The sequence below is a fragment of the Corynebacterium sp. HMSC075F02 genome (assembly GCF_001838335.1).
Lineage (GTDB): Bacteria > Actinomycetota > Actinomycetes > Mycobacteriales > Mycobacteriaceae > Corynebacterium > Corynebacterium jeikeium_D.
On record NZ_KV836307.1, the window covers coordinates 1 to 113,057 of the forward strand.

At 60.0% G+C, this 113,057-nt stretch carries 107 protein-coding genes, 2 tRNA genes, 4 pseudogenes and 1 riboswitch (1 of these 114 running past the window's edge); of the genes and pseudogenes, 53 read left to right on the plus strand and 60 right to left on the minus strand.

Annotated elements, in window-relative coordinates:
- Positions 1–193 precede the first annotated feature (193 nt).
- The 3 genes and pseudogenes from HMPREF2920_RS02430 to HMPREF2920_RS02440 all read right to left on the minus strand — a co-directional run.
- Positions 194–535: pseudogene (locus HMPREF2920_RS02430) on the minus strand (sodium:glutamate symporter); the annotation flags it as partial.
- Between the two features lie 34 nt (positions 536–569).
- Positions 570–1,643, minus strand: a complete 1,074-nt coding sequence (locus tag HMPREF2920_RS02435) for a trypsin-like serine protease (protein ID WP_070595375.1) — start codon at positions 1,641–1,643, stop codon at positions 570–572.
- A 2-nt stretch (positions 1,644–1,645) separates the two neighbouring features.
- Positions 1,646–2,602, minus strand: coding sequence for a DUF418 domain-containing protein (locus tag HMPREF2920_RS02440; protein ID WP_069359292.1), 957 nt, complete (start codon positions 2,600–2,602; stop codon positions 1,646–1,648).
- A 211-nt stretch (positions 2,603–2,813) separates the two neighbouring features.
- Between HMPREF2920_RS02440 and HMPREF2920_RS02445 the strand changes: the two genes are divergently transcribed.
- On the plus strand, positions 2,814–3,320 hold the full coding sequence (locus HMPREF2920_RS02445; protein WP_048733884.1) for a hypothetical protein: 507 nt from the start codon (positions 2,814–2,816) through the stop codon (positions 3,318–3,320).
- Here HMPREF2920_RS02445 and HMPREF2920_RS02450 read toward each other — a convergent pair.
- Together HMPREF2920_RS02450 and arsB are read right to left on the minus strand one after the other, a co-directional pair.
- Positions 3,317–3,745, minus strand: coding sequence for an arsenate-mycothiol transferase ArsC (locus HMPREF2920_RS02450; RefSeq protein ID WP_070600936.1), 429 nt, complete (start codon positions 3,743–3,745; stop codon positions 3,317–3,319). The two genes, HMPREF2920_RS02445 and HMPREF2920_RS02450, sit on opposite strands and share 4 nt — an antisense overlap.
- Positions 3,746–3,760: 15 nt before the next feature.
- Entirely contained in the window at positions 3,761–4,828 is a 1,068-nt protein-coding gene (arsB, locus tag HMPREF2920_RS02455; protein ID WP_070545954.1) for an ACR3 family arsenite efflux transporter, read from the minus strand.
- 72 nt (positions 4,829–4,900) lie between these two features.
- On the opposite strand from arsB, the gene HMPREF2920_RS02460 reads away from it, so the two are divergent.
- Entirely contained in the window at positions 4,901–5,239 is a 339-nt protein-coding gene (locus tag HMPREF2920_RS02460; RefSeq protein WP_016423238.1) for an ArsR/SmtB family transcription factor, read from the plus strand.
- 42 nt (positions 5,240–5,281) lie between these two features.
- Here HMPREF2920_RS02460 and hisN read toward each other — a convergent pair whose 3' ends face one another.
- Both hisN and HMPREF2920_RS02470 read right to left on the minus strand, forming a co-directional pair.
- Positions 5,282–6,082: a histidinol-phosphatase gene (gene hisN / locus HMPREF2920_RS02465; protein WP_049172187.1), complete on the minus strand. Its 801-nt coding sequence runs from the start codon at positions 6,080–6,082 to the stop codon at positions 5,282–5,284.
- 10 nt (positions 6,083–6,092) lie between these two features.
- Positions 6,093–6,977, minus strand: a complete 885-nt coding sequence (locus HMPREF2920_RS02470) for an inositol monophosphatase family protein (protein WP_049192836.1) — start codon at positions 6,975–6,977, stop codon at positions 6,093–6,095.
- Positions 6,978–7,024: 47 nt separating this feature from the next.
- Here HMPREF2920_RS02470 and prfB point away from each other — a divergent pair, with 47 nt between their 5' ends.
- Positions 7,025–8,143: a peptide chain release factor 2 gene (gene prfB / locus HMPREF2920_RS02475; protein WP_049189559.1), complete on the plus strand. Its 1,119-nt coding sequence runs from the start codon at positions 7,025–7,027 to the stop codon at positions 8,141–8,143.
- Here prfB and HMPREF2920_RS02480 read toward each other — a convergent pair.
- Positions 8,140–9,522, minus strand: coding sequence for an HNH endonuclease signature motif containing protein (locus tag HMPREF2920_RS02480; protein ID WP_246816232.1), 1,383 nt, complete (start codon positions 9,520–9,522; stop codon positions 8,140–8,142). The two genes, prfB and HMPREF2920_RS02480, sit on opposite strands and share 4 nt — an antisense overlap.
- Positions 9,523–9,943: 421 nt before the next feature.
- Here HMPREF2920_RS02480 and ftsE point away from each other — a divergent pair, with 421 nt between their 5' ends.
- The 4 genes from ftsE (at position 9,944) to HMPREF2920_RS02500 (ending at position 13,801) form a co-directional block, all read left to right on the plus strand.
- Positions 9,944–10,633, plus strand: a complete 690-nt coding sequence (gene ftsE, locus HMPREF2920_RS02485) for a cell division ATP-binding protein FtsE (RefSeq protein ID WP_016423233.1) — start codon at positions 9,944–9,946, stop codon at positions 10,631–10,633.
- Positions 10,634–10,681: 48 nt separating this feature from the next.
- Entirely contained in the window at positions 10,682–11,584 is a 903-nt protein-coding gene (ftsX, locus tag HMPREF2920_RS02490; RefSeq protein ID WP_016423232.1) for a permease-like cell division protein FtsX, read from the plus strand.
- 83 nt (positions 11,585–11,667) lie between these two features.
- On the plus strand, positions 11,668–12,573 hold the full coding sequence (gene ppk2 / locus HMPREF2920_RS02495) for a polyphosphate kinase 2 (RefSeq protein WP_049172194.1): 906 nt from the start codon (positions 11,668–11,670) through the stop codon (positions 12,571–12,573).
- Positions 12,574–12,673: 100 nt separating this feature from the next.
- Complete coding sequence (locus HMPREF2920_RS02500; RefSeq protein WP_049192840.1) at positions 12,674–13,801, plus strand: 3-hydroxyisobutyryl-CoA hydrolase; 1,128 nt, start codon at positions 12,674–12,676, stop codon at positions 13,799–13,801.
- A gap of 11 nt (positions 13,802–13,812) precedes the next feature.
- On the opposite strand, the gene HMPREF2920_RS02505 is transcribed toward HMPREF2920_RS02500, so the two are convergent.
- Positions 13,813–14,769, minus strand: a complete 957-nt coding sequence (locus HMPREF2920_RS02505; protein WP_224433563.1) for a MinD/ParA family ATP-binding protein — start codon at positions 14,767–14,769, stop codon at positions 13,813–13,815.
- A gap of 51 nt (positions 14,770–14,820) precedes the next feature.
- A complete protein-coding gene (locus HMPREF2920_RS02510) occupies positions 14,821–15,615 on the minus strand; it encodes a YwiC-like family protein (protein ID WP_065421705.1) in 795 nt (264 codons plus the stop codon).
- A gap of 109 nt (positions 15,616–15,724) precedes the next feature.
- Positions 15,725–15,894, plus strand: a riboswitch (FMN riboswitch).
- A 10-nt stretch (positions 15,895–15,904) separates the two neighbouring features.
- On the opposite strand from HMPREF2920_RS02510, the gene pnuC reads away from it, so the two are divergent.
- Positions 15,905–16,624, plus strand: a complete 720-nt coding sequence (gene pnuC / locus HMPREF2920_RS02515) for a nicotinamide riboside transporter PnuC (RefSeq protein ID WP_049192843.1) — start codon at positions 15,905–15,907, stop codon at positions 16,622–16,624.
- 10 nt (positions 16,625–16,634) lie between these two features.
- Entirely contained in the window at positions 16,635–17,294 is a 660-nt protein-coding gene (locus HMPREF2920_RS02520; RefSeq protein WP_016423226.1) for a hypothetical protein, read from the plus strand.
- Here HMPREF2920_RS02520 and HMPREF2920_RS02525 read toward each other — a convergent pair.
- The 3 genes from HMPREF2920_RS02525 to HMPREF2920_RS02535 form a co-directional block, all read right to left on the minus strand.
- Positions 17,291–18,991 carry an FUSC family protein gene (locus tag HMPREF2920_RS02525; RefSeq protein WP_070853986.1) on the minus strand — a complete coding sequence of 567 codons (1,701 nt, stop codon included), beginning with the start codon at positions 18,989–18,991 and terminating at the stop codon, positions 17,291–17,293. The two genes, HMPREF2920_RS02520 and HMPREF2920_RS02525, sit on opposite strands and share 4 nt — an antisense overlap.
- A 24-nt stretch (positions 18,992–19,015) precedes the next feature.
- Positions 19,016–20,662, minus strand: a complete 1,647-nt coding sequence (locus HMPREF2920_RS02530; protein WP_038626248.1) for a peptide chain release factor 3 — start codon at positions 20,660–20,662, stop codon at positions 19,016–19,018.
- A 108-nt stretch (positions 20,663–20,770) separates the two neighbouring features.
- Positions 20,771–21,664, minus strand: coding sequence for a Cof-type HAD-IIB family hydrolase (locus HMPREF2920_RS02535; RefSeq protein ID WP_070600933.1), 894 nt, complete (start codon positions 21,662–21,664; stop codon positions 20,771–20,773).
- Positions 21,665–21,847: 183 nt separating this feature from the next.
- Between HMPREF2920_RS02535 and HMPREF2920_RS02540 the strand changes: the two genes are divergently transcribed.
- Positions 21,848–23,299 (plus strand): glyceraldehyde-3-phosphate dehydrogenase, encoded by a 1,452-nt coding sequence (locus HMPREF2920_RS02540; protein ID WP_049189550.1) that lies wholly within the window; start codon positions 21,848–21,850, stop codon positions 23,297–23,299.
- A 188-nt stretch (positions 23,300–23,487) separates the two neighbouring features.
- Here the strand turns inward: HMPREF2920_RS02540 and HMPREF2920_RS02545 are convergent.
- Positions 23,488–24,645, minus strand: a pseudogene (locus HMPREF2920_RS02545) (IS110 family transposase); the annotation flags it as partial.
- Between the two features lie 399 nt (positions 24,646–25,044).
- Between HMPREF2920_RS02545 and HMPREF2920_RS02550 the strand changes: the two are divergent.
- From HMPREF2920_RS02550 to HMPREF2920_RS02595, 10 genes are all read left to right on the plus strand, one after another.
- Positions 25,045–25,626: an ECF transporter S component gene (locus HMPREF2920_RS02550; RefSeq protein ID WP_224783742.1), complete on the plus strand. Its 582-nt coding sequence runs from the start codon at positions 25,045–25,047 to the stop codon at positions 25,624–25,626.
- A gap of 107 nt (positions 25,627–25,733) precedes the next feature.
- The gene (locus HMPREF2920_RS02555; protein WP_224783743.1) at positions 25,734–27,935 is read left to right on the plus strand and encodes an ATP-binding cassette domain-containing protein; all 2,202 of its coding nucleotides are present in this window, start codon (positions 25,734–25,736) and stop codon (positions 27,933–27,935) included.
- 173 nt (positions 27,936–28,108) lie between these two features.
- Positions 28,109–28,849: an AMP-binding protein gene (locus HMPREF2920_RS02560; RefSeq protein WP_070600932.1), complete on the plus strand. Its 741-nt coding sequence runs from the start codon at positions 28,109–28,111 to the stop codon at positions 28,847–28,849.
- Entirely contained in the window at positions 28,846–29,064 is a 219-nt protein-coding gene (locus HMPREF2920_RS02565) for a hypothetical protein (RefSeq protein WP_224783744.1), read from the plus strand. The genes HMPREF2920_RS02560 and HMPREF2920_RS02565 overlap by 4 nt, the downstream gene beginning before the upstream one ends.
- A complete protein-coding gene (locus HMPREF2920_RS02570; protein WP_070438215.1) occupies positions 29,061–30,104 on the plus strand; it encodes an ABC transporter ATP-binding protein in 1,044 nt (347 codons plus the stop codon). Before HMPREF2920_RS02565 ends, HMPREF2920_RS02570 begins: the two co-directional genes overlap by 4 nt.
- Entirely contained in the window at positions 30,101–30,853 is a 753-nt protein-coding gene (locus tag HMPREF2920_RS02575; RefSeq protein ID WP_070600931.1) for an ABC transporter permease, read from the plus strand. Before HMPREF2920_RS02570 ends, HMPREF2920_RS02575 begins: the two co-directional genes overlap by 4 nt.
- On the plus strand, positions 30,850–31,587 hold the full coding sequence (locus HMPREF2920_RS02580) for an ABC transporter permease (RefSeq protein ID WP_070438221.1): 738 nt from the start codon (positions 30,850–30,852) through the stop codon (positions 31,585–31,587). The genes HMPREF2920_RS02575 and HMPREF2920_RS02580 overlap by 4 nt, the downstream gene beginning before the upstream one ends.
- Positions 31,584–32,195: a class I SAM-dependent methyltransferase gene (locus tag HMPREF2920_RS02585; RefSeq protein WP_246816231.1), complete on the plus strand. Its 612-nt coding sequence runs from the start codon at positions 31,584–31,586 to the stop codon at positions 32,193–32,195. The genes HMPREF2920_RS02580 and HMPREF2920_RS02585 overlap by 4 nt, the downstream gene beginning before the upstream one ends.
- On the plus strand, positions 32,192–33,970 hold the full coding sequence (locus HMPREF2920_RS02590; protein WP_049172230.1) for an ABC transporter ATP-binding protein: 1,779 nt from the start codon (positions 32,192–32,194) through the stop codon (positions 33,968–33,970). The genes HMPREF2920_RS02585 and HMPREF2920_RS02590 overlap by 4 nt, the downstream gene beginning before the upstream one ends.
- Positions 33,967–35,700: an ABC transporter ATP-binding protein gene (locus HMPREF2920_RS02595; protein ID WP_016423209.1), complete on the plus strand. Its 1,734-nt coding sequence runs from the start codon at positions 33,967–33,969 to the stop codon at positions 35,698–35,700. The genes HMPREF2920_RS02590 and HMPREF2920_RS02595 overlap by 4 nt, the downstream gene beginning before the upstream one ends.
- 178 nt (positions 35,701–35,878) lie before the next feature.
- On the opposite strand, the gene pth is transcribed toward HMPREF2920_RS02595, so the two are convergent.
- The 5 genes from pth to HMPREF2920_RS02620 form a co-directional block, all read right to left on the minus strand.
- A complete protein-coding gene (pth, locus tag HMPREF2920_RS02600; RefSeq protein WP_016423208.1) occupies positions 35,879–36,487 on the minus strand; it encodes an aminoacyl-tRNA hydrolase in 609 nt (202 codons plus the stop codon).
- Positions 36,488–36,634: 147 nt separating this feature from the next.
- Positions 36,635–37,276 (minus strand): 50S ribosomal protein L25/general stress protein Ctc, encoded by a 642-nt coding sequence (locus HMPREF2920_RS02605; RefSeq protein WP_016423207.1) that lies wholly within the window; start codon positions 37,274–37,276, stop codon positions 36,635–36,637.
- Between the two features lie 250 nt (positions 37,277–37,526).
- Positions 37,527–38,504, minus strand: coding sequence for a ribose-phosphate diphosphokinase (locus HMPREF2920_RS02610; protein WP_016423206.1), 978 nt, complete (start codon positions 38,502–38,504; stop codon positions 37,527–37,529).
- Between the two features lie 7 nt (positions 38,505–38,511).
- Complete coding sequence (glmU, locus tag HMPREF2920_RS02615) at positions 38,512–40,002, minus strand: bifunctional UDP-N-acetylglucosamine diphosphorylase/glucosamine-1-phosphate N-acetyltransferase GlmU (RefSeq protein ID WP_070600929.1); 1,491 nt, start codon at positions 40,000–40,002, stop codon at positions 38,512–38,514.
- A gap of 87 nt (positions 40,003–40,089) precedes the next feature.
- A tRNA-Gln gene (locus HMPREF2920_RS02620) sits at positions 40,090–40,160 on the minus strand.
- Positions 40,161–40,259: 99 nt separating this feature from the next.
- Here HMPREF2920_RS02620 and HMPREF2920_RS02625 point away from each other — a divergent pair.
- From HMPREF2920_RS02625 to HMPREF2920_RS02665, 9 genes are all read left to right on the plus strand, one after another.
- The gene (locus tag HMPREF2920_RS02625) at positions 40,260–40,952 is read left to right on the plus strand and encodes a TetR/AcrR family transcriptional regulator (protein ID WP_141750501.1); all 693 of its coding nucleotides are present in this window, start codon (positions 40,260–40,262) and stop codon (positions 40,950–40,952) included.
- Positions 40,953–40,996: 44 nt separating this feature from the next.
- Positions 40,997–44,623, plus strand: coding sequence for a transcription-repair coupling factor (gene mfd / locus HMPREF2920_RS02630; protein ID WP_070600927.1), 3,627 nt, complete (start codon positions 40,997–40,999; stop codon positions 44,621–44,623).
- Positions 44,624–44,630: 7 nt separating this feature from the next.
- On the plus strand, positions 44,631–45,671 hold the full coding sequence (locus tag HMPREF2920_RS02635) for a MazG nucleotide pyrophosphohydrolase domain-containing protein (RefSeq protein ID WP_070549398.1): 1,041 nt from the start codon (positions 44,631–44,633) through the stop codon (positions 45,669–45,671).
- 71 nt (positions 45,672–45,742) lie between these two features.
- On the plus strand, positions 45,743–46,603 hold the full coding sequence (locus HMPREF2920_RS02640) for a lytic transglycosylase domain-containing protein (protein WP_049172246.1): 861 nt from the start codon (positions 45,743–45,745) through the stop codon (positions 46,601–46,603).
- 85 nt (positions 46,604–46,688) lie between these two features.
- The gene (gene eno / locus HMPREF2920_RS02645; RefSeq protein ID WP_048733955.1) at positions 46,689–47,963 is read left to right on the plus strand and encodes a phosphopyruvate hydratase; all 1,275 of its coding nucleotides are present in this window, start codon (positions 46,689–46,691) and stop codon (positions 47,961–47,963) included.
- 112 nt (positions 47,964–48,075) lie between these two features.
- Positions 48,076–48,612, plus strand: a complete 537-nt coding sequence (locus HMPREF2920_RS02650; protein ID WP_048733957.1) for an FtsB family cell division protein — start codon at positions 48,076–48,078, stop codon at positions 48,610–48,612.
- Positions 48,613–48,750: 138 nt separating this feature from the next.
- Positions 48,751–49,287, plus strand: a complete 537-nt coding sequence (locus HMPREF2920_RS02655) for a DUF501 domain-containing protein (RefSeq protein WP_069359271.1) — start codon at positions 48,751–48,753, stop codon at positions 49,285–49,287.
- Entirely contained in the window at positions 49,288–50,277 is a 990-nt protein-coding gene (locus tag HMPREF2920_RS02660; RefSeq protein WP_049172251.1) for a Ppx/GppA phosphatase family protein, read from the plus strand.
- Between the two features lie 12 nt (positions 50,278–50,289).
- Positions 50,290–50,366: transfer RNA gene (locus tag HMPREF2920_RS02665), tRNA-Leu, on the plus strand.
- Between the two features lie 62 nt (positions 50,367–50,428).
- Here the strand turns inward: HMPREF2920_RS02665 and HMPREF2920_RS02670 are convergent.
- A complete protein-coding gene (locus tag HMPREF2920_RS02670) occupies positions 50,429–52,012 on the minus strand; it encodes a succinic semialdehyde dehydrogenase (protein ID WP_049190697.1) in 1,584 nt (527 codons plus the stop codon).
- A 71-nt stretch (positions 52,013–52,083) separates the two neighbouring features.
- Positions 52,084–52,416, minus strand: coding sequence for a hypothetical protein (locus HMPREF2920_RS02675; protein WP_070600926.1), 333 nt, complete (start codon positions 52,414–52,416; stop codon positions 52,084–52,086).
- 235 nt (positions 52,417–52,651) lie between these two features.
- Between HMPREF2920_RS02675 and HMPREF2920_RS02680 the strand changes: the two genes are divergently transcribed.
- Entirely contained in the window at positions 52,652–53,479 is an 828-nt protein-coding gene (locus HMPREF2920_RS02680) for a Bax inhibitor-1/YccA family protein (RefSeq protein WP_048733966.1), read from the plus strand.
- Positions 53,480–53,727: 248 nt separating this feature from the next.
- On the opposite strand, the gene greA is transcribed toward HMPREF2920_RS02680, so the two are convergent.
- Together greA and HMPREF2920_RS02695 are read right to left on the minus strand one after the other, a co-directional pair.
- Positions 53,728–54,240, minus strand: coding sequence for a transcription elongation factor GreA (gene greA, locus HMPREF2920_RS02690; protein WP_048733968.1), 513 nt, complete (start codon positions 54,238–54,240; stop codon positions 53,728–53,730).
- Positions 54,241–54,414: 174 nt separating this feature from the next.
- On the minus strand, positions 54,415–54,882 hold the full coding sequence (locus tag HMPREF2920_RS02695; RefSeq protein WP_048733970.1) for a DUF4307 domain-containing protein: 468 nt from the start codon (positions 54,880–54,882) through the stop codon (positions 54,415–54,417).
- 261 nt (positions 54,883–55,143) lie between these two features.
- Here HMPREF2920_RS02695 and mca point away from each other — a divergent pair, with 261 nt between their 5' ends.
- The 4 genes from mca to HMPREF2920_RS02715 all read left to right on the plus strand — a co-directional run bounded on the left by mca (position 55,144) and on the right by HMPREF2920_RS02715 (position 58,539).
- Positions 55,144–55,998 carry a mycothiol conjugate amidase Mca gene (gene mca, locus HMPREF2920_RS02700; protein WP_070600925.1) on the plus strand — a complete coding sequence of 285 codons (855 nt, stop codon included), beginning with the start codon at positions 55,144–55,146 and terminating at the stop codon, positions 55,996–55,998.
- Positions 55,999–56,025: 27 nt separating this feature from the next.
- On the plus strand, positions 56,026–56,310 hold the full coding sequence (locus HMPREF2920_RS02705; protein ID WP_048733974.1) for a hypothetical protein: 285 nt from the start codon (positions 56,026–56,028) through the stop codon (positions 56,308–56,310).
- A 313-nt stretch (positions 56,311–56,623) separates the two neighbouring features.
- Positions 56,624–57,715, plus strand: a complete 1,092-nt coding sequence (locus HMPREF2920_RS02710) for a 3-deoxy-7-phosphoheptulonate synthase (protein ID WP_070600924.1) — start codon at positions 56,624–56,626, stop codon at positions 57,713–57,715.
- A 38-nt stretch (positions 57,716–57,753) separates the two neighbouring features.
- The gene (locus HMPREF2920_RS02715) at positions 57,754–58,539 is read left to right on the plus strand and encodes an isoprenyl transferase (protein WP_016423188.1); all 786 of its coding nucleotides are present in this window, start codon (positions 57,754–57,756) and stop codon (positions 58,537–58,539) included.
- A 30-nt stretch (positions 58,540–58,569) separates the two neighbouring features.
- Here HMPREF2920_RS02715 and coaA read toward each other — a convergent pair whose 3' ends face one another.
- Positions 58,570–59,505 carry a type I pantothenate kinase gene (gene coaA / locus HMPREF2920_RS02720; protein ID WP_038626177.1) on the minus strand — a complete coding sequence of 312 codons (936 nt, stop codon included), beginning with the start codon at positions 59,503–59,505 and terminating at the stop codon, positions 58,570–58,572.
- 150 nt (positions 59,506–59,655) lie between these two features.
- On the opposite strand from coaA, the gene glyA reads away from it, so the two are divergent.
- The gene (glyA, locus tag HMPREF2920_RS02725) at positions 59,656–60,957 is read left to right on the plus strand and encodes a serine hydroxymethyltransferase (RefSeq protein WP_005510713.1); all 1,302 of its coding nucleotides are present in this window, start codon (positions 59,656–59,658) and stop codon (positions 60,955–60,957) included.
- Between the two features lie 41 nt (positions 60,958–60,998).
- Here glyA and HMPREF2920_RS02730 read toward each other — a convergent pair whose 3' ends face one another.
- Positions 60,999–62,246, minus strand: a complete 1,248-nt coding sequence (locus HMPREF2920_RS02730; protein WP_239660041.1) for an HNH endonuclease signature motif containing protein — start codon at positions 62,244–62,246, stop codon at positions 60,999–61,001.
- A gap of 158 nt (positions 62,247–62,404) precedes the next feature.
- Positions 62,405–62,932, minus strand: a complete 528-nt coding sequence (locus tag HMPREF2920_RS02735; RefSeq protein WP_070600923.1) for a GNAT family N-acetyltransferase — start codon at positions 62,930–62,932, stop codon at positions 62,405–62,407.
- Between the two features lie 80 nt (positions 62,933–63,012).
- Between HMPREF2920_RS02735 and HMPREF2920_RS02740 the strand changes: the two genes are divergently transcribed.
- Positions 63,013–63,771 (plus strand): enoyl-CoA hydratase-related protein, encoded by a 759-nt coding sequence (locus HMPREF2920_RS02740; RefSeq protein ID WP_070429185.1) that lies wholly within the window; start codon positions 63,013–63,015, stop codon positions 63,769–63,771.
- A 42-nt stretch (positions 63,772–63,813) separates the two neighbouring features.
- On the opposite strand, the gene metS is transcribed toward HMPREF2920_RS02740, so the two are convergent.
- The 5 genes from metS to HMPREF2920_RS02765 all read right to left on the minus strand — a co-directional run bounded on the left by metS (position 63,814) and on the right by HMPREF2920_RS02765 (position 68,918).
- On the minus strand, positions 63,814–63,981 hold the full coding sequence (gene metS / locus HMPREF2920_RS02745) for a methionine/alanine import NSS transporter subunit MetS (protein ID WP_048733989.1): 168 nt from the start codon (positions 63,979–63,981) through the stop codon (positions 63,814–63,816).
- Positions 63,982–63,986: 5 nt separating this feature from the next.
- Entirely contained in the window at positions 63,987–65,597 is a 1,611-nt protein-coding gene (locus tag HMPREF2920_RS02750; protein ID WP_049172268.1) for a sodium-dependent transporter, read from the minus strand.
- Positions 65,598–65,892: 295 nt separating this feature from the next.
- Positions 65,893–67,065, minus strand: a complete 1,173-nt coding sequence (locus tag HMPREF2920_RS02755) for an acyl-CoA dehydrogenase family protein (protein WP_005510658.1) — start codon at positions 67,063–67,065, stop codon at positions 65,893–65,895.
- A 634-nt stretch (positions 67,066–67,699) separates the two neighbouring features.
- Positions 67,700–68,473 (minus strand): alpha/beta fold hydrolase, encoded by a 774-nt coding sequence (locus HMPREF2920_RS02760; protein WP_070429184.1) that lies wholly within the window; start codon positions 68,471–68,473, stop codon positions 67,700–67,702.
- Positions 68,474–68,525: 52 nt separating this feature from the next.
- Positions 68,526–68,918 carry a DUF5997 family protein gene (locus HMPREF2920_RS02765; protein ID WP_070429193.1) on the minus strand — a complete coding sequence of 131 codons (393 nt, stop codon included), beginning with the start codon at positions 68,916–68,918 and terminating at the stop codon, positions 68,526–68,528.
- A gap of 40 nt (positions 68,919–68,958) precedes the next feature.
- Between HMPREF2920_RS02765 and HMPREF2920_RS02770 the strand changes: the two genes are divergently transcribed.
- Both HMPREF2920_RS02770 and HMPREF2920_RS02775 read left to right on the plus strand, forming a co-directional pair.
- Positions 68,959–69,711, plus strand: coding sequence for a type 2 periplasmic-binding domain-containing protein (locus HMPREF2920_RS02770; RefSeq protein WP_070600922.1), 753 nt, complete (start codon positions 68,959–68,961; stop codon positions 69,709–69,711).
- A gap of 64 nt (positions 69,712–69,775) precedes the next feature.
- Positions 69,776–70,408: a GNAT family N-acetyltransferase gene (locus HMPREF2920_RS02775; RefSeq protein WP_016423177.1), complete on the plus strand. Its 633-nt coding sequence runs from the start codon at positions 69,776–69,778 to the stop codon at positions 70,406–70,408.
- A gap of 31 nt (positions 70,409–70,439) precedes the next feature.
- Here HMPREF2920_RS02775 and HMPREF2920_RS02780 read toward each other — a convergent pair whose 3' ends face one another.
- The 5 genes from HMPREF2920_RS02780 to glpX form a co-directional block, all read right to left on the minus strand.
- A complete protein-coding gene (locus HMPREF2920_RS02780) occupies positions 70,440–72,038 on the minus strand; it encodes an MDR family MFS transporter (RefSeq protein ID WP_049172271.1) in 1,599 nt (532 codons plus the stop codon).
- Positions 72,028–72,627, minus strand: coding sequence for a TetR/AcrR family transcriptional regulator (locus HMPREF2920_RS02785; RefSeq protein WP_246815087.1), 600 nt, complete (start codon positions 72,625–72,627; stop codon positions 72,028–72,030). Before HMPREF2920_RS02785 ends, HMPREF2920_RS02780 begins: the two co-directional genes overlap by 11 nt.
- 288 nt (positions 72,628–72,915) lie before the next feature.
- On the minus strand, positions 72,916–74,211 hold the full coding sequence (locus HMPREF2920_RS02790) for a TIGR01777 family oxidoreductase (protein ID WP_246821096.1): 1,296 nt from the start codon (positions 74,209–74,211) through the stop codon (positions 72,916–72,918).
- A gap of 227 nt (positions 74,212–74,438) precedes the next feature.
- Complete coding sequence (locus HMPREF2920_RS02795) at positions 74,439–75,839, minus strand: class II fumarate hydratase (protein WP_016423173.1); 1,401 nt, start codon at positions 75,837–75,839, stop codon at positions 74,439–74,441.
- 163 nt (positions 75,840–76,002) lie between these two features.
- Positions 76,003–77,028, minus strand: a complete 1,026-nt coding sequence (glpX, locus tag HMPREF2920_RS02800) for a class II fructose-bisphosphatase (RefSeq protein ID WP_005510610.1) — start codon at positions 77,026–77,028, stop codon at positions 76,003–76,005.
- A gap of 370 nt (positions 77,029–77,398) precedes the next feature.
- On the opposite strand from glpX, the gene HMPREF2920_RS02805 reads away from it, so the two are divergent.
- Positions 77,399–78,028, plus strand: coding sequence for a DUF4245 domain-containing protein (locus HMPREF2920_RS02805; RefSeq protein WP_005510716.1), 630 nt, complete (start codon positions 77,399–77,401; stop codon positions 78,026–78,028).
- 118 nt (positions 78,029–78,146) lie between these two features.
- Here HMPREF2920_RS02805 and HMPREF2920_RS02810 read toward each other — a convergent pair whose 3' ends face one another.
- From HMPREF2920_RS02810 to HMPREF2920_RS02825, 4 genes are all read right to left on the minus strand, one after another.
- Positions 78,147–78,437, minus strand: a complete 291-nt coding sequence (locus HMPREF2920_RS02810) for an exodeoxyribonuclease VII small subunit (protein WP_070600920.1) — start codon at positions 78,435–78,437, stop codon at positions 78,147–78,149.
- Positions 78,438–78,498: 61 nt separating this feature from the next.
- Positions 78,499–79,734: an exodeoxyribonuclease VII large subunit gene (gene xseA / locus HMPREF2920_RS02815; RefSeq protein WP_070600919.1), complete on the minus strand. Its 1,236-nt coding sequence runs from the start codon at positions 79,732–79,734 to the stop codon at positions 78,499–78,501.
- 108 nt (positions 79,735–79,842) lie between these two features.
- On the minus strand, positions 79,843–80,997 hold the full coding sequence (locus HMPREF2920_RS02820; protein WP_070600918.1) for a DUF6542 domain-containing protein: 1,155 nt from the start codon (positions 80,995–80,997) through the stop codon (positions 79,843–79,845).
- 80 nt (positions 80,998–81,077) lie between these two features.
- Positions 81,078–82,628: an AI-2E family transporter gene (locus HMPREF2920_RS02825; protein ID WP_070600917.1), complete on the minus strand. Its 1,551-nt coding sequence runs from the start codon at positions 82,626–82,628 to the stop codon at positions 81,078–81,080.
- A gap of 94 nt (positions 82,629–82,722) precedes the next feature.
- Between HMPREF2920_RS02825 and ychF the strand changes: the two genes are divergently transcribed.
- The 3 genes from ychF to erm all read left to right on the plus strand — a co-directional run bounded on the left by ychF (position 82,723) and on the right by erm (position 85,322).
- The gene (gene ychF, locus HMPREF2920_RS02830; protein WP_070600945.1) at positions 82,723–83,805 is read left to right on the plus strand and encodes a redox-regulated ATPase YchF; all 1,083 of its coding nucleotides are present in this window, start codon (positions 82,723–82,725) and stop codon (positions 83,803–83,805) included.
- Positions 83,806–83,825: 20 nt separating this feature from the next.
- Positions 83,826–84,314: a recombinase family protein gene (locus HMPREF2920_RS10875; protein ID WP_070600916.1), complete on the plus strand. Its 489-nt coding sequence runs from the start codon at positions 83,826–83,828 to the stop codon at positions 84,312–84,314.
- Between the two features lie 153 nt (positions 84,315–84,467).
- Complete coding sequence (gene erm, locus HMPREF2920_RS02840) at positions 84,468–85,322, plus strand: 23S ribosomal RNA methyltransferase Erm (protein ID WP_070600915.1); 855 nt, start codon at positions 84,468–84,470, stop codon at positions 85,320–85,322.
- A 70-nt stretch (positions 85,323–85,392) separates the two neighbouring features.
- Here the strand turns inward: erm and HMPREF2920_RS10880 are convergent, their stop codons facing one another.
- Positions 85,393–85,746 (minus strand): type IIL restriction-modification enzyme MmeI, encoded by a 354-nt coding sequence (locus HMPREF2920_RS10880; protein WP_016423158.1) that lies wholly within the window; start codon positions 85,744–85,746, stop codon positions 85,393–85,395.
- Positions 85,747–86,158: 412 nt separating this feature from the next.
- On the opposite strand from HMPREF2920_RS10880, the gene HMPREF2920_RS02850 reads away from it, so the two are divergent.
- Positions 86,159–86,440, plus strand: coding sequence for a type II toxin-antitoxin system RelE/ParE family toxin (locus HMPREF2920_RS02850; RefSeq protein WP_049189367.1), 282 nt, complete (start codon positions 86,159–86,161; stop codon positions 86,438–86,440).
- 34 nt (positions 86,441–86,474) lie between these two features.
- The gene (locus HMPREF2920_RS02855) at positions 86,475–86,735 is read left to right on the plus strand and encodes a HigA family addiction module antitoxin (protein WP_049189394.1); all 261 of its coding nucleotides are present in this window, start codon (positions 86,475–86,477) and stop codon (positions 86,733–86,735) included.
- 54 nt (positions 86,736–86,789) lie between these two features.
- Here the strand turns inward: HMPREF2920_RS02855 and arfB are convergent, their stop codons facing one another.
- From arfB to HMPREF2920_RS02895, 9 genes and pseudogenes are all read right to left on the minus strand, one after another.
- Complete coding sequence (gene arfB / locus HMPREF2920_RS02860; protein ID WP_010187974.1) at positions 86,790–87,233, minus strand: alternative ribosome rescue aminoacyl-tRNA hydrolase ArfB; 444 nt, start codon at positions 87,231–87,233, stop codon at positions 86,790–86,792.
- Between the two features lie 31 nt (positions 87,234–87,264).
- Positions 87,265–87,855 (minus strand): putative glycolipid-binding domain-containing protein, encoded by a 591-nt coding sequence (locus tag HMPREF2920_RS02865; protein WP_180950653.1) that lies wholly within the window; start codon positions 87,853–87,855, stop codon positions 87,265–87,267.
- 157 nt (positions 87,856–88,012) lie between these two features.
- Positions 88,013–88,177: a hypothetical protein gene (locus HMPREF2920_RS10770; RefSeq protein ID WP_160310014.1), complete on the minus strand. Its 165-nt coding sequence runs from the start codon at positions 88,175–88,177 to the stop codon at positions 88,013–88,015.
- A gap of 205 nt (positions 88,178–88,382) precedes the next feature.
- Entirely contained in the window at positions 88,383–90,275 is a 1,893-nt protein-coding gene (locus tag HMPREF2920_RS02870; RefSeq protein WP_049189368.1) for a heavy metal translocating P-type ATPase, read from the minus strand.
- The gene (locus HMPREF2920_RS02875) at positions 90,272–90,631 is read right to left on the minus strand and encodes a Cd(II)/Pb(II)-sensing metalloregulatory transcriptional regulator CmtR (protein WP_012359887.1); all 360 of its coding nucleotides are present in this window, start codon (positions 90,629–90,631) and stop codon (positions 90,272–90,274) included. The genes HMPREF2920_RS02870 and HMPREF2920_RS02875 overlap by 4 nt, the downstream gene beginning before the upstream one ends.
- 82 nt (positions 90,632–90,713) lie before the next feature.
- Positions 90,714–91,780, minus strand: a pseudogene (locus HMPREF2920_RS02880) (LLM class flavin-dependent oxidoreductase).
- 361 nt (positions 91,781–92,141) lie between these two features.
- Positions 92,142–92,684: a DUF488 domain-containing protein gene (locus HMPREF2920_RS02885; protein ID WP_049171224.1), complete on the minus strand. Its 543-nt coding sequence runs from the start codon at positions 92,682–92,684 to the stop codon at positions 92,142–92,144.
- A gap of 189 nt (positions 92,685–92,873) precedes the next feature.
- On the minus strand, positions 92,874–94,586 hold the full coding sequence (locus tag HMPREF2920_RS02890) for a SulP family inorganic anion transporter (RefSeq protein ID WP_070600914.1): 1,713 nt from the start codon (positions 94,584–94,586) through the stop codon (positions 92,874–92,876).
- Positions 94,587–94,873: 287 nt separating this feature from the next.
- Positions 94,874–95,182, minus strand: a complete 309-nt coding sequence (locus HMPREF2920_RS02895) for a hypothetical protein (protein WP_005510705.1) — start codon at positions 95,180–95,182, stop codon at positions 94,874–94,876.
- A 194-nt stretch (positions 95,183–95,376) separates the two neighbouring features.
- Between HMPREF2920_RS02895 and HMPREF2920_RS10885 the strand changes: the two are divergent.
- A pseudogene (locus HMPREF2920_RS10885) lies at positions 95,377–95,475 on the plus strand (YtoQ family protein); the annotation flags it as partial.
- Positions 95,476–95,491: 16 nt separating this feature from the next.
- Here HMPREF2920_RS10885 and HMPREF2920_RS10890 read toward each other — a convergent pair.
- Positions 95,492–95,815, minus strand: coding sequence for an amphi-Trp domain-containing protein (locus tag HMPREF2920_RS10890; RefSeq protein ID WP_049189370.1), 324 nt, complete (start codon positions 95,813–95,815; stop codon positions 95,492–95,494).
- A 322-nt stretch (positions 95,816–96,137) separates the two neighbouring features.
- On the opposite strand from HMPREF2920_RS10890, the gene HMPREF2920_RS02905 reads away from it, so the two are divergent.
- The gene (locus HMPREF2920_RS02905) at positions 96,138–96,632 is read left to right on the plus strand and encodes a 2'-5' RNA ligase family protein (RefSeq protein WP_049189371.1); all 495 of its coding nucleotides are present in this window, start codon (positions 96,138–96,140) and stop codon (positions 96,630–96,632) included.
- A 99-nt stretch (positions 96,633–96,731) separates the two neighbouring features.
- Here HMPREF2920_RS02905 and HMPREF2920_RS02910 read toward each other — a convergent pair whose 3' ends face one another.
- From HMPREF2920_RS02910 to HMPREF2920_RS02930, 5 genes are all read right to left on the minus strand, one after another.
- Positions 96,732–97,616 (minus strand): hypothetical protein, encoded by an 885-nt coding sequence (locus tag HMPREF2920_RS02910; protein ID WP_070549903.1) that lies wholly within the window; start codon positions 97,614–97,616, stop codon positions 96,732–96,734.
- 146 nt (positions 97,617–97,762) lie between these two features.
- Complete coding sequence (locus tag HMPREF2920_RS02915) at positions 97,763–99,004, minus strand: MFS transporter (protein WP_083308206.1); 1,242 nt, start codon at positions 99,002–99,004, stop codon at positions 97,763–97,765.
- A 51-nt stretch (positions 99,005–99,055) separates the two neighbouring features.
- Positions 99,056–99,580, minus strand: a complete 525-nt coding sequence (locus HMPREF2920_RS02920; RefSeq protein ID WP_070600912.1) for a CBS domain-containing protein — start codon at positions 99,578–99,580, stop codon at positions 99,056–99,058.
- Positions 99,581–99,877: 297 nt separating this feature from the next.
- Positions 99,878–100,750 (minus strand): patatin-like phospholipase family protein, encoded by an 873-nt coding sequence (locus tag HMPREF2920_RS02925; protein ID WP_070600911.1) that lies wholly within the window; start codon positions 100,748–100,750, stop codon positions 99,878–99,880.
- A 99-nt stretch (positions 100,751–100,849) separates the two neighbouring features.
- Positions 100,850–102,100 (minus strand): glutaminase, encoded by a 1,251-nt coding sequence (locus tag HMPREF2920_RS02930; protein WP_070600910.1) that lies wholly within the window; start codon positions 102,098–102,100, stop codon positions 100,850–100,852.
- A 152-nt stretch (positions 102,101–102,252) separates the two neighbouring features.
- Between HMPREF2920_RS02930 and HMPREF2920_RS02935 the strand changes: the two genes are divergently transcribed.
- Entirely contained in the window at positions 102,253–103,686 is a 1,434-nt protein-coding gene (locus HMPREF2920_RS02935) for a GuaB1 family IMP dehydrogenase-related protein (RefSeq protein ID WP_070600944.1), read from the plus strand.
- Positions 103,687–103,767: 81 nt separating this feature from the next.
- Entirely contained in the window at positions 103,768–104,286 is a 519-nt protein-coding gene (locus HMPREF2920_RS02940; protein WP_370647681.1) for a YchJ family protein, read from the plus strand.
- A gap of 12 nt (positions 104,287–104,298) precedes the next feature.
- Here HMPREF2920_RS02940 and HMPREF2920_RS02945 read toward each other — a convergent pair whose 3' ends face one another.
- A complete protein-coding gene (locus HMPREF2920_RS02945) occupies positions 104,299–105,276 on the minus strand; it encodes a DUF808 domain-containing protein (RefSeq protein WP_048759656.1) in 978 nt (325 codons plus the stop codon).
- Between the two features lie 171 nt (positions 105,277–105,447).
- Here HMPREF2920_RS02945 and HMPREF2920_RS02950 point away from each other — a divergent pair, with 171 nt between their 5' ends.
- Positions 105,448–106,155, plus strand: a complete 708-nt coding sequence (locus HMPREF2920_RS02950; RefSeq protein WP_083308205.1) for an isochorismatase family protein — start codon at positions 105,448–105,450, stop codon at positions 106,153–106,155.
- On the opposite strand, the gene HMPREF2920_RS02955 is transcribed toward HMPREF2920_RS02950, so the two are convergent.
- Positions 106,152–106,706: a gamma carbonic anhydrase family protein gene (locus HMPREF2920_RS02955; RefSeq protein ID WP_070600909.1), complete on the minus strand. Its 555-nt coding sequence runs from the start codon at positions 106,704–106,706 to the stop codon at positions 106,152–106,154. The genes HMPREF2920_RS02950 and HMPREF2920_RS02955 overlap by 4 nt on opposite strands.
- A gap of 106 nt (positions 106,707–106,812) precedes the next feature.
- Here HMPREF2920_RS02955 and HMPREF2920_RS02960 point away from each other — a divergent pair, with 106 nt between their 5' ends.
- From HMPREF2920_RS02960 to HMPREF2920_RS02975, 4 genes are all read left to right on the plus strand, one after another.
- Positions 106,813–107,136, plus strand: a complete 324-nt coding sequence (locus tag HMPREF2920_RS02960; protein WP_048759955.1) for a putative quinol monooxygenase — start codon at positions 106,813–106,815, stop codon at positions 107,134–107,136.
- The gene (locus tag HMPREF2920_RS02965) at positions 107,136–107,753 is read left to right on the plus strand and encodes a hypothetical protein (RefSeq protein WP_070600908.1); all 618 of its coding nucleotides are present in this window, start codon (positions 107,136–107,138) and stop codon (positions 107,751–107,753) included. The genes HMPREF2920_RS02960 and HMPREF2920_RS02965 overlap by 1 nt, the downstream gene beginning before the upstream one ends.
- A gap of 170 nt (positions 107,754–107,923) precedes the next feature.
- Positions 107,924–108,790, plus strand: a complete 867-nt coding sequence (locus HMPREF2920_RS02970) for a 3-hydroxybutyryl-CoA dehydrogenase (protein WP_048759650.1) — start codon at positions 107,924–107,926, stop codon at positions 108,788–108,790.
- A 278-nt stretch (positions 108,791–109,068) separates the two neighbouring features.
- Positions 109,069–110,427 carry an acid phosphatase gene (locus tag HMPREF2920_RS02975; RefSeq protein ID WP_070600907.1) on the plus strand — a complete coding sequence of 453 codons (1,359 nt, stop codon included), beginning with the start codon at positions 109,069–109,071 and terminating at the stop codon, positions 110,425–110,427.
- Between the two features lie 8 nt (positions 110,428–110,435).
- Here the strand turns inward: HMPREF2920_RS02975 and HMPREF2920_RS02980 are convergent, their stop codons facing one another.
- The gene (locus HMPREF2920_RS02980; RefSeq protein WP_048759644.1) at positions 110,436–111,587 is read right to left on the minus strand and encodes a MalY/PatB family protein; all 1,152 of its coding nucleotides are present in this window, start codon (positions 111,585–111,587) and stop codon (positions 110,436–110,438) included.
- Positions 111,588–111,683: 96 nt separating this feature from the next.
- Positions 111,684–113,057: the 3' portion of a glycerol-3-phosphate dehydrogenase/oxidase gene (locus HMPREF2920_RS02985; protein ID WP_070600906.1), read on the minus strand. 210 nt of this gene lie beyond the right edge of the window; only the last 1,374 of its 1,584 coding nucleotides appear in the window; its start codon lies beyond the right edge, outside the window; it ends in the stop codon at positions 111,684–111,686.

Below are 113,057 nucleotides of genomic sequence, written 5' to 3' on the forward strand. Positions count from 1 at the left end.
GATTGAAACTGTCCAAAAAAACGTCCGCATCCCCGTCCACTGTGGGGTCGCAACAGTAGAGGGCGGGAGAAAACTTTTCCTGTCCCCGCCCTCTATAAAGAACTCTACGAAGCCCTGGCTTTCGATTTCTTCAGCATGATCATCGGCAGAATCAACAGGACTAGCCCACCGATAAGCGCTACTCCACCGAATAGCCACACCAGTCCGGCGTGTTGAACAGTGGGGCAAAAATTATCACGCCGAGTAGCGCGAAGAATCCCCACTGCGCCAGGTACATGCCTACGGAATAGGACCACATCGTTCGCGCGCGCTGGCGCACCTTGGCATCGAAATCCATTGTGAATGGCAGGGCACCGAAGACTGCCGCGATGAGAATGGTCGCGTAGTCGCCGAAATGCTCGCTGAACTGGATTATTCCCAAAGCGTTGGGGCCTAGCAGCAAGCCGAGCAAGCCCGCAGTAATCGGTGCGGGGATGAGAAGCTTTTGGAACCAGGGGATGAACCGTCGCATCAAAAAACCACCTACCCAGTTCATTCTGGGAGGTGGTTTTGGTTGAGGTCAGACGGTTTTACTGTCGGCCATTCTTAATGCGCGACCAAGCCGCTGCGATAACCACGCCAGCGCATGCGATGGCGAGGTAGGCCCACACGTGATCACCGCTGGTCTGAATGGTCTTTGGCGGAGCAGGAGTGTTCTCCGCAGTCAGCACACTTTCTGTGTCACGGCCGGAGGTGATGTCATCGATCCAGTCAGCAGTGCCAGCGAGGGTAGTGATAGCTGCGCTGGGGGAGGGCAGGTCAGGGTCGCCATTGGAGGTTCCGGCGGTAGCGAGACCAGCGAGCTTTCCGTCGACGAAGAATGGGCCACCGGAGTCGCCTCCCTGCATACCCGCGCCGGAAACGGAATGTGCGTCCAGGATGGCGCTTTGAATCATTGGCATCATGGCAGCGTCGGCTGGGATACTTTCTATCCCTGCCGGGATCGACTCGGTTTTGGAGTCATCTGGCATGGCAGCTCCTGGTTGCATCTCCATTGATTCCATAGCGTCACCCGGAACAGCGCCGCCCGGAATAGCCTCACCCGGAACAGCTTCGCCTGGAGTAGCGTCACCCGGAACAGCACCACCAGGCGCAGCCTCACCTGGGGTTCCTTCAGTGGGGCCTCCTCCCAGCAGCTCATTGACGACCATCTTGGTCATCGGAAGCTGCCCGGATCGTGCCATGGACGAGCTGCTGCTCCAGCCGTAGAGAGTTCCCGTCTGTCCAGGTGTGGGGATATCGCGGGAGACCTTCGCCGGGGTTGCGTCGGTGACCTTTTCGGTCAGGTGAAGCAATCCCGCATCAGACATTGGAGAAAGCGCCCAAGAATCGGCATCGTAGACCTTTCCACCGATGCGGGCCTGGGTCCCTTCGTTGTTCACAGACTCCAGGCAGTGGCGTGCGGTGAGCACCCACTGGTCGGCAACCAGCGTGCCGGTGCAGTCACCGAAATTACCGATTTTGCCAATCTTTAGCGCGGCCACAGAACTGCTTTCAGCATTGGCGGGTGCGGGTTCGCCGTTTTCCAATGCAAGAGCTGGAGTCGCAGATAGAAGCAGGGTGCTGCTAACAATTGCTGCGATGGAAAAAGATGTTTTCTTCACGGTTATTTCCCTTTCCCAGAAGGAACAATGCCCTTGATTGCGGTGGCAACGAGTTTTTCGGCAGGGCCCTGTCCGACAAATTTCTTCCAGAGGCTAGCGATGACGAGGAAGAATACGATGAAACCTGCTGCAGACAACGTGGAATGCAATGCAACATTCTGCTGCCAATAAAACGCGGTGAGAACGTGCAGGATGTAGATTGTCAGCGACATTGTTCCCATAGCCGCGAATGGGTAAACCACAGCTGGGAAGCGATCGCCTATGAAAAGGCACAAGTGCAGGACAATGGCGGCAACTGCGACGGAGAGAATGATTTCTCCGAAGACGCCAGTGTGTCCGGTAAAACGGAGCCAGCCAGCAATCTCGGGATCAAATCGGAAGTACATGCCGACGGCCGTGATGACAGCACTGACAGCGGTGACAATCCAGCTCAACCGAGCATTGGCGCTGTTCTCAGAGGTGGAAGTGTCTTGCAGGCGACGGCGTAGGTAGACGTCGTAAAGCAGCATGCCGCCGATGAAATATGCGATCCACGCGAGTAGCGGATAGATCTGCGGCAGCGTCATAGGCGCGTACTTAATTGTGGCGGCGATGGTGGCGGCGATGAAGAAGCCGACTCGCCACCAGGTTCCGAGCGCTGGCATCCAGGAAACCAGCATCATTACCAGGCCCATGATGACGAGGACCACCTGAATTTCTCCACCCACCGGCAATAGTGCCAGGCCGATGAGAATGATTAGGGCGCCGCGAGTGATCAAGCGCAAGAAGGTAGTGCTGCTGTAATTGCGGCCGATGATCATCATTGTGGCGCCGGCGATAATGGCGAACAGTGATGAGGGTAGGCCAGAGAGCACAACCTTTGTGCTCCAAAGTAGTGAGGCCATATGGACAATGATCATGCCGATGATGGCGAGTGAGCGCGCTATATCGAGCCCCACAATTCGGGTAGGTTTATTCACCCCGGATTTCTCCTTTACTACAACTTATAGGGAGGTGCTCTTTGGTAAAAAGCACTCTCTACAAACGGCGTATTGAAAACGACTTTCTAGTTGTAGCAACCGAACCTGACAATACATTAAGTGACTATGTGTAAATCATGGTGTTTCGTCTGTGTTTTTACTGGGAAACTAGCGCGCTCAAAAAGCTAAGAGGCAGGCGTAACCTGGTGGCATGACATCGATGCTGACGAGTTTCACCTGGGCAGAGGTGCCAGGCGTCTTCCTCGCGTACCTATTAATCATTGCCATCCCCACCGCTCTCGCATGGGTGGGTGCCGCATGGTTGGCCAAAAAATACGGCGAGCGTATCGCATTTGGGCACACGATTTTCGTCTTTGTCGCAGCATTCCTAATCTGCTTTTGTACGCTCGCGTGGACGCTCGAGGGCGAATACGACTACTCGCCATGGCAGGTTTTCTGCAGTGGCTTCGCGATGGTCATCCTTACTGCCTCTGCCATGATGCGCGTGCCCGCCCCAACTCTGAACCTTCTGCCCACGTGGTGGGCAGCGGTCGCCGGCTATGCCCTGTGCTGGAGCATCATCGCCGGCACTGACGACACCACCGGGCTCTGGGCAGTCGGCCTGATGTTCCTGCTCCTCGGCCTCATCGCAGGCGTCGGCGCAGTCGTGTGGCTTACGCTGGCGATAAGGAGGCTTTTGTTGGATTCTGCCGCTTAGGGATTCTTAGTGGAACGGAGTTCGACAGCTAACTCGTCGATACGGTGCTCGAGGTCATCGCGAATCAGATCCATGCGTTCTTCTCCGTCGATGCCTCGTTTTGAAGGCTCGTCAGTAAGCCAACGCTCGAGTGAGCCTTGAGCGTCCGAGGGGAGCTCTACATGAGCGGCATCGCCGATGATGACAACACGATCTGCAGTCCGGAGAATCGTGGGGTCAATCGGCTTTGGTGATGCACCGTCCATAGAAGCGCCGATTTCTGCAACTGATTTGGCTGCAAGCGCATTGGTAGTAGTTTTGGGGTTCGTTCCTGCTGAAAGGGCGATGAACTGCGTGGCATATTTTGCACGCGCAATGGCCTCGGCCATCTGGGATTTACCGGCATTTGCCACGCAGATGAAAAGTACCTTCGGGATTTCCTTCATTTCAGAATCCTTTTTCTATAGTTTGTCCGGTACGGAAAGGTCATTGGGAAAAAGGCGTGGCCCGAGCCAGCGGGTGACGTAGACAAGTGCAACGAGTACGGGTACTTCAATAAGTGGTCCAATCGTTCCCGCAAGTGCTTGCTGGGACAATGGGCCGAAGGTGCCAACCGCAACCGCAATTGCCAACTCGAAGTTATTTCCGGCGGCCGTAAAGGCAATCGATGCGGAGGTTGCGTAGTTCATGCCCGCGGCCTTGGCCGAAGTGAGAGCGATCGCGAACATGGCGAGGAAGTAGATCACTAGTGGTAGTGCCACTTTCGCAACGGTCCAGGGATTCTCAAGAATCTGCTGTGACTGAAGCGCAAAGAGCAACACGATTGTGTATAGAAGGCCGGCAAGTGCCAATGGTGAGATTTTGGGCAAGTACTCATTTTCATACCAGTCGCGACCACGGGTGCGTTCACCAATTATGCGTGATGCCGCGCCAGCCAGAAGCGGAATACCGAGGAATACCACTACAGATAGTGCGATTGCCCAAAAAGAAAAGGTGGCGGAAGTGGTTTCCAGTCCCAACCAGGAGGGCAGAATCTGCAGGTAGAACCACCCTAGAGCGCCGAACATGAAAATTTGAAATAGCGAGTTGACGGCCACCAATACGGCAGCGACTTCAGTATCGCCGCAAGATAGGTCGTTCCAGACCAAAACCATTGCAATGCAGCGGGCGAGACCGACGATGATCACGCCAGTGCGCAGTTCTGGACTATCACTGAGGAATATCCAGGCAAGGGTGAACATCAGTGCGGGGCCGAGAATCCAATTGAGGAAGACTGTGATGCCCATCAGCTTCCTTGATGTCAAAATTTTGCCCGTTTTGTCGTATCGAACCTTTGCGAGCGGTGGGTACATCATGACCAGCAATCCGATGGCGATTGGTACGGAAATTGTCGTAATTTTTGCCTCTGCCAGCCAGTTCACAAGTGACGGTGCAATTTTGCCCAGAATGAGGCCAATTGCCATTGCAGCTGCAATCCATAGCGGCAAGAAGCGGTCTAGGAAGCTGAGTGACTTTGTAGTCTGTGTCATAGTTTCCGGTGTAATCAATATATCGATGATTGTCAATATATTTAGAGGGGAGGCCGTGTAGCCTCAACGGGTATGGACGAAATCTCAGAATGCTGTGCACTTGGCGGTCGGCCTCTCGACGCGGCGGAAGCGCAGGCTGCGGCAACGCTCTTCAAAGCGCTGGCGCAACCGGCGCGCCTGCAAATTTTGTCTCAGCTCGCTGCCGCTGGCTGTAGTCCGATGACCGTAGGGGAGCTGGCCGCTGTTTCTGGGCTTAGTCAGCCGACGGTGTCGCATCATTTAAAGACCATGGCGGATGCCGGGCTGCTAACTAGGTCTAAGAGTGGACGGGTGGTAACCCATGAGGTACGCCCTGAGGTATTTGCTGAGCTGCGACGTATCCTGGATATCGGTCACGCGGACGGGAGATAGTGAGCCGCTCGTCGCAAATTGCGATAGGTTGGAAAACCCTGTTTACCCGCCCAGGCGCTTGACGACGGCGTCGTGAAGCACCCCATTCGTCGCAACTGCGTCCCCGCCGTGCGGCCCGTCGACTCCCACTAGGGAAGTGAAGTGGCCGCCAGCTTCCTCCACCAGGATCGCAAGCGCTGCCAGGTCCCACAGGGAAACCTCCGGCTCTGCGGCGACATCGACCGCACCCTCGGCTACCAGGCAGTAGGAGAAGAAGTCGCCATAGCCACGCAGGCGCCAGGCGTCATCGGTGAGACCGATGAAGTTGTCGCGCAGGTCGCGCTCGGCCCAGCCGGTGAGCGAAGAGTTGGAAATTGAGCAGTCCGCGATGTCTGCCACCTTCGAGACCTCAATGCGGCGCTGAGCGGCTTCCCGGCCACCGACGTGGGTGCGCTTGAATGCGCCGTCGCCCTTGGATGCCCACCAGCGACGGCCCAGTGCTGGGGCAGAGACTACGCCGACAACCGGCTTGCCGTCCTCCAGCAGGGCAATCAAGGTGGCCCAGACCGGGACATTGCGCACGAAGTTCTTGGTGCCGTCGATGGGGTCGATGACCCACTGACGGCCCTCAAACACAGCTTCGCCGCCGAATTCTTCGCCGAGAACTTCATCGCTCGGGCGCTTGTCCGACAGAATCTCGCGGAGCAGCTTCTCGCACGCGATATCGGCATCGGAGACCGGAGTCAGGTCGGGCTTGGACTCGACGATTAGATTGGCCGCCTCGAAGCGGGACATCGTGAGGTCGTCGGCTGCGTCGGCAAGCGAGAGTGCGAGGGCGAGATCTTCGGAGTAAGAGGTGGTCATGGCCGAAATTCTAGCGCAGAACCTCACTCAGCTCTGCGACCTGGCCACTCGAGCCCGCAAGCTTCCAGCGCCCCACCGACGTACATTCGCCGCCTGCGCCCGAGATAAGCGCATACCCAGGCAGCCAGTCCCAGGCTGCGACGTCGCGCTGGAACCATACGCCGATGCGGCCGTCGGCAACGCCTGCCATATCCACCGACGCTGAGCCCAGCATGCGCCAGGTAGCGCTGCGGGACACCGCATCCAGCCAGGACTTTGTAGCCGTGGCCTCGGATTCCTCGCTCGAGCTCACCACCGTGGTGTGGAGGTAGGTCGCTGCGCAGACTTCCGAGAGGGGGCGGTCAGTGACCCGGAGGTCATCAACAGTGCCATCGAGGTTGATACGAGTGGTCGGGAGATTGGGGCCACCAATCCAGCTCTCGCCCGTTGCCGGGCGGTGCACCGCGCCGAGGACGACCTCATCCGGATTGTTCGCATCGCCCATAACCAGCGCCAATGCGCTGCACCAGTAGTCCGAACCAGTGGTGAAGTTGTAGGTGCCATCGACAGGATCGATCACCCACGTGCGACCAGACTGGGACTCCTTCGCGGACCCTTCCTCGCCAAGAATGCCGTCCTCCGGGCGGAGCGCGGCCAAAGCCTCGACGACGAATTTCTCCGCTGCGCGGTCGGCCGCGGTGACGACGTCGGAAATCGATGTCTTGTACTCCGTGACCAGGCCTTCGTCGCGCATACGAGCGGCAATGGTAGCGGCACGCTTCACGATGGCAACCGCAACGCTGGTATCCGATGCCACAATCGACTCGGATACTTGGGAGAGAAAGAGTTCTAGGTCTTGGCTGGAATCTTGGTGCGGGTCTTGGCTGGAATCTTGGCTGGCGGTGGATTCAGACATACGTCCTATTGTGCACCGAAACAGGCGGTATAGCTAAGGTAGTACCCGTGAACCCGGATCTGAATGCTGACCTCAAAGAACTCGACGCGACGCTGACCACCATTGAGAAGGTGGTCGATGTCGACGAGCTTTCCGACCGGATCAGGGAGTTGGAAGCCCAGGCCGCCGACCCGTCGCTGTGGGATGACCCCGACCACGCGCAGCAGGTCACCAGCGCACTATCGCAGGCGCAGGCGAAGAAGAAAAAGATCGACTCGCTGCGCGGGCGCCTCGACGATCTCTCTGTGATGTACGAACTCGCGGAAGAGGAGGGCGACCCCGACGCCGTCGAGATGGCCGATGCCGAACGCGCTGAGCTGCGTGCCGACATCGAATCCCTCGAGGTCACTACGATGCTTTCGGGGCCTTACGACGAGCGCGAGGCGGTCATCAACATCCGCTCCGGTGCCGGTGGCGTGGATGCCGCTGACTGGGCCGAGATGCTCATGCGTATGTACCTGCGCTGGGCCGACAAGCATGGGCATAAGGTCGAGGTTTACGACACGTCCTACGCTGAAGAGGCCGGTATTAAGTCCGCTACTTTCGTCGTCCATGGCGAGTACATGTACGGCACCCTCTCGGTCGAGCAGGGTGCGCACCGTCTGGTTCGTATTAGTCCTTTCGACAACCAGGGGCGCCGCCAGACTTCCTTCGCTGAGGTTGAGGTGCTGCCGGTTGTGGAGGAAACGGATCACATCGACATCCCCGAGTCAGATTTGCGTATCGACGTCTACCGCTCCTCCGGCCCAGGTGGGCAGTCGGTGAACACCACGGACTCCGCGGTCCGACTTACGCACGTCCCAACCGGCATCGTGGTGACCTGTCAGAACGAGAAGTCGCAGCACCAGAACAAGGCATCTGCCATGCGTGTTCTGCAGGCGAAGTTGCTGGAGAAGAAGCGCCAGGAAGAGCGCGCGGAGCTGGACGCTCTCGGCGCAGGCGGCAATGCCTCGTGGGGTAACCAGATGCGCTCCTATGTGCTGCACCCGTACCAGATGGTGAAGGATCTGCGTACCGAATACGAAGTCAACAACCCGCAGTCGGTCCTCGACGGTGACCTCGACGGTTTCATTGAGGCCGGTATTCGCTGGCGCATGGCTCAGCAGTCCGAAGGGGAGCAGCGCTAGAACGGCGGTTCGTCTTCGGGTGCTTCCGGTGTCTCGGGAGTTTCCGGTGCTTCCGGTGTGGTGGGCTCGTCGGCTTCTGATTTTCTCTTGTTTTTGTTCATTCCCAGTTCTTCGCGAGCCTGATTTGTCAGCTCCTGTGATTCGCGGAGGTTTTCCAACCTCTGCTCGTTGTACTCCTTGAGTGTCTGTGCTTTCTTTGTCTTGCGCAGGTCGAAGGAGTAGCGACCGTGGCCGGAGAGCGGCCCTGATTCTGTGCTGATTAGGGCAGCTTTTTCAGCGCTCTGATCAGTGGCGGAGGTCCAGTACTCCACGCCGTCGATATCGCGCACGACATTCCAAAGACCGGCCGTTTTTAGATTGTGGTGGCGACGGCATAGGCAATGGAGGTTGGGCGTCTCGGTTTGGCCACCTTCGTCGGGATTCTCGTGGTTATACGGCTGAATGTGGTCGATGTCGCACTTCGTCGCATCGACATCACATCCGGGAAAGCGACAGGTGCCGTCTCTACCTTGGATGTAAGTACGCTGTCGCTCTGTTGGCGAGTACTTTTCCGTTTTCTCGTCCGCTAGTAGCCGGATGCCAGTGACCCGATCGAGCCAGGATTCAGCGGCGATTTTGTTGATCCACCCTAGGCCGCCAATCCAGGCTTCTTGGGGCTTGTCTTGGGTAAGCGGGCAGTACAGATTCAGTGTGGCGGTGACCTGAGCAGTCCCGTGCAGAAGGTGTGAAAAAGCCTCGACGAAGTCGCAGTCTTGATCAGCGGTGATTTCTTCCAAGACCTTCTGAAACTCAATTGCCCGCTCAGGCATCAGTTCCATGGTGACTTCAGTGAGGGTGTCCTTTAACTCGAACTTTATAGATTCGCCAGCTTTTTGTTCGATGCCTTTTTGAAACGAAGTGATCGGCGGGTCGTACTCATTCTTCGGGCGCAATAGCGGGCTGACTTCATCAATAAGTCGCTGAATATTCTGTTGAAGGCTCCGAACTCCGCGAAGAACTTCACCATTGACTCTCGGCGTGATCAGCTCAAGGAGATGGTCTTCGAAATATCTCACAGCCGAGGGGTCATCCAATGGGAGGATGGCCGTGGCAATGACCCGCATGTGGGGAAGCGGTAGCTGTGCGCGTTTGAGCAGAAGCTCTTTTAACCGCGGGAGTCGCTCTAGTTGCATTCCGACATCGATGTACTGGAGTGTTCTCCCACGTGACATGCCAAGAGCTGGAGCGATTTTGGCGATGTAATCTTCGACATCTTTTGTTGAAGAACAGGGAACACAAGCAAGGGCAAGCTTCAAGTCAGCTCGATTGCGGTCAATTCCAAGACGTGCTGGTGCTGTTTGAGAAATCTCATGGTGAAAGCGTGGCGCTGTTGCTTCCATCGCCGCAGTGTAAGTGCGTTTGCGTGGTATATTTTCCCCGCTGGCCATTGTTGAATCCCCCTGAAAGATAAGGCCTGGACGTTGAAATGTTGGAATAGGGAAGAGGTAGGGAAAGTATTTTCGACTAGCTCTGAGTGTTAACTTTCCGAGCTTCAAGCAGCTCGGCGATGCTATTCGGTGTTTTTAATCCTCGTGTTTAATCTTTCATGGCTCATTGTAATCGAACAGGCAAGCGAATTAAAGGGGTATTTAAAGATTTTTGGGGAAAATAATTTCGAATGCCGCTATGGCGTGAGCTTTCGTGCAGTCGCGCGCTCTGGGGTAGCGTTCGACGCCGCCTGTTCCCGCAATCCCGTCACGGCGACCAATTCCACGCATTCCAGAGTGACTTGAGTGGCTTAAGTGATTAGAGTGTCTACTTATGATCACTTTCGACGGGGTTACCAAGTCCTACTCGACTTCTAGCCGACCAGCTCTCGACGACGTTTCAGTCCACATAGATAAAGGTGAGTTTGTCTTTCTCATTGGACCGTCGGGCTCTGGTAAGTCGACCTTCCTGCGCCTTATGGTGCGTGAAGAGAAAGTGGATTCAGGAAAACTGACGGTTGCAGACCAGGATCTAACCAAGATTTCTCGTCGCAACATCCCTAAATTGCGTCAAAAAGTGGGGTATGTCTTCCAGGACTTCCGCCTGCTGCCAAAGAAGACGGTGTACGAAAATGTCGCGTTCGCGTTGCAGGTAATTGGCAAGCCGAAGGCGAAAATCGACAAGGCAGTTCCGGAAACGCTCGAAATGGTCGGGCTCTCGGGCAAGGAAAACCGCTACCCGCACGAGTTGTCTGGTGGTGAGCAGCAGCGCGTCGCCATTGCTCGCGCCTTCGTCAACCGCCCGCTCATCTTGCTTGCCGACGAGCCCACCGGCAACCTCGACCCAAGCACCTCCGGTGACATCATGCTCCTGCTTGACCGCATCAATCGCATGGGCACGACCGTTATTGTGTCGACTCACGACAACGATGCCGTGGACTCCATGCGTCGCCGCGTGCTGGAGCTGGAGCTGGGGCGTCTCGTGCGTGACGACGCCACGGGTGTTTACGGCCTGAACAACTAGCAGACAGTCCATCGGTAGAAGAACTCATTCGAAAGGTATTACTGACCTATGAAGACTCGCTTTGTCCTCGGTGAGGCTTTCTCCTCCTTGGGCCGAAACATCACGATGACCATCGCGATGATTATTACGACTGCGGTGTCGTTGGCGCTGCTTGCGACGGGCATCCTGGTTACTGAGCAGACCAGCCGCACGAAGGATCTCTATCTCGATCGAGTAGAAGTGCAGATTGAGCTGAATGAACAAATCTCCGCCGAAGACCAAACTTGCTCCTCGCCGGAGTGCGCTGACGTCGTCGGCAAGCTTGAAGAGGCTGACGGCATTGATTCGGTGACCTTCCGAAATCGTCAGCAAAACTTTGACCACTTCGTGGAGATGTTCAAGGACAGTGACCCCGTGCTCGTGGAAAATGCGACGCCGGAGTCGCTGCCGGCTGTCGTGATGGTGCGTTTGAGCGATCCGACCGATGTCAGCCCGCTCGATCCGATTCGGGAGCTGCCACAGGTCGACCACGTTACTGACCAGCATGAAGAGATCGGTACTGCAGCTCAGAACTTGGATTCGGTGCGAAATGCGACCTTCCTGCTGGCTGCGGTGCAGGCCGTTGCCGCTGTGTTCCTGATTGCGAACATGGTGCAGATTGCGGCGTTCTCGCGTCGTAAGGAAGTTGAGATTATGCGCATGGTCGGTGCCAGCCGTTGGTTCACGCAGGCGCCGTTCGTCCTCGAGGCTGTGATTGCGTCGCTGATTGGTGGTGTGCTGGCCATTGGTGCGCTGTTCCTGGGCAAGGCGACGGTCATCGATCCGGCGCTGAGTAACCTGTACAAGGCACAGCTCCTGGCGCCGCTGACCAACGGCGATATCGGTGTGGTGGCGCCGATCGTGGTTGTTATTGGCATGGTCTTCGCTGGGCTTGTTGCGCAGGTCACGCTGCGTCTTTACTCACGCGACTAGGGTTGCAAAAAGGTTAGCTATTAGGCCCCGCGGTTAAACCCGGCGAATAGGGTCGTCGCGCCCTGCCGGGTAAACTGTGGACTATGAATAATGACGACGTCCAGCGCCCACCGAAGCTCGACAAGAAGGCTTATGAGGCCGAGCTTAAAAAGCTCCAGGCAGAGCTCGTCGAAATGCAGCAGTGGGTAGTAGAAACCGGTGCCCGAATTGTCATCGTGATGGAGGGGCGTGACGCTGCCGGCAAGGGGTCGGCCATTAAGCGCATCACGCAGTACCTGAACCCCCGTACCTGCCGTGTTGAGGCTCTGCCGGCCCCAACTAGCCGTGAGCAGGGTCAGTGGTACTTCCAGCGGTACGTCGAAAAGCTGCCGACTGCTGGTGAAATCGTGATTTTCGACCGCTCCTGGTACAACCGTGCCGGCGTTGAGCGGGTCATGGGCTTCTGCACCTCCCAGGAGTACCGTCGCTTCTTGCATCAGGCGCCGATTTTTGAGCGTCTGCTGGTCGAAGATGGCATTATCCTGCGTAAGTACTGGTTCTCTGTGTCGGACGAGGAGCAGGTTGCCCGCTTCAAGTCCCGCCGTGAGGATCCGCTGCGCCGCTGGAAGCTCTCGCCGATGGATTTGGAGTCCATCACCCGCTGGGAGGATTACTCCCGTGCAAAGGATGAGATGTTCATCCACACCGATATCCCGTCCGCACCGTGGTTCACGGTTGAGTCTGAGGATAAGAAGCGTTCGCGTATCAATGTCATCAACCACCTGTTGACGACCATTCCGTACGAGCGCATTCACCGCGATGTTCCGGAAATCCCGGAGCGTCCGGAGTCGGAGGGAAGCTACGAGCGTCCGCCGCGCACGGAGTTCCGCTATGTGCCGGACGTTGCCGCCAATCTCGAGGCTGACCGCGTAAAGGGCGCAGGCAAGTCCGATAAGAAGGGCAAGAAGCACAAGAAGGGCAAAAAGGACAAGAAGAGCAAGAAGAAGTAGCTCCTTAGTCTCAGTGAGGTTCTGGTCGTCAGAACCTTCGCAGCAGAACCTTCCCGTCAGAACCTTTCCCTGGTTAGTTATCTGTGTCACACTGGGTGACATGACTGCTACTGATAACGGTTCTGGCACTGCACGCACCGAGGTCGATGAGCCGAAGGTGCTGCGAGAAGTCCACGGGCGATCTGGTCACCTTCGGCTGAATAGGCCGAAGGCACTTAATTCGCTCGATTTGGATATGGTCACCGAGGTCGTCGAGGGGCTCCGCGCATGGCGTGACGACGACTCGGTGGACCACATTGTTGTTTCATCCGGTCACCCCAAGGCGTTTTGTGCCGGTGGTGATGTGCGCGCAGTTCGGCAGGCTGTGCTCGATGGCGTTCCGGAGCAGGGGGAGGAGTTTTTCCGGGATGAGTACGAGATGAACGCGATGATTGCGGAATTCGCGCAGTCCAAGCCATATATCGCGATTATTGATGGCATCGCTATGGGCGGTGGCCTTGGTGTTTCCATGCACGGCTCCCACCGAATCGTGACCGAGCGTGCCAGCGCTTCCATGCCAGAAATGGCAATCGGCTTTATTCCCGACGTTGGAATTACCCACTTTTCGCAGCATGTGAACACGCGGTTAGGAGGGCCCTCGTCGGCAATCGCGAGGTTTACCGGGCTGACCGGTTACCGCCTAACTGCGGCGGACATGCTGTGGTCTGGATGGGCGACACATGCGGTGCCATCCGCGCAGCTGGACGAGTTTGTTGCGGCTCTGGACCGCGATGGAATTGATTCGGCGCTCGCGGAGTATGCGCTCGATGTGGACTCAGCTGAGGCTCGTGATCTGCTCGGGGATCCGCAGTTGGCCGAGTGGAGCGACTGCATTGAGGCTTGCTTTGGGGCTGATACCTGGGCGGAGATTGAGCGAGCTCTCAACGAAGCCGCTGAGGCGGGCTCCTGTGCATCGTCAACAGTGGAGACTTTTCGCGACCTGCTGGCACCCGCCAACCCGGAAAGTCTCGTAGCGGCCGTGGAACTCTATGCGGCTAACTCGGCCCACGAGGTCACCTTGCAGGAGGCGCTAGACCGGGAAATGAGGCTTGGCGCTTACATGCGTCAGCACCCCAATTTTGCCGAAGGCGTGCGGGCAGTGTTGGTGGATAAGGACCGCGACGCCGCCTTTAAGCCCGCTACCGTGCAGGAAGTTGATGTCGAAGAGATTCGACAGCACCTTCGTTAGCTGGCTATGCGTTAGACAAAGCTGTGGCGGCCAGTCGTCGGCGCGAAATCATCGGCAATCATGGCCGCCAATTCGAGATAACTCTGGGTGGTGGCGGGCTGGAGATTGTCCAGCTCGATATTGGCACCATTCGCGATATGCGGATCGTAGGGGATGACCTGCACTGCACGGCAGCGCTGGGCAAATAACTCGTGCACGGTCTCTGTGGACAGTCCCTGTTTATTTAGCTCGTTGACCACCACGACAGTGGTAGAAACCAACCGTTCGAAGCCGTGCGCTGAAAGCCAGTCCAATGTCGTCCAGGCGCTTTTCACGCCGTCCAGTGCAGGCGTGGTGACCAGCACCAGACAATTGGCCGCAGACAGAATCGAAGCGGAGATGGGCTGCGTCAGGCCGGTACCGCAGTCAGTCAGGCTCACGTTGTAATGCCGTCGAAGGATGTCGAGGGCCGCGCAGTATTCGCCGTCGGAAAGCGCGATCGTCGATGTCGGATTTTGGTCGCTGCCGACAACCTCCAGCCGCGATGGCGTGTGCGATGTATATGTACGGACCTGCGCGTATTTGTCCGTATCCGGGGCTCGGAGCAGATCGCGAATAGATGCGGGATTGGCTGCGGTGACGCGTGCGCCGAGGGTGCCAAAGTCCGGATTCGCGTCGATCGCGACGATTCGGTCACTGCGCAGGCTTGCAAGCGTGGCGCCCAGGCACATGGTTGTCGACGTCTTGCCAACGCCGCCCTTCACGCTGATAACAGCGATGTTGTAGTCACCGTAGATAGGCTGTCGCACCCGCTCTATCAGCTCGCGTTGCTTGCGTGCCGACGATGATTCCCGCGGTGAAATTGCGCCCCAGGTGGCCTTATGAACCCAGCTGCGCCAGCCCGACTGTGGTGCCTGCCGCGAGTTCAGGCTAGCGGCCAAGTCTGAGACGGAAACTGCGTGATTGACTGCGTGTTTGGTGGAAGTCATAGACTTCATCCCCTCCCCAAAAATCCCCAAAGTATGTCCCCGCCGTCGTTTTTACCACGCAGCCAGAACGACGGCGACTCCAAAGAAGGCATCGAGAATTCCGACCTGTTTCGGAGTCCACGGCCGAGCGCGGCGAGCGCCGGAGATTGGCATGGCAAAAGACCTGATGAGAAGCCCAATTGCGACGATGGGCACACCGATGCTGATGAGGTTCCGGTCGTGGAGGAGGAGCCACCCGATGATGGCCACGGCGGTAATGAGAACGTGATACGTGACCGAGCCAATGAGCCACTGGCGGTTGCCGCGCTTGCGAATCATAGTTTTTACATAGGGCACGGTGCCGACGAAATATCCAGCGTAGATAGCCGCAATTGCCCAAGCTTTCGGGGTTGGTCCGGCGATGATAGGCACCATGAGGCTAGCGGCCAGAACGGTGGAGACACCAGAGAGAAGTGAGCGCGGTCGGCGGCGGTAGGTCTCCCAAATAGCGATAGCGGCAAGAGGGGCAATGAGGGCGACCCAGGTGAGGAGGGAAACGTCGGCAAGCAGTGTGATGCAGCCGGCGACGGCAGTGAGCGCGGTGTATGTGGCGGCGGGTGCGAGGTGGCGGCGTTGGCGACGAGAGCGGAGCCAGACGCTCACGGCGAAGAATGCGAAGTAGCCGAGCAGCCAGGTCGCGGTGACGGCAAGGCCTGTCCCTGTGGGGGTGAGGGCGAGAGCGGTCAGCGGGGGAATGGTGACCATGAACCAGGCGCCGTGCTGGTCCGGAACCCAGCCAGCGGAGCGCTTGTGATGGGAGCGGCGGGCGGGGCGGGGAGGACGTGGTTGGCGGGGCTTTTGGCTCATACTACGCATTGTAGATGCGTAATTATGTCGAGGCTGTATTAGAACCTCATATTGAAACCTCATTGAATAAAATGCACATGCGCGCAAGGCGACAGTGCTAACGTTGAACTCGCATTCTCAGGGCGAGGTGAAATTCCTCACCGGTGGTGATGCTGCGGCTGACGCAGACAAGTCCACGAGCGCCCTACCTGTGGCCAGAAGGGTCGTCAGGTAGGGGACAAGCAGATTTCGGTTGGAATCCGAAACCGACGGTCATAGTCCGGATGAAAGAGAAGGAGTTGAATAATTCGTGGAATACGTGTCGGATTTTTTGGTGGGTTTCCTCACTGCACAGCTCAGTGTGGCGGGAGCACCAATCTTGATTCGAGAAATTGTCGGTAACCTCTTTGGCCTGGCGTGTGCCTTCCTAGGTATGAAACGGAAGGTATGGGCTTGGCCGGTCGGCATTATCGGAAATGCCTTGCTGTTTACCGTCTTCCTCGGCGGAGTTTTCCACACGCCGCAAAATCTTGATCTCTATGGCCAGGCGGGGCGTCAGGTCATGTTTATCGTCGTCAGTCTCTACGGATGGTTCAGCTGGGTCAAGAGCCGCAATCAGAGCGGTGACGAGGTCGCAATTGAGCCTCGGTGGGCGACGGCATCGGAACGCATTGGGATGATTACCGTGGCTATCTTCGCCACTGTGATTTGTGCCAATATCTTTGAGATGCTGGGCTCGTGGGGGCCATGGGCCGATGCCTGGATTTTCGTCGGTTCGATGTTGGCGACCTGGGGTATGGCCCGCGGGTGGAACGAATTCTGGCTAATTTGGATTGCCGTTGATGCCGTGGGAGTGCCGTTGCTGCTCAAGGGTGGCTACTACCCGTCGGCGGCGCTGTACCTCTTCTACGGATGCTTCGTTATTTGGGGCTTTGTCTCCTGGGTTCGCCTCGAGCACCAGAGCGACAATGACCAGCAGAAGAGCTCCGCGACCGACCAAGTACCGGCTTTGGCAGCAGCCGAGCGGTAGGATAGTCCAGGTGAGCTTCCGACCAGATAACTCCCGTACCAACCGCGCCCATCAAGCCGAAGAGCGTGCCCGCAGTCTCGTGCAGGACGTCCTCGACCGCGAGGAGCGGGTACGCAACAATCTGGCCAGCGCTGATGTCGACCCGTGGACGATGCGTTTCGTCGTCGATGAGTCGATTTCTGAGGGCGCAATCATCACCTGGCGCAATGAGGCCACTCGTGCCCGCCGCATCATGCGCCGCTATGACATTCAGCGGGGCTACCGCGAGAAGTTGCGCGAAGTTGAAAAGCGCATCGATGCCATGTTGCACCTCGCGGAATCGCTGGAGGAGTCGTGGGACGCCGCGGCACACGCTTCGAAGAGGCTTTCCGACGCGGAGGCCCGCGATGTCGCCGCCTTTGAACGCGAGCGCGAGCGGCAAAATGACGCGGCAGAGACTAAGCGGCAGCGTGAGGAGAAGGTCCGCAAGTTCCGTCGGAAAGCGGAGAATATTGCTACCGACGCGTGGGACGCGGGCCGTGACGCGCTGGAGAAGCTGCCGCCGCTGTCGTCTTCGCTGAAGGACATCGCGGCTAAGTTCCGTTCGCGGGGCTCGGAGGAGGAACCGCGCGAGGTACGGCGGGCAACAGCCCGCGACCTGCGCAAGGAGCCCCCGCTGCCGGAGGACTAGCGCTCCTCAGCTTTAGCTGCCTGGACTACCTCAACGAGCTTGGAAATCTCCTCGTGAGAGGGGCGGATATCCGGATGCGTGCGACAGTAGTCCAGCAACAAATAGCCAGCTGTGCGAATGCGACGATGCCCATCCCAGTGTGGAGTGGCGATTTCGGGGTCGTTGGTGGCCAAAGACGAGATGGCCTGGCGCTCACTGAGCAGCTCGTACTGGAGATCTCGACGAATATCGAGCGCCTGATTCGGAGTACCGGTTAGCAGCGCGCCGAGAAGAGTGCCCATCTGTCGATAGCAGCGCGGAATATGACGCAGGTAGTGCTTTTCAATGCTCTCGGTTGGCCAGAAGTGCAGGACAGCGAGAGCCAGCGCGCAGGCGATACCGACTTCCAAGACACGATCGGTCACAATCGGTGCGAGTTCGCCAGCGACGTTTCCGCCCAGCAGCAGAGCCAGCGGAGTGGTGACGATTGTCGTCAGCGCATAGTTCTTCACCACGAGAACCTCCGCGCCGAATTGGCAGGCTGCAAGCGCGATAAGTAGCGTCCAGCTGTCCAGGCCAAAGGAAAAGAGCAGCGCATAGAGGAAAATGCCGATAATCGAGCCGACCATGCGGTGAATCCCTCGGATCGAACCAGCGGTGCGGTCGGGACCCCACTGCAGAGTCATCAATGCGCTGACCACCGCCCAGTCAGGCCGGTCGAGACCGACAAGCACGCTGATGAGACCAGCTAAGCCACCGGTAATAGCAACCTTTGCCGCAGTCATCGACGCATGGGAATAGCGATCGAAAGAGCGGAAGATTCGGTAACTCACGCTTGGTCGCGCGAGTGGAATGGTTGTCTGCGTCTCGTCGAAGAGGTTAGGCGTGTCCACGATGTCCACAGCGCTGCCGTGCACGCCCAAGCGTGTGCGGATAGCAATCAGCCGCTGATGAGCAGCAATGACACGGTTGACCAGTTCCGTGTGGGAGGGCTTAACGATTTTGCTGCCACGGATGATGCCTGCGTCGGCAAGCGATTCCCATGCGTCGGTGAGTGCAGTTTGCGCCTGGTGATGAACGGCGAACGATGTCGAGTCTGACTTTTCCATCGCGTCGATGGCTGATTCAAGGGATTCGACAGCCGCCATCTCGGGGCCATGCGGATTCCACAACCGCGGTGCCATGCCGATGACTATCGCGGAAAGCACGCCAACGGTAGCCCACATGGCGGTTTCCACCGGGTTGAAGCCAAGGCGGGCGACCATTGTTGTGCCGCCGGAGACCATCACAATGAAGAATGAACCTGGCGGTGGCAGGCGCAGTGCGTTTTGAATAAAAGCGCCGATGGTGGCCAACGCCGTGGTAAAAAGTGCGATGAGCAGCAGCCATAGATTGCTGCCGCCGGAAGCGATCTCACCGTGGACCACTGATCCGACAAAACTGCCGGACATAACTCCGGCGATCAGGCATAGCCCGGCGATGGCCATCACGCGCAGGCGACTGCGGTAGGGGTGGCCTTCGCCATAGATGACCACGCAACCACCAGCGGCGATAAGGAGCATCTCCGAACCATGGCCGGTGAGAAGTGCCACGGCACCCGGCAGGAATAGCGCGAGTGCTGCGCGGAGGGCACCTGGCCATCTCTGCGCACGGGAGTGGAAGGCAGTAAAAAGTTGCCATGCACTTGGTTGTGGAGGAAGCTCAACCGTTTGGCTCAATGTTGGTGAAATCTCCTTAAAACTCTAGTCAGCGACCAGCGTCTCGAGCGTGAACTCCGGGTGCTCCTTCTCAATGAATGACAGCTTCCACTTGTCGCCGAAGAGGGCGATGAGGGCGCCGTCGGAACGCGTGAAGATTTCCACGCCGCGTTGCTTTGCAAGCTCCGGCGCGGTCTCTTCGTCCGTGCGGCGGGCGACGGAGTAGGGGATGGGATCTGCGATGGTCTCGACGTTGTACTCGTTTTCCATGCGCGCCATCATTACCTCGAACTGCATCGGTCCGACCGCGGCCATGACCGGGGCGGCATCGCCGCGGGCATCGTTGCGCAGAATCTGCACCACGCCCTCGGCATCGAGCTGATCGACAGCCTTGCGGAACTGCTTGTATTTGCCCAGGCTCTTGGCGCGCAGGGTGCGGAAGTGCTCCGGCGCGAACTGCGGCATCGGCTTGAATTGAACCTTGCGGCCCTCGTAAATGGTGTCACCCGGCGCCAGCGAACCCGCATTGACCAGGCCGACAATGTCGCCCGGGTAGGCCGTCTCCACGGTCGAACGCGTCCGACCGAACACTGTCAGGGCGTACTTTGTAGAAAAACTGCGTCCCGACTGCGCATGCGTGACCTGCATGCCGCGGTCAAACTCACCAGAGACAACGCGCATGAATGCCAGCTTGTCGCGGTGGTGCGTATCCATACCCGCCTGCACCTTGAACACGACGCCCGAAAAATCATCCGTCGGTTCGCGCTTTTCGACGATAGCTCCCTGGCCGCCAGCCGCAGCAGCGGCAACGGCAGCCGGGTCGGACTCGCGGGCGCCAGGTGCCGGAGCCAGTTCGCAGAGAGTGTCCAGGATCTGGTGGACACCCCAATTCAGCATGGCCGAGGCGAAAATCACCGGAGAGGTGTCGCCAGCTAGGTACATCTCCTGGTCGTGGTCAGCGCTATCGGCGGAGAGCAGTTCGGACTCCTCGGCTGCCGTCTCCCAGGCATCGCCCTGTTCCGCGGCGGCCTCATCTGGGGTGAGGTGCCGCTCGGCGGCAATGGTGGCACCACCGGCAGTGCGCTCGAAGCCGATGAACTGCTTGGCCTCACCGTCCTCGCCACGCTCCAGTAGACCGCGGAAGTCACCCGCCTCGCCGACTGGCCAGTACAGCGGTGTCGGCTGCAGGCCAATCTCCGCAACAATCTCATCCATCAATTCCAGGGGAGCCTTACCCGGGCGGTCCCACTTGTTGATGACGGTGACGATGGGAATTCCGTTGGACTTACAAACCCGGAACAGCTTCAACGTCTGAGGCTCGAGACCCTTGGCGCCGTCGACAAGCATGACAGCGGCGTCGACAGCCGTGAGCACACGGTAGGTGTCTTCGGAGAAGTCGGCGTGACCAGGTGTATCGACGAGATTGATCATGTATGGTTCGCCGTCGTGCCCCTCTGGCTGGTACTCGAACTGCAGGGCGGAAGAGGCAATCGAGATGCCGCGATCCTTCTCCATGTCCATCCAGTCGGACACAGTCGACTTGCGGCCGGCCTTGCCGTGGACAGCACCGGCTTCGTTAATGACATGAGCATGCAGCGCCAGCGCCTCGGTGAGGGTGGACTTACCGGCATCCGGGTGTGCGATGACGGCAAATGTGCGGCGGCGTGCTGCTTCTTCGGCGAGAGTGGTCACAGGGAGACTACGCTTTCCTTAAAAAGAAAATCGGAATAAGGGAATCGGGTTCAACCTTTCTAACTTACCGCTCCAGTGGGGTAAGGGGTCAATTACGTTGGTGCGGCGTTAGAGGTTGAATAGTTCGCGCAGCGTCGTGATGACGCCTTCCTCCGCGTTCGACGGTGAGATGTCGGTGGCGCGGCGTTTGATTTCCGGGTGACCGTTGGACATGGCAAACGAACGGCCTGCGTGGTCGATGAGCTCGAGATCATTCAGGTAGTCAACGAAGCAGACAGTTTCGGCAGGAGAGACACCTAGGGCCTCCTGCAGGGCGGCGAGTGCCGTGCCCTTGTTGGTGTTGGCATCGATGAGGTCGACCCAGTGGGCACCGGAGACTACCGCGCGCAGGTGCGGGCTCTGGGAACGCAAGTAATCGGCGGATTCGTCTTCGACGGAGTAAGGATCAAAGGCGGCAATTTTGACGATGCCGTCCTCGGCGGCAGCGGCGATGACATCATCGACCTTCTGCAGCTTCAGGTAGTACTTGGCGGCCTCGTTGAACTGCAGCTGCTGAACTTCCTCCGGAATATTGAAATGCGGCGGGAAAAACTCCACGTATGCGCTGGCAGCGCCGCAGATAATAACCGACAGGGGAGTACGGCCCGCCGCCACACGGTTGTCGTTGAACTGGCGGATCGCGTGTACCAACTGAGTGACGATGTCGTGGTCGATACTGGTAACCGAAACCACCTCGCCCGCATCCGCGACATAGTTGCCGTTTTCCGCAATGATTGGGATGCGGTGTGCAATGGGGGCGAACTGGTCGGCCAGAGTTGCGTACTGGCGGCCCGACGCGGGAGCGAAGTGGACACCGCGGTCGAGCAGCTCCGTGACTACCGGCCAAAAGGACTCCGGGATTTCCTTGTCTTCATTTAGTAGAGTCCCGTCCATATCCGTGACTACAAGGCGGTATGGCGGCTGGGCGGGAGATTGCTGCTGGATATCCAGGGGTTCCGTCATGGCTCTTATTCTAACGGGTAAGTAGGGTTCAATTTTCTTCCTTGAGGTGTCTCCCGGTGTCTCCCCCGATTGGGTGAAAGCTGGGCCACAATACGGGGTACCCAGTTGAGGGCGATAGCCGGTGAATAGCGTGTGCGGGGTATTTTGAGGGGGAACTCATACTCATTTAAGCCAGGAGGATTTATGTCGGATTCGGCCCCCATCAAGCGCAATGACTGGAATGAGCGCATCAGCCTTGCAGAGCAGATGATCCCCCTCCTGGGACAACTGCGCCGCAACAATGATGTCGTGACTTCAATCTTCGGCCGCCGACTGGAAAACGTTACCGAGACCGGCATCATTAAGTCGCACCGCTACGCCCGTCGCATCACCTCGCAGGAGCTGCCTCTGAGCCAGACTCTGCCGATTCTGCAGGAACTGGTGAAGATGGATCTCGGCACCGCCTCCATTGACCTGGGCGCCCTGGCTACCAGCTTCGAAGAGGAAGGCGGCGATCTGCGCGCATTCCTCGAGCGTGAGCTTGCCGAGGTTATCGGTGCCGGGACTCACACCCCGAAGACCGACATTGTCCTCTACGGTTTCGGACGTATCGGTCGTCTGCTGGCCCGCATTCTGCTGGCTCGTGAGGCACTGTTCAACGGCCCGCGCCTGCGCGCGATTGTGGTTCGCCAGAATGGTGAGGACGACATCGTCAAGCGTGCTTCGCTGCTGCGCCGTGACTCCGTCCACGGTGCATTCGACGGCACCATCTCGGTTGACCGCGAAAACAACATTATTTGGGCAAACGGCACCCCGATCCAGGTCATTTACTCCAATGATCCGGCTACTGTTGACTACACCGCCTACGACATTAACGATGCGATTGTCATTGACAACACCGGTCGTTGGCGTGACCGTGAGGGACTGTCGCAGCACCTTCAGTCCAAGGGAGTTTCCAAGGTTCTGCTCACCGCGCCGGGCAAGGGCGATGTAAAGAACATCGTCTACGGAATTAACCACAGCATCATCGAGGACTCTGACAATATTTTGTCGGCAGCTTCCTGTACTACCAACGGCATCACCCCGGTGCTGAAGGTCGTCAATGACAAGTGGGGCGTCGAGTTCGGTCACGTCGAGACTGTTCACTCCTTCACCAATGACCAGAACCTGATTGACAACTTCCACAAGGGTTCCCGCCGTGGTCGCGCAGCCACCCTGAACATGGTTCTCACTGAGACTGGTGCCGCAAAGGCCGTCGCCAAGGCTCTGCCGGAGTTTGAGGGCAAGCTGACCGGTAACGCCATCCGCGTTCCCACCCCGGACGTTTCCATGGCGGTGCTGAACCTGACTCTGGACACTGAGGTCGACCGCGACGAGGTTAACAACTACCTGCGCGAAGTTTCCCTGAAGTCCGTCCTGCGCCAGCAGATTGACTACATCCACTCACCAGAAGTGGTCTCCACCGACTTCGTTGGTTCCACCCACGCTGGCATCGTCGATGGTCTGGCTACCATCGCCAACGGTAAGCACCTAGTGCTCTACGTCTGGTACGACAACGAGTTCGGTTACTCCAACCAGGTCATCCGCATTGCTGAGGAGATTGCCGGTGCTCGCCCGCGCGTCTACCCGAAGCGCAAGCACATCGACGAGCTGTAAGTCGGCGGTCCTGGGCTTGAGCTGTTGAGCCCTCGAACGCCCTCTTCCCCCTCCTAAACCACGGGGGTTGAGGCGATGGGGAGGGCAGGGGAGGGGGGACGGAGCTTTCGGTGCGGGAGGCCGCTATCGCCTACCGCTGGTGGACGTGGTTCTGCGCGGCTTCGGCGCGGATGCATGGGCCGGGGCGGTAGGGGATAGATGACGTTGCAGTGGCTCCGGGCAAGCCACATTACCGCGGCATTGTGCTTCTGTCCTTCAGCCCGTTTACGCAGGTAGTAGTCGCGCGATGCGGGATGGCAGTGCGACGCGATCCACGCCGATCGAAACATTGCGTTTTTCAACTGTTTATTGCCGGTCCTGGTGGGAAACTCGCCGCGGACCGACGTACCCGACTGCCGGGTGGTCGGTGTGATGCCGGCGTAAGCGGCCAAGTGCGCGGCGTCGGCGAAGTCCTGGCAATCGCCGATGGACAACAAGATGTTAGAGGCAGTCGTGATGCCTACGCCGGGCATCGACATCAAGACCTGGGCAAGAGGGAACGATTCGAGCATCTCCTCGACTTGCCCGGCGATCGTGTCGCGCTGTGCTTGAAGCGCTTTGATGTTCGCCGCCAGCTGGGGAATGACCAATTCTGCTGCCGCAGTGTCGGGTACCGTGACAGTTTGCTCGGCAAGGGCGGCGAAAATTGCGTCAACCAGGGCAGCAGGGTCCTTCTTGGCGCGGTTGCGTATCCACTTCAGGACCCGGCCTCGACCTGCGGCGGCCAGTTTTGTCGGACCTTCGTAGTGGATGAGCGAGTCCAGCACCAGCGTGCGGGAGAGAATCTCGCCTGCAAAGACGCGCTCGAGTGCGGGGTGAATCTGTGTGAGCACGCTGCGAAGGCGGTTTTTCGTTCGGGTGGCGTCTTTGGTGATGTCGTCGTGGAATCCGGCGAGCGTCTTCAGCGCTGCTAGTATCTCGTCGTCGCGGTCGACTGCCCGCAGTGTGTGCGGCATGGTGCGGGCGGTGTCGGCGATGATGAATGCAGCCCGGCGGACGGTTTTTGATCGTCCAGGGTAGAGATCGGCTGCTTTTCGCATGGCTAGGTCGGGGAGGTCTCCGACCGTGCAGCCGCAGTCGCGGGCCACGGCGATGGGCAGGGCGCCGATCGTGTTGGGTTGATCGACGACCATGAGAACGCTGCCGTGGGCCTGCATGGACGCGAAGATTTCGCGCCGTGCGGCTTCGTCTTGGGGCAGTGGTTTGTCGTAAATTCTCTCGCCGGTGTTGGTCAGCGCGCAGGCATGGTGGTCGGTTTTGCCGACGTCGAGGCCGATGATGATGTCGGGTTTTGTGGACGGTTCCATGGTGGTGCCCTTCTGTTGCGGCTGGTCACAGGTGTCTTGGACATCCGTTGCAGGCACCCACGTTACGACGAGACCTCTGTTTGGTCCGTGTCCCTATTAGCTGTCAGCGGTTGTCCCCGGTGTCCGGTGGCAATATCCCCGGATTATGGAAATGTTCACGCAGATAAGCCATGCCGGGCCCGGTGACCGCGCCCCGTGAGGGGGCACCATCGTGGTAACGGGGGAGGGGGTAATTTCAGTGAATTTAGCCTTGCGTAAGGCGATAAGCATTGCCTAACCTAAGGCTGTTTTAGGTGGTGTTCCCGATCGGGAACCGGCAACGGAAGCGAGGCGGCGACGATGAACGGAAAACGTGGATCGACCGGAGAGCCCCTCTCCGGAGAGGGAGTCGGGGACGCGGTGGCGTCGCAGACGGATGACGGGCGGTTGGTGCACGTCGCACCGGTCGCAGCGGGTGGCCGACCATCCACCCGCGACATGCTCGTCGCCGCCGCGATCGGCGTTGCGGGGTCTCTCATCATCGTGCCCCTGACCTACCTGCAGGTGTTCGCCGGCATCGCCCACGTTTATCTCGTCGCGGCGACGCTCGGGTTGTGGTTCCTGCAGTGCGTTGTTCCCCTCATCGTCGTCCGCAAGCTTGGCGCGAGCCTCATCGCGTGCCTTGCCATGGGCGTCGTGTCCGCGGCGACCACCCCGTTCGGCGTCGCCGCAATCGGGGCGCTGATTATGGAAGGATTGCTCATCGAGCTTCCGTTCATGGTCACCCTGTACCGGCGGTGGACGCGTCCCCAGTTCGTGGCCTCGGCGATGTTGTTCTCCGCGCTGATGGGAACGATGGCCCCGCGCGCAGTCGGCGTCGACTCGCCGACCACGCCCATGACCCTGATCAGCTTCGCCGTAGCCTTGGCATCGAGCTTGGTGTTTTTGGTCCTGGGCTTTGCCGTCGCAAAGGGGCTTCGCAGCCGCGGGGTCACCCGGTGACCGGCGGAGCACCCGCGTGCGCCGGTGCGACACGCGGGACGGCCCCGGCCCGGTTACGGGTTAGTGGTGCAGGTGTGCGGCACGCCGATGGGCGATGGGCACCCGACATGGTGGATCTCTCCTTCGATTTCGGCACGATCAACGCCATCACGGGACCCGTGGGATGCGGAAAGACGAGCCTGGCCCACCTCATCGCTGGACTGATCCCCTCGCACATCCCCATCGACCATGCCGGATTCGTGCACATCATCGATGCCGACGGCACCGAACGCCCCGTGGACGGGGACCGGGTCACCTTCGTCGGGCAAGACCCGGCGACGCAGGTGCTCACGCTCCGAGTCGTCGATGACGTGGCCATGGCCCTCGAGTTTTCCCTCGTGGAAGCCGGTATCGTCGCCAAGCGATCAGCCGAGGCTCTATCGGAGGTCGGGCTGTCAGAGCTCGCGGAGAAGGATCCGTGGGCTTTGTCGGGCGGGCAACGCCAGCGGATGGCCATCGCCGGTGCGGTGGCCAGGGCGCCGGAGGTCATGATCTTCGACGAGCCCGCGGCCCACGTCGACGAGGACGGTCGCCGGTCGCTGTTCGCCGCCATCCGTGATTTGCGGGCCCCGGGGCGCGTTATCCTGCTCATCGAGCACGACCTCCGCCCGTTCGACGGGTGGGTCGACACGGTGACGGTCCTCGATGCGGACGGGAGCGTCGCCGCCCACGGAGCGCCGGATGGCATCGCGGTGAAGGGCATTGCGACGACGGCCGCGACCGCCGGAACGCCGGACGCCAGTACGCCGGGCACGGGGGCGCCGGACCGTCCCGATCCGGAATCGGAGGCGGATGCCGTTCCACTGCTGGCCTTGACCGGAACCCACGTGGCCCGAGGCGGGGAGAGGATCCTGAACGGGGCCGATCTGACACTGGAACGGGGCGAGATTCATGCCCTAGTCGGTGCCAACGGAGCCGGTAAGTCCACCTTGCTGGCGGTGCTGTCGGGCCAGATGACGGCGGGAGCGGACCTCCGGATTGACGGCGCGTCCGCCCGGCGCGTGCCCGACGCCTTCGCGTCGTTGGCGTTCCAGAACCCCGAGCACCAGTTCACCCGCGCGACCGTCGCCGCGGAAATCGACTCCGCGCTGGCCGGCACGGACCCGCACGGACCACTCGGCGCCGATGAGCTGCGGAAACTGCGGGAAGCCCTGTGCCCCCGGGCACTTGACCCCGTCTCGCCGTTCGTCCTGTCGGGCGGACAGAAAAGACGGTTGGGCATCTTCCTGGCGGTGGCGGCCAATCGCCGTTTGCTGCTTCTCGACGAGCCGTTGGCGCACCTGGATTCGCCGAGCTCGCGCATCGTACTGGATGCCCTAGCGGAATACGCCGGGGCCGGCGGAACCGTTGTGTTCACGTGCCACGACCGCCGTGCCGCGCGAACGTGGGCGGATCGGGCGAGCATCGTCGCCGAAGGGAAGGTCGCCTGGTCCGGTCCCGCAGCCGACGTGCCGGCTTCCCCGGAGTCGTCCCGGCGGGATCGTGCACTGCCCGCGGCCGGCGCACGGACGTCCTTGGACGAAAGCCCCTGGACCAGTGGATCCGCCGCTCGAAGGCGCGCGGGGTTGAACGCCATCACGATTGTCGCGGCGGTGATGCTCGTCCTCGTCGCCGGGCTGCTCTACGGCGGAGACGCCGTTCTCGCCCTGACGGTGGTCGCGTTCCTCGCACTCGCTGCGATCGCGGAACGCGACGTTCGGGCGACGGCGGGGAAGGTCCTTCTCGTCCTGTTAATCGGGGTGTTCTTCGGCCTGCTCGGGTGGCGCTCCGAGTTCTACGGAGGTGGGGATGCGGCGGAGGCCGTCCGCCACGGCATCCATCACGGACTGCTGCTGACGGCCGTGTTCGCGGGGACGGTCCTGGTCTCCGCGTGCATGCGCGTCGAGGAGCTTTTCGACGCCATGGTGCAACGCCTCCGGGTGCCCTACACATGGTGCACCATAGCGATTTCCGGGGTGAGCATCGCGGCGTTCCTGCGCAGCGAAATCCCCCATCTGACATGGGCGATTAGATTGCGCTCAATGCGACCGGGGCAGTCTTTCCGCTCCGGCTTCATCCGCGCGACGACGCCCGCGCGCATCGCCTTTCCCCTGTTCGTCAGCGCCGTGCGCTGCGCCGAAAAGCTGTCCCTGACCCTGGCGATGCGCAACTTCGGCCGCCATCCGCGGCGCACCTTCCGCACCGATTACCCCTGGCGAGTGCGTGACGGGTTCGTGGCCGCAGCGTCCGCCGCGGCCTTCGTCGCCGCCCTGGTGTCCGCAGTGACTTGACGGGCACCCGGAACCGGCGGGTCCCGGGCCCGCGAGCGTTTCCGAGCTTGTGCGGAGACGCGCCCCACCCAGTTTCGTCACCCTTTCAACCCTTCAGACACATCCGCCGGGTCACGCCATGCGGCCCGGTCCGCCCGGCACCGGCATGGCGCCGACAACCGAAAGAGGTACCAATGAACACGATCCGGACCATCAGCGACGTGCTTCGGGACAAGGCCGATGAGACGAAAAAGGGGATCACCTTCGTCGAGAATCGGCGGGACGTCTTCGTCCCGTATGGCCGGGTCCATGCGGAGGCGGTGGCGGGCCCGGTTGACGTCGACAGGGTGCGGACGCTCTCGGACATGATGCCCGGGGCCCCGATCCTGGTCGACGAACGCAGTCACACGCTGCTCACCGGCGCAAACGGTGCCGTGGTCGTGGGCGAGGACCGGCTGCTCGACGTGTCCATCGTCAATGACGCTGCCGCGGAACCGGGTGCGGCGATGCCGGGTGATGCTGAATCGGACTTCTCTCAGGCGGGGGACGTGGATTCCGGGGATGGCTCCGGGGCGGTCCCCGCGTTCCCGGTGCGAGGTGGGACGGCCGGCGAAGCCCTTATCCAGTTTTCGTCCGGCCCCACGGGATCGCCAAAGGGCGTCATCGTAACCAACGAGTCCGTGCTGAACGGTCTGCGCGCGACGATCCCACGCCACGCACACCGGTACGAGAACAAGATGCTCACGTGGCTACCTTTGACCCACAACCTTTCGCTGATCGGCTTCCACGTCTACGCCCTTTTTTGTGGTTACGACCAGGTGTTGCTGCCGGTTTCCGAGGTGGTCGCCGATCCCCCGAGGTGGTTCGAGGCCGTGACCAGGCACCGGCCGAAACGACCGTCGTCCGGGCGACCGGCCCGGGTTCCTACAAAATGACCGCGGCGATTGCTGCCGCCACCGTTGTGGCGGTCGCGGGGAAGCCGGTCGCGCCGGGGTGCCGGGATCTCGTCGGCCACCCCCGGCTCCTCGAACCGGTCCTCGCCTTCGCCCGCGATGCGGGCATCCATATCGAGGTGCCGCATGACAACCCGACCACGGGGCCGCTGCCGACAGCGGCCCACTGCGATACCAAAGGAAAGGGGAAACGATGACGGATCAAGCTGAACGAGGTGCGGCGATTGTCGTCCGCGACCTCACGAAGAGCTACCCGATTGCGGGCAAAGCGGGCACCCCGCCCGAAGGCGGGGCAGGTGCCCCGCCGGCCGGCGGCCGCAAGGGAAAGCGCGGTGCCCGGATGCGCAAGCATGTGCTCGACGGCGTGAGTTTCACCGTGCCCACCGGGGCGATCGTGTCGTTCCTCGGCCACAACGGTGCAGGCAAGACCACCCTCATCCGAATCCTGTCGACGCTCATCACCGCCGACTCCGGCGAGGTGAGCATCTTCTCGCGCGATGTGAAAGAGGACCCGGCGGGCGTGCGCGCTGACATTGCCACCACCGGCCAATTCGCGGCGATCGACGAGAACCTCACCGGCCGGGAGAACCTGGAGTTCTTCGGGCGGCTGCGCGGACTCGACCGCGCCGCCGCGGCCGCCCGCGCGACGGAACTGCTCGCGCAATTCTCGCTCGCGGACAGTGCCTCGACGCTGGCGTCGGCCTATTCGGGTGGCATGCGGCGCCGCCTCGACATCGCCGCGTCGCTGTGCGTCGTGCCCAGGCTGCTGTTCCTCGACGAACCCACGACGGGGCTGGACCCGGTCAGCCGCGAAGAGCTGTGGGGCTTCATCCGGCAACTGCGGGACGACGGAATGACCCTGGTGCTGACCACCCAGTACCTGGAAGAGGCGGAGGCGCTGGCAGACCACGTCCATCTGCTCAAGGATCGCCGCATCGTCGCCAGCGGAACGCCGGAGGAATTGCGCCGCGACTTCGGGTCGCACGTGCTCCGCGTGTCCTTTGCCACCGCCGCCGAGGCGGAGGCGTTCGCCCGCTGCCTCGGGGGAACGTGCCTGGACGGCGCCCGCGTCGCGGGGAAGTCGGTGTCCCTCGACGTCGACCCCGGACCGCGGGTCCTCGAGGCGGTGGCGCAGGCGATGGAGGCCTCGGAAGCGTCGCCGGATTCGCTGAGCGTGTCGCCGCCCACCCTCAACGAGGTGTTCATATCGATGAACGCAGGGGGTGCGGCGCGATGAGTGCGACGTCGGTCGCGGCGTTTCTCCGTCGGGATCTGCTGCTGTTGCGACGCAACACCGCGTCGCTGATCTCCATGTTCGTAGTTCCGCCGCTCTTCCTGCTGTGCCTGTACGCGGTGTTTGGGTACTCGGCGGGGCAATCCGGCTTCGGGTACCTGCGTTTCGTGCTCGGCGGCTGCCTGTTCCAGGCGGCGATGTTCACCGCCGCGGCGTCGGCGATGGCGGTGGGACAGGACGTCGAGTCCGGGCTCGTTGACCGCGTGCGCGTGTTGCCCGGGGCCACAGGCGGCTATGTCGCCGGCAGGCTCGCCACCGATGTGCTGCGGATGTCCGCGTCGATCGCGGCGCTGCTGGTCGTCGCGTGGTCCTGCGGCCTCGACATGGCTATCGGTGACGTCGCGTGGACTGTCCTGTGGTCGCTGCTCGCCGCGGCGGTCCTGTCCCTGGTCACGGACGGGGTGATCCTGATGGTGCCCGCCCCGGTGTCGACGGCCTCATCGATCCAGGCGCTGGAAATGCTGCTGCTCATGTTCTCCACCGCGTTCATTCCGGCGACCGCTTTGGACGGCTCCCTTCGCGACGTCGTGCGCCACATGCCTTTTTCGCCGGTGATCGAGGTGATTAGGGCGGCGTCCCCGGACGCCTTCCCGGATCGCGCCGGGGAAGATGCCGCCCTGTGGCTCGGTGTCGCGGCGGTCGCCGGAATCGTCCTGTTCATCCGCCGGTTCACCTCGAGGAGCGAATCATGATCGGCCCCATCTTCGTGCATCTGCGGCGCATTGCCCACATTTGGCTGCGGCGCCCCGACTTCTGGTTCATGACGTTCATTGCTCCGCTCGTGTACCTGTTCATCGTCAACCGCATGTTCGGTGGCCTGGTCAGGCAGCTCACCGGAGAGTTCGAACTCCCGAACGCGGTCATCCTGGTCGTGACGGCGTGGGCATTCATCCTGGCCATCACGGGATCGTCCACCGTGTTCGTTGAACGCAGCAATGGCCTCCACGAGCGGTTGATCACCATGCCGGCGCCGTACGCGGCCGTGCCGGCCGCACGGATCATCGCCGAGTTTATCCGGATCATGGCGATGACGGCCGTCGTCGTGGCGGTGGCCGCCTTGCTTTCCGACAGCCCCCCTGAGGCGTCCTGGTGGTGGAGGATCGCGATGACCGGCGCGATGGTTGCCGCGGCGGCCGCATGCACCGGCACGTACATCGCGTTCTCCATCACCAGCCCCCAGGGCTCCGTGGCCCTCATCCCGTTAATCATCGTTGCGATGTTCGTCAACACGGTGCTCATGCCCGCCGACCACTTCCGTCCTCTCCTGCGCGGAATCGCCGGGCACACCCCCGTATCCGCGGCCGGCGAGGCCGTCAACGGCACCGGGGCTGCGGGTCTGGTGGTCTGCGCGGCCTGGTTCTTAGGCATCGCCGTGCTCGCGGCGTGGGGCATCGCCGTGAAAACGAGGCCGGGGGAGTCTGCATGACGGGCACGTCCACGGGGGCATCGCCGCCGACGACGGCCCGCGAACCCGAGCACCTAACCCGAAACCGCCGCGTGGACGCGGCCCACACACCCCGGAGACAGAACCAGATGAGGTCGATTGCCCAGATCGTCCAGAACAACCGCAGACTCCTCGCGGCCTACCAGGACAAGGTCCAGCCGAGGTTCCTCAGCCGCTATGCGCGTGAACCGATGGACGCCGCCGCCGTCGAAGGGCTCGGGGCCCGGACGGAATTCCACGTCGCCGACGTCCTCGCGCCGCTCGCGGGAGAGACCGGCGGGGCCGATGAAATCTGGGTGTGCGGCGCGCTCCACCAAATGAAGGATGCGGGTGCCGCGCTCGGCAGGGTCGCCGGGCTGCTCGCCGACGACGGCATCGCTTACGTGCAGACGTTCGCCGAGGATCCCGACGTGAACGAGCGGGTCGACATGGCCATCATGGCGAAGATGGGCCACCGGGTGTTCCGGGACAGCGAGCTCGAGGACCTCGCCGAAGCCAACGGGCTGAAGCTGGGCGGAGCCTCACACGCCGGCATGGTGTACTTCTGTACTCTCACGAAGAAAAGCGCAATCGGGGAGGCGGGCAAGTGAGCGCCGTGGACGGGACTGTAGGCCCGTGGTCACTGCTCGCCCCGATCCGGACACGGATGCGTGCGGTGGTCGCGTTATCCGTCCTGTCGTCGGTGGCTACCGTCGCTTCTCTGGTCGGCATCATCGACATCGCGATGACGTACCCGGAGGCCCCGGAGCATCGGACGTGGTTGGCCGTGGCTATCATCGTCGTCGCCGCAACGGTGCGCATGGCCGCGGACGGCGCCGCCGGCATGCTCTCGCACCGGGCGGATAACGACCTGCAGCTCCACCTTCGGCGCCGGCTGGTCGCCCAAATCCGGAAGTTGCCGCTGGGCTGGCTGGACGCCCGGCGCTCGTCGGGAATCATCGGGTCGGTTGAGAAGGACGTCGCGGCTATCCACCAGCTCATGGGCCACACCGTCGGTGAGACCGTGGTGGCGGTGCTGGTTCCCATGCTTTCCCTCATCGCGCTCGTTGCGGTGGATTGGCGGATTGCGGCGGTGGCGGTCGTCCCGGTGCTGGTCACCTTCGCCCTGATGGGCGTGATGATTTCGCGCGGAGCCGGTCTTCAGCGCGACTACGAGCGAGCCTCCGAAGGAGTGACGGCCGCGGTCATCGAGTTGGTGCGAGGTATCTCAGTGATGAAGTCCTTCGGACGCGCCAACCAGGGCGCGGGTCGCTACGATGCCGCGGCGCTGTCGTTCGTCCGTGCGTGGTCTGCCTGGTCCCGGCAGTCGAACATCTATCTCGGGGTCATCGACGTGGTGACGTCCCCGATCACAGTCCTCGCAGTGGTGTGCGGGGCCGGCCTCGCTCTGAGGGACGCCGCGGGCGGCCTACCGGAGGGGCTCGTCGCCGGGCTGGTTCTCGGCCTTGGACTCTCCGCGGCGATCGTGCGGGTGGCCATGAACTCCGAACCCATCATCGCGGGGATCGCTGCCCTGAAGTCCATCGCGGAGGTGCTGGGCACGCCGCCGATCGTCGAGCCCGCCGATCCGGTGCCCGCGCGCGGAGGCGCGCTCGAGGCCCGGAACCTGGTCTTCTCCTACGGCGATGGGCCGCGGGTCCTCGACGGGATGTCCGCGACGTTCGAACCGGGGACCCTCACTGCGCTGGTGGGGTCCTCCGGTTCCGGAAAGTCCACCGTCGCCCGGCTGTTGGCGCGTTTCTACGACCCCGTTGAAGGCTCGGTGCTGCTGGGCGGCGCCGATCTTCGCGACATCGCCGTGCGTGACGTGCACCGCTCGGTGTCGGTGGTGTTCCAAGATCCGCAGTTGCTCACGCTGCCGTTGCGGGAGAACATCCGGCTGGCCAGGAGAGACGCCACCGACGGCGAAATCATGGCGGCCGCGAAGCTCGCGAACCTCGATGCGGTCATCGCGGCGCTGCCGAAGGGCCTGGATTCGGTGGTCAACGTCGACGTGACCTTTTCCGGTGGTGAGGCGCAGCGCGTGGCCATCGCGAGGTCGATCGTCACGGACGCGCCGGTGCTCATCTTCGACGAGGCAACCGCTTACGCGGATCCGGCTTCCGAGGCCCTCATCCAGTCCGCAATCGAGCGTTTGGCCCGTTCACGGACGGTGATTGTGATCGCGCACAGGTTGAGCACGATCCGCAACGCCGACCGCATCCTCGTTCTCGACGGGGGAGCGGTCGCGGAGGCGGGTACCCACGACGAGTTGCTTGCGCGCGGTGGCCGCTACCGGGATTTGTGGCGCGCGTTCGCGCTCGACGACGAACCATCCGCCCCGCGGGGCACTGAATTAGACGATGAAAAGGCGGGGAACCGATGATTCGGGACTTGTGGTCGATGACGGATCGGCGCTCGAGAATGACGCTGGCGTGGCTCATTGCGTTGGCCGCGCTTGCCGCGCTGGCTCAGGGAGCGGCGTTCGTCGCGCTGCTGCCGCTGCTGTCGGCTCTGGCCGAGGGAGATGATGCGACGGCGTGGCGTTTCACCGGCGTCATCGCCGGCCTCGCGGCCGCCCATGCGGTGCTGTCTCTCGCCGCGGGGACGGTCGGCAGGGCGAATTCCGCAGCGGTACTGTCGTCCCTACTGCGTTCTCTGGGCGAACGCGTGCTGACGTTGCCACTCGGGTACGTCACCAAGTCCACGGCCGGCCGCTTTTCGGAGATGGCATCGTCGGGTATCGCGTTCGCGGCGTCCGTGCCGCACGTGATCCTGCGGCCTGTCATCGCCGCGGCGGTTGCGCCGACCGTCATCGCCTTCGGAATTCTGGCGGTGGATTGGCGCGTCGGTTTGGTTCTCGTCGCGTCGGCGCCGGTGATCTTCTTCGCCTACCGGGCCATTGGTCGCGTCGGCGGGGAGTCGGACGAAGCGCATGCTGACGCCGTCGCTGCCGTCTCCGGCAGGCTGATCGAGTTCACCCGCTGCCAGCAGGCGATTCGCGCCGCGGGCGACGGTTCGGCGGCGGACGCGATGGTGGATGAGGCAATCCGGGCCCAACACGATGCGTTCGCGAAGGCGACGTCGACGCAGGGGGCGGCCATCGGACGACTGGGTTCGGTCGTCCATGCGGTGTTCACGGCGGCGGTGATAGTCGCCGTGGCAGTCGCCGCGACGGGCGGGATGGCGCCGGCGCATTTGGCGCCGATGCTCATCGTGGTCGTCCAGTTCACCGGACCGATCACCACGGCGGGAGCGTTGTCCGGCGGTTTCGGTGCGGGCCGCAACACGTTGGCTGCGTTGCGTGACCTGCGGGCAATCCCCGCCCTTCCCGAACCTGCCGCACCGGAGCTGCCCGACGGGCATGACGTGGAGTTCCGCGACGTGAGCTTCGGGTACGGGGATAAGAAGGTTCTCGACGGCGTCAGCTTCCGTGCCCCTCAGGGAGCGCTGGTTGCCGTAGTGGGACCGTCGGGGGCGGGCAAGACGACGGTCATGCGGCTGCTGTCGCGTTTTCATGATCCGGACTCGGGGGAGGTCCTCATCGGCGGGGTACCCTTGCCTCGGATTGGCACCGACGGCGTGAACTCGCTGGTGACCCCGGTGTTCCAAGAGACGTTCCTTTTCGACGCGTCCGTGCGGGACAACGTGGTCTTCGCCGATCCCGGATTCGGTTCCGAGCCCGGTGACGGGGACCGCTTGCGCGAGGCCGCCCGGCGTTCCGGGGTGGACCGCATCGTGGAGCTGCTGCCTTCCGGGTGGGATACCCCGGTGGGGGAGGAGGGGACGCTGCTGTCGGGAGGCGAGCGGCAGCGCCTCGCCATCGCCCGGGCGCTTCTGAAGGATTCCCCGGTGGTGCTTCTCGACGAGCCGACGTCCTCGCTGGATGCGGCCACTGAGCGGGCGATCGTCGGCACGATGGAGGCGTTGCGCGGCGATCGCACCGTGATTGTCGTCGCCCATCGCCTGCACACCGTTCGCGATGCCGACCTCATCGTCGTGCTTTCGGAGGACGGGACGGTCGCAGAACGGGGCACGCACGATGAATTGCTGGCGAAGGGCGGCCGCTACGCCGAGTCGTGGGCGTGCCGGACGGGGAGCTCCTCGGGCGCCTGATCCTCATCACCTGGTCGATGCCCTCACGGGCGCCCTGCCGCAGCTTCCCGAATCCCACCGCCAGGCGCTCGGTGGACAGAGCGAAAACGCCGACGAAAACGCCGAGCAGCACGAACACCGACGAGCTGTAAAGACTGAAGCTCCCGGGAACGTGAAAATAGCCCCCTTCCCGCTACTGCTACCGCCCGTGAATCTGGTTCTGCGCAATCTCCAGCCCGTGGCTGGCGATTAGCTCCACCGCCTCCGCAGCAGTGGGCAGAGTGAAAGCGAGCTCCTCGCGTTCCTTAGCATTGAAATTACGCAGCACGTAGTCCGCCGGATCTTGGCGGCCCGGAGGACGGCCAATGCCAATACGCACCCGCATGTAGTCCTTCGTGCCCAACGACTTCGTGGTCGAGCGCAGGCCATTGTGGCCATTCTCGCCCCCGCCGCGCTTAAGCCGTACCACGCCCGGGTCCAGGTCCAGCTCATCGTGGACTACCACGACGTCGGTAGGCGCGACGTTGAAGAACTTGGCCAGCGCCGCAATCGGACCACCCGACAGATTCATGTAGGTCCGGGGCTTAGCCAGAATCACCTGTCGCTCGCCGCCATCGGAGGTCTTAAACCGAGTCTGCACAATCTCAGCGTTGGACTTCTTATGCACGCTAAACGACGAAGGCATCGGAGAAGTGCGGCTCGCTAGTTCATCTAGCACCAGATGCCCGACGTTATGGCGGGTGAGTTCATATTTGGGCCCAGGGTTGCCGAGCCCCACGACAAGCAGAGGTGTGGTGGAGGCGTTCATGAATTCAATCTTGGCACACGGTGCGCGGTCTGTTGGCTTCGGGGAGTTTCAAGAACAAAAAAGGGACGGACCAGAGTGTCCGTCCCTTTTTAGCTAAACGTGAAAGCCTGTACTGGTTCAGTCAGATAGAGCCATTCAGCGTTTGAATTACTCAGCCTCTTCCTCAGCCGGCTCATCCGGGGTCTCAGCCTCGCCCATGCCCTCGATGTCGGCATCGACGTCGCCAGCCGGCTCTTCCTCCGGCTCGACAATGTTGAAGATGAGCAGGTCAGCGTCGTCGGTGAGGACCAGGCCCTCCGGCAGGGTAACGTCGCCGGCGTGAACCATGGTGCCGACCTCTGCGCCCTCGACGGAGACCTCGATCTCTTCCGGAATAGCCAGAACCGGTGCGTTGACCAGAATGGTTTCGGCATCCTGCATGAGCAGGGCGCCCGGAGCGAGCTCGCCAGTCGGAACGACCGGAACCTCAACCTCAACCTTCTCGTCACGGTGAATGGCGAGCAGGTCAGCGTGGTCGATGTCGAGGGTCAGCGGGTTCTGGTCAACAGCCTTGACCATGGACAGCTGGGACTCGCCCTCGATGTTGACGTCCAGAACAGCATTGACACCGTGGTTACGGATGACAGCGTGGAAATCCAGAGTGTCAACGAGGATGTGCTTCGGGGCATCCAGGTCAGCGCCGTAGATGACAACCGGGATGTCGCCAGCAACGCGGGCACGGCGAGCGGCACCCTTGCCGAACTCGGTGCGGTTACGGGCATCAATCTTGATGATGTTGGGCTTTGCCATGAAAATGGACTCCTAAACGATTCGATATTGAGTCGTCGAGTCGAGCACGTGCCGCATCCATGCCACCGTGGGCGCAAAAGTTGGGCTGCGAGCGTCGCGTCGATAACGGCAACCACCTACTGTGGCCGCCCTCGCCGAGACTTACCGGAGAAATTGTAGTGGACTAACAGGTCAAACAGCAAACCCCGCCACCACCAGCAAAACTAGGTTGCTGGTCGCGGCGGGGTGCCCGTCGGCAAGCGGAAAGAACTTATGCCTGACCCTCGAAGAGGGTGGTGACGGAACCGTTTTCGAAGATCTCGTGGATCGTCTTAGCCAGCAGTGGTGCGATTGGCAGGACGGTCAGGTTGTCCCAGCCCTCGGTGGACTGCGGCAAGGTATCGGTGGTGATGACCTCGCGGGCACCGCACTTCGACAGGCGCTCGCGAGCTGGGTCGGAGAAGACGCCGTGCGTGGTAGCGATGATGACATCCTCAGCGCCAGCCTCACGCAGCACCTTGACAGCGCCGGCGATGGTGCCGCCGGTGTCAATCATGTCGTCGATGAGCAGACAGGTCTTACCGGAGACCTCGCCGACCACGCGGTTGGCGACAACCTGGTTTGCGACATCGACGGAACGGGTCTTGTGAATGAAGGCCAGCGGGGCGTCGCCCAGGGTGTTGGCCCACTTCTCGGAAACCTTCACACGGCCGGCGTCAGGGGAGACCACGACCAGGTTGTCCAGGGAGTAGTTCTTCTTGATGTACTCCGACAGAATCGGCATGGCGTGCATGTGATCGACCGGGCCATCGAAGAAGCCCTGAATCTGGTCGGTGTGGAGGTCCACGGAGACGATGCGGTCAGCGCCAGCGGTCTTGAGCAGGTCAGCGACCAGGCGAGCGGAAATCGGCTCACGGCCACGGTGCTTCTTGTCCTGGCGGGCGTATGGGAAGAACGGCAGGATAGCGGTGATGCGCTTGGCCGAACCGCGCTTGAGCGCGTCAATCATAATCAGCTGCTCGATGAGCCACTTATTCAGCGGTGCCGGGTGTGCCTGTAGCACGAAGGCATCGGAACCGCGGACGGATTCCTCGTAGCGCACGAAGATTTCGCCGTTGGCAAAATCACGAGCGGTCATCGGAGTCAGCTCTGTGCCGAGCTCCTTGGCAACTGCCTCGCCCAATTCCGGGTGTGCCCTTCCGGAGAAGAGCATGAGGTTCTTTTGGTTATCGATCCACTGGCCGGTCATCTGCCGTCTAGCCTTCCTGGTCTTCCTTGTTGTTGTCAGCGTTGTCAGCTACCTGCGCCGCCTGCGCTGCCTCAGCAGCAGCGGTACCTGGACGCTTCCGCTCGACCCATCCCTCGATGTTGCGCTGACGGCCACCACTGACCGCCAATGCTCCCGGAGGAACGTCGTCCTTAATAACAGTACCTGCACCTGAGTACGCACCATCACCCACGGTCACCGGAGCGATGAACATGGTGTCGGAGCCGGTGCGAACATGCGAGCCGATAACGGTGCGGTGCTTGTTGACACCGTCGTAGTTCACGAACACGCTGGAGGCACCAATGTTGGAGTGCTCGCCAATCTCCGCATCGCCGACGTAGGTCAGGTGCGGAACCTTCGAACCGGTTCCAATCTGCGCGTTCTTCGCCTCTACGAAGCCACCGAGCTTCGCGCCGACACCGAGTTTGGTGTTCGGGCGAATGTAGGTGAACGGTCCGACCGTCGCATCCTCGCCGATCTCCGAATCGGAACCGTGTGTACGCACGACGCTGGCGCGCTTGCCGACGACCATGTTGGTCAGTGTCGTGTCCGGTCCCACGGTGGCCCCGTCGCCAATCACAGTCTTGCCGTGCAGCTGGGTGCCCGGCAGAATCGTGACATCGCGTCCGATCTCCACCTCAACATCAATCCACGTGGTGTCCGGATCGACGATAGTGGCACCCGCGCGCATAGCTTCCTCGCAGGTGCGGCGGTTGAGCTCGCGGCCAAGGGTAGCCAGCTGTACGCGGTCATTGACACCGGCGACGACGGTGGCGTCGGCGAGGCGGTGGCCGCGCACTGAGCGGTCAGCCTCACGGGCGATGCCAATGACATCGGTGAGGTAGAGCTCGCCCTGGGCATTGTTGGTGTCCAACTGCTTGAGGGCGTTTGCCAGGGTCTCGGCATCGAATGCGTAGACACCGGAGTTGACCTCGGTGATCTCACGTTCCTCGTCGGAGGCGTCCTTTTCCTCCACGATGCGCAGAACTTCGCCGTCGGCGTTACGAACGATGCGGCCGTAACCATGCGGGTTTTCAGCAGTGGAGGTCAGCACGGTCACGGCAGCGCGTGGCTTGCGGTTGTGCTCTTCGAGCAGCGCCTGGAGCGCTTCGGAATCCAGCAGCGGAACATCGGAAGTGGTTACCAAGATGGTGCCATCGAAATTCTGCAGCTCAGGGTGTTCCAGTGCGCACTGAACAGCGTGGCCGGTACCGTTTTGTTCTTCCTGCGGGGCAATGACGACGTCGTTGGAGTGCTCGGCCTTCTCTGTCCAGGTGCCGATGGCGTCGATTACCTTTTCGCGCTGGTGGCCAACGACAACAGCAATCTCTTCCGGACTAATTCCCTTGGCGGCATAGAGCGCGTGCTCCAACATGGTACGACCGCCGATAGCGTGCAGCATTTTCGGCGTATCGGATTTCATTCGGGTGCCTTGACCCGCGGCGAGAATGACCACAGCGGTGGCCGAACCGTTTGACATGAAACTTGCTACTCCTCGGTCAGGGTGCATCACGGTCACGGCGGGGCGAAAAGTCACTTCTTAATTAAGGGGCCGGCCCCCCGCTTGCTCTCCCACCAGGACTCGAACCTAGAATGCCGGTACCAAAAACCGGAGTGTTGCCATTACACCATGGGAGAATGGGGCGAACGCGAAAAATTGCATGGCTGAGTCGACTCAGCCGGCTCGCTTGCGCCTGCGATATACGATAGCAAGACTTTAGCCACTAATCTAAAAGCATGGCCTCTAATTCTCCGAGACGACGTATGACCGGTCCACAGCGCAAAGCTCAGCTGACAGAAGTCAGCCGTGGAATCTTTGCCGCCAAGGGGCTTGATGCCGCCTCAATGGAGGAGATCGCTGCCGCAGCTGGGGTATCAAAGCCGGTTGTCTACGAGCATTTTGGTACCAAAGAGCGGCTCTACCAGGCAGTCGTCGACCAGGAGATGAAGACCCTGGAGGCCACGATTAGGGAAGCGTTGTCCCTGGGGCGCTCGCGTTACCGCATCGAACAGGCGGTGTTGGCACTGCTGACTTATGTCGAGGAAAACCCGGAGGGATTCTCCATTATTTCTCGCGACCCCGGTGTGGCGGGTGGCTATGAGACGCTGCTGAATAATGCCACTGAGTCGGTTACGCCTATCCTCGCCGAGGCTTTCAAACGCGCTGGCTTCGACCCGGCCATGTCGGTGCTCTACGGAAACTGCATGGTCGGTATGGTTTCGCAGACCGCTCGCTGGTGGATGGAGAAGCGCAGTCCGGATAAGGAGACGGTGGCGGCGCACATCGTGAACCTGTGCTGGAACGGGCTGGCCGGCATGGAGGGGGCCCCGACTCTGCATGGCTCCGCTGATGTGCCAGCGGCCGCTGAGGGCGCGAAGTTCGGAGCAGGTGCTGCAGCAGACCCGATGCAGGTGGCGGAGAACGGCTAACCAGCACGCAGGGTGAATCCGGGGTGCATGGTTATATTGGGGCTATGCCAACTTCTGCGTCTTCCTCGGCGAAAGCCACACCCAGCATTCTGCCGAACCCGCTGTCGGGGCTGGAAAGCCTCGTTGTCACGGATCCCCAATTTGTCGGCGTGCTCGGGCGCATCGGCGAAGACGAGCTGGCGCTCACGGGTGCGGACCCGGTGCGTTCGCACCTTATTTACGCCATGTCTACGAAGGTGCCGGTGCTGGTCATCACGGCTACCGGCCGTGAGGCGGAGGACCTGACTGCCGAGGTCAAGTCTATGATCGGCGACCGTGTAGCTATGTTCCCCTCGTGGGAGACGCTCCCGCATGAGAAGCTTTCGCCGGCCGTGGATACCGTGGCGCAGCGTCGTAAGGCGCTTTACGACGTTCGCCGGGGCAAAGTCGACGTTCTGATTGCGGCGGTGCGCTCGTTGGTGCAGCCGATTGTGGACGACCTCGAGGCTGAAGCCAGCGCGCCCATCCACATCCAGCTGGACCAGGACTGCGAGAACCTGGTTGAGCGGCTGGTGCATCACGGCTATTCGCATGTGGACATGGTCGGCAGGCGTGGCCAGTTTGCCGTGCGTGGCGGCATCGTCGATGTCTTCCCGGCGACCGAAGAGCTGCCGGTTCGTATCGAGCTCTGGGGTGACGAGGTTACCGACCTGCGCGCCTTTTCCGTCGCTGACCAGCGCACAATCTCTGAGATAGAGATCGACCAGCTGGATATCTTCCCGTGTCGTGCACTGCTTATCGACGACGACGTGAAGGCCGCCGCGGAGAAACTCGCCACCACGCGTTCTGGACAGGTCCAAGAAATGCTCACCCGCATCGGTGATGGCCAGTGGGTGGAGGGCATGGAGTCGCTGATTCCACTGATTAGTCAGCATCCGATGAAGATGCTCACCGAGGTCATGCCGGAGAAAACGCATGTGCTCATGTGCGGGCCGGAGCGCATTCGCTCTCGCGCGCAGGACCTGATTAGTGCGGGCGAGGAGTTTATGGCCGCAGCGTGGGAAACGGCCGCGATGGGTGGCTCGGCGCCAATCGCCACCGATGGTCTGGAGCCCAGCGCTTACCGCAGCTTGGCCTCTATCCCGATGCCCACCTCGTGGCATATTTCCCCGCCCGGCATGTTGGAGGCGGGGGTCACCGAAGATGATGTGCTGCCGCTAACCTTTGAGCCTGGGCCCGCGCCACGCGGTGACTTAAAGGAAATTGGTCACCTGATGAAGCAGCTGCGCGATGCCACGGTCGCGGGGGAACGAGTGGCGTACGTGGCGGCGACGCCCGCGGGAGCGCGTCGGCAAGCGGAAAGGTTTAGGGAAGCCGGAATTGCGACGCGCATGGCGGCGGGCCCGGAGTATCCCGAGTCCGGAAGAATTACGGTCTACCAGGGTGTTTTGCACGGTGGCCTGGTGTTCCCGCGAATCCCCGGTGGCGCGCTGACTCTGATTACCGAGCAGGACATCACAGGTAACCGCATCGCGGAAGGCGCGCTTGGTGGGCGCCGCAAGCCAGCGAAGCGCCGTGGTCAGGTGGATCCGCTGGCGCTGAAGGCCGGTGACTATGTCGTGCACGACACGCATGGCATTGGTCGGTTTGTGAAGCTCACTGAGCGCACCATCGGCACGGGCGAGGATCAGGCTCGCCGCGAGTACGTGGTGCTCGAGTACGCACCGAGCAAGCGCGGAGGCCCCTCGGACCAGCTCTACGTGCCGATGGAGAGCCTGGATTTGCTGTCGCGCTATGTCGGCGGTGAAAAGCCCGCGCTGTCGAAGATGGGCGGCTCGGACTGGAAGTCCACCAAGCGCAAGGCCCGTGGCGCTGTCCGCGAGATTGCGGAAGAGCTGGTCAAGCTCTACGCCGAGCGCCAAGCCGCGCCGGGCCACGCGTTCGCGCCGGATACGCCATGGCAGCAGGAGATGGAGGATAACTTCCCCTTCACCGAGACTGAGGACCAGCTTCAGGCCATTGACGAAATCAAGTCCGACATGGAAAAGCCGGTGCCGATGGATCGCGTGCTCATCGGCGATGTCGGCTACGGCAAGACCGAGGTGGCACTGCGTGCTGCCTTCAAGGCTGTTCAAGATGGCCGTCAGGTAGCAGTGTTGGTGCCAACTACGCTGTTGGCACAGCAGCATTTGACCACTTTCACTCAGCGTATGGAGGGCTTCCCGGTCACCATCCGTGGACTGTCCCGCTTTACCTCGCCGAAGGACTCCAAGGAGGTCCTCGAAGGGCTGAAGAACGGGACGGTCGACATTGTTATCGGCACGCATCGTCTCCTGCAGACCGGCGTGCAGTGGAAAGAACTCGGCCTGGTCATCGTTGACGAGGAGCAGCGTTTCGGCGTCGAACACAAGGAACACATCAAGGCGCTACGGCACCACGTCGACGTGCTCACCATGTCCGCAACGCCAATTCCGCGCACGCTCGAAATGTCGATTGCCGGCATCCGCGAGATGAGCCAGATTCTCACCCCGCCGCAGGATCGTCACCCGGTGCTGACATACGTCGGCGCGCAGTCCGACAAGCAGGTCGCCGCTGCTATCAGGCGAGAGCTGCTTCGCGACGGACAGGTGTTCTACCTGCATAATAAGGTGGAAACCATTGACAAAGTCGCCCAGAATATCCGCAATTTGGTGCCCGAGGCCCGCGTGGTAGTGGCCCACGGTCAGATGGGGGAGGAGCAGCTGGAGCGCACGGTCGATGGCTTCTGGCAGCGCGAGTACGACGTGCTGGTGTGTACCACCATCGTGGAGACCGGCCTGGATATTGCCAACGCCAATACGTTGATTGTGGAAAACGCCCACCATATGGGTCTTTCCCAGCTACACCAGCTGCGTGGTCGCGTGGGCCGTTCCCGTGAGCGCGCCTATGCCTACTTCCTCTACCCGGAGAATCAGACGCTGACGGAGACTTCCTACGACCGTCTGTCCACGATCGCGCAGAACAATGACTTGGGTGCCGGTATGGCCGTGGCCATGAAGGACCTGGAAATGCGCGGAGCCGGAAATATCCTCGGTGCGGAGCAGTCCGGTCACATTGCCGGCGTCGGCTTCGACATGTACGTCCGACTGGTTGGCGAGGCCGTGGCTGCACTGAAGGCAGTGGCCGATGGTGAAACGCCGGATGCTTCCGATAACGAACCGAAGGAAGTTCGGATTGATTTGCCGGTGGATGCGAATATTCCGGCCGAATATGTGTCGTCGGAACGCCTACGTCTAGAGGCGTACCGCAAATTTGCTGCCGCCAGTGCGCTGGACGATATCGACGTAGTGCTCGAAGAACTCATCGACCGTTACGGAACCCCACCCATTGAGGTGGAAAGACTGGCGGTTATTTCACGACTTCGAATTATTTGCCGGGAATTCGGCGTGCATGAAGTTCAAGCCATGGGTGCGCACATTAGAATAACCCCTATGGAGCTTGCTGACTCCAAGCAGGTGCGTCTCAAGCGCCTGTATCCACAGGCGACCTATCGTGCGGCAACGCGCACGGTTTCCGTCGGAATGCCGAAGGAAGGGCGAGGGTTGCGGGCAAAACCTGTCCGCGATATTGCATTGGTGCAGTGGGTAGCAGACTTCTTGACATCGATGGCGGGAATTCCACGTATGGATATCTCGCACATGGGAAAGGACTAGAAACCGTATGACTATCATCAAGCTCGATAGCCGCTTTCCAACTGCGATTCCGCTGGAAGCCGCTAGCCTGCTGACCGGTGAAGTCAGCTACACCGAAGAAGTCCCGATCCGTGTGCGTTGGGCAATTGCCGACGCCGGTGGGCACTCGGTGTCCCAGGCGGAGATTCTGGTCACCACCGATATGGGAAACGACGAGGTACTCGATCGCCTCGATGCGGGCGAGAAGGTCTACTCGGTCGAGCTGGATGATGCGCCGGACCCAGCAGCTCCGGCAGCTCGGGTTGTGGCGGCTCCCCAGCAGGACTCGGTGCAAGAACCTGAGCCAGAACCGGTTGCAGAGCCAGGGGCAGAGCCTGTTGCAGAACCGCTGACTCCGCAGGAACAGCTTGCCGCAGCTCGTCTGCCCCACGTCGTCGAGGCCGTGGACATCATGGCGGCAGCACGGCGCACGGGGCAGTGGGAAGCTCGCCAGACGCACAAGAGCCTGCTGCCGTATCTCATTGAAGAGACTTACGAGTTTGTCGACGCAGTCAACGAGGGCGGTGACATTCGTAGCGAGCTGTCAGATCTGCTGCTGCAGATCCTCTTCCACGCTGAAATCGCGGAGGGCTTCGACTTCGACGATGTGGCGACCGACTTTATTTTGAAGATGCGCGCTCGTCAGCCGTACCTCTTCGACGGCACTGTGGCCGAGGGAGAGATGGTGTCGGAGGAAGAACAGGAGCGACTGTGGGCTTACGGCCGCGGACGTCCGCGCTCGAACCCGGCCACACAGCTGCCAGCTCTGACTTTGGCTGAGGAAGCCATCCGCCGCGCACGTGCGCAGGGACTGTCCGATGCAGACATTCCAGTGGAGATTCTGGTCCCGACCCCGGGGCTGGAGACTGAGTCCGGTGCTGAAGAGCGGACCCGACAGGCTTCACGCGCATTCCTGGCTGAGCTGGCTCAGATGGAGAATCAGCAGGCCGGCAGTGTTGAGCAGTGGGCAGCGGGCAGCGAAGATAACGAAGAGGCTGAGGACCTCGGCCCGTCGGAAAGCGACAGCTAGTTTCCAGCAAAAGTGATTTCTGTCCTCGAGTTTGAGTGATTTTTACGGTCTACCCCGTAGAGTAATTCCCCATGCCTTCTAATTCTCCCTTTGATGAATACGCGCACCCCGCACCCCGCGGGGCGAAGCCGCGTGGCCGCAGTAAGGGGAAAAAGAAGTCCTCGAGAGGCTGTGGCTGCCTCGGTCTAACCTCCCTGGCGGTGCTGATCATCATTGGCACGGTTGGGGCGTTGGCTATGTTCACTGGACCCGTAATCCCGTCGTTGACCAAGAAGCCGATTCCGGATAATGTGCCGCCTGCTGCGGCTGAGCCACCGCCGATGATTGATGTCAACGCGCCCGGGCGCACCTCGGAACAGCTCCGACAGTGGGCGCAGCAGATTTCCCCGAAGACGGGTATTTCTGAGGACGCTCTCCGCGCCTACGGCAACGCATATGTGATTGCGGCAGAACAGTTCCCGAACTGCCACCTGGAGTGGAACACGCTTGCAGGACTGGGCAAAGTGGAGACTAATCACGGCACGTACTCGGGCAATTGGCTCAAGCCGGCTCATATCGGCGCCGATGGGGTAGTCAGTCCGACGATTATCGGTCCGCCGCTGGACGGCACGAGTGGGTTTGCTGAGGTTCTCGATACTGACAACGGCGAACTCGACGGTGACACAGAGTATGACCGCGCTGTGGGGCCGATGCAGTTTATTCCCGAGACCTGGCATCGTTTTGCGATGGATGCGTCTGGTGATGGTGTCGCCGACCCCAACAACATCGACGACGCAACTGCGACCACCGCACGGATGCTCTGCAGTGGGGAACGCGACCTCGCCACCCCGGAAGGGTGGGCATCTGCAATTCGCTCATATAACCAGTCTGAGCAGTATCTTCGCGATGTTCGGGACGCTGCGGCGAACTATGCGCTGAATCAGCCCGCATAGGGTGAAAAGGATTTAAGGCGAAGGTTGGCAAACCGTGCCACAATTGGAGTCATGTGCCGGAACGGTTCCGGCGGAAAGGTGACCTATGGCTGCAATCATCGAGTTGAACGCACGCGAAATTCTGGACTCCCGTGGTAACCCGACCGTTGAGGTTGAGGTGCTGTTGGAAGACGGCGCTGTGGGCCGCGCTGCGGTTCCGTCCGGTGCCTCCACCGGCGTTCATGAGGCACACGAGCTCCGCGATGGCGGAGACCGTTACCTGGGCAAGGGTGTCGAGAAGGCTGTCCGCGCTGTGCTCGAGGAGATTGAGGACGCAATTATTGGCCTCGAGGCTGAGGACCAGCGTCTGGTTGACAAGACCATGATTGAGCTGGACGGCACCGACAACAAGTCCCGCCTGGGTGCTAACGCAATCCTGGGTGTTTCCATGGCTGTTGCCAAGGCTGCTGCTGAGTCCGCTGGCCTGGATCTGTTCCGCTACGTCGGCGGCCCGAACGGTCACGTTCTGCCGGTTCCGATGATGAACATCCTCAACGGTGGCGCACACGCTGACTCCGGCGTTGACGTCCAGGAGTTCATGATTGCTCCGATTGGCGCCCCGACCTTCAAGGAAGCACTGCGCGTCGGTGCTGAGGTCTACCACGCACTCAAGAAGGTCATTAAGGACAAGGGCCTGTCCACTGGCCTCGGCGATGAGGGTGGCTTCGCTCCGTCGGTTGACTCCACCAAGGCTGCACTGGACCTGATTGTTGAGGCAATTGAGGCCGCAGGCTACAAGTTGGGCGACGATGTCGCTCTGGCTCTCGACGTTGCTTCTTCCGAGTTCTTCAAGGACGGCAAGTACCACTTCGAGGGCGGCGAGCACACCGCTGAGGAGATGGCAGCTGTCTACGCTGACCTGGTTGAGAACTACGCCATCGTCTCCATCGAGGATCCGCTGCAGGAAGATGACTGGGAGGGCTACACCACCCTGACCGCTCAGCTTGGTGACAAGGTCCAGATTGTCGGCGACGACTTCTTCGTCACCAACCCGAAGCGTCTGGCAGAGGGCATTGAGAAGAAGGCCGCTAATGCTCTGCTGGTCAAGGTCAACCAGATTGGTACCCTGTCCGAGACCTTCGAGGCCGTCGCAATGGCTCACAACGCCGGCTACAAGTCCATGATGTCCCACCGCTCTGGTGAGACCGAGGACACTACCATCGCTGACCTGGCTGTCGGCCTGAACTGTGGCCAGATCAAGACCGGTGCTCCGGCTCGCTCCGAGCGCGTTGCTAAGTACAACCAGCTGCTGCGCATCGAGGAGTACCTGGGTGACGCCGCAGTCTACGCTGGTCGCAGCGCATTCCCGCGTTTCAAGTAAAGAGCTGAGGCGCTGCGAAAGCTGCGTCTAGCACTGCCCGTCCGCACCACGCACGTGGTTGTGGGCGGGTTTTTGTTATTTCATCGGCTGGCGGTCGGGTAGAGTGTGGGGCATGAGTGCATCGGACCGATCTCGCCGCGGAACACAGTCGCGCCCTGCAGGGGCGGGGCAGCGTTCGGCAGCGGCAATCGCATCGGGAATGCGCTCGCTGAGCACGGCACAGAAGATCGGTATTGGTCTGCTGGTGCTTTTCTTAGTATCTGTTCTCGCAATTCCGCTGCGGACTTTTGCACAACAGCAGGCGGATGTAGCCGCAACGCAGGACAATATTGCTCGCATGGAACAGCGAATTAAGCAGTTAGAGGATGAAAAGGAGCTGTACTCCAACCCCGCCTATGTTAAGGAGCAGGCACGTCTGCGCCTGGGGCTGGTAGAGCCGGGGGAGACCCCATTCCGTATCCTCGATCCGGCCGTGGGCGAACAGCCTGTGACGCAGCCGGAGGAAATTCCGCAGCACCAGGCCAAGAAGTGGTACGAGACGCTGTGGGATTCCATTTCCATCCCGCCCGAACCCGAAGAGACTCGCCCTAATCCGGGGCGCGATCAGGCAACGAGGCCAGAGAGCTTGCCGACGGTACCGGAGTCCTAAACCTCCGTAGGGCTACCTGGGGCCTCTCGGTGAGGTTGCATGCGCGGCGGAGTGTGCCGTCGTAAAGCGAAGCAACGCGCTTGTAAGGCGACTGTGAGATTATGTGTCAGTAAAACGGAAGCAAAAGGAGTGTGACCGATGTCTGTGGATACCGCAGATTTGGAAGTGATAGCGGAGCAGCTCGGACGTGAACCACGGGGTGTAGTGGACATCTCTTACCGCAGCCCCGACGGCACTCCTGGTGTGGTCAAGACGAAGCCTCGTTTGGACGATGGCACTCCGTTTCCCACGCTCTTTTACCTGACTGATCCGCGTTTGACAGCGGAGGCCTCCCGGTTGGAGACGACCGGCGTGATGAAAGAAATGACCGCGCGTCTGGAAAGCGACGAAGACCTCGCCGCCGATTACCAGCGCGCGCACGAGGCGTTTCTGGCAGAGCGCAATGAGATGGAAGACCTAGGCACGGACTTCTCCGGTGGCGGAATGCCGACGCGCGTGAAGTGCCTCCACGTTCTTATTGCCTACGCGCTGGCCAAGGGGCCGGATCACTTCCGACTGGGTACTGAGTCGGTGGCGCTGGCGGCGGAGAACGAGAAACTGCGCGGCACCGCGATTCCCGCAGATTGGCCCACGATTGCCGAGCTCGGTATTGCGTATCCGGGGGTGGAGGGATAAATGACGACCCTCGCTGCCGTCGACTGCGGCACTAATTCGCTTCGCCTGCTTATCAGCCGGGTCGAGGTTGTCGATGGAGTTCTCGAAATCACAGAACTGCACCGACTGATGGAAATCGTCCGCCTTGGCCAGGGCGTGGATGCCACTGGCATGCTGGCTCCAGAGGCGCTGGAGCGCGTGCGGGAGGCTCTGACGAAGTATGCGGAGCTTATGCAGGTCGAAAAAGTGCAAGCAGTCCGAATGGTGGCGACATCGGCGACACGCGACGCAAGCAACCGCGACGATTTCTTCGCCATGACCCGCGAGATTCTCGCTCCGTGGGGTGCAGAGGCCGAGGTCATTTCCGGCGACGAGGAAGCCGCGCTGTCCTTCCGCGGGGCGGTAGATGACTTGGAGCCCGAGCTCGGTCCGTATTGCGTCATTGACGTCGGCGGTGGCTCCACCGAGGTTATTGTCGGTGACCACGATGGTACGGTAGCCGGTTCTGATTCCGTGGCTATGGGCAGTGTGCGCTTGACCGAACGGTTCCTGCAGGCCTCGCCACCGACGGCGGAACAGGTCCAGGAGGCGCGTTCGTATGTTGCGGAGCTGGCCGACGAGATTGTTGCGAAGGTGCCTGTCGACAAGGCTCGCACCATCGTCGGCTGCGCCGGGACCTTCACCACGCTGTCGGCGCTGGCACAGGGGCTAGAAACCTACGACCCGGAGGCAATCCACCTGTCGCAGCTGCGCTTTGCGGCGTTGCGTGCGCTGACCGCGTCCGTGATTGAGACCGACGCGGAGTCCCTCGCTGCCAATCCCGTGATGCATCCGAAGCGCGCGGATGTCTTCGCCGGCGGTTCCATCATTGTGGACGGTCTGATGGACATGTTTGAGGCGCTGCCGCTTTCCGAGGCAGCGAAGGAAGAGCAGCGCTTTTTCTACATCAGCGAGAAGGATATCCTCGACGGAATTGTGGCGAGTTTGGTAGACACCCATATCGCCCATTAATCTTTCTTAGGGGCCCCTATAGCCCAATTGGCAGAGGCAGAGGACTTAAAATCCTTTCAGTGTGGGTTCGAGTCCCACTGGGGGCACCAAAAGGCCAGGTCAGAGAGTTTTCTGACCTGGCCTTTTGCTATTTGTGCGCGCTACATGCGGATTACGGCAGGACGTTGAACTTCTTGCCGAGGACAAGTGCCGTGTTGAACACCTTCGAGTACAGCTCACGCGGCATCTGCGGCATCGACACCGGGGAAAGACGCTGCACGGTCACTGTCTGCTCATCGGTGTACTTCAGCAGGCCGCCCGCTGCTTGACGACGGCCCACACCCGAATCCTTGAAACCACCCATCGGGGCATCGACAGACGCGAAGGCCGCAGCAAAACCATCGTTGACATTGACAGTGCCGGCCTCAAGCTGTGGAGCCAGCTCCTTTGCGCGACGCGGGGAGGTCCACAGCGAAGCGTTGAGGCCATAACGGGAATCGTTGGACTTGGCGATAGCCTCATGGACATCCGAGACACGCTGGAGGACTACCACCGGGCCGAATACCTCTTCGGTCAGCAGGGCGACGCCCTCCGGGACGTCGGTAAGCACAGTCGGTTCGTAGAACAGCGGTCCCAGATCCGGGCGAGGACGACCGCCGGCCAGCACGGTGGCGCCGGCCTCGATGGCCTCGTCGACCATGGACTTGACGATGTCGAACTGGCCCTGCGACTGCAGACAGCCCATCTCGGTTTCCCACTCGTAGCCAGCGCCGATGGACATTGCCTTCACGCGGTCGGTGAATGCCGGGACGAACTCGTCCCAGACGGAGTCCACGACATAAATTCGCTCAATGGATACACACAGGTGACCGGAGTTGGTGAAGCAGCCGATGCGTGCGCCCTCGACCGCGCGGTTGATGTTGGCATCTTCAGCGACAATCAGCGGGTTCTTGCCGCCGAGCTCCGCGGAGAAACTGATCAGGCGCTCGCCACACTGCTGTGCCAGCGAGCGGCCGGTCTCGGAGGAGCCGGTGAACATCAGGAAGTCACACTGGCCGACAATGCCCTGGCCGACAACGCGACCGGGACCTGGAATGACCTGGAAGAGATCCTCCGGAAGGCCAGCGCGGTAGAGCAAATCGACAGCGAAGAGAGCGGTAAACGGAGTGGTGCTGTCCGGCTTGAGCACGATGGCGTTACCGGCCATCAGTGCAGCCAGCGCATCGGAAACCGCGAGGGTCAGTGGGTAGTTCCACGGAGCAATAACACCGACGACGCCCTTTGGATGGTGGTAGACGGTGGTCTTGGAAAGTACCGGGACAGCGCCGTGTGCTCGCTTCGGCTCAAGCAGTTTCGGGCCCTGATTGCCGTAGTAGCGGGCGGTGATAGCTGTGTGTACGAGCTCCTCGTGGGCACTGGCGCGGTTTTTACCGGTCTCGGCCTGCAGCAGGTCCAGCACCTGGTCGCAGTGGGTAAAGAGCAGGTCGTGGAAGTGGTGCAGCACTTCGCCGCGCTTTTCCGGCGCCATGCGGGCCCACTTCTTCTGCGCGGCACGGGCACGCTTGAAGGCCTCGTCGACATCGGCCTGGGTACCGACAGGAATCTGCGCCAGCTCCTGGCCGGTAAATGGTGCCGAGATAGTGGCGGTCTTCGACTTATCAGCTACCGTGACGCGCTGAAGAAGGCGGGCAACGAGCTCGTCGTTAAGCGGATTGCGGATGGTAGTTCGGTTTGTCGTAGCAGTAGATGCTGTCATGGCACAGATACTACTGTTGCGCGGCGCCCCGAGATAGTAAATTTGGCAAAACTACAAAAACTTAGAAAACTTTAGTAAGTAGTCCAGCCCATCCGACGGTTGCGGTCCGGTTCGCGCGGGCCATCGTTGCCGAACTCGAACGGTTCGTGGCCGTCGACATCGCCGTAGCGCATCTCCGGGTCATCATCCAGATCGTCGTCGACGTCGATGTCCGGCTTTTCCTCGGCCAACCGCTTGCCGAGGGTGTCATGCGGAGAAGCACCCCGCCAGCGGTCCGGCGGATCCATTACATAATTCTCGCCATCACCGGTGAGGAAGTCGCCATCGAGTCCCTCTGAGCCATCGAGCGTGGTCTCGTCGAAATCACCAGTGGTATCCGGATCGTAGTCAAGGCCATCAGACATCTTGACCAACCTCCTGTTTCATAATCACTCATGTGGTGCCCACGCCTGGCGACTGTGAGTTTTTCCGCGATTACAAAATCACCGCCAGCAGGCGAGGAATTACCTTGATACTAACTGTTTTTCAGGGTTGGGAACAATACCTTTACATCGCCCGTTGTAGAAAGTGTAGGCAAACGTAAGCGCGTGTGCCTGAATACAAAACGTAAGAAAAACTGAGAAAAGAAAGAAGGACGACGTGCGCGAAAGCAGCAATCCTGCATTCAGTTCACTTACTAAGACCGTCGCCCGCGGACAGGCGGGCGCACATCACTACGGCCAAGGTCAGATGGGCGCTGGCTACGGGGATAACCCGTACCAGTCGCAGGTTGCCGCCGACTACCGTCCGATGACGGTCGACGATGTCGTTTCCAAGACCGGCATCACGCTGGCAACCATCATCGTTTTGGCTGCGGTCAATTTCTTCATTGCCGTCAGTGTCTCCACCAGCCTGGCCATGATTCTGACCATTGTCGGCGCCATCGGTGGTCTGATTACTGTTTTGGTTTCCACCTTCGGCAAGAAGTACGGCTCCGCGCCGGTTACCCTCACCTACGCGGCCTTCGAGGGCCTCTTCGTCGGTGGCATCAGCTTCATGTTCACCGCTCCAATTCAGGGCGTTGCCGCAGGTGCGCTGATTATGCAGGCAGTGCTGGCCACCCTGGGTGTCTTCATCGGTATGCTCTTCGTCTACAAGTCGGGCGCTATCCGCGTGACCCCGAAGTTCACCCGTTTTATGAGTGCGGCTCTGATCGGTGTGCTGGTCCTCATGCTGGGCAACCTGGTGCTCTCCCTGTTCGGCCTGGGCTTCCCGCTGCGTGACGGCGGCATGCTGTCGATCATCTTCTCGCTGGTCTGCATCGGCCTGGCAGCCTTCAGCTTCCTGATTGACTTCGATCAGGCTGACCGCCTGGTCCGCGCTGGCGCTCCGGCTCAGTACGCCTGGGGTGTCGCCCTCGGCCTGGCTGTGACCCTGGTCTGGCTCTACACCGAGATTCTGCGTCTGCTGTCCTACTTCAGGGACTAAACGCTAGAAAACTAACTAACGCACAAGCGCCGGTTAGCCCGTTATTACGGGTGGCCGGCGCTTTGTTGTTGGCAGTCGACATATTGACCGATCAGGCTGTTCAGTGTGACGTCGTAAAGCGCGTTATTGAAGCGGGAGAGGGCACAAAAAATGGACCGATAGGCCATATGGGCTTCTATCGGTCCAAGAATCGGGCACTGTGGCCCGAAGTTGCCGCCTGGGTTGAGGCGGTCTAACGCCGGGAGCGCTTAGGCGTCCATCTCCGGGTCGTACGGCTCAGCCTTGACCACAGTGACAGACACTTCGTCGCCGCTTGGGGAAGCGTAAGTGCGGGTCTCGCCCTCCTTAGCGCCGACCAGAGCCTTGCCCAGCGGGGAATCGGTGGAGTAGGTCTCCAGGTTCGGGTTGGAGGAGTCAGCGCCACGGGTACCGATGAGGAAGGTCTCGGTGTCGTCTTCGTCGCCGTCGTAGTAGACGTGGACCACGGTGCCGACCAGAGCCACACCGGACTCCTGCGGGATCTCGCCGACGGTGGCGCGCTGCAGCAGGTCTTCGAGGTAGCGGATGCGCGCCTCTTCCTGTCCCTGCTGCTCACGAGCGGCATCGTAGCCGGCGTTTTCCTTCAAGTCGCCCTCTTCGCGGCGCTCGTTAATCTCGGCGGCGATGACCGGGCGGTTTTCGTATAGCGCCTCAAGCTCGGCCTTGAGCTTGTCGTAGGACTCCTGGGTGAGCCATGGGCTATTGTTCTTTGCCTCAGTCATGGTTCCTCCTGTGTTTTTGGCTATTTAATACAAAAGCGGCCCCGCGTGGGGCCGTCGGCTGCGTCACAGGATAGCACTGTCACGCCACATGGCAATAACAGGCGCGTCGGAGTGTTGTTGCGCACGCTTTACGACGTGCCGTGAAAGCGCATAATCCTCAGTTGCGAAAGGCAGTTACTTAGCAGGTGCGAGGAACTCCGGAATGTCGGTGGAGCAGCCGTAGACATCGCCGGCGACGGCCAACTCGCGGGTGGCAATGGGGACGTCCATACGCACCGTAGCGGGGCCGCCGCCCGGAATGAATACGTCGCGACGGCCGACCTCTGCCACGTCATAGTTCAGCGCGTAGATAATGCAGTAGCTATCCAGCTCCGGCTTTTCGCGGGTGACGTCCAGCGTGAAGATGAACTGCTCATCTTCCTTACCTGGAGTGCGGCTCCAGCCCGCTTGCGTTGCAGAGACATCCGGGGCGGAGACGCGGTTCATCTGAACGAAGATGTATGCGCCGGCGATGACGAGCATGCCAACAATAGCGATAACAACCAATTTTGCGGGGAGAGTGCGACTGTTATCCCCATAGCGCTCGCGCTGCCCGTTAGGCGCTGCGGTATTTCGGGTGTTTCGCTCCGAACTTTCAGCCATGCTTTTTAGCCTATCGGAGTTCTTGGTCGACGTGGTAAAATGTTGACAGTTAAACAATCTTTCTGGTGTGGCGCAGTGTCCTGCTGCTATGTTGTTCCACCGAGTAGCGATGCTGCGTGGTCATATGATGGTGCAGCGCTATAGTGGGGCGGTATTGAAACGGTGCTGTAGTAGCATCGTTGCGGTCGAAGGGCCCCGGCCTCGGCCAGAAAACATGGACTGAGATAGTAGCGGGAGTGACTTCAATTGGCACTTCGTCTGATGGCGATTCACGCTCATCCTGATGACGAATCGAGCAAGGGCGCCGCAACAATGGCCCGATATGTGGCGGAAGGGCATCGCGTCAAAGTGGTGACCTGCACCGGCGGTGAGGCCGGTAGCATTCTCAACCCGGCGATGGATCGGCCGGAGGTGCGGGAGAATATCGCCTCGGTGCGCGTTAACGAAATGGCTGCAGCCGCTGAGATTCTCGGTGTTGAACATGAGTGGCTCGGCTTTACCGACTCCGGTCTGCCTGCGGGCAACCCGGTGCCGGTGCTGTCGCACGGTGTGTTTGCTCGCCAATCGGTCGAGGATGCGACGAAGCCTCTCATCCGGGCCATCCGGGAATTCCGTCCGCACGTCGTCATTACTTACGACGAAAACGGTGGCTACCCGCACCCGGACCACATCATGACCCATATCGTGTCCATGCGCGCTTGGCTGGAGTCCGGAACGGATAAGTACCCCGAGCTCGGTGAACCATGGGAGATTTCCAAGCTCTACTACACCCACGGTTTCATCAAGGCGCGCCTCATCGCGCTGGATAACTACTACCGCGACAACGGCTTGGAAAGCCCGCTGGCCGAGTCCTTCCGTCATTGGACTAAGACTCCCGGCGACATCATGACCCGCGTGACCACGCAGGTCGAGTGCGGCGATTACTTCCAGCAGCGGGATCAGGCGCTGCTGGCGCACGCCACGCAGATCGATCCGAACGGGCCATTCTTCGCCGTGCCGGTAGACATTCAGCAGCGCGTTTGGCCGACCGAAGAGTTTGAGCTCGCCCGCACTCGCGTGCAGACTGAGCTGCCAGAGACCGATCTCTTCGCCGGTATCGACCCCGACGCGGAATAGTCCGGAATTAACGCTAAGCTGGAACTCATGATTGAAAGCTTCGACGCCTTGGCGGCTCGCACGACAATTTTCCTGGCGCAGAACCCCACTGGTCCGCGGGGTGCTGACTTCGGTAAGGCCTCTCCTATTGGCCTGCTCATCATTGTCGTTTTGCTCATCGTCATCCTGGCTCTCGGCTGGGATCTCTCGCGGCGCGCGAAGCGCATGGCCGCCCGCCGGAAGTTTGCCGAGGCGCACGGTATGGATCCCTTTGATTCCGAGGCCGTGGATAAAGCGATGGCTGCAGCAGAGCAGCGTCGTGAAGCGGAGTAGTTAGCGTCAAGGCATGTGCGCGCCGCTTGACGACGGGCAATGTGTGCACCCCTGATTGTTTCCCATGTGGCGGGATTTGGAGTTCGAATTGCGGGATTCTAGGCAGTGCGCTACAGTCAAGCACATGCGTATGTGGCGATTTTATTTTTCGAAGGCTCCGGAGGCAGTGACGACCTAGTCACAGCCGGCGGCTAATCGTCACGTCGCCACCAACCGGAGCCAAAGGCAGCAGCCCCAACCAATCGGGGCGCTGCCTTTTGTCGTATCTACAGCCAAAATGCGCAACTAATCACCCAGAGAAAAGAGACCTCAGATGACCCCTCCAACTTCCCTCGAAGCCCCCGCCTCGACCGCGAACCGCCGCGTCGTAGCCTTCCACGACCTGCCCTCCCCAGAAGAGGTCATGGCCAAACAGCCACTGACCCCAAACCTGGTTAACGAGGTAGAGCAGTCGCGACTCGACATCGCTCGCATCATCGCCCGTGAAGACGATCGTCTGCTGGTCGTTGTCGGCCCGTGCTCCATCCACGACCCCGAGGCCGCCATCGACTACGCCCGCCGCCTGAAGGCCACCGCCGATGAGCTCGACGAGGACCTACTGGTCGTCATGCGCGTCTACTTCGAAAAGCCACGCACCACCGTCGGCTGGAAGGGACTCATCAACGACCCCGACCTGGATAGCTCCTTCAAGATCAACAAGGGCTTGCACATGGCCCGCGAGGTACTCATCGAGGTCCTGCGCACCGGCCTGCCCGCCGGCGCCGAATTCCTCGAACCCAACAGCCCGCAGTACATTTCCGACGCCGTCTCCTGGGGCGCGATCGGTGCGCGTACCACGGAGTCGCAGGTCCACCGTCAGCTCGCTTCCGGACTTTCCGTGCCCATCGGCTTCAAGAACGGCACCGACGGCAACGTCCAGGTCGCCGTGGACTCGCTGGTCTCCGCAGCAAACCCGCACTTCTTCTTCGGCATGAACGACCAAGGCCGCGCCGCCGTCGTCGAAACCGCCGGCAACCACAACTGCCACATCATCCTCCGCGGTGGCACCTCCGGCCCGAACTGGGACGAAGAATCGCTTAACGACGCCGAAGCGCGCCTGAACAAGGCCGAGCAAACCGTCAGCATTATGGTGGACGCCTCCCACGCCAATTCCGGAAAATCCGAGGTGCGCCAGGCCGAGGTCGTTGAGGAGCTCGGCAAGCTCATCGGGGGCGGCGACGAGCGCATCACCGGCATCATGATGGAGTCCTTCCTCGAAGCCGGCGCGCAAAAAATTACCGATGGTCGTAAGGGCCTCGTATACGGCAAGTCCGTCACCGATGCGTGCATGGATTGGGAAACCACCGACCGGCTGCTGCGTACGCTTGCGGCAGAAGTTCGGAAGCGTCGGCAGGCACGCGACTAAGCACAAAGTGGCCGTGCCCATTGGGTAGGGTTACATATGTGAAAGAAAACCAGCCGTCCTCACTCCGGCGGATCGCCTATCCGCTCTACGAGCGCAAACTAGCCCAAGAGCTAGAAGGAAAACCTCGCCCCAAGCACGTTGCCATCATGGCCGATGGCAACCGCCGCTGGGCGAGGGAGGCTGGATTCACCGACGTCAGCCACGGCCACCGCGTCGGCTCCCGCAAAATCGCAGAATTCGTCGGCTGGTGCGCCGAGCAGGAAATCGAGCTGGTCACCATCTACCTGCTCTCCACCGAAAACCTCGGGCGAGACCCCGAAGAGCTGGAATTACTGTTCGACATCATCGCCGACGTCGTCGACGAATTGGCGCAATCGCCTAACGACGTGCGCCTGCGCATGGTCGGCCACCTCGAGCTCCTTCCGGAAAGAATGACCGCCCGGCTGCGTCACGACGAAGAAGTCACCGCGAACAACACCGGCATCCAGGTCAACATCGCCGTTGGCTACGGCGGCCGGCAGGAAATCGTCGACGCAGTACGCAGAATCATCCGGGAATCAGTCGCCGAGGGAATCGATGCTTCCGAGCTTGAGGAGCGCATCACCACCGATGCCATTTCTCGCCGCCTCTACACATCCGGACAACCGGACCCCGATCTAGTCATCCGCACTTCCGGAGAACAGCGGCTCAGCGGCTTCCTCCTCTGGCAAACCGCCTACTCCGAGATTTGGTTCACCGATACCTACTGGCCCGAATTCCGCCGCATCGACTTCCTCCGCGCACTTCGAGACTTTTCGCAGCGCTCACGCCGCTTCGGCAAATAACCTCCCTACATCCGGAAAAATTTCCGGATGTTAGAGTTTGCGCATCCGGACCCTCGAAACCTTGTGGTCCCGAGACTTCGTAAGAACTAATGACGCCCGCACTCGAGTGGGCAAAATATTTTCCGTCAGGTTCGGCAAGTTCACCTGCTGCCAAATGCGTCGGGCCACCTCGGCCGCAGCTTCGTCGTCAAGCGTGGCGTAATCCGCGAAGTGCGCGCCCGGAGCGCGAAACGCCGTCTGGCGGAGACTGAGGAAACGATTAATGTACCAGCGTTCGATGTCCGCGCGCGGGGCATCGACGTAGACACTGAAATCGAAAAGATCGGAAATCATCAGCGTCGGGCCCGTCTGCAAAACGTTGAGCCCCTCGAGAATGAGAATGTCCGGACGATCGACATCGACGAACTCATCCGGCACCCGGTCATAGAGCGTGTGCGAATACACCGGCGCCTTCACATGCCGCGCCCCCGACTTCACCGCCGTGACAAACCGCATCAACGCACGCTGATCATACGACTCCGGATACCCCTTGCGCTGCATAATCCCACGGCGATTCAATTCCTCAGAAGGATAGAGGAAGCCATCAGTAGTAACCAAGTCCACCCGCGGATTAGTCTCCCAGCGCTCGAGCAGGACCTGCAGCAAACGCGCCGTCGTTGACTTGCCGACCGCCACCGAACCCGCGACGCCGATAATAAACGGCACCGACGCCCCCTTCGAAGGATTTTCCCCAAGGAAGTTTGACGTTACGGCGTTCAGCTCCCGATGCGCCGCCACACGCATGTGAATCAGACGAGAAAGCGGAAGATAGACCTCGGCGACTTCGTCCAGGTCGATGTTTTCACCGATACCGGAAAGTCGTTCAGCTTCCTCTTCCGTCAGCACCAGAGGCATATTCTTGCGCATTTCGCGCCACTGCTCGCGTTTGAACTCGACGTACGGGCTGGGGGATGTTGCGCGCGTCATACTTCCAATTGTGCCAAGGGGGTGCCGAAAACCGGAAAACGAGTCAATAAAGGGGGCATACCTGAATGGTGCTGCTTTCGTGGTTTGCCCCATAAAGGGCTAGCATGGCCTGTGGCATTGAAGTTTCATTGAAAGGTCGAAAACCTACTCATGACCGGGTCTAACAATAACGATGTCCGCTACCAATCGCTGCGTGAACTCGATCCCGACCTCGCAGAGGCAATGGCAGGGGAGCTCTCTCGTCAGCGTGACATGCTCGAAATGATTGCCAGTGAGAACTTTGTTCCACGTGCAGTGCTGCAAGCTCAGGGCTCGGTTCTGACCAACAAGTACGCCGAAGGCTACCCGGGCCGTCGTTACTACGGCGGCTGCGAATACGTCGACGTCGTCGAGGACATGGCACGCAACCGCGCCAAGGAGCTCTTCGGCGCTGAGTTCGCCAACGTTCAGCCACACGCAGGTGCGCAGGCAAACGCTGCCGTTCTGCATGCGCTGATCAACGCCGGTGACAAGATTATGGGCCTCGACCTGGCACACGGCGGTCACCTGACCCACGGCATGAAGCTTAACTTCTCCGGCAAGCTCTACCACGTCGCCGCATACGGTGTGGACAAGGACACCATGCGGATCGATATGGACAAGGTGCGTGAGCAGGCGCTCGCAGAAAAGCCGGATGTTCTCATCGCAGGTTGGTCGGCGTACCCGCGCCACCTCGACTTCGAAGCTTTCCGTTCCATCGCCGATGAGGTCGGTGCGAAGCTGTGGACGGACATGGCGCACTTCGCAGGCCTGGTTGCCGCCGGTCTGCACCCGTCGCCGGTTCCGCATTCTGACGTTGTGTCGACCACCGTTCACAAAACCCTCGGTGGTCCACGTTCGGGCATGATTTTGGCTAAGCAGGAGTACGCCAAGAAGCTGAACTCCGCTGTTTTCCCGGGGCAGCAGGGTGGTCCGCTGATGCACGCCATCGCCGGCAAGGCCGTGGCGCTGAAGATTGCTGGTACCGAGGAGTTCAAGGAGCGCCAGGAGCGCACTCTCGCTGGTGCCCGCATTCTGGCTGAGCGTCTCACCGCTTCCGACTGCGCCGAGGCTGGCGTCGATGTTCTCACTGGCGGCACCGATGTCCACCTGGTTCTGGCGGATCTGCGCAATTCTGAGATGAACGGCCAGGAGGCCGAGGATCTGCTCCACGCTGTTGGCATCACCGTTAACCGTAATGCCGTTCCGTTTGACCCGCGTCCTCCGATGGTTACATCCGGACTTCGTATCGGTACTCCGGCGCTGGCCACCCGTGGTCTCGACGAGAAGGCCTTCACCGAGGTCGCCGATGTCATCGGTACTGCTCTCGCCGCCGGCAAGAATGCGGATGTTGACTCCCTGCGTGCTCGTGTTTCGAAGATTGCTCAGGAATTCCCGCTTTACGACGGCATCGAGGACTGGAACCTCATCTAAATCTGCGTTTTTGCAGCGCAAGTACCCGTTCTAGCAGTGCGCTAGGACGGGTTTTCCCGTACATCCGGGTTTTGGTCCGGAGGTGGTGGCTCCGGCCCGAGCTGTTTCGTCGTGCCTGCCCGGTATCCGGCGTAGGACCTCCCGGACATTGATGTCACGAATGAGTTGCTAAACAGCGGCGGCCGAGTCTTGTCAGGTGGGCGCCATCGAATATGTCCGGATGTGGGGATGCGTTCGAGGTGGCCGTTGCGTCCTTCCCGGTCGTCGTCGTTAAGCCCGTTGTGTTCGCGGCAGACCATGGTGAGGTTGTCCAGCGTGGTTGTGCCGCCGTGTTTGTGGGCGACTAGGTGGTGCGCTTGTCCGCTATAGGCGGGGCGTTCACAGCCGGGCCAGGCGCAGATGGGGTTGTCGATGAGCATCGCGATGCGCTGCTCTTCAGTCGCCAGGCGGGGGTTGCCGATGGGAAATAAGTCCGTAATGGCGCTGTGTTCGTCGTAAAGCACGGCCCACCCGGTGTCGGCGAGTAGGGCGTTGAGGAAGACGTCGGGGGCGAGCGCAGAGCCGTTGGTGGTGGCGGCGAATCGCGGGCTGTAGTCGATGAGGTCTTGTGCGGTGATGATGATGGCGGGTTGGTAGCGCATTTCATCGAGCTTGTCGACGGGCGTTGCGGCATCGGCATGCTCGAGGCGCTCGGCAAGCGCTTGGCCGACGCAGCGGTCGTGGGAAAACTCCGGATGGGACTTCCGGATTTCTGCGGCACGGATGGTAAGCGGCGACAGGAGATTGTCGAGCATATCCGAGGGGCCGGAGATATGGAAGTGCTTCATTCCCCGGATGTCTACCTTCCGGGAAAATCGGGCGCGTAGGTGCTGGGGTGGCTCGTCTTCGGTGTTGAGCTCGGTGAGAGTTTCCCGCATGTAGAGATCGAGTTCTTCGAAGCCGAGGCGTTCGGCGGCAGCGACGAATGTGAGGCGGAGGTTGTCGTGGAGTTCGGCGTTGTTGGCTTGGCGGCTGCGCTTGTCGATAAGCACGCAGGTGTCCAGGCTGAGGCCGAGCTGGCGCGCAAGGGCGGTGGCGTCTTCGCGGGCTTTGGTGTTTTCCTCGGTGTCAGCGGGTTGGAGATAGTGGGCGGCGACGCGTAGCAAAAGCCGGAGGCGCGCCGGGTCAAGGCCGAGGGTTGCCGCCAGGTGGGAGGTGGCGTCGTGGCCGTCGGGACGCGCGGCGTGGAGTTCCGCTAGCGTGTCCATTCCGCGCGAGGCCAGTGCGGCGAGCGTCCCAAGAACTGTCATGCCTTTGAAGGTAAAAGTCCGGATGTAGGGGGACAACGCCTATGGGGGCAGGCTGTGGATAAGTCAGCCGGTTTAGCAGTTATCCACATCCGGACTTTTCACCGCGCAAACGCACCGCAGCTGCACCGCCGTACCGCCGCACCACGCGCTGCCGTCTGTTACGCCCCGAAGTCACGCAGGGCGCTGCCGGTGAGGCGGAAGGTGTCCCATTCGTCCATGGGGAAGGCGCCGAGGGAGCGGTAGAAATCGATGGAGGGTTGATTCCACTTCAGGACGCACCACTCGACACGTGAGTAGCCTCGCTCCACGGCAATTCGCGCGAGGTTCTGCAGCAGTGCTTTGCCCTTGCCGGTGCCGCGTGCCTCGGGGCGGACGTAGAGGTCTTCGAGGTAGATGCCGTGGGTGCCTTCCCAGGTGGAGTAGTTGAGGAACCACAGTGCAATGCCGTCGAGGCGCGGGCTGCCTCCAACACCGCCATCACCGCCACCGGCGCCGTCGTCCAAATTTCCGGATGTGGAGTCGACGACGTGGCAGAAAATCGCAGGGTTGTCCCCGAAGAGCTGTTCGCGCAGGCGCTCGGGGGTCAGTCGGACGGCATCGGGTTCTTTTTCGTAGGCCGCCAGGTCTTTGATGAGGTCGACGATCTCGTGGACGTCGTCAGGCGTGGCGGGGCGTGGAAGTGTCATGTGTCCCTTGTTACTCGCGGCGAGTGATTTGGTGCAAAAGTGCGTCCGAGGCGGGGGAGATTGCGATAACCTGCGAGGTTATGAGCAACGTTACTCAAGACTTTTCCGACGGCATTCTAGCCATCACCATCGACCGCCCGGATGCCTATAACTCCCTGGATAAGAATCTCCGCTTGGAGCTGAAAGCCGCTTTTGAGCGTGCGCAGGAGCCGGATGTGCGCGCTGTTATCCTGCTCGGCGGGCCGAAGGCGTTTTGTACGGGCCAGGACTTGAAGGAGCACATTTCTGACCTGCAGTCCGGCGCCGGCATGGGCAAGGTTGTCGAGGAGTACAACCCGATGGTCGCGGAGCTGACCGCGATTAACGTTCCGGTTATTGCCGCTATCGAAGGTGCTGCGGCGGGTGCCGGCTGGTCGCTGGCGCTACACTGTGATTTCCGTATCGCCGGCCCGAAGGCGTCGTTCAAGGCGGCGTTCCCGTCGATTGGCCTGGCCACGGACTGTGGCATGTCGGCGCTGCTGCCGCGCATGGTCAGTGACGCGAAGGCGCGTGAGCTGTTGCTCTTCGATAAGAAGGTGCTTGCCGACGAAGCCCTGAGCCTCGGCCTGGTCACCGAAGTGGTGGATAATCCAGCGACTCGGGCACGCGAGTTGGCTGCCCAGTTTGCGGCGGGGCCGACGGCCGCGCTGAAGGAGATTAAGGCTCTGCTGCGCCGGGATACCTTGGCTGCTGCTGCGGCGGAGGCGGACGCGCAGGCTCGTTTGGCGGTCTCGGCCGACCATAAGGAAGCGGTGGCCGCGTTCTTGGAGAAGCGACCACCGCATTTCGTAGGTGAGTAAGACAGATACCTGGAGTGGCAGGGGAGAGATAGTAGTGAAGAACTACTGCTCTTCCTGTGCTCCTAGTACTTCACTGGTGAGCTCTGGGTGATCTCCCAGCTCACCGGAAACCTCGTCAGGGTGCTTGGATAGGCTGACCAGCGAGACTGCCAGACCGCCCCAGATGACGATGATGAACAGTGCCATCATGACAATTGCGATACCGGACATTTGGCTTAAACCTCCTCGGTTTCCGGAGTGTGCTTGCGTGGCAGGTGTGAGGACCGCTTGAAATCTGGCGTCACACCGAAGTCCGAGCCCGGAGGGCCATCGAGACGGTGTTGGCCGCGCCAAGGCAGGATGGCCATAATCAGAGCGCCGATGAGAATCACGCCGATGACACCCCAGCCAAAGATGTCGATTTGGGTGTCGGAGTAGCCTTCGTAGTTTTCCTGGAAAAGTCCAATGAGCTCCTGGAACAGGATGACGGCGAGAATGACCGGCGTGATGTTTCCGACGAAGATCTGCCACATGGTGCCGACCTTGAACGAGGAGACGGCGTTGAGGTGCATGGCGAACTCGTTGGTGCGGCGCAGGATCCAGTCGATTGCGATGATGGTCAGCAGTGCAACCAGGACGATACCGACGTTGTTGGTGAACTTATCGACAATGTCGAGGGTTACCAGACCTGAGGTGGTCGGGAAGGCCAGCAGCGAGATGACGGCCATGGCGCCACCGACGGTGAGGGTGGCCTGGACGCGGCCGAGGTTCAGCTTGTCCTTTACTGCGGAGACAACGACCTCGAGCAGCGACATCAGGGAGGTCACACCGGCGATTGCCAGGGAGAGGAAGAACAGCAGCCCGAAGACCGAACCGATGACCTTGGGCATCTCAGAGATGACCGTCGGGAATGCGATGAAGGCAAGACCAATACCGGAGGTTGCGACCTCGTCAACGGCCTCACCCGACTGCGCTGCCATGAAGCCCAGGGTGGCGAAGACACCGATACCGGCGAGAACCTCGAAGGAGGAGTTTGCGAACGCGGTGACCAGGCCGGAGCCGGTGAGGTTCGTGCGTGGCTTCAGGTAGGAGGCGTAGGTCAGCATAATGCCGAAGGCCACGGACAGGGAGAAGAAGATCTGGCCGTAGGCGGCAATCCATACGCTGGAGTCAGTCAGTGCGGACCAGTCTGGGGTGAAGAATGCATCCAGGCCCTTTGCAGCGCCGTCGAGCGTCAGGGAGTAGATGACCACTGCGACGAAGAGGATGGTCAACAGTGGGATGAAGATAATCGAGACCTTGCCGATGCCCTTGTCCACACCAGCGGCCAGAATGCCGATGACGAGTACCCAGACAATGAGCAGGACGATGGAAATCGAGGGGACGAAGTCCAGAGAGAAGACGCTCTCGGTGTCTACTTGGAGGAAGTCCTTCATGAAGTGGGTCTCGGCATCTGGGCCCCAGCTCTTGCGGATGGACTTCCAGGCGTAGATGAAGGACCACGCGATAATAACGGCGTAGTAGACGGTAATGAAGAAGGCGATACCGACCTGGATCCAGCCGATTGGCTCAGCCCAGGGCTTGATCCGACGCATCGACTTCGGTGCGGACCCGCGGAAGCGGTGTCCGATGGCGAAGTCGAGGAAGAGCAGTGGGATACCTGCGGTCAGAAGTGCGACCAGGTAGGGGATAAGGAAAGCGCCACCGCCGGAGTCATATGCGACATAGGGGAAACGCCAGATGTTTCCAAGCCCGACTGCCGAGCCGATAGCGGCGAAAATGAAGGCTGCTCGGGTGGAAAACACCTCCCTTCGCTGAGGGGTAGCGGTCGAGTTGGTTGTGCTCATACCTCTGGAACTCCAATCCTTCATCTCCGGTCACGCGCTCGCGCGGCCTAGGAGGGAATTTGGTGAAGTGCATCACCATTACCTAACAGAATCTTAGTATATGAGATGGGTATCTCATTGTATAGTTTCGGTTTTGTAGGGGGTAATGTTTTTAGTGGGGGTGTGGCACGGGGGAAGGGAGCTCTAATTAAGCCTCGTAAATAATCGCCAGCCACCCACTTTGAGGTATGCAAAAACCCCGCCAGGAAGACCTGACGGGGTTTGGGGGCGAATCGGCTAGGCCGACGTGCGCTGTTTACTCTGCGCCGCCCTTGGCGATACGACGGAAGATGATCTCCTTCATGATCTCGTTGGTGCCACCGTAAATGGTCTGGACCTTGGAGTCGAGGTAGTGAGTGGAGATTGGGTACTCGAGCATGAAGCCGTAGCCACCGAACATCTGCAGGCAGCGGGTAACGATGTCCTGCTGCTCCTCGGTGGTCCAGTACTTGGCCATGGAAGCACCGGTCTCGTCCAGCTGGCCAGCGTTGTGGGCCATAACAGCCTGGTCAACGAAAGCCTGCAGGGCGGTGACGCGGGTGGCAATGTCAGCCAGGTAGTGGCCGTGGACCTGGTGCTGGATAATCGGGCGACCGAATGCCTCGCGCTCCTGAGCGTACTTGTAAGCCAGGGTCCAGGCGCGGCGGGAAGTTGCGACAGAGCCGCAAGCCAGGGTCAGGCGCTCGTGAGCGAGGTTGGTGCGCAGGTAGCCGAAGGCAGCGCCCTCTTCGCCGAGCAAGTTCTCGGCCGGAACGCGGACGTTGTCGAAGTTGAGCTCAGCGGTGTCCTGAGCCTTCAGGCCGACCTTCTGCAGCGGGCCAGCCTTGGTGAAGCCCTCGAGATCAGCGTCGACGATGAACATGGAGACGCCAGCGCGGCCCTTGGATGGGTCGGTGATAGCTGCGACGAGAGCGAAGTCGGCCATCATGCCGTTGGAGATGAAGATCTTGGTGCCGTTGAGGACGTAGTGGTCGCCGTCCTTCTTGGCGAAGGTGCGCATACCTGCCAGGTCAGAACCGGCGCCCGGCTCGGTCATAGCGAGGCAGCCGATGGTGTCGCCGGCGTTCATGGAAGCCAGGTACTTCTGCTTCTGCTCTTCGTTACCGAACTTGGCCAGGTACGGAGCGACCAGGTCGTTGAGAACGCCGAAGGAAACGACGATGGAGCCACAGTCGGCGTTGGAGAGCTCCTCGTTCAGGACCTGGTTGTAGCGGAAGTCCATCTCTCCGCCGCCGCCGTATGCCTCCGGGGTGGACATACCAATCAGGCCCAGCTCACCGGCCTTCTTGAAAATCTCGCGGTCCGGCTGACCTTCCTTGTGCCAGCGCTCTACGTTCGGGGTGATTTCCTTCTCGACGAAGCCGCGAACCATGTCGCGGAACATGTTGTGCTCTTCTTCGAAGTGAGTACGGGGCAGAAAGTCCTTCATGACATGCTCCTAGAAATATTGTCGTGGAATTTTTGTCTTAAGGCCTTTTCGTACGTCGCAGATAAACGCTGCAGATAAACGCGATGGCCTCGGTTCATCGTCATAGTGACTATGACTGTTGTACCCCATTATGCATGAGTGTGATGAGAGACACTTGTTTTTTTAAAAGTTTTTTCCCGATTGATGACGTGAAATCGCTTGACGACGGATATTGTGCCCAACCTTCCCGGAAAACTACCCCCGTTGCGGTTGGAGGTTGCTATTGAATCCAGACTATCCCCGACAGTCGGCAATGTTAGGTAATGCTAACCTACAAAGCCAGGTGAATGGCTATTTTTGTCATATCTGACAGGCGGGACCCTGGGGCTTTGGGGTCGATAGGGTAGGCGTTTTGGATGGTCATCATGGGGGTGATTAACGAAACAATCTCGTTTTCTTATTCCCATTAGTGCTGGTGGTAGTTAGTATGAGCATCAGGTGGAGACCGGTTCCCTTGATTATCCGAGCTTCTTCCACTGCAGTCATAGCAACCTCCAATTGCACTCGAAAAAATGACGCGACCTGTGCGCCGTCCCTGTGGAATGGACAGCGAGCAGGTCGCGTTATTTTTATTTTTTATTGCTGCGATTAGGCGCTAGTCGGCAATCCCATCAATGTGCGCCAGCAGGGCCGAGTTGTAGTACTCCGGGGTTTCCTGGTTGAGCAGGTGCTTGGCCGGCGAAATGACGACCATGGTCGAGCCCGCGATGCCGTCGTGAAGCGAAGTGACGACGTCGAGAGACGTAGAGGTGTCCTGCTTGCCGGCGATGACCAGCGTCGGAGCGGTGATCTCGGCGAGGCGCTCGCGGGTGTCGAAGCGAGAGAGTGCTCCGCAGGCGCCGATGTAGCCGTCATCGGGGCAATCTGCGATCATGTCGCGGAAGCGGGCGGCGAGCTCAGGGGTAGTGTCGAAGCACTCGTCGGTAAACCAGTTGCGGACGACAGTGTCGGCGAGTGCGACCGTGCCCTTGTCGCGCACGAGCTGGGCCTTTTCCTGCCAGGCCTCGGGTGTGCCGAATTTCGGCGCCGTCGACGACAGTGTCAGGCTGACCACGCGATCGGCGTGTTCTAATGCGATGGTTTGGGCGATAGCGCCGCCGAGAGATAGTCCCACAAAATGTGCGCGGTCAATATCCTCCTCATCGAGGACCTCGATGATGTCGGCGGCCAAGTGGCTCATGTCCCACTCACCCTCGGGGATAGGGGAATCGCCATGGCCGCGGACATCTGGCGTGATGACCTGGTACTTTTCGCTCAAAGCAGCTACCTGGGGCTCCCACATCTCCTGTGTGGTGCCCAGCGAGCCAATCAGGACAACCGTACCGTTGTCCTTGTGGTTGATTGCATGTGCGGTGTAGTCGATGGCCACGGGAGAATCCTCCTTGAAGGTGTCAGCTGTGTCGGTGTGTCAGCTGTGTCGGCTATTTCTCGGCGTTGCGAGCAGCTTCAGCGGCAGCCCGACCAGGGCCGTCGTCCTTCTTGGCCTCTGCCTCAGCGGTTTCAACACGCTGCTTCGCCATGGACTCACGAGCAGCCTCCAGCCACTCCGGCATCTGCTCGAGCAAATCCTTAATCTCCGCCGTTGTCAGCGGCTTGTCCATGTCGTTCTTCTTCAACGCCGTGATAGTGATGCCCAGCTTGCGGGCAACTTCCGGGCGCGGGTGCGGTCCGTTGCGGCGTAGCTCAGCGAGCCACTCCGGCGGATTGGACTGCAGTTCGGCAAACTGCGCGTGCGAAATCTCACCAGTGCGAAATTCCTCGGGTGTGGCCGGGAGGAAAATGCCAAGTTTCTTGGCTGCGGTTAGGGGTTTCATGGGTTCAACGCTAGCACCCATTCGAGTAACCTTGCGGAGTATGTCGACTCCTGAACCCGCCGTCCTGCGCATCGTGTTCGCCACCGGCACCAGTCCCGAGAAGTGGTTTCGCCGCTTTAGGGATCGGATTCCGGCAACACTGCACACCCACGCCGCCGACGATCCGATGTCCGACCTGGTCGGCGGCGCCGCTGACATGGCGCTGGTTCGGTTAGAGTCCGAAAGCTCGCTGCCCGAGTCGCTCCATCGCATCCGGCTTTACGACGAAGCCTGGGGCGTGGCCTTCGAGAAAGAGCACGTGTTCTCCCTCACAGAGTCCGTGCCGGAGGAGCTGTTGGCGGACGAAACTGTGCTGCTGACCTCCGTGGATGCGGATGAGCTGCGACAGATGCTGCCCGTTGCGGCCACTGGTGCAGGTGTCGTGGTGGGACCTCGCACGATTTTGAAGGCGCTGTCGAAGAAGGCGGTGGCCTCATCGAACTTGGTGGCCGAGGAAGGCGCCACGGAACCGCTGTCTCGGACAGCTATTTGGTTGGTGTGGCCGAAAGTAGAGGACGACGAGCTCCGGCAGGAGTTCGTCGGCATTGTCCAGGGGCGCAGGGAGGGCTCGACACGCACGCAGTTGGGGCGCAAGAAGGCTGACGAGCAGCCGAAGAAGTTGTCGGCCAGAGAAAAGACGCTTGCTAAGCAAGCCCGCCGGCAGCGCGCTGGGGCCGTCGTAAAGCATGCGCGCAGTGGTCGTGGTGGACGTCGAAGCAGCGGCGGAAACGGGCGACCGCGCAGGCGAAAGTAATCTTTTTACAATATTTTTGCCGTTTCGTTCGACGTGCGCGGAAAAATTAGCCACACTTGTAGTTATGGCTGAAAAGAAGCGCGATTTCACGATTCGAATGATGCGTGAAGAGGACTATCCACAGATCCAAGAGATCTACGAGATTGGCCTGGATACGGGGCACGCGTCCTGGGAGCACTCCGCTCCCGAGTGGGACGAATTCATCGCACTCAAACGAGTGGATTTGTGTTACGTCGCCGTCGACGCAGAAAACCCGGACAAGATTCTGGCTTGGGCATCGGCAGCGCCGGTATCCAAGCGCCCGATTTTCAATGGCGTCATCGAAGACTCCATCTACGTCCATCCTGACGGGCAGGGCATGGGGCTGGCGGCGACGCTGCTGCAGAAGCTTATCGACGATGCCACGGAGCTCGACTGCTGGTCGATTCACTCGTGGGTCTTCCCGGAGAATGTGGGATCGTTAAAGCTGCATCGAAAGCTCGGCTTCCGTGAAGTGGGGATTTACCACCACATGGCAAAGATGACCTACGGCCCAATGGCGGGGCAGTGGCGCGATGTCATTATTTTGGAAAAGCTGCTGGAAAAACCAGAAGAGCGCGCGCTGAAGCGCGTCCAGGAAGAAGCAGAAGCCGCCGGTGAGCCGAACCGTCCGATTCTGGACAAGCTCGACCGCGCCGACGGCCAGGTGGGGGCATAGCTGCCGGGAGCTGAGGCTCCCTTTGAATTAATTACTCGACGGTTTCCTTCAACGGATCCTCGCGAACAAAGAACACAATGATTGCTGCCAGAATAATCACTGGCATTAGTACCAAGAAGATCGGCGTCAAACCATCGTTGTAGCTGGAGATCAGCGCTTCATGGATTGGCGCCGGCATGCTATCCAGCACATGAGGCGTCAGTGAACCGATCGACTTAGAGGAAAAGCCCTCCGGGCCCATCTGCTTTGCGAACTCTGCTGCAGCCTCCGGTGATGCGGCCTTGATTTGTTCGACAGCAGCCGGAACGCGTTCGCCTGCCAGGTCCTTCATGCGGTGGATGAAAATCGAACCCACAATGGAGGAACCGACCGCACCACCAATCTGGCGGAAGAAGTTATTCGCAGCGGTAGCGGTACCGACCATGGCGACCGGGAAGGAGTTCTGCACGATGAGAACCAGAACCTGCATGCCGGTGCCCAGGCCGAAGCCCATGATGAACAGGTACACACCAACCTGCCACAGCGGGGTGGTGGTCTCCAGCGTGGACAGCAAGTAGAGGGAGACAGCCATAATCATCAGGCCGACGAAGGGGTAGAAGCGATACTTACCAGTCCGCGAAATAATCTGGCCAACGCCAATTGAGGTGAGCAGCATGCCGACCATCATCGGCGTCATCATCAAGCCTGCAGCGGTCGGTGACATTGAGTGCACCATCTGCAGGTAGGTCGGAATATAGGCCATAGTGCCGAACATCGCGATACCCAGAATGAGACCCGACACAGTCGTGAGCACGAAGTTCCGGTTATTAAACAAGTGCGTCGGAATCAGTGGGTTGGAAACGCGAGTCTCGGTGAGGAAGAACAGCACCCAGGAAACGACAGAGGCAACGATAAGCGAGATGATGACCCCGGAGTTCCAGTCGTACTGTGTACCGCCCCACGTGGTGGTGAGAATTAGCGTCGAGGCAGCGGCAGTCAAGAACATCGTGCCGATGTAGTCGAAGTTTCCTTCACTCTGGCGTCGGGGCAGCTTCAGGAAGGCCGCAGCTGCCGATAGTGCAACCACGCCCATCGGGACGTTGATCCACAGGCCCCAGCGCCAGCCCGGGCCGTCGGTGAACCAGCCTCCCAGCACTGGTCCCAGCACGGAACTCAGACCGAACACAGCACCCATGATGCCCATGTACTTACCGCGCTGGCGTGCGGGAATAACCTCGGCCAGGATGGCCTGCGAGGAAACCATCAATGTACCGCCAGCAAATCCCTGAAAAGCGCGGGCGGCGATGAGCAGGCTCATGGAGTTGGTGATTGCACCCATGACGGAACCGACCATGAACAGCGCGATGCCCATCATGAACAGGCCCTTGCGCCCAATCATGTCACCGAGCTTGCCGACAATCGGCATTGCCACAGTCTGTGCCAACAGGAATGCAGAAATAACCCACGACATGTGGTCAACTCCGCCGAGCTCGCCGACGATGGTCGGCAGGGCAGTGGCGAAAATCATCTGCCCCAGCGAGCTCATCAGCATAGTGAGAATGAGCGCGAAGAAAATGATTCCCAAGTGGGACTTGTTGTCAGAAACCGTGGTGTCGGTTTGATCTTGAGCAGTGGTGTTGCTAGCTGTCACTATTCCTCCTCCAGAAATTTTTAACGACGTCGGCGGCGTCGTGAAGCGGTGTATCTGTTGTGAATTCGTCCCGATGAGCCGATGAGTACAGCACGCATTCGCGGACGAAACCGACCGACAGTGCTACCTCGTGCCCGACGGGCAGCTCGGGGTGCGTGCGCGACTGTGGATTCATCTCGAAATAGCGCTCAAAGGCAGAACGGACGCGGCGCATTGAGTTGCCAAAATTCGAAATGACAACCGTCGATAGCTTTGGCTCATTGCGCAAAATCTCGCGGATACGCTCCTTGAGCAGACGGTGAAACTCTTCGGTTGCCCCCAGCTCTTTATATCGGAGTAGCTGGGATTGCTGCTTTTTCTCGATGAAATCGAGCATGTCCGCGATGGGGTCTTGGTGAATTTGGGCGAGGAATACCTCTTCATCGTCAGCATCGAATGACATGATGCCGTTGCCGAAGATGGCTTGATCCTTGGAGTCGAAGTAATTGAAGAATGTGCGTCGACTGATATTGACCCGCTGACAGATGTCTTCGATGTTGACTTGGTCGTATCCGCGATCCAATACAAGGGCGGTCGCGGCATCGGCCAAAGCGCAGTGTGTTTGAAACCTTTTGAGCTCCCGGAGACCGCACTCGGGGTGTTGGCCCGGGTCCAATCTGTGATAGGTATTCTCATCAATTTGCACGAGGTGCAAAGTTACACCGAGTGCAATGTGATGGCAAGTTGATGAGTCAACAGGTGTTTGAGTACCTATGCAGAGAGCATCTTTGGGTTGTTCAGGATGCCGTGGACTCAGGCGCAGGGGTCGGGTTGTTGATAGTCGCAACGCGCCATTCAATTACACAACCTTCGTGTTTTGTGTAGGCACGGTGGAAGGCTACGTCTCCTTCAATAGCTCGTGGCGCAGGGCGTCGTTAAGCGAAGTGAAGCGGAACCTGTGCCCCGCCTTTTGCAGCGCTGCTGCCTCTACTCTCTGATTCGCGAGAGCCAACTCCGCAGCACCGCGTTTGCCCAGCAGTACTGCAGGCCCCAGTGAAGGAATCGGAACCGCCGTCGGGCGGTGCAAGACCTCTCCCAATACCCTCGTGAACTCCGCATTATTCACTCCGAAAGCCAGTGGCACCACCGCATTGACAGGTCCGGCAAGGCCGGAATCTGCCAACGACCGGTGATAGATGTCCAACAGGTCGTCCAAAGCAATCCACGGGAACCACTGCTCGCCCGACCCCAATCTGCCTCCAAGCCCGGTGAACACCACGCCCGCTAGTAGCGGCAAGAGACCGCCGCCACCAGCAAGCACGAGACCAGTGCGGACGTTTACGACCCGCTTGCCTGCATCGCGAGCGGGATCCCATGCATTTTCCCAATCGCGCACAATAGCCGAGAGACTGTCCGCGGCGGCGCTGCCGTCGTAACGCTGCGCTTCCGCGCCAGGGCCAGCGTCCTCGGTGAGCACCTCTGGGCCACGATCCGCACCGTAGAACCCCACCGCCGACGCTCCAACCGCGACCTTCACGCTGTCAGTAGATGCAACGAGCTTTGCCAGAGCTCGCGTTGGTTCGACACGGGAATGGCGAACCTTTCGAAGATGCGCCTCCGTGAAGCGCCCCGCAATCGGTGCGCCGGCCAGATGGATGACCGCGTCGACTCCCTCCAGCAAGTCAGCTGCGGGTGCCGCAGTATCCCAATATCGCTTGTCCACACCCGTCTGTTCACGTGAGCGCACCAGCAAAATCACCTCATGTCCGGCCGTGGTCAGTAGCGCGCGCAGCTGCGTTCCGACGGTCCCCGTAGCTCCACTGATCGCCACTGTCAGCGGCTCCGGCACATGCCCCAAATACTCCAAAAGCCTATCGACGGCCGCAAGGTCGCCAGCAACCTTCGTAGCACGGTAGGCGAACATCGAATCCAACCCGGGTACCGGAACCTTGGTGTCAACGGTGTCCTCTAAAACCGTGCCAGCGCTGCCGTCGCCAAGCGGAGTATCGGAGAGAACGTGGGTGTGCTTCCACCCCGTGATGCGGCGAAAGGGCTCGCTGGTGACTTCGTCAATGAATCTCTGGCCGGGGAGGAAACCGGCCGGGTCGTGACGTGCAATCCATTTGAGGCCAGCCGGCATGGAGAATACGGTCGTGCCGTCGGCGAGGTTGGCGGATTCGGATTTCGGTGACATCGGGAGAAGCCCCGGTGTTAGGCGGGTGACAGCGCCTGGGCGGGAGAACCACTCGGCGACGCAACGGCGAGGAAATGCGATGGTGTGGCGATAGGTGGGAATAGTTAGTCACTCTCTGAAACTTGTCCGACGTTAAGGAAAAATAGTAGACCCCGAAGTCTTTCAGCGAAGTGAGACTACGGGGTCTTATGCGTAAGGTGCTCTCACACCTTCGAGTTCAGAAAGAACTAGTCACGATCAGTGTTGGCCATTGCCAGCACGTCGAGGCGCTTGTCCAGCTCTTCCTCGGTCAGCTTCTCGCCGTCGACGAAGCCCATGTCGATAACAGTCTGACGGATGGTCTTACCTTCCTTCAGAGCAGTCTTAGCGACCTTAGCTGCGTTCTCGTAGCCGATGGCGGAGTTCAGCGGGGTCACAATCGACGGGGAGGACTCAGCCAGAGTCTTCATACGCTCAACGTTCGGCTCGATGCCGTCCACCAGCTTCTCGGCGAAGACGCGTGCGGTGTTCGCCAGCAGCTTAGCGGACTCCAGCACGTTACGTGCCATGACCGGGATGAAGACGTTCAGCTCGAATGCGCCGTTAGCGCCAGCAAACTCAACAGCGGTGTCGTTGCCCAGAACCTGCGCTGCGACCTGGGTGGCAGTCTCGCACAGAACCGGGTTGACCTTACCCGGCATGATGGAGGAACCCGGCTGCAGATCCGGCAGGTGAATCTCAGCAAGGCCGGTCAGCGGGCCGGAGCCCATCCAGCGAATGTCGTTAGCGATCTTGTTCAGGGAGACTGCGACGGTGCGCATAGCGCCGGAGAATTCGACCAGGGCATCGCGGTTAGCCTGAGCCTCGAAGTGGTTCTGAGCCTCGCGCAGCTCCTTGATGCCGGTCAGTTCGACGAGCTCAGCGGTGACCTTGGCACCGAAGTCCGCCGGGGTGTTCAGGCCGGTGCCAACAGCGGTACCACCGATTGGCAGCTCGCCCAGACGCGGCAGGGTGGCCTCGATGCGCTCAATGCCAGCCTCAATCTGGCGAGCGTAACCCGAGAACTCCTGACCCAGGGTCACCGGGACAGCGTCCATCAGGTGAGTGCGGCCGGACTTAACAACGGTCTCCCATTCCTTGGCCTTCTTAGCCAGGGACTCCTGCAGAACCTTCAGTCCCGGGACGAGGTCCTTGACAGCTGCCTCGGTTGCTGCGACGTGAGTGGCAGTCGGGAAGGTGTCGTTGGAAGACTGACCCATGTTGACGTGGTCATTCGGGTGAACCTCAACGCCGTTGGCCTTTGCGATGGACGCAATGACTTCGTTGGTGTTCATGTTGGAAGAAGTGCCCGAACCGGTCTGGAAGACGTCAATCGGGAACTCAGCATCGTGCTTGCCTTCGGCAATTTCCTTGGCAGCGGCGACGATGGCATCTGCCTGCTCAGCAGACAGCAGGCCGCGCTCCTTGTTGACGATGGCGCAAGCTGCCTTCAGCAGACCCATAGCGCGAATCTGTGCAGACTCCAGCGGACGGCCGGAAATCGGGAAGTTCTCAACTGCACGCTGAGTCTGTGCGCGCCACAGGGCGTTAACCGGAACCTTAACCTCGCCCATGGTGTCGTGCTCGATGCGGAACTGCTGCTCTGTCATTCGTTGCCTCTTTCAGTTAGGGGAACTTGAGTGCGCGCAGAACGACCCCTCATTGCGCATGCAATTTTCATGCGATGCAGAACCGTTAGCGCATTCGTCTTCAAGTATGAATCAGTTTGTTAAAAAAGTGGTGCCCTGAGGGCACCACTAAAGGGGTAGTTACTTACAGATCGATGTCAGGCATCTCGCCCTTGCCGTAGTCGATGCTGGCGTACTTGCGCAGCTTCTCCAGGGAGTGGAAAGCCTCGATGCGACGAATGGTGCCGGACTTGGAGCGCATAACCAGCGAGCGGGTCCACGCGCCGTTACCGCGGTAAGCGACACCGCGCAGCATGTCACCGTTGGTGACACCAGTGGCAACGAAGTAGCAGTTGTCGGATGCGACCAGGTCATCGGTGGTCAGAACACGAGAAAGATCGTGCCCAGCGTCGAGAGCCTTCTTAATTTCGGCCTCATCGCGCGGGTGCAGTTTGCCCTGGATTTCGCCGCCCATACACTTCATGGCGCATGCGGTGATGACACCTTCTGGGGTGCCGCCGACGCCCATCATGATATCGACCGAGTTCGTGTTCTGAGCTGCGGCAACAGCGCCAGCAACGTCACCATCGCCAATCAGTCGAACCTTGGCGCCAGCTTCGCGGATGTCACGAATCATGTCAGCGTGGCGCGGGCGATCCAGCACGACAACAGTGACATCTTCCGGACGCAGCCCCTTGGCCTTAGCAACGACCTTGATGTTGTGCTCAACTGGAGCCTCGATGTCAATCTTGCCGGCAGCCTCCGGGCCAACAGCAATCTTATCCATGTAGAACACAGCCGACGGGTCGTACATGGAGCCGCGGTCTGCAGCAGCAAGAACAGCGATAGAGTTCGGGCGGCCCTCTGCCATCAGAGTCGTGCCGTCAATCGGGTCAACCGCGATGTCAACGGCCGGGCCTTGGCCGTTGCCGACCTTTTCGCCGTTGAACAGCATCGGGGCTTCGTCCTTTTCGCCCTCGCCAATAACAACGACACCGTTCATAGCCACGGTGTTGATGAGCTGACGCATGGCATCGACGGCAGCGCCGTCGCCCTTTTCCTTCTGACCACGACCGACCCACTGACCAGCTGCCAGTGCAGCGGACTCAGTAACTCGGACGAGCTCCATCGCAAGGTTGCGATCTGGTGCTTCAGGATTCGAGGCGTTCATTGACTTCTGGCCCTTCCGTGGTTTTTGAGAACTCTTTTGAGGTTTGAGAATGTGCTGGGAGACGCCACGCCAGGAAACTGGGGTTTAGCGTTGCAACAATTTCTATTGATTGATGTTTGGCGCATCAGTTTTAGCGCCTTTGCATCTGTTACTAGTGTTCCACCTTTTTGGTGTTCGGGGGTGGACGCAGCGCCAAAGTGGGGGGAGTTTCAGGGCTAAACCCCCACATCACGCGGTTATCAAAAGTTTGTTCCGGCGTCAGTTCGCTTGACGACGTCGACAGCGTCCGTCATCAAGTATTGCTAGCTGCAGCTGTGCGGGTGCGAATGATGACTAGGTTCGTTGCGGGGCCTTTGGCATACTTGAGCGCGTGGCGAATGAGAAACCTAGGATTTTGCAGGACAGTCGAGACATGATTCTCACCCTCGTGGTGATGTTTCTTGCGGTGGCTGTCACCATTGGCTTTACCGGCCTGTGCAGTTTTAACCCCGGGAAGCCGGAAAACGGTCCGGTGCACGAAGTCGATGCTGCCCCATTCGTGAACGTGGAGGCTCGGCGCGTGGACTATCCAGTTCGCCTGCCGAAGGTGCCTGAGGGCTGGACTTCAAACTCGACCCGCGCGGGTATGGCGGCGGGGAAGCAGACGACCATTATTGGCTATGTCACCGCTAGCGGAGCATTCATTCAGGTCACGCAAACAGATGCGGAAGCAGGTCAGCTGCCGGATGATGGTAAGAACCGTCTCCGGGACGGTACTACTGACGTGGAAGGTACAACCTGGACTAAGTATGAGCCGGCTGAGGACAACGTGCGTCGCGTATGGGTTGGGGACCTCGGTGACTCCCGCGCAATTATCGAGGGCACTGCCAACGACGAGGAGTTCACACAGTTGGCAGCGGCTATGCAGAAGGCCGAGCCAATCGATCCGGACGCGACAATGCCGGATTCGTCACAGCCGCAGCCGACTGCGTCCGAGATGCCGTCGGCACCAGCAAAGTAGGCCGAGTCGAGCACTCACCTGGAGTGGTAATCCCGACTAGAGCCATAAAATAGCTGAACTCAGCTATCAGCGAAGAGACGAGAAACGATATGAACCGACGATCGTTTCTCGTCTCTTTTTAGTCCTCATCGCCCACATTCTCGGCAGAAGCCGAGACATCCTGATTCTTGCTGGCCAAGGCGGCTTCAACCTTTGCCCGGGCGCCAGCCAAATGCTCCTCGCAGCGGCGGGCCAGCGCCTCGCCTCGCTCCCACAGCGCCAGGGATTCATCCAGGCTCATCTGTCCGAGTTCTAGGAGCTTGACGGTCTCGACGAGTGCATCTCGCGCCTGCTCGTAGCTCAGGTTCCCAACCGGTACCTGTTCCTCCGAAGAGGGAGCCTGACCCGCGCCGAAAACATTGTCATTCATTAGCGAATACGTCCTTCACATTTAGTAGTTAAAGCTTCAAGGTTGGAAAAGTCAGTGCTTATTAATTCGCCGGCTTCGTAGCTAGCGTCGCTGCAGAGATGGAGCCGTCACTGACGCGAATTCGCAGTTGGGAACCCATCGGAGCATCTGCAATAGAGGTCACAATCTGTGGTTCTGGCTGAGTAGCCGATTGTGCCTGCACGATGGCATAGCCGCGAGCGAGTGTGGCAGAGGGGCCAAGTGCTGAGACCTTGCCGCGCAATCCCGATACCGCTGCTTCCTCGCGTTCCAGACTGCGGTGAATGAGAAAACGCAGCCGATCCACCTGCGCCGTGACAAACTCTTCACGCACGTGGATGGGAGTGAGCGGATCGCGCAGTACCGGCCGCGACGTCAAATCCCGCAGGGTCGCTACTTCACGGTCAACCCATCGCCGCAGAGATGCTGAGGAGCGCTCACGCAGCTGTGCAATTAGGCGGCGTTCCTCAGCAGCATCGGGCACTGTTTTCTTCGCTGCATCCGTAGGTGTGGCAGCACGTAAATCAGCGACGTAATCCAACAGCGGAGTATCCGGCTCGTGTCCAATCGCAGAAACCACCGGTGTTGTCGCCTTACTCACCGCACGAATCAGCGCCTCATCTGAAAAGGGCAGCAAATCTTCGACGCTGCCACCGCCACGGGCGACGATGATGACATCGACCTCCGGGTCGGCGTCGAGCTGTGCCAGAGCCTCAATAATCTCCGGAACAGCCTTGGCTCCCTGCACAATTGTGTTGATTACCCGGAAATCCACCTCAGGCCAGCGGGCACCCGCAACCGAAAGCACATCGCGTTCAGCTGCCGAACCGCGACCGGTAATCAACCCGATCTTGTTGGGGAGGTAGGGCAGAGGGCGTTTCAGCCGTGAATCAAAAAGGCCTTCCGCCGCTAGCGCCTGGCGCAGCTGTTCCAGCCGTGCCAATAGTTGCCCCAAACCTACGGGCCTCCACTCCGTAGCCCACAGGGAAAACTGCCCCCGCCCGGCATAAAACGCAGGCTTACCCAAAACCACTACGCGGTCGCCGTTGCGCAACGGATTATTACGCAGTGCCGCAGTAGAACAAGTCACCGACACCGAAAACTCCGCGGAGGTGTCACGCAGAGTGATGTAGGAGAGCTTCCAACTCGGCTTGGAGTTGACCTGGGCGATTTCCCCCTCGACCCAAATCTGTCCAAGGCGCTCAATATAGTCCTTGACTAACTGGTTCAGGCGCCGAACCTGAACCGGTTTCTCGGCCGACGTTTCCAATTTCGACATACATCAACACTTACACGATGGGGGCGGATTACCCTGCTAATAAACGCAGGTTGCCCACAGGCTAAATTTGCCTGTGGGCAACTGTGACGGTAAAAGTGCAAGCCCGAGCTACTTGCGGTAACGAGACCTGCTATCGCGGCCGGTTATCCGCTCCTGGCGAGGGCGCTGCTGTCGCGGTGGCCACTCCTCGGTGCGGCGGTGGTTGCCCACTTGGCGTGCGGGGCTCTGTTGAGACTTTTCGGACGGAGACTCCGGTGAAGACTGTTCTCCCCACATCCGTGCCGTTCCTTCAGTTTGACGACGGGGAAACTCTGGCGTTGGCCGCTGCGGTGCGTTTGGCCTTTCAATCGGACGACGAGGCTGCTGTCTAGTCGAGTTCGGCGAAGTGGAATCCTGAGTGAACTGCGCCTGCCCCGGATGCGGGCGAGACTGCCAACGGGAGGTTGGCTGCTGAGCCCGCTGTGCGAAATTCGAGCGCTGCTGGGCACGCTCCCCAGAACGGTCAACTGGTCGCTTATGCAGTTGCTCGGCGTTGCGCGATGCCGAGTTGGCGTTCGCTGCAGGTCGGGCACCAGAACGAGAAGTCTCCTGCCGAGAGCGTGCAGCTTGCTGGCGCGCCTGGCGGCGAGCTTCGGCATCTCGGATAATGTCCGCAGCGGGACGTCGTGAAGCAGGACGTTCCTGGGTGCGAGAGGCGACCCGGCGATCAGATTCGGCGAGACGACGGCGAACCTGAGAGCTGGATTCGACAGCGGCTTCGTCACGGTGCTGGCGTTGTTTAGCGACCTTGCGCTGGGTGTTGAGGGATTTCTCCTGGGTGCGGGTGATTTCGAGGTAACGCCACACTGCGATGATGACACAGATAATCATCAAGACCAGCAGCCACGGGAACTGCTGGATGATGGGATATGCCGAGGTCACCAGGCGAGCGCGTTTAGAGGTTGTCGCGGTCGCGCCACCATTTTCAGGATCGGCGAGAGAACCGGTAAACCACGCTGTGAAAAAGGTGACAAGCGCGAACAAAATGGGGATTTGAGCGACGGTAACTACCAGACCGCGAGGAACCACCAACAGTGTTCCGGCCACAGCAGCCACGGCAAAAGCAATGAAGTAGGGCTTGCCAATTGAGCCGTTGGGAACAGAAAAGAGCAAACCAATAACGCCGGCCAGAAGCATCAGCAACGGCGGCACAAACATCGGCACGCGTGGAAGCAGGGGTTTGTTCCCACTGCCTTTACGGGTTATTGCTGATCTGTTCGACACGAATGCGTATCCTACCGGTTATTAGTGGTAAAAACGGGCAAGCCCTGTATATAGGCTCGCCCGTGTCTTGGAATCTGGCCTTACTTGTTTTTCTTAGAGAAAGACCCGGAGACTACTTCACTGATCTTGTGGAAGGCCTTGGTCATCGTTCCCTCTTCCTGCTTGGTCGGGCCAGCATCGGAGGAAACCTGACCGGCGGTGCGAGCATCTGCCTTCACAGCGCTCTCTGCAGAGCTGTCGGAGTCATCACCGCCCAGGCGGAACGAAGCCAGTCGGTCGCGCATCGCACGGCCGGCAGCTTCAATTTGAATACCCGAAATCGATCCGGCGTCCGTGGCGAACTCGATGTCCTTTGCGGTCTTGTCGCCCGTACGCAAATCTGTGAGGTCGCCGAGGTAGCGGAACCAGACTGCGACGACTGCGGTGACTGGCACCGCCAGGAAGGCGCCGATGATGCCGAAGATACCGCCACCGAGCAGAACGACCAGCAGGACGATTGCGGCGTGCAAGTCCATAGCCTTGGCTTGCAGGATTGGGGAGAGGATGTTGCCCTCGATTTGCTGGACAGCAATGATGATGAGCAATACGAGGATTGCTGTAGTCAGGCCGTTGGCGACGAGTGCGACTACCACTGCAATGAAGCCGGCGGTGAACGCACCGACAATAGGAATGAAGCCAGCGAAGAAAGTCACCACGGCCAGAACCATTGCCAGCGGCACATTCAAAATTGCAAGACCGGCACCGATGAAGACCGCGTCGATAAGCGAAACGATAGCCTGCGTGCGGATGTAGCCCGACAGCGTGTTCCAAGAGCGGGTGAGCACCTCCGTGAGGTGCCAGCCGAGACGACGTCCGGTCAGGCGGCGGAGCCATGGCAGGAAGTCCTGGCCGTCCTTGATGAAGAAGAACGTCAGAACCAACATTGCCATCAAGGTTACGGCGGCCGAGGAGACCACCGAGATGCCTTGGAAGACTGTGTTGGCGATATCGCCGGAGCGCTCCTGAAGCCATGTGGACCCCTGGTCCAGAGCATCGAGAATCTGCTCATCCTTGACGTTAAATGGCGGGGCCTGAATGATGTTCTGGACTTCTTGAATGCCGTCGGTGAACTGACGACGCAATTCTGGGAACTGCGACTGCACAGTCGGGGCGAGGAACGCGACAACGCCGCCAAGCACTGCCACCGCGCCTAGGATGACCGTCAGTGCGGCGAGTGCGCGGGGCCAGCGGTGCTTCATCAGGAACACTGCGGGCGGAGCCAGCACCGTGGAGACAATCAGGGCCAACAGAATCGGCAGAACGCCAGCCCAAATCTTTCCCAGAATCATAGCGCTGACGTACAGCGCCGCTGCGGTGATGAGGAAACGCAGGCACCAACCTGCGAACCACCGGGCGCCCTCGCCAATGACATCGGCGCGGTCGATGGACTCGGAGTCATTTTCGCTCATAAGCTCATCGAGATTCTCAGCATCTTCCGGCAAATCCGGTTGCGTTACCGCTGACTTATGGGCGTCGGAGGGGATAGACAGAGACTGTTCTACACGCAGAGGCTCCGATCCCATTACGTGATCGATAGCGTCTTTTTCGGACTGCGCAGTCCACTCTTCGCCTTCATTGGGTTTATTGCTCACATATTCATTATGGGGGTTCGGAGGGGATAGCGGGCAACTTCACGAAGTTAGGGCGAGTTCAAATCTGTCTCCCCAAGCCCGTAAGATGGGCAATGTGAGTCTTACACTTGGAATCGTCGGTCTGCCCAATGTCGGAAAGTCAACCCTGTTTAACGCCTTGACACGCAACGATGTGCTGGCTGCGAATTATCCGTTCGCCACCATCGAGCCGAACGTCGGCGTTGTGGAGCTTCCCGATCCCCGTTTGAATAAGCTCGCCGAAATTTACGGCTCCGAGCGTATTCTTCCGGCTACGGTGTCGTTTGTGGACATCGCCGGCATCGTCAAGGGTGCATCGGAGGGCGAAGGTCTAGGTAACAAGTTCCTCGCCAACATCCGCGAGGCTGACGCTATCTGTCAGGTCGTCCGTGTCTTCAATGATGATGACGTTGTGCATGTCGACGGCAAGGTTGACCCGGCCTCTGACATCGGTGTGATTGAAACCGAGCTCATCCTGGCTGATATCCAGACTATTGAGAAGGCGCTGCCGCGTCTGGAAAAGGAAGCCAAGAAGGATAAGGAAAAGGTCGGTGAGGTTGAAGCCGTCAAGCAGGCTCTTGCCGTACTGGAAGAAGGGCGCACTCTCTTCGCTGCTTCCGATGATGTGAAGCTCTCCGCTCTGCGCGAGCTGCACTTGCTCACCGCAAAGCCGTTCCTCTACGTCTTCAACGCTGACGAGGAAGTGCTTGCCGACGAGGACCGCCGCGCGGATCTGGCCGCTGCTGTGGAACCGGCGGACTGTGTGTTCCTCGACGCCAAGGCTGAGTCGGACCTTCTGGAGCTGGATGAGGAATCCCGCAATGAGCTCCTGGCTGAAATTGGCCAGACCGAGCCGGGTCTGCATTCGCTTGCTCGCGCTGGTTTCCGCACTCTTGGTCTGCAGACTTACCTGACCGCTGGCCCGAAGGAGTCTCGCGCCTGGACCATTCCGAAGGGTGCTACGGCCCCGCAGGCTGCCGGCGTGATTCACACTGACTTTGAGCGTGGCTTCATTAAGGCTGAAATTGTGTCCTTCAGTGATCTGGTCGAGGCCGGTTCGATTGCCGAGGCAAAGGCTAAGGGGAAGGTCCGCCAGGAGGGCAAGGACTACATCATGCACGACGGCGACGTGGTGGAGTTTCGTTTCAATGTAACCTGAGGCGCGCTAGTGTTAGCGGCATGACAACACGTGCTGCTATTTACCTCCGTATCTCGCTCGATGCTGCCATGGACGGCCTCGCCATCGACCGGCAGCGCCAGGACTGCGAAGCCCTTGCCGAGCAACGCGGCTGGGACGTCGTGCATACCTACGTCGATCAGTCGATCTCCGCGTCGAAGAAGGACGTGGACCGCCCCGACTACGACGCGATGGTGGCGTCCTTTGAGCGCGGCGAGATCGACGCGATCATTTGCTGGGACCTCGCTGGACAGTCCGATCGGTCGGACAGAATTACTCCCGCACCCCAGCGTAATCAGGGGTGCACCTTAAAAACATTCGGAGGTGGGGGTAACTCCCCCTCGTTGCCCAGAGACAAAATACGCCAGTGGCGTCTGTATGACGCCCCGAAGGTAGGACAAATTCCAATCCAGAGAGGTCTTGCACTGTTGCGGTGCGGTTGTCTTCTTTCTCACCGTATTGGACCCTGCGAAATTAATTGGATACGATAGGCCCATGTTGATTTCAGGTTCCGTTTTCATGCGGCCGCCCACCAGCCGCTAAGGCGGTTTTCTCCCTCCCGCAGGTTAGAAACCGCTCCGGTCCTTTAGCCGGGCGGCTATTTGTCATGCCCGGCTCCCTTTCAAATCCAAGGAGCACACCTGATGTCTGCATACGGACACGGCCGTCACGAGCATGGCCAAAATTTTCTCACCAACCACAAGATCATCAACTCCATCATCGACCTTGTGAAACAAACCTCCGGCCCCATCATTGAGATCGGGCCAGGAAGCGGTGCCCTCACTCACCCGATGGCCCACTTGGGGAGGGCGATAACGGCAGTTGAGGTAGACGCAAAACTAGCTGCCAAACTCACAAAAAAGACCGCCTCGGCGGCGGTCGAAGTGGTCCATGATGATTTCCTTAACTTCCGGTTACCCGCCACTCCCTGCGTCATTGTGGGAAACATTCCCTTTCACCTCACCACTGCCATTCTTCGAAAGTTGCTGCATGCGCCGGCATGGACTGACGCTGTACTCCTCATGCAGTGGGAAGTCGCTCGCCGCCGGGCCGGGGTAGGTGCAAGCACGATGATGACAGCTCAGTGGTCCCCATGGTTCACGTTTCACCTTGGTTCCCGAGTACCAAGGTCTGCTTTCCGGCCACAGCCAAACGTTGACGGGGGGATCTTAGTGATCCGCCGGGTGGGTGACCCGAAGATCCCGATAGAGCAACGCAAAGCCTTTCAGGCGATGGTGCACACCGTTTTCACCGCCCGGGGACGCGGGATAGGGGAAATTCTCCGAAGGGCAGGGTTGTTTTCATCACGTTCAGAGACACAATCATGGTTGCGCTCGCGAGGAATCGACCCCGCAACCCTACCTCCCAGATTGCACACCAGCGACTGGATCGATCTCTTCCAGGTGACTGGTTCCTCTTCACCGCGCCATCGGCCCATTTCACAATCGGGAAGTAGTCAACGCCCTCCTCAACGGAAAAATCGAGGCCGGCGGCGGTAATCCCCCCACCACCAAAACCGAAATCCACCAGTAGTAGTGAACGACCCATGTTCGTCTACCGTGAGCCGCGTTATGGCAGTGACGTGTTCTCGTCGGGCACAGTCATAGTTCCCGGCGTTGCCAGCGACAGGGTTCTACACCCAGCAGCGGGACCGATCAAAATCACCCGCACGGGGAACGACCCTGCTGGTGGTTTCGATTTTGATGAAAGCGAGGAGACATAGCCCCTCGCCAACTCCCCGTAGCTGGCGAACAGTAGCTCCTGGCGCTGGCGCTCGTTGGTGAGTTTGCGTGCCACATCGAAAGCCTTATCGACTTCCCGGTCCAAGTTGTTGTGGGCCTTGAGCAGAATTGGGTCCATCGATAACGGGTTGTAGTGCTCCGCGAGTGACCGCTGGGGGTGCCGCTCGCGTGCCCGCAGCACCAACTGTCCAGCGTCGATGATTCGCTGCTGCGCCTTCTCATCTAGTTCACACAGAGCTGGTCCGCAGTTGTAGCTCCCGATGTACTCCGAAAAACGGAAAAAATAAATAGTGGGGATACATCAACCTTCCACTTTCCATTCTTCCGGCTCAGAGTATTGAGGGGTCTGGGACCGGGTCCGTAAACCCTTTATGTTTTTCGCGCACAGCGGTTTTTAGCGACGCACCCTATAGGTTTTCCGCAGAACCTATATGTGTTTCTGTGCACCCCCATATGTTGTCTGTTTCTAGCGGTATTTCGTTGCTACTTCCGCACTTGCGAATAAAATGGTTATTTATCGCCGACACTCCGTGGAGTTCAAATTTAACGTGTAGCGTTATTGACGCTTCGCGTTATGGGGGATAGGGTGAAGCATGATCCAGTCGTTCGCTGACAAGGACACTGAGCGTTTGTGGAATCGAGAGCGAGTTCGCTCGATCGATTCCCGCATTCACTCAGTAGCGCTGCGCAAGCTTCGCCAGCTTGGGTACACGCAGACTCTTGATGAGTTACGGATTCCCCCGGGAAACCGGCTCGAGGCGTTGAAAGGTGATCGGCGGGGTCAGTTCAGCATTCGAATCAACGACCAGTGGCGGATCTGTTTTCGTTGGTCCGCCGCGGGGCCAGAGGAGGTTGAGATCGTTGACTACCACTGACAAGCTCCCTCCGGTTCACCCCGGTGAGATCCTCATGGAGGACTTTCTCAAGGAAATGGGGATCACCCAGCACAAGCTCGCAGTCTCCATCGGCGTTCCGCCCCGCCGGATCAACGAAATTGTTCACGGTAAGCGGGCTGTAACCGCGGACACTGCTCTTCGCTTGGCTAAGTTCTTCGGAATGAGCCCCCAGTTCTGGCTCGGGTTACAGACTCAATATGACTTGGACGTTGCGGAAGACAAGATCCTCTCGGAAATCGAGCGGATTCAACCGGTCCAAGCTGTCTCAGCGTAGCGGTTACCCGAACCAGGTCCGTCAGCGTGAGGATATGCATGCGGATGGTTCGAACTAGGGAATTTGGGGCCGCCGTCGCGTGGACTTGAGTTCCGAGCGCCGCTTTTTCGCTTCGAGACGGCGTCGCACCGAGCTCCGCGTCGGCTTGGTCCTGCGCCGCGGGGGAGGAGGCGGAGCGAGCGCCTCGCGCAAGAGGGCGGCCATGCGTTCGCGTGCCTCGGCGCGGTTGCGTACCTGCAATCGCTGGGTCGATGCGGTAACGGTAAGGACGGTGCCGTCTAGGCGGTGCTCGTGGTTGTGGAGGACGCGGCGACGCTGGGCGTCGGAAAGCGATGAGCACGTAGCGATATCGACGGAAAGCTGCACTTTGCTGTCCGTAGTATTGACGCCTTGGCCGCCTGGTCCCGACGACTTCGCGAACCGCTCCGTCAGGTCGGCGGCGACGATGACCAGACCCCCGGGGATCCCTGGGCCAGGCGCGATGGTCAGGTCGTTCATACCGCCCAGCTTAGTTAGAGTTGTTTCCGGATCAGACCCGCCGTGCGAGATCAGGGTAGTGTACGACCACGCCGTCACCGTCGACCTCCAACTCGACGTCGACTCCCCGTGTTCCGCTTTTGTATCGGACAGTTTCAGCATCGACGGAGCTGTAGTACTGGTCTGATGCGATCACCTGGAGGGACGGTATATCAATCCAAGCCATGATCAGCTGCGTTTTCGGGACCTGAGTCTCAAGCAGCGTCAAGCGACGAATAGGCATTGTGTTGGTGAGAGGGCACAGACCGAGATCGCAATCGAGTGCGGCTTTCAGGTCGGCTGACTGGACGATACCGGGGGAGGGCAGATCTTCAGGCTGGGCGCCCTCTTCATTGGTTTCCGCCGACCACACGCCTTGCTCGGACCTAAACAGCTCGAGGCTTCGCCCCCATCCGTCGCCTTCAACGTTCACCGACACACGTTCGGTCACCCAGTTCTCCGCGGCGCGCAGCTCCCACGTGGCCTTGTATCCATCGCCGTATTGCACTCCGGAAGCGGTCAAACCGGCTCCTAAAAAATGAACTGCGGCCTCGTTCCGGATGAGGGGAGTCTTGACATGCTCCCACTTATACGTGCGCTCCATGGTGAGGATTTTACCACGCTTGATGGTGCGAAAAGGCAGGTAGCTTTCGACTGAAACTCGGTCGAGTTCAAATTCAACGTTTAACGCGGGCAGCCGCCGCCGGATTCTCGGTGGCGATTCCGGCCCGAACCTCGGGGACATTCTCGCGCTTCCTCATCTACGTGAGCTCCGCGATTCCGGCCAGCTCACCGCTGCCCCCATCTTCGATAGTTTGAGCGAGCTCGACCACGACCATCTGATCTGGTGCACTGGTTTCCGTCCGGCCCTCGGCCCATTCCGCCACCTCATGCGCGACCGCGAAACCGCGGTGAAGAATCTCCATCTAGTTGGTTACGGCAACTGGACCGGCGACGGTTCGGCAACCCTGATAGGTGTCGGGTCCTTTTGCTAAATACGCTGCCTAGGTAGTCGCGGGTCGTGTCGATGAAGCGCGGCATCAAAAGTTTTGAGACGACGCTTGGTCCCTGAGCAGCTCGATCCTTCAAAGATCCGCGCTGGAGAGCCAGCGCGCTGGGCGAAGGTGCGCCTCAGCGCTTCGCTCGCGCAGCCCGCAGGCCGTTCAAGATCACGATAACTTCAGCGACCTCGTGAACCAATACGACGGCGGCCAGACCCAGCACGCCGCTGATCGCCAGCGGCATCAACACGATGATGATGGCCAGAGACAGCACGATGTTCTGGTTAATAATCCTGCTGCCTCGACGGGCGTGCTGCAGCGCCTGCGGGATCAACCGGAGGTCGTGGCCGGTGAAGGCGACGTCAGCGGACTCGATTGCGGCATCAGAGCCGGTCGCTCCCATTGCTATGCCCACCGTCGCGCCCGCCAGCGCAGGAGCGTCGTTGATGCCGTCGCCAATCATCGCCGTCGGCGTCTTGGAGGAGAGCTCGGCGACGATGCTTGCCTTGTCCTCCGGGCGCAGCTCAGCGCGCACATCGTCGATTCGGGCGATTTCAGCCAGAGCCCGGGCGGTGCGAGCGTTATCGCCGGTGAGCATGCTCACTTCCACGCCGTTGGCGTGCAGGGTCTGCACAGCTTCGGGTACCTCGGGCCGCAGCTCGTCGCGGACCCCGATCGCCCCGGCGAGAGCGTCATCGACGGTGACAAGGACGCAGGTCTGGCCCTCGGACTCCATGCGCTCAACGTCTGCCTTCAGTGGCCCGGCGTCGATCCACCGGGGACTGCCCACAAGTACCCGTCGACCTTCGACGGTGCCGCCGATGCCATGCCCGGCTTCCTCGCTGATGTCCAAGGCAGCGGGCGCTTCGGGCCCCGCTGCCGCGATCGCAGCGGCGAGGGGGTGCGTCGATTGCTGCTCAACTGCCGCCGCGAAAGCAAGCACCTGAGCCCGATCGAATCCGTCTGCCGGGACCACGTCGGTAACCTCGGGCTGGTTGCGGGTAAGGGTTCCGGTCTTGTCCACCGCCAGGTGGCGGATGCCGCCGAGTCGCTCGAACGCCGCGCCGGATTTGATGACCACGCCGAACTGGCTGGCCGCGCCGATCGCGGCCACGACCGTCAGCGGCACCGAGATTGCCAGCGCACACGGCGATGCTGCGACCAGGACCACCAACGCGCGGGTGATCCACGTCTCGGGGTCGCCCAGCAGCGAGCCAATCACGCCGACCAGCACCGCCAGGATCATCACCCCGGGCACTAGGGGTTGGGCAATCCGGTCGGCGATCCGGGCGCGGTCGCCCTTTTCCGCCTGCGCCTGCTCGACCAGGTCCACGAGTGTGGTCAGCGAGTTGTCCGTTCCAGCTGCGGTCGTCTCGACCTCCAGCACGCCGGCGGAGTTGATTGCTCCCGCGGGCACCTCGTCGCCGGGCGCAACCTCCTCCGGAATGGATTCTCCGGTGATCGCTGAGGTGTCAAGGCTGGAGCGCCCAGACCGAATGATGCCGTCCGTGGCGATCCGCTCTCCGGGGCGCACGAGCATCAGCTCGCCAGCCACGAGATCCTTCGCTGCGACCTCGACCGTCGTACCGTCGCGCAGCACCGTCGCGGTCTGCGGTACCAATTTCAACAGTGCCCGCAGTCCGCCCTGGGCCCGGTCCATCGCCTTGTCTTCCAGTGCCTCGGCGATCGAGTACAGGAACGCTAGCGCCGCCGCCTCTCCGACGTAACCGAGGATTACCGCGCCGACCGCGCTGATCGTCATCAGCAAACCAATGCCGAGCTTGCGCTTCGTGGCAAGGTTCCGGATAGCGCCGGGCGTGAACGTATACGCCCCTAGCAGCAGGCCGATCCAGAACAGAACTGTCGCGGGTGTCTCTAGTCCGGACCAGTCCAGCGCCAGACCTATGCAGAGGGCTACGCCGGAGAAGATCGGCAGTAGCAACTCGGGGTCCTTCCACCATGGCCGATCGAGATCTTCGATCTCCGTGGCTGGTTCGTGTTCGCATCCACATGCTGAACTCATGCGTCCGCTCCTTTTCCGTCGCAGCCGGGCACCGAGCACTCAGGGTCGATGCACGGGGCGTTTTCGTCGACAGCCAACGTCGCGTTCACTAGTGCGTTGAGCGCTGTCGCGAGGTGCGGATCGGCGATTTCGTAGCGTGTCTTGCGGCCCTCCGGCTCGGCGACGACGATGCCGCAGTCACGCAAGCAGGTCAGGTGGTTCGAGACGTTCGAGCGGGTCAGGTCCAGGTCGCGCGAAAGCACGGCCGGGTAGCTCGGGCCGTCGAGTAGGGTGATCAGGATTCTGGAGCGCGTCGGATCCGCCATGGCCCGGCCGAGCCGGTTCATGACGTCGAGGCGTGAAGCAATAGTCAGCATATACTGAACTATACAGCAATTACTGAACTATTCAACACGCACTGAACTGACATTGAAGCGAAGAGCTTGCGAACTGCAGGAATTAGTCGATGAGATAGCCGGTAACTGGGCCTTCGTGATTCGGCTGCCAACCCAACGCGGGGGCGACATGCGTGGCGAAGTTGTCCAAGATCTTCACGTTGACGTCGACGCCATCCCGGTGGGGATGGTGATGAGCAGGGTGTCGGCGGACATGACGGCGGCGTCGGCTTTGAGCTGCTCAATGAGTTTGTCCGGCTCGGCGGCATAGGTGCGGCCGAAGGTGGAGGCGCCGACGTCGGGAAGCATGCCCACCTGATCGGAGCCGGAGGCCTGCATGCCGAACAACTGCATGTCCGCGCCGTCGACGATGGGGAAGATAGAGCGGGACACCGACACGCGCGGCGTCCAATCGTGGCCCGCCTTCTTCCACGCGGCGCGATAGCGGCTGATCTGATCCGCCTGGATTTCGCCCAGAGTCTCGGCGGTGGTCTCGGAGACCAGGGTGGAGGACATCAGGTTGAGCCCGTCCTTGGCGGTTTGCTCGGCAGAAGCGTGGGTGCCGGAGCCGTAGAAAATATGCTTACGCAGCTCGGGCGCCATGGGGAAGACCGGCAGGGCGGAGCCGGGTTGGAATATGTTGGGGTACTGCCGGTCCAGCGGTGCGGCGGTGGCGAATCCGTTGCCGTCCACTGCAGCCATGAACGCCTCGAGGTGGGCTCGCGCCACGTCCGCGCCGTTGGGCGCTTTACCCCAGTAGCCGAAGGCCTCCCAGCCGCGGTCAGCCACCTCGGGGGCGCCGCGCGAGATGCCCAGGGCCACGCGGCCACCGGAAATTTGGTACAGCGACGCGGCCTCTTCGGCGAGGTAGAGCGGGTTTTCATAGCGCATGTCGATGACACCGGTGCCCACCTCGATGTGTTTGGTAGTGGCCGCGACAGCACCCAGCAGCGGCATCGGGGCGGAGGCCTGCGGCGCGAAGTGGTGGACACGAAAGGACGCGTTGTTCACGCCGATTTCGTCCGCAGCCTGGGTGATCTCCAGATGAGTCTTGGCGATCTTTTCTGCAGATGGCCCGCGCTAGCTGCCGAAGGCGTAATGCCCGAAGCTTAAGAAGCCGAACGCTTTCATTGGATAACACTCCTTTTGATGGTGTTAACGAGAGGGGGTAACTTTGCAACGAGATGCCGTGGAGTTCAAGCTCGACGTCTAGGGCCGTGGCAAGTCGGTAGTACGTTTTTCGATTCGACGCTTTGGGGCACACTACCGGGGTTGCCGGTGCTCTTCTTAGATTGCGCGGTTCAGATTTCCTAACCTAAAGCTCGTTTGAGCGTGCTATCCGCTGGTGTGCCTCCGATGCTGCTGCTCATAAGGTGGTGGGCGCTCCATGAATACAAGGCGTAAGTCGCGCCTTAGGTCAGGCCGAGGAGGATGCCGTGGCTCACTGGGTCGTAGTCCGAGTTTCCGCACCCACTGGCCTCTGGTGTACGCGCTAGCCCCGCTCGGGGTAGCGCACGAGGAGATCGTTGCCGATGACTGCGCCGTCGTTGAGCGTTGCCTCGCTCACCTTCGCCCCGGCTGCACCCAGACCCATAATGTGGCCAACCTCGTCACCGTGGGCGATGAGGTGGTCGGCGATGATACGCCGGTGGCAGCGCCACCACACCGCCTCGGCGCACATGATTGCGGTGGGGGTTTCCGCGGCGTTCGCCCGTAGCTGCGAGATTGCGTCGGAGAACTCCTCGCCCAGCGCATGGTCGGCGTAATTGTGGAAGCTGCGGTTACGCCAGTTGCCGTTAACCTCAAACGGCACCGAGTGGGACACGTTGCGCCGCCCGGTGAGGCCCTCGCTTCTGCTGTAAGTGATGCCACATGTAGGAAGGTGTTCGGCAAGGTAGTCGCCGTTGAACCACGGGTACTTCCTGGATCCGGGCAGCTTGCGCACATCCACGATGGATGCCACACCGGCAGCTTTGATCATTTCAGCGAAGTCCTCGAACTCGAGGTTGGAGTGGCCCACGGTGAAAATGCGCATGTCGCCAATGCTACGCGCCAAGCGGTTACACCCACATCGGCTTCACGAATGAGAAGGTGACTTTGCAACGACACGTCGTGGAGTTTAAGTGCAACGTGTAAAGGTTTTTCAAGCATCGCGCGATGGGGACGTGGACCCACGATTGCAGGGTCGACTGCGACGGAGTGACCATTGTCTGGCTCAGCCAAGCTATTGACTCTGCGATGCTGCGGGTGCGCCATCAGACTCTTCGTGCTGAATGCGTGAGGCATGCAGTCGGGCGTGGGCGATGGCGTCAGGGGTGTTGTCGAAGACGTGATTCTCGTGTGCAAGCTGGTCGAATACGCCGAGTTCGCGCAACACCGGAAAATGTTCGGGCTTCGTGGCTGCGAGCAGGACTCTGGTACCGCGGCGTTCGAGGCGCCCGATTGTGTCGGCGAGCATCTGGGCGCCGGTGGCATCGATCGTCGTGACGTAGCGCATGCGGAGTACGACAACCTTGACCGACGAGGCATCAGCGAGCTCGAGGAGGAAATCGTGCGCTGCGCCAAAGAAGAGAGGGCCTTCCATACGGAAGGCGGCGATGTGCTCGTCGAGGAGCTCGCGTTCCTTGTCGCGGTGGTCTCCCTCGTCTAGTGGGGCGGCTTCCAACACCGCAGTGCGGGCGGTCTCGCGCAGTGCGAAGAAGCCCGCCATTACAAGGCCGATGAGTACGGCGACGACAAGGTCGAACACGACGGTGGCGGCAGCTGTGATGAGCAGGGTCGCCCCGTCGCCCTTGGTGGCGCGTATCACCGAGCGGAGGTTCCGCGGGTGGATCATCTGAATCGCAGTGGCGATGAGCACGCCGGCGAGCGCGGCGAGAGGAATCTCGCCCACCCACCGGGCCGCGACGAGCACGGCCACGAGCAGGAGCAGCGAATGGAACACCGCTGCCAGGCGTGTGCCTGCGCCTGCACGCACGTTGACGGCAGTTCGGGCAATCGCGGCGGTTGCGGGAATCCCGCCGAACAGGGGCGCGACGACGTTGGCCACGCCCTGCCCGAAGAGTTCGCGGTCGGGATCGTGCCGGTCGCCGACAGTCATTGCGTCGGCAACCGTCGCAGACAGCAACGATTCCAGCGCACCGAGAGCTGCGACGGCGACCGCTGCAAACAGCAAGGAATCCAGGTGCTCCCACGGAATCTCTGGCCAGCGCGGAGCAGGCAATGTCGACGGGATGTAGCCGATTGTCTTCAGGCCGCTGTCTGCCAGCATGTTGATGGCCGTTGCTGCAGCTACCAACACTAGCGCCGCGGGGAAGCCACTACGGACGCGCGCAGCAAGCACGATTCCAGCCGCTACTGCAAGGGTCATCACGGGCGCCTGCCATGCCGGAGTATCTAACCAAGCATTGATTGAGCCCCACGCCAACCCGAGGACTTTCTCGCCCTCCACGTCAACACCAAGTGCTGCAGGCAGCTGTTGTAAGCCGATGATTAACGCAATACCGGCGGTGAAACCTTCGACGACAGGTAGTGGCATGTACTTCATCGCGCGGCCAGCGCCGGTGAACGCCAGTACGAGCAGCATGAGCCCTGCCAGCACGCCGACGACGAGAACCCCATCGGCACCATGGTTGGCCACGATGGGGATTAACACGACGGTCATTGCGCCGGTCGGGCCGCTTACTTGGACGTTACTACCGCCGAAGATCGCGGCCAGGATACCCGCAACGATGGCCGTCGTAATTCCGGCCGCCGCGCCGACACCGGACGCAACGCCGAAGCCGAGCGCGAGAGGGAGTGCGACGAGGGCCACCATGAGGCCTGCCGAGAGGTCGCGCCCAATCGTCGCGCGGGACCAGTCCGAGCGGCGCGGTGCGAAACGCAGGGCACGAGATTGGAAGCCCACCGTAGAGGCGGCGGAGGAGGGGCGGGTCATGCTACTTTCTTGCTCCTTCAGGGCTCAATGACACTCAAAGGATACACAAGGTATCATCCTCCGACGGCCGCATTCCCGGTTCTGGCCGAGGCCTCATGTCGACGGAATAAAACTTCCTGACCTGGCGGGAGTTCGCTGGAGCGTTGTCGCGGTGCTTGGAGTGACGCGTGTGAGCCGGTGTCCGAAGAGCAGACAGCCCGGGAGAATCGGTACCAGTGCCATACAGTGCGCGACACCACTGCTCATAGGACGGGCCCGACGGCGGGCTGGGGGGGGGCGAGGACCGGCTACCGGATTCGGGCTTTCGCGGCGACGAGCAGCAGGGCGGCATGGTCGACTTCGCCGTTTTTGATCTCGCGATTGAGCTTGTGTAGCACCACGGGGCAGCGCAGGCAGCGGATGCCGGATTTGCAGCACTTCTTCTTCGGCGTCATCGCAGCCAGTTTAAAGGGGTCCTTGCCGGCGAGCTTTTTCGCGGCTTTGGCCTCGGCCTTCGAGTATTCGGGCAGGCGTAGCGAGGTCGTTGCCGCAGCCTTCTTCTTGGCTTTGGCGGCGTCCTTCTTCTTGCCCTTGTCGCCTTTCTTGCCCTTGGCCATGCGCGTTCCCTTCGTCGCGAATTTTCCTGAATTAGGTTAGCGTCACCTCATGCGATGTGGGGAGGCGTGGGTGCCTGACGGGTGTAATTGGGTGTTGCTTGACGACGGCTTGCTTGTCGGCCAGTGCCGCAGCGGTAAATGACAGCCAAAGGACGCAAAACCGACCAAAACGACTCAGGTCTGTTTACTGTGACCTGCGGAAATGGCGAGCGGTAGTGAGTTGTTTCGGCGACCAGTACAAACAGTGGAACGCCGCCTTCGATGCAGGTTACTGTGCTGCGCGGAACAAACCGGACAGCAACAAGCCCGCTAGGAGATTGCGAAGCCAGATGCTGGTCCAGGTTTTTCAACGGGCTCGCCAGCCTCGTCGACCATCCAGTCAATTTCCAGCTCCAGCTCGCGCTCGATGCCAGCACGCTTTCGAGAATCGACGACTTCCATCGTGGTATTAAACGATGTCGGCATGGTCATCGTCACCGCGGACTCGCCAGTGCCGAGAGTCATTTCCCCGGCGCGGATGCGAGCTGCCAGCGTCTCCAGTAGATCCGCGAGCTCATCGCGGTTGAAGCTTGCCTTGCTCTTCACCAGCTTTTGATTCTTCGGGGGCGTAATCTTTTTAGGTTTCGGTGCCATGTCTTTACTTACCTTTCCAGCCGTGTCGGTATTTGTGCAGTGCGGAGAATTGGCCGTCACTCCACACTGTCTTTGAAGATGGTCTAGAAAGCTTTCAGGAAGCTTATCCATCTCCATTATCCCAATAAAAGTAGTTATTACCAGGAGAAATAATAAGAGGCTAGAAATGTCTATAGGTAGGTTATAAATTGTGGAAAATCCCTACGCTATGCTCTGGGGTGCAAGGTCCTAAGTGCCTTAGGTGAGGAGCTTTAGTAACGGCGCCCTTGGAAAGTGCTTCAAACGTGTCGACCGACAGCAATAGGGGAGGAGTAAACGTCACATGGTGTCACCCGACAACATCCTGATGTACCTTCTGCCTGAGCAAGAGGCGCAGATTAAAGAGATCTTTGTGCAACTGGCAGAGCGTGGATTCCCGCAGCAGAATCAAAAGCCCCACATCACCGTTACTTTCGCACCGACCATGAGCCCGGAGGTAATCCAACGAGCAGCCGAAATTCTCCCACCGCTGATGCCTGCGGAATTTCGCAGGGTAGGAACGGTGGTGTTCGGGACAAAGAGTAAACAGACTGTCGCATGGTTATTAGAAACAAGCGATGAGCTGGAAGAAGCTGCTCGCGAGATCAGTCGTCTTAACCCTGAAGGTCGCGGCTCCCGCTGGATTCCGCACCTGACTATGGGGCTGCGAATCCCGCGGGATATGGTTCCCGGTTACGTCCGGGCTCTTGATGAACTAACAAGCCCGCACTTCAAAACTCTTAGTGCACCACGCGCTGCGTTCTGGAGTCCCAAAGTGCAGGAATTAACGGAGTTCTAGGGAGACTCCAGTACTTGTGTGCTGCTGTGCCTCAGCGATTACGTCCCCGCTACTTCACAAAAACTGTGGTTTCAGAAAACAGTAGCCTAAGAAGAAAAACTAAGCGGCATCCATAATCTTCTTTGCCTGGGCATCGAAGACCTCCAAGGCGCGCTTCTTTGCCGCTTCCTTGGACTCTGGGGTCGCCTCTGGAATCTGCATGGGATCCGTCGTGTTTTCCATGTTGCCAGCTGATGCATCCGGAGTCGGGGCGGCGGACACCATTACCATTACGCCGTTGACGATGCCGACAATGTCGTAGCTGGTGGCCGTAGTATCCGTGCCACCGGCGTTGATGTTCGCACTGGTCTCGTGTGCAGTGAATTCAGCTGGCTTGACGGAAAGATTTGGCTCCCACTTTTCTCGGTGCAGTTTCATTGTGGTCGTCATGTCCATGTCATTAAACATGTCCTGCATCTCAGGAGAAATCTCCTGACCTTCCATGGAGTCTTTCAGAATGTCGGAAGCATCCATCGTAGCTGTCACGTCGGAGCACTTTTCGAGGCTGTCTTCGTACTTCTGGTACGCATCAGTGTTCTTCAATACTGAGACGCTGACAGCGACGTTCTCTTCCTTAATGTCCGTGTAAGCACCGGCAGCATTCTCCAATTCCTCAGTTGAGTTGGTGAAAGTGGCGCATTCGGCCGGTTCAAATTTCATTGAGTCTTCCGAAAACATCTCCATGGCATCTTTGAACCCGGTGATTTTGTTTCCGGAGAAGTCCACACCTTGAACTTCATTAGTGAGCAGGAGCTGATCTTCGGCTGCAGCTGGAGCTGACCCGTCTGCCTTCGTCATCTTGCTGGTCGACTCTTTGCCTGCCTCGCCACCGGCATTGCTGCTTTCTTCCCCCGAGCCGCATGCGGTGAGCAGGGCGGCGCTTGTACAACCTGCGACGACGGTTGTCGCAATTTTCTTCCACATTCCAGAGCTGCGCTGCTTCATGATTCCTCATTCCATCGAGCTGAATTTCAACAACCTATGCAACCTGCTCAGATGTCCTGAGCCGGAGCCAATATTTTGTGAAAGAAAGAATACAAGAGCTCGCCTCGGCACGCTTCCCAAAAACAAGAATTTCAGTCGCGTCTGCTTTACGACGCTCCGTCGGACCTCACCGCAGACTGTGCAACCTTTGCCACGGGATACGTGGATACCAACGCAACAATCGCACCGAAGATGAAAACGGGCACGAATCCGAATTTCGGTGCTGCGAAAGAAATAACAAAAGGGGCGAAGAAACCAACATAGGTCAGCGAATAGTAAATAGCGGTGGCAGCACCCAACTCGGCTGGCGGTGCGATAATTTGCACTTCGCGGAGGCCGGAGACCATCATCACGCCGTACGCGGCACCGAGAGCCAGGGCAGCGGGGAAAACGCTCCACACATTCTGGGTGAGTGCGACGATGAGGCTGAGCAGCATTCCGACCGTCGTTAAGCCAAGACCGAAAATAGCTGGCGGGATAAAGCTGCTGGAACTGATGCGAGTGACCAGTGGTTGCACCAGAACACCGGTGCCCATCGTAAGGCAGGCGATGAGTCCTGCGAAGGCGATGGGGTAGCGGGATTCGGCGATTGTCGGCAGGACGACGAAGGATGTGCATGCAGCACCGAAGACCCACGGTGCCCAAGCGGCGACTGCCCACAGGAACCTCGGGCTTAGAGTGGCGGAGGAGAAGAACCGTTGCGGAGAGTCGCTGTGCCCTGCCGCCGGTAATCCGCCGGAGGCGTTCCATGTCGGTGGTGCGATAAAAAGCAGCAGTGCGAGATGAACAAGATAGGGGATGACATCAGGGCGCGGGGTGAATTCTGCGACCAACCCGGAAGCCAGGGGGCCGAGGGAGAATCCGGCGGAGAGTGCAACGGTTGCGCGCCGGGCAGAAATTTGAGGTGCGACGGGCGCAATTTCTTTGATCCACGAGGCACCGGCGGCCATTACCATGCCCATCGAAATGCCGATGATAAGACGTCCTACCAGAAGTGATGGGAAGTGGAACCAGATGCCGGTGAGTAGGACGGCTGAGCCAACGGCAGAGGTTATGAGTGCAGGCCGGATGATGGCGCGACGGCCGAGCCGGTCGGAAAGTGGGCCGCAGATGAGTAGCGCGGGGATGAGTCCTGCGACGTAGATGGCGAAGAGAAAGGTGACCTGGGACTGGTTGAGAGCATCGGTTATTCGATACGCGGGCAGGAGTGGTGCGAAGAGGTTGGCTCCAAACGCAACCGCGAACATGCCCAGGGCTACCCGAATCCAGTCTCGTATCACGGTTGCCTCCTGAGGGCTCTCATCTGTGGGGATAGAACAGTGTGGTAACAACAATAGGCCAGCTAGCAAACGCTAGCTGGCCTATTGAGTTACTCGGGTCGTCTACCCAAGTTAGTCGCCCTAGTTATTGGCGGCGCCGAAAAACGCGGTAATCGGCGAGAAGAATCCCTTGGACTTCTTTGACTTCTTAGCTGCCTTTGTCCTGCCAAGAATGCGCTCAGAGATGCGGTCGGTGAGGACACCTACCAGCTTGCCGCTGCGGACGACGGGCAGCTCGCTGAGCGGCCCGTCAATAAGCTGGCGAGCCCTGATTGCAGCTGGATCCTCGGGCTTGACAAAGACCTTCACCGGGGCGCCGACGGTGTTCATGTAGGCATCGCGGTCGGCGTATTCACGTAGTTCCTTCAGCGTAATGTCGCTGGTCAGGTAGCCTTCATCATCGACGAGGAAGACACAGGTATCGTCATCGAGACCAGCGAATTCAGCTGCGTAAGTATTCAGTGCCTCACCGACAGTGATGTCCTCCGGAAGTGCAATGTACGACTCGGTCATATGCATCCCGACGGTGTCGGGGAGGAGGTTGTAGGGGCTGATTGAAGATTTCGGCTTGAAGAAGTTGGCGATGGTGTTCTGTGTCTGTGTCATTTTTGGATCCTTTTCCAGGTATCCCAGCTCCTTTGCTAGGAGGGAATTTCTGTTGATTGATAAATTATGGCTCCCTCGCCTAAGAGCGTTGGCAATGTGATGCCGCAACTAAAGGTGGCCACTTGAGATGGGACCTTGCTTCGAGAGTCTGCCGAAACTCTCGATAAAGTGCAGGGCAGTGGCCTATGTGGATATAGGAGCCTCACCTAACGAGGTTGTTCGCTACGCAAAGGTTAACACAAGGTTACGTACACAGTAAAGAGGAATGAACGAAAAGCTTCCTAAAGGTATCGAAAGCTATATGCCCATGAACTCCTGAATCGCCGGCCATTCGGCATCAGTTTGTGCCTGGCCAAGCTCGTAATTGTGCAGCAACTTCGGACGCCTCCGCTCCGCCTTCGTGATGCTCATGTTATTGGCGTAGAAAACATATGCTTGGCCTTTTCGCTCAAGCTCAGCAGCCCAATCGAGAGATGCATTGTAGCGCTCATGCCTAGTAATAAGAAGCTCTGCCACCATCGGGTTGCTACGGAAAATCTGGCGCAGGAGCTGTGGGCGTGAAGGCGCTGTGCGGCGGAACCCCTTCGGGCGAGTTAGCACGATGAGGAACTTCTTAAAGCCGTCTGCCTCTGCGGCATTAATCGGAATGCCGCCCGATGATCCCAGCGCGCCATCGACGAATGGGATGCCGTCAATATAGGGCATGCGCATGACACCGGGAATTGTTGAGCTGGCGCGGGTGTACTTCATCAACGTAGGCAAATCTGGGATATCGTCCGGCCCCCAGTTGATGGTCTCGCCCGTATCTGCCCGGACAGCAGAAATCCGGTAGGGAGTTGGATTGTTCTTAAAAGTCTCGTAATCCAGTGGCATGGCGCCGTCGGGAAGCCCCGCGTCTTCATAGATGTACTCGGCATCGAAATAGCCGCGTCCGCGCAGCATCGGGCGCCAGCCACTGCTGGCGGGCTGTGCAATGAAGTCAGTGAAACTATTTATAGAGCGCTGGATATCCCGGGAAAGGTAATTGACTACGTGAGAGGCACCGGCGCTTACCCCGCCGACCCAACCGACATCGATGTCCTCGCGAAGTAGTCGTTCGACGAAAGGCGCCGTGTAGCTATTGCGTGTTCCGCCACCTTCGAAGACTAACGCTACATCGCTGACCTGCATTTATATCCCTCCGGTTGTCGTCACGCTATTGCCTATCGGGCGTTACGCTCGTTCAAGACTACCTGAACGCCACTCATTTTAGATTTCGGTTAGCGTAATTCACGGTGCGTCCTGGAGGATGACCGGCAGCAACCCCTCGCCCATATCCGGGTTGGGCAGCACGCCCTCCGGGTCGTAGAACAAAATCTCCTTGCCCTCGTGGCTCAGGCGTCGCATCGCTTCCAGAATCAACGCGCGTCCGACCGGGTTGACAAAGCCAACGCGACTGATGTCGAAGACAACTTCGCTTTCCGACGGGGTGGAAGTTGCCAACCTGTTGAGAACGATTTCGGCCGCAGTGAAATTCACCGGGCCCTGAATCTCGATAATGGAGCGGCCATTGCTGACCCGTGTGCTGCGCAGTGCACGCGAGCCAATGGCTTCGGCATCCATGAGATGAAGGCCTAGGTCTTCGGAGAGCTTCCGGAAGATGGCAATACTGCGGACACTATTGCCGTGGTCGTTCAATCGTGGCGAAAAAGCTGCTAGCCCCGCCTGGCCTGGCAGGGCACCCAATAAGCCGCCGGCGACACCACTCTTGGCGGGAATCCCGACTTCGGTAAACCATTCACCGGCCTCGTCGTACATGCCAGCAATCGCCATCACGGACAATACTTTGCGAACAACCGCGCGGTCGAGCACAGTCTGATTAGTTACCGGGTTAACGCCACCGTTGGCCAACACTGCGGTCATCATAGCGACATCGCGGGTGTTGACCAGTATGGAGCACTGCGCGGTGTAGCCGCGGACAGCATCGAGGGGCGTGGTTTCGATAAAGCCGTAAGCAGCCAACATGTGCGCGATGGACATGTTTCGATGTGCGGTGTCGATTTCGCTTTCGTAGGCGTCGTAGTCAACGCGGAGCTTGCGACCAGCCAAAGTTGAGAGAAGGTCCACCATATGGTTGGTGCGGCTCTTCCAGTCGGCACCTGGCTGACACACGAACTGGTTGACGGCGAGTGCGCCGACATTAATCATCGGGTTCTTCGGGCGATGTGTGCCCTGCTCCAGCGACAGCTCGTTAAAGGCTTCCCCGGAAGGTTCGGTGCCCACAATGCTGTCGATTTTGTCTTTGCCTTGTTCGGTTATGGCTGCGGCGTAAGCGAAGGGCTTGGACATCGACTGAATGGTGAATTCAGCGTCAGTATCGCCCGCAGTGTAGGTGCGCCCCGACACGGTGGTCATAGCCAGCGCCAGGCGGTCGGGGTTAGCTTCGGCGAGGGTGGGAATATAGTCCGCTACCTCGCCAGACTCATCGGGACGGACAGATTCGACGATTTCGGACAGGTAATCTTTGATCGGCGTCTTCATTAGATTTTGCTAAGCATCTTTCCTGGGAAAGGAATCCCGGTTGAGTCAACGGAGTCTCGTACGAACCTACACCAGGTGAAGTCGGCTATGGGTGCCCACCTCTGGCTACTCCCCGCCGTGCACACCGGAAGAATCGACTTATCCTGGTGTATGTGAAATTCCTTAACAATCAGTCCGCGCCCTACGAGTTGACCTACAGCGATGTCTTCATGGTGCCGTCGAAGTCATCCGTGGGCTCTCGCATGGATGTCGATTTGTCCACTAATGATGGCACCGGCACAACCATTCCGATTGTGGTCTCCAATATGACGGCCATCTCCGGGCGCCGTATGGCCGAAACCACCGCTCGCCGAGGTGGAATTGCCATCCTGCCGCAGGACGTCCCAGCTGACATTGCCGCTGAAACCATTCGCAAGGTCAAGTCCGCTGGGCTGGTTTTCGACACCCCGATTGTCGTCAAGCCTCACCACACCGCTGGTTATGCGCGCCACCTCCTGCCAAAGCGCGCGCACGGTGCAGCAGTGGTGGTGGAAGACAACAAGCCGGTCGGGCTGATTACGGGGCGCGATCTGGCGGGAGTGGACAACTTTGCGCAGGTGGGGACGCTAATGTCCACCTCGCTTTTTACGCTTCCTGCCGACATTGAGCCGCGTGATGCCTTCGACCAGCTCACCGCATCCGGGCGCAAGCTCGCGCCGGTGGTTGATGCAGATGGTGTGCTGGTGGGAATTCTCAACCGCAAGGGGGCGCTGCGTGCGACGCTCTATAAGCCGGCTGTCGACGCTGACGGCAAGCTGCGCGTCGGTGCTGCGCTTGGCATCAACGGTGATGTTGAGGGGCGTGCAAAGACGCTGCTCGACGCAGGCGCCGATGTACTCGTCGTCGATACCGCACACGGACATCAGGAATCGATGCTCCATGCTTTACGACGAGTCCGTGCGCTCAACCCACCAGTGCCAATTGCAGCCGGCAATGTCGTGACCGCCGATGGGGTTCGCGACCTCGCGGAGGCAGGAGCTGACATTATTAAGGTCGGTGTTGGCCCGGGTGCGATGTGCACAACTCGAATGCAGACGGGTGTGGGGCGTCCACAGTTCTCCGCAGTACTCGAGTGCGCTGCAGCGGCTCGTGAATGTGGCGTGCATGTCTGGGCTGACGGCGGTGTGAAGGATCCCCGCGATGTGGCTCTTGCGTTGGCTGCGGGTGCCTCCAACGTGATGATTGGTTCGTGGTTTGCCGGTACCTTCGAATCCCCGGGAGATGTCCAGAAGGACGTCGACGGACGCATGTTCAAGGAGTCTTTCGGCATGGCCTCGCACCGCGCGGTAGAGAATCGAAATGCGCAGGTGGAAGCCTTTGAGAAGGCTCGGCGTGAGATGTTCGAAGAGGGTATCTCGACCGCGAAGATTTACCTGGAGCCGGGCCGCGAAGGCGTAGAAGACCAGATTGATCGCATTATCTCGGGCGTGCGTTCTTCGTTCACGTACGCGGGTTCGGCCACCATCGAGCAGTTCGCTGAGCGGGCAGTGGTGGGAATTCAATCCGCTGCGGGGTTTGCGGAAGGAATGCCGAGGGCGACGCGGTAGCCGTCGGCAAGCCTGTCGGGGGTTGAACCGACTAGCGGTGCTGCAGGTCAATTGGTAGGTATGTAAAGACGTTGTTTGGACGTGTTTAATACCGCATGTGAGATTGGGGAGGGGCTGGCAACAATGGTTCGGCAGTTACGAGAAAACAGTGCTGCGGCGGAGGCTGGATTGGGAGCAGGAAGCGGGAGCGCGTTTTTCGCGCGCGCTCGCGTGGCCGATTCCAATCCATGCCCGTGCGGTGGGGGACTCTACGGGAAGTGCTGCGGTCCGCTGCACCGCGGTGAGCGGGAGGCGTTGACCGCAGCTGAGCTGATGGCAGCGCGGTACAGCGCTTACGTCGCACACGAGGCGGATTACATCTGGCGGACGTGGCATCCGCGCTACCGCCCAGAAATTATCAATGTGGATGACGGTGTGAAGTGGGAGGGGCTCACCATTATTAACACTGTCGATGGTGGCGAGGAAGACCGCGAAGGCATCGTGGAATTTGAAGCGGCTTTCCATGACCATGAGGGCATCGGCACGATGCACGAGCGCTCCCGCTTCGTGCGTCGCGCGCGACGCTGGGTCTACGTCGACGGTGAGGTCACGTACTCCTAAGCGTCAGACTTCTTAAGCAGACGCCTCGGCTGCGCCCTTCTTGTCATTCTCATCGTGTTTGTCGTGGCCGAAGGGCAGCACGGCAACAATCGCCACAATGATCGCGCCCCAGATGGCGCCGAAAATCAGTGAGCCGGTGGTGTTGGCCAACCAGCTGAGGAAGCCACCGGTAAACAGCTGCTCAAGGTTGTGGACTAGTTGGTAGGGGAGATGCCAGCCCAGTTCGTCGAGGCCGACGACCATGATGTGGCCACCGACCCACAACATGGCAAACGTGCCGATTATGCCGATTGTGGTCAGGACGATTGGCATGGCCTTGACCAGTGCCGCACCAAACTTGCTGACGCCAGCTGATTCCTTGGACTGCAGGTGCAGGCCAATGTCATCAATCTTCACCAAGAAACCCACCACGCCGTAAACCGCAAGCGTGATGATAAGCGCAACCACAATCAGAATCAGCGCACGATTGAGCAGTGGTTGATCGGCGACCTCGTTGAGAGAAATCACCATAATCTCCGCGGAGAGAATTAAGTCGGTGAAAATTGCAGACTTCACCAGCGAATCCTCATTCTGTGGCGTGCGGTTGGTCGCTGCTTCCATCCGCTCCTGCTCAGTCTGATCGGGAGAGATTTGGTGCTTAATCTTCTCCCAGACCTTTTCCATGCCTTCAAAGCACAGGTATGTGCCACCTAGCATCAAAATCGGCGTCAGCGCCCAGGGCAGAAACTGACTGAGCAGTAGCGCAATCGGCAGAATAATGACGATTTTGTTGACCAGAGAACCTTTGGTGATACGCCAAATAATCGGCAGCTCACGCTTCGGCGAGACACCTTCGACGAATTTAGGGGTCACCGCAGCGTCATCTACCACAACGCCTGCAGCTTTAGCGCTAGCTTTACTGGCCGCAGCCGCAATATCGTCTGTTGTTGCCGCTGCAGCGCGTGCAATCGTGGCAACGTCGTCAAGCAGCGCGACAAGTCCGCCTGCCATAAAAACCTCCCGCATTGGAGGACGCGACTAAGAGCCGACGTCGTATCAAAGGATTATCGAAACGATTCTAACCGCTACACCGGATTGACTCTTAGTTGTCGATAGCTTGTTGAAGTCTTGCTGATAGTTAGCATGCTCCTTTAAATGTGCACGCGTGGCAAGATATAGACCATGAACGCTTCCTTCTCCGAAATCTACCGACAGGTCAACGCGGACAACGCCGATAACGCGGACAACGAGTCAGATACCAGCAACGATGCCGGCTCCGAGGAACAACAGCGCCCGGCGCGCCCACGCATGGCACTGGTAGTCGTCGACGCTCAGAATGACTTTTCCGCGGGTGGCGCACTTGCCGTAGACGGCGCGGAGGCAGCGTACACCGCCACGTATCTGCATGTCGCGGGCACGGCGAATAAGTATTCGGTTCTCGCGACCACTCGCGACAATCACATCGATCCGGGCACGCATTTCTCCGAGACCCCGGATTTCGCCAATACTTGGCCGAATCACTGTGTCGCGGGAACCCCGGGCGCGGAAATCCATCCCGGGATGCAGCGCGCCATCGCGTTTTTCGAGCAACTCAATCCCGCTGCCGTGCGTATAGATGTCACGAAGGGGGAGTACGCCGCCGCCTACTCCGGTTTCGAGGGAGCAACGGAGGCTGGCGTTTCGCTTGCCGACGCCCTTCGCGCCTCTGACATCGAAGAGATCGATGTGGTGGGTGTTGCGACTGACCACTGCGTACGCGCAACCGTGCTCGATGGCCTTAAGGAAGGCTTTTCCGTCCGCGTTTTGAGCAACCAGGTCGCGGCGGTCGACCCGGAGCGCGGTAAAGCCGCACTAGCGGAAATGGCTGCTGCCGGTGCGACAGTGGTCTAGTTAAAAGTCACCATATCCAGGTCGACCTCGCGGAGATGGCGGTGGTTAGACGCTGTTTCCACATAACGCTCTGCATGGGCAATGAAGCCCTCTGCCTCCTCGGCTGAGAGTTGGCGACGTACCTTAGCGGGAACGCCTGCAGTCAGCGAACGGGGGTCGATTACCTGATCTTCCAGCACCACGGCACCTGCGGCAATGAGGCTGCCAGCGCCGATACGCGAACGCGACAACAAAGTGGACTTCATGCCGATGAGGCAACCATCTTCAACTGTGGTGCCATGAACCAATGCCATGTGTCCAACCGTGACATCATCGCCCAGAATGGTGGGCACGCCTCGGTCGACATGGACGGTGGAATTGTCCTGAATGTTGGTGCGCTGGCCAATACGGATCGGTGCGACGTCACCTCGGAGAACAGAACCGTAGAACACGGAGCTATCCGCACCGATTTCGACATCTCCGATAATGACCGCGCCGGGCGCAATCCAGGCGCTGGAATGAATGCGTGGGGTCTTATCTTGGTAGGTGAGAATGAGCGGAGTGTTCATCATACAAACCAATATAACTGTCACCTGAGGTCAGCGTAAGAAAAATTCTCAGCGAAACTCTATTAGTTGAAGGGTGCAATTCTGCCTGGACACGCCTACAGTGGGCGACATGATTTTTATCGTTGTGAATTACCAAGTTAAGCCGGAGTTTGCCGACGAATGGATGGATCACGTCGCTGAGTTCACCGCTGCTACCCGGGCAGAGGCTGGCAACAAATGGTTTGAATGGTCCCGCAGCGTAGAAGACCCCAATCAGTACACCCTCGTTGAGGCATTCGATGACGACGCTGGCGAAGCCCACGTCAATTCCGAGCACTTTGCCAAGGGGCTGGAGGCGATGAAGCCACTGCTCACAGAGACCCCGAAGATTGTTTCGCAGGTACTCCCGGATAAGCAGGACTGGGATCGCATGGGCGAGCTGCAGGTCGACTAATGTCCGCAGACACCATCCGCGATAGTGCAGCGGCTCCCAGTAGCGGTGTCTATTCCCTGATTGGGCGTGGCTTGCGTATTGGTTCCGCTGTGCTCGCTTCTGCTCTCGTCGTCGGCCTCAGTGCTTGTGGCGATAGTGATAAGGCGGCCTTGGAGGGCAATCAAAGTCAGTCAAGCCAGGCACCGGGTGCTGTTAGCTCCAGTGCTGCAATTCGGGATAACTTGGCTCAGCTGGCGGCAGATACAGCGGCGCTGAAGAATGCATCGCAGACACTGATTGCAAAGGAAACCGTCTCGGAAGAGACCCGAAAGATTGCGCAGCAGGCGGAGCCCGTCTTTGCTGAAGAGGAAGCGCAGCTAGTTAAGACTCTCGGTGTCGATGTTGATCCGGCTGAGACGAAGCTCGACACCGCTACCATGACCCGTCTTGAAAACGAGGAGGGGCCACACGCAGATATGGCTTACCTGACGTTGATGGAAGGCAGCCTGGACAAGATGCTCGGCCAGTGGGAGGAACTGGAAAAGCACGGCGGAAATGACCTGCAAGAGCTGGCACGTTCGTCTCGGCAGCAGCTGGAAGATATTCAGCAGGCACTGGCAAAACGTATGCAGTACTAGCCACTGTTCAGGCCAAGTGGAGGAAATTCAGATAAAAGTCCTGCAAAGCGCACCCGGGAAACTGGGGAAGTGAGTAGCGTGTAAATAAAGCCAGTGCGCTGTAATCGTCGTTAAGCGAACGCGCGCTCGGATGAAACACAATGCTGACTAGAAGGTAGGAAGATTCGCCAATGGCAAATAGCATCTCGCGAGTAGGCATCGTCGGCGCCGGTCAGATGGGCTCCGGCATCATTGAGGTCTGTGCGAAGGCCGGCAGTGATGTCAAGGTTTGGGAGGCCAAAGAGGAGTTTCTCGAGTCCGGCCGCGCCCGTATTGAAAAGTCGCTGGATAAGGCCGTTTCCCGTGGCAAGCTGGAGCAGTCCGCACGTGATGAGATTATGGGCCGTATCAGCTTCACCACCAAGCTGGAAGACTTCGCTGACCGTGAGCTGGTCATCGAGGCCATCGTGGAAAACCCGGAAGTAAAGGCCAGCGTCTTCTCGCAGCTCGATGAGATTGTTGAGTCGGACGATGCCATCTTGGCTTCCAACACCTCCTCGCTGCCGATTCAGTCCATTGCTGCAGCCACTAAGCGCCCGGAGCGCGTCATGGGTCTGCACTTCTTCAACCCGGTTCCGGTTCTGCCGCTGGTAGAGCATGTCGTTACCCTGACTACGGGTGATGTTCAATCGGAGCGCGCGTACGAGTACGCTTCCGAGGCGCTGGGCAAGACTGTCATTCGTGCGAAGGACCGCTCGGGCTTCATCGTCAACGCCCTACTCGTTCCGTACATCCTAGGCGCTATCCGCATGCTGCAGGACGGCATTGCAACCGCAGAGGACATCGACGCTGGCATGGTCAATGGCTGTGCACACCCGATGGGTCCGCTGACTCTGGCCGACATGGTTGGCCTGGACACCATCAAGTTCATCGCCGATGCCATGTTCGACGAGTACAAGGAGCCGACTTACTCCGCACCGCCGCTGCTCAAGCGCATGGTTGAGGCTGGCTACTTCGGCCGCAAGTCTGGACGCGGCTTCTACGACTACTCCAAGTAGTTCACGCTTTTAACCCCGTTTTGGGGCGAGTAGTGAATTCTTACCGGTTGGCGGGAGTTTATCCCGCCAACCGGTTTCTTTATGCATTTATCAGTGAAAACCCGGTGCTCGACGGGGAAACTGTCAGTCATCGGCACTAACATTTTGGAAACTTGTTTCTTTTCAACGCGCCGAAACCTCACCGTGGCCTTAGCATGAGTGAAGATTTTGTCAGACCTTGACTTATAGGGCACTTCACAACTGGTGCCCCAGGCAGCAATCTGGAAAGGAACGTCTCAGTGTCTTCTTCGAAGCCGCACAAGCGCACAGCAACTCGTACTCGCGTCGGCGCTGCTACCGCAGCGATGGCAGTTGTAATGGGGCTCACGCCGGCAACGGCTTGGGCGGCTCCGGTTAACCCGCTGGCCGAGCTGGGTAACCGCCTGGACTCAGTTTCTACGCTCCCAGCGAATGTAACCGCTCCGGAAGGGATCAAGCTGCCTGGCGGTGGCCTCGAGGTACCCGAATCCATCTCGTTGCCGTCGTCTTCCGGTGAAAACACCGACCCGAATGCGCCGACCCCGACTCCGTACCGTCCGGACCAGATTGTGCGCGCGTACCCGTCGGATGCCGCTACCGATAACTGGTTCTACTTCTACGTGGTCCACCCGTTCGTCGAGGTTCGAGACACGCACCCAGAGGTTATGGATCAGAACCTCGAAACCGTTGTTCGCATCAACAATGCTGCCAAGAACGACCCACAGGCACAGGAACTCGCTCTCGATGACGACTACCTGGATCCACTGGTCAATATCTCCACTGCTTTCGGTGCAAATCTGGGTCAGCATTTCCGTGATGCCTTCGATGAGGGACGCCTGCCGAAGGTGAAGGCACTGCTGTCCGGCAACCTTGCCCGCGGTGGTGGCCTGGTCAGCTCGACCTTCTTCGAGAAGTACGCATACGGCTATGATCGCCCGTTTGTGGTGGCACCGGAACGCATCGAGCGCTACTACCGCGAAGGTCAGGACGACCCGTACTCGACCACGCCGTCCTACCCGTCGGGCCACACCAACAAGGCTGCATGGACCTCGACCATGCTGGCTATGATGCTGCCGGAGGTCGCACCGCAGATTCAGGCGCGTGCTTCCGAAGCCGGTCATTCGCGCATTGTCATGGGTGTGCACTACCCGCTGGATGTCATGGGTGGCCGCATGATGGGCAACCAGGCCGCAGCTGACCGTTGGGCAGACCCAGAGTTCCGCCCACTCATCGAAGAAGCAATGGATGAGCTGCGCACTGAACTTGAATACCGCTGTGGCGACACCATCGCCAACTGCGTTGCCAAGGACACCCCGTACATGAGCACCGCAGCTGCCGTTGAGCAGTACACCGAGCGTATGACCTACGACTTCAAGCAGGTTGGCCCAGCTAATGAGCCAGTTGTTGTCCCGAAGCGTTACGCAGGTTTGCTGGAGACCCGCTTCCCGAAGCTGACTGAGGAACAGCGCAACTCCATCCTCGCTCAGACTGCAATCCCGTCCGGTTACCCGCTCGACCGCACCGACGGTGAGGGCCAGCACGTTCGCATGAACCTGGCTCGTGCTCTGGCCGCCGACGTCGTTGTCAACGCCGACGGCAGCGTCACTGTCACCAACTAAAACGTCAGCTAAAAGCGCAGGGCCGCGTCAAACCGGTCCAGGGCCTCACCGAGAATCTCCGGGGAGGTCGCAAAGTTAAGCCGCACATGACCAGCCCCGCCTTCGCCGAATGCGAAGCCGGGGTTGAGTGCTATTTTGGCGTTTTCCATCAGCCACGCAGCTGGGTCACCCTTGTCAATGCCGGGCACGTCACCCAAGTCCAACCACGCCAAGAATGAGGCCTGCGGTGGGTTAAAGCGAGCCTGCGGCGCAATAGTGGACAAACGCGTTCGCAGAGTCTCACGGTTGGTGCGCAGGACGTCGACAAAGTTATCCAGCCAGGGCACACCGTCGCGGTAGGCAGCAGTGGCAGCGGCGACTCCGAGAATTGAGGCGCCTTCGCGCACAATGAAGGGCAGCTTCCGCCAGGTTTTGGCATCTTCGTCGTTAAAGATGATCTGTGCACACTTTAGGCCAGCGGTATTCCAGCCCTTCGAGGTAGCAGTCACCGCGATAGTCACGGCTGCCGCAGTATCCGACACCGACGCGGTCGGAGTATGAGTGCCATCTAGAACAACTGGGCCATGAATCTCGTCTGAGATAACACGCGCGCCAAAGCGAGCGGCCAAATCGGTAATCTCACGCAGTTTGTCAGCGGAGTAGGTAAAACCGAGCGGGTTGTTCGGGTTACACAAGATCAGGCAACCTGCACCGTCGGCAAAGGCACGTTCGAGGGCGCCGAGATCCGGGCCGTCGGCAAGCGTGGGAATGCACACGGTCTCTCGTCCGAGCGCGGGACCCACCTGAAAGAACGGCATGTAGGCGGGCGTGGGGACGACAATCGCGGAATCGGGGCGGGTGAAGCGTTCCACTGCGAGCGTGACACCGCGGACGACGTCCGCGACGGCAAAGATGTTGTCAGGGTTCGGGCGCCAGCCGTAGCGTGCTGCAGAGAAGTCCGCAGTTGCGGTGGTAAGCGCGGAGATGTCCTGTGAGAGGTATCCGAACTGTTCGCGCTCACAGGCCTCGTGGATAGCGGCACTGACCGCAGGGCAGGTGGTGGCATCGGATTCGGCGACCCACAGTGGCAGCACGTCCGGGGAGTACGCGGTCCACTTGACTGTTCCACGGTTGCGGAGTTCATCGAGGGAAGGGAAAGTGACAGCGTTATTTACACTCATAGTTTCCGTGTATACAGAAAAACGGGCAGTCCGAAGACTCCCCGCTTTATTTAGTAGCTACGACCACGACCGGAGCGGCCACAGCAACGACCAGAACTAGGCCAGCTGCAGTGCCTCCTCAGCAGCTGGCAGGGCAGCGTCGCGATCAGCCTTGACCAGCCCGAGGCGTGTGCGGCGATCGAGAATATCGTCGACGCTGAGAGCACCCTCGTGGGTCACATGCCAGGCGAACTCGGCACGGGTCACATCGAGGCCCTCCGCCACCGGGTCGAGTGGTCGGTCGAGCGGGCAGGACTCGATGACCTCGAAGGACTCAGCGCCGTAGCGATTAAACAGCGGCATTGGGATGCGGCCTGCAGCGGCAGCGGTGCGGGCGCGGTCGAGTTCCTTCGGCTCGGAGCCCAGCACAGGGATGGTGCGGGTGGAACACGGAGCGAGGGAAACTCCGAGCTTCCCCGCGACCTTGTCCACGGTCTGCTCAGCCATCAGGCGGTACTCGGTGAGTTTGCCACCAGTAATGGAAATTAGGCCGGTCGGGCCCTCCAGCAGGGCGTGTTCGCGGGAAAGGTCAGCGGTATGGGCCTCGCTGGCGTCGATGAGCGGGCGCAGGCCGGCGAAAGCGCCGATGACGTCGTTGCGGGTGAGCGGAACCGCGAGTGCTTGGTTGATGACATCGAGCAGAAAATCGATGTCATCCTCCGGTACTTCCGGCTCGTCGGGGATTGGGCCGGGTGCATCCTCATCGGTCAGCCCGATATAGACGCGGTTGTGTTCTGCGGGCAGGACAAAGCAGAAACGGTTGGTGTGACCGGGTACCGGTACCGTGAGCGAACCGGTAGGGTTGCCCAGTTTCGCGGCGTCGAGAACCAGATGGGTGCCGCGGGACGGGCGAATCTTGATGTTCGTCGCCAGTTCTGCGGCCCACACACCAGTGGCATTGACGACAGCGCGAGCCGGCATTTCGAAGGAATCGCCAGTGAGCTCGTCGACTAGTGTGGCGCTCGTGCCAGAGGCGTTCTCGCAGCGTACGCGGGTCAAAATAGTTGCCCCGTAGCTAGCGGCCGTTCGAGCGATAGCGGTGACCAGGCGGGCGTCGTCACGCAGTTGACCGTCGTAGTTGACGTAGCCGAACTTTACGTCGCGTTCACGGACGGTCGGTGATAGTTGACTGACTCGGCGAGGACCGACAGTGCGGGATAACGGCAGGGTAGTGGCAGAGGTACCAGCGATAATGCGCAGGAAGTCACCGGCCAAAAAGCCTAAACGCGGCAGAATTCGGGTCAGTGGCGCGAAACTGTCCATCACCGGCACGACCTGCGGCAGGTTATGTGCCAGGTGCGGTGCGGTGACATCGAGCAGTGCGCCACGCTCGATAGCTGAGCGGCGAGCGATACCGACATTGCCGCTCGCAAGGTAGCGCAGGCCGCCGTGGGCTAGCTTCGATGACCAACGAGAAGTGCCGAAAGCTAG

Bases quoted from the DNA above. Each gene is read 5' to 3' on its own strand.
- HMPREF2920_RS02890 (WP_070600914.1), bottom strand. From the start codon at position 94,586: ATGACCCGCCCCTCCTCCGCCGCCTCTACGGTGGGCTTCCAATCTCGT.
- HMPREF2920_RS02660 (WP_049172251.1), top strand. From the start codon at position 49,288: ATGACGACCCTCGCTGCCGTCGACTGCGGCACTAATTCGCTTCGCCTG.
- HMPREF2920_RS02895 (WP_005510705.1), bottom strand. From the start codon at position 95,182: ATGGCCAAGGGCAAGAAAGGCGACAAGGGCAAGAAGAAGGACGCCGCC.
- HMPREF2920_RS10770 (WP_160310014.1), bottom strand. From the start codon at position 88,177: ATGGAGATTCTTCACCGCGGTTTCGCGGTCGCGCATGAGGTGGCGGAA.
- pth (WP_016423208.1), bottom strand. From the start codon at position 36,487: ATGAACGCCTCCACCACACCTCTGCTTGTCGTGGGGCTCGGCAACCCT.
- HMPREF2920_RS02535 (WP_070600933.1), bottom strand. From the start codon at position 21,664: ATGACGGAACCCCTGGATATCCAGCAGCAATCTCCCGCCCAGCCGCCA.
- HMPREF2920_RS02650 (WP_048733957.1), top strand. From the start codon at position 48,076: ATGAGTGCATCGGACCGATCTCGCCGCGGAACACAGTCGCGCCCTGCA.
- HMPREF2920_RS02790 (WP_246821096.1), bottom strand. From the start codon at position 74,211: ATGTCACCGAAATCCGAATCCGCCAACCTCGCCGACGGCACGACCGTA.
- HMPREF2920_RS02510 (WP_065421705.1), bottom strand. From the start codon at position 15,615: ATGAGCCAAAAGCCCCGCCAACCACGTCCTCCCCGCCCCGCCCGCCGC.
- HMPREF2920_RS02930 (WP_070600910.1), bottom strand. From the start codon at position 102,100: ATGAAGACGCCGATCAAAGATTACCTGTCCGAAATCGTCGAATCTGTC.
- HMPREF2920_RS02675 (WP_070600926.1), bottom strand. From the start codon at position 52,416: ATGTCTGATGGCCTTGACTACGATCCGGATACCACTGGTGATTTCGAC.
- HMPREF2920_RS02540 (WP_049189550.1), top strand. From the start codon at position 21,848: ATGTCGGATTCGGCCCCCATCAAGCGCAATGACTGGAATGAGCGCATC.
- HMPREF2920_RS02920 (WP_070600912.1), bottom strand. From the start codon at position 99,580: ATGACACAGACACAGAACACCATCGCCAACTTCTTCAAGCCGAAATCT.
- HMPREF2920_RS02560 (WP_070600932.1), top strand. From the start codon at position 28,109: ATGAACACGATCCGGACCATCAGCGACGTGCTTCGGGACAAGGCCGAT.
- HMPREF2920_RS02585 (WP_246816231.1), top strand. From the start codon at position 31,584: ATGACGGGCACGTCCACGGGGGCATCGCCGCCGACGACGGCCCGCGAA.
- HMPREF2920_RS02655 (WP_069359271.1), top strand. From the start codon at position 48,751: ATGTCTGTGGATACCGCAGATTTGGAAGTGATAGCGGAGCAGCTCGGA.
- HMPREF2920_RS02970 (WP_048759650.1), top strand. From the start codon at position 107,924: ATGGCAAATAGCATCTCGCGAGTAGGCATCGTCGGCGCCGGTCAGATG.
- glmU (WP_070600929.1), bottom strand. From the start codon at position 40,002: ATGTCAAACGGTTCGGCCACCGCTGTGGTCATTCTCGCCGCGGGTCAA.
- mfd (WP_070600927.1), top strand. From the start codon at position 40,997: ATGCCAACTTCTGCGTCTTCCTCGGCGAAAGCCACACCCAGCATTCTG.
- HMPREF2920_RS02480 (WP_246816232.1), bottom strand. From the start codon at position 9,522: ATGGAAGCAACAGCGCCACGCTTTCACCATGAGATTTCTCAAACAGCA.
- ppk2 (WP_049172194.1), top strand. From the start codon at position 11,668: ATGAATAATGACGACGTCCAGCGCCCACCGAAGCTCGACAAGAAGGCT.
- HMPREF2920_RS02960 (WP_048759955.1), top strand. From the start codon at position 106,813: ATGATTTTTATCGTTGTGAATTACCAAGTTAAGCCGGAGTTTGCCGAC.
- greA (WP_048733968.1), bottom strand. From the start codon at position 54,240: ATGACTGAGGCAAAGAACAATAGCCCATGGCTCACCCAGGAGTCCTAC.
- HMPREF2920_RS02750 (WP_049172268.1), bottom strand. From the start codon at position 65,597: ATGAGCACAACCAACTCGACCGCTACCCCTCAGCGAAGGGAGGTGTTT.
- HMPREF2920_RS02870 (WP_049189368.1), bottom strand. From the start codon at position 90,275: ATGAGTTCAGCATGTGGATGCGAACACGAACCAGCCACGGAGATCGAA.
- HMPREF2920_RS02855 (WP_049189394.1), top strand. From the start codon at position 86,475: ATGGAGGACTTTCTCAAGGAAATGGGGATCACCCAGCACAAGCTCGCA.
- HMPREF2920_RS02470 (WP_049192836.1), bottom strand. From the start codon at position 6,977: ATGTCTGAATCCACCGCCAGCCAAGATTCCAGCCAAGACCCGCACCAA.
- ftsE (WP_016423233.1), top strand. From the start codon at position 9,944: ATGATCACTTTCGACGGGGTTACCAAGTCCTACTCGACTTCTAGCCGA.
- eno (WP_048733955.1), top strand. From the start codon at position 46,689: ATGGCTGCAATCATCGAGTTGAACGCACGCGAAATTCTGGACTCCCGT.
- HMPREF2920_RS02905 (WP_049189371.1), top strand. From the start codon at position 96,138: ATGGTGTCACCCGACAACATCCTGATGTACCTTCTGCCTGAGCAAGAG.
- HMPREF2920_RS02775 (WP_016423177.1), top strand. From the start codon at position 69,776: ATGGCTGAAAAGAAGCGCGATTTCACGATTCGAATGATGCGTGAAGAG.
- HMPREF2920_RS02705 (WP_048733974.1), top strand. From the start codon at position 56,026: ATGATTGAAAGCTTCGACGCCTTGGCGGCTCGCACGACAATTTTCCTG.
- HMPREF2920_RS02965 (WP_070600908.1), top strand. From the start codon at position 107,136: ATGTCCGCAGACACCATCCGCGATAGTGCAGCGGCTCCCAGTAGCGGT.
- HMPREF2920_RS02565 (WP_224783744.1), top strand. From the start codon at position 28,846: ATGACCGCGGCGATTGCTGCCGCCACCGTTGTGGCGGTCGCGGGGAAG.
- HMPREF2920_RS02695 (WP_048733970.1), bottom strand. From the start codon at position 54,882: ATGGCTGAAAGTTCGGAGCGAAACACCCGAAATACCGCAGCGCCTAAC.
- HMPREF2920_RS02460 (WP_016423238.1), top strand. From the start codon at position 4,901: ATGGACGAAATCTCAGAATGCTGTGCACTTGGCGGTCGGCCTCTCGAC.
- HMPREF2920_RS02640 (WP_049172246.1), top strand. From the start codon at position 45,743: ATGCCTTCTAATTCTCCCTTTGATGAATACGCGCACCCCGCACCCCGC.
- HMPREF2920_RS10890 (WP_049189370.1), bottom strand. From the start codon at position 95,815: ATGGCACCGAAACCTAAAAAGATTACGCCCCCGAAGAATCAAAAGCTG.
- HMPREF2920_RS02945 (WP_048759656.1), bottom strand. From the start codon at position 105,276: ATGGCAGGCGGACTTGTCGCGCTGCTTGACGACGTTGCCACGATTGCA.
- mca (WP_070600925.1), top strand. From the start codon at position 55,144: ATGGCGATTCACGCTCATCCTGATGACGAATCGAGCAAGGGCGCCGCA.
- HMPREF2920_RS02770 (WP_070600922.1), top strand. From the start codon at position 68,959: ATGTCGACTCCTGAACCCGCCGTCCTGCGCATCGTGTTCGCCACCGGC.
- HMPREF2920_RS02635 (WP_070549398.1), top strand. From the start codon at position 44,631: ATGACTATCATCAAGCTCGATAGCCGCTTTCCAACTGCGATTCCGCTG.
- HMPREF2920_RS02575 (WP_070600931.1), top strand. From the start codon at position 30,101: ATGAGTGCGACGTCGGTCGCGGCGTTTCTCCGTCGGGATCTGCTGCTG.
- HMPREF2920_RS02980 (WP_048759644.1), bottom strand. From the start codon at position 111,587: ATGAGTGTAAATAACGCTGTCACTTTCCCTTCCCTCGATGAACTCCGC.
- HMPREF2920_RS02865 (WP_180950653.1), bottom strand. From the start codon at position 87,855: ATGGAGCGCACGTATAAGTGGGAGCATGTCAAGACTCCCCTCATCCGG.
- HMPREF2920_RS02735 (WP_070600923.1), bottom strand. From the start codon at position 62,932: ATGACACTTCCACGCCCCGCCACGCCTGACGACGTCCACGAGATCGTC.
- HMPREF2920_RS02570 (WP_070438215.1), top strand. From the start codon at position 29,061: ATGACGGATCAAGCTGAACGAGGTGCGGCGATTGTCGTCCGCGACCTC.
- hisN (WP_049172187.1), bottom strand. From the start codon at position 6,082: ATGACCACCTCTTACTCCGAAGATCTCGCCCTCGCACTCTCGCTTGCC.
- HMPREF2920_RS02445 (WP_048733884.1), top strand. From the start codon at position 2,814: ATGACATCGATGCTGACGAGTTTCACCTGGGCAGAGGTGCCAGGCGTC.
- coaA (WP_038626177.1), bottom strand. From the start codon at position 59,505: ATGACGCGCGCAACATCCCCCAGCCCGTACGTCGAGTTCAAACGCGAG.
- HMPREF2920_RS02765 (WP_070429193.1), bottom strand. From the start codon at position 68,918: ATGAAACCCCTAACCGCAGCCAAGAAACTTGGCATTTTCCTCCCGGCC.
- glpX (WP_005510610.1), bottom strand. From the start codon at position 77,028: ATGAACGCCTCGAATCCTGAAGCACCAGATCGCAACCTTGCGATGGAG.
- HMPREF2920_RS02850 (WP_049189367.1), top strand. From the start codon at position 86,159: ATGATCCAGTCGTTCGCTGACAAGGACACTGAGCGTTTGTGGAATCGA.
- HMPREF2920_RS02875 (WP_012359887.1), bottom strand. From the start codon at position 90,631: ATGCTGACTATTGCTTCACGCCTCGACGTCATGAACCGGCTCGGCCGG.
- HMPREF2920_RS02555 (WP_224783743.1), top strand. From the start codon at position 25,734: ATGGTGGATCTCTCCTTCGATTTCGGCACGATCAACGCCATCACGGGA.
- HMPREF2920_RS02670 (WP_049190697.1), bottom strand. From the start codon at position 52,012: ATGACAGCATCTACTGCTACGACAAACCGAACTACCATCCGCAATCCG.
- HMPREF2920_RS02755 (WP_005510658.1), bottom strand. From the start codon at position 67,065: ATGAAGGACTTTCTGCCCCGTACTCACTTCGAAGAAGAGCACAACATG.
- HMPREF2920_RS02925 (WP_070600911.1), bottom strand. From the start codon at position 100,750: ATGCAGGTCAGCGATGTAGCGTTAGTCTTCGAAGGTGGCGGAACACGC.
- HMPREF2920_RS02605 (WP_016423207.1), bottom strand. From the start codon at position 37,276: ATGGCAAAGCCCAACATCATCAAGATTGATGCCCGTAACCGCACCGAG.
- HMPREF2920_RS02795 (WP_016423173.1), bottom strand. From the start codon at position 75,839: ATGACAGAGCAGCAGTTCCGCATCGAGCACGACACCATGGGCGAGGTT.
- HMPREF2920_RS02610 (WP_016423206.1), bottom strand. From the start codon at position 38,504: ATGACCGGCCAGTGGATCGATAACCAAAAGAACCTCATGCTCTTCTCC.
- HMPREF2920_RS02710 (WP_070600924.1), top strand. From the start codon at position 56,624: ATGACCCCTCCAACTTCCCTCGAAGCCCCCGCCTCGACCGCGAACCGC.
- glyA (WP_005510713.1), top strand. From the start codon at position 59,656: ATGACCGGGTCTAACAATAACGATGTCCGCTACCAATCGCTGCGTGAA.
- HMPREF2920_RS02910 (WP_070549903.1), bottom strand. From the start codon at position 97,616: ATGAAGCAGCGCAGCTCTGGAATGTGGAAGAAAATTGCGACAACCGTC.
- HMPREF2920_RS02625 (WP_141750501.1), top strand. From the start codon at position 40,260: ATGGCCTCTAATTCTCCGAGACGACGTATGACCGGTCCACAGCGCAAA.
- arfB (WP_010187974.1), bottom strand. From the start codon at position 87,233: ATGAACGACCTGACCATCGCGCCTGGCCCAGGGATCCCCGGGGGTCTG.
- erm (WP_070600915.1), top strand. From the start codon at position 84,468: ATGTCTGCATACGGACACGGCCGTCACGAGCATGGCCAAAATTTTCTC.
- ftsX (WP_016423232.1), top strand. From the start codon at position 10,682: ATGAAGACTCGCTTTGTCCTCGGTGAGGCTTTCTCCTCCTTGGGCCGA.
- HMPREF2920_RS02740 (WP_070429185.1), top strand. From the start codon at position 63,013: ATGAGCAACGTTACTCAAGACTTTTCCGACGGCATTCTAGCCATCACC.
- HMPREF2920_RS02505 (WP_224433563.1), bottom strand. From the start codon at position 14,769: ATGACTTCCACCAAACACGCAGTCAATCACGCAGTTTCCGTCTCAGAC.
- xseA (WP_070600919.1), bottom strand. From the start codon at position 79,734: ATGTCGAAATTGGAAACGTCGGCCGAGAAACCGGTTCAGGTTCGGCGC.
- HMPREF2920_RS02580 (WP_070438221.1), top strand. From the start codon at position 30,850: ATGATCGGCCCCATCTTCGTGCATCTGCGGCGCATTGCCCACATTTGG.
- HMPREF2920_RS02500 (WP_049192840.1), top strand. From the start codon at position 12,674: ATGACTGCTACTGATAACGGTTCTGGCACTGCACGCACCGAGGTCGAT.
- HMPREF2920_RS02885 (WP_049171224.1), bottom strand. From the start codon at position 92,684: ATGCGCATTTTCACCGTGGGCCACTCCAACCTCGAGTTCGAGGACTTC.
- HMPREF2920_RS02810 (WP_070600920.1), bottom strand. From the start codon at position 78,437: ATGAATGACAATGTTTTCGGCGCGGGTCAGGCTCCCTCTTCGGAGGAA.
- HMPREF2920_RS02950 (WP_083308205.1), top strand. From the start codon at position 105,448: ATGAACGCTTCCTTCTCCGAAATCTACCGACAGGTCAACGCGGACAAC.
- HMPREF2920_RS02955 (WP_070600909.1), bottom strand. From the start codon at position 106,706: ATGATGAACACTCCGCTCATTCTCACCTACCAAGATAAGACCCCACGC.
- HMPREF2920_RS02595 (WP_016423209.1), top strand. From the start codon at position 33,967: ATGATTCGGGACTTGTGGTCGATGACGGATCGGCGCTCGAGAATGACG.
- metS (WP_048733989.1), bottom strand. From the start codon at position 63,981: ATGTCCGGTATCGCAATTGTCATGATGGCACTGTTCATCATCGTCATC.
- arsB (WP_070545954.1), bottom strand. From the start codon at position 4,828: ATGACACAGACTACAAAGTCACTCAGCTTCCTAGACCGCTTCTTGCCG.
- HMPREF2920_RS02730 (WP_239660041.1), bottom strand. From the start codon at position 62,246: ATGACAGTTCTTGGGACGCTCGCCGCACTGGCCTCGCGCGGAATGGAC.
- HMPREF2920_RS02450 (WP_070600936.1), bottom strand. From the start codon at position 3,745: ATGAAGGAAATCCCGAAGGTACTTTTCATCTGCGTGGCAAATGCCGGT.
- HMPREF2920_RS10875 (WP_070600916.1), top strand. From the start codon at position 83,826: ATGACAACACGTGCTGCTATTTACCTCCGTATCTCGCTCGATGCTGCC.